This window comes from Mucilaginibacter achroorhodeus (assembly GCF_007846095.1).
GTDB lineage: Bacteria > Bacteroidota > Bacteroidia > Sphingobacteriales > Sphingobacteriaceae > Mucilaginibacter > Mucilaginibacter achroorhodeus.
This window is the reverse complement of sequence record NZ_VOEI01000001.1, coordinates 1,037,438-1,152,780: the sequence shown is the minus strand read 5'-3', so window position 1 is coordinate 1,152,780 and position 115,343 is coordinate 1,037,438. Positions and strand designations below refer to the sequence as shown.

At 43.3% G+C, this 115,343-nt stretch carries 104 protein-coding genes, 2 tRNA genes and 2 pseudogenes (2 of these 108 running past the window's edge); 55 read left to right on the top strand and 53 right to left on the bottom strand.

The features are described from left to right. The 4 genes and pseudogenes from FPZ42_RS05350 to FPZ42_RS05335 all read left to right on the top strand — a co-directional run. A protein-coding gene (locus FPZ42_RS05350; RefSeq protein WP_186458686.1) for a CPBP family intramembrane glutamic endopeptidase crosses the window boundary here: on the top strand, window positions 1-573 show its 3' portion. Its footprint begins 366 nt before the window's first position; 573 of the gene's 939 nt are visible here — the last part of the coding sequence; its start codon lies beyond the left edge, outside the window; its stop codon occupies window positions 571-573. Beyond that, on the top strand, window positions 554-766 hold the full coding sequence (locus FPZ42_RS05345; RefSeq protein ID WP_146269425.1) for a DUF2007 domain-containing protein: 213 nt from the start codon (window positions 554-556) through the stop codon (window positions 764-766). Before FPZ42_RS05350 ends, FPZ42_RS05345 begins: the two co-directional genes overlap by 20 nt. Continuing rightward, a complete protein-coding gene (locus FPZ42_RS05340; protein WP_146269424.1) occupies window positions 763-1,575 on the top strand; it encodes a phosphatidate cytidylyltransferase in 813 nt (270 codons plus the stop codon). Before FPZ42_RS05345 ends, FPZ42_RS05340 begins: the two co-directional genes overlap by 4 nt. Before the next feature lie 25 nt (window positions 1,576-1,600). Further along, window positions 1,601-2,254 (top strand): annotated as a pseudogene (locus tag FPZ42_RS05335) (phosphatidylserine decarboxylase family protein); the annotation flags it as partial. Between the two features lie 469 nt (window positions 2,255-2,723). Here the strand turns inward: FPZ42_RS05335 and FPZ42_RS05330 are convergent. Beyond that, window positions 2,724-3,395 carry a zinc metallopeptidase gene (locus tag FPZ42_RS05330; RefSeq protein WP_391561002.1) on the bottom strand — a complete coding sequence of 224 codons (672 nt, stop codon included), beginning with the start codon at window positions 3,393-3,395 and terminating at the stop codon, window positions 2,724-2,726. 147 nt (window positions 3,396-3,542) lie between these two features. Here FPZ42_RS05330 and FPZ42_RS05325 point away from each other — a divergent pair, with 147 nt between their 5' ends. Continuing rightward, entirely contained in the window at window positions 3,543-4,685 is a 1,143-nt protein-coding gene (locus tag FPZ42_RS05325; protein WP_146269423.1) for an NAD(P)/FAD-dependent oxidoreductase, read from the top strand. An 87-nt stretch (window positions 4,686-4,772) separates the two neighbouring features. Here FPZ42_RS05325 and FPZ42_RS05320 read toward each other — a convergent pair whose 3' ends face one another. After that, entirely contained in the window at window positions 4,773-6,104 is a 1,332-nt protein-coding gene (locus FPZ42_RS05320) for a UDP-N-acetylmuramoyl-tripeptide--D-alanyl-D-alanine ligase (protein ID WP_315898388.1), read from the bottom strand. A gap of 32 nt (window positions 6,105-6,136) precedes the next feature. Beyond that, the gene (gene recQ / locus FPZ42_RS05315) at window positions 6,137-8,326 is read right to left on the bottom strand and encodes a DNA helicase RecQ (protein WP_261382226.1); all 2,190 of its coding nucleotides are present in this window, start codon (window positions 8,324-8,326) and stop codon (window positions 6,137-6,139) included. Window positions 8,327-8,379: 53 nt separating this feature from the next. Between recQ and FPZ42_RS05310 the strand changes: the two genes are divergently transcribed. Further along, window positions 8,380-10,881, top strand: a complete 2,502-nt coding sequence (locus tag FPZ42_RS05310; RefSeq protein ID WP_146269422.1) for a M14 metallopeptidase family protein — start codon at window positions 8,380-8,382, stop codon at window positions 10,879-10,881. 123 nt (window positions 10,882-11,004) lie between these two features. Here FPZ42_RS05310 and FPZ42_RS05305 read toward each other — a convergent pair whose 3' ends face one another. The 4 genes from FPZ42_RS05305 to FPZ42_RS05290 form a co-directional block, all read right to left on the bottom strand. Next, window positions 11,005-13,470: an outer membrane beta-barrel family protein gene (locus tag FPZ42_RS05305; protein WP_146269421.1), complete on the bottom strand. Its 2,466-nt coding sequence runs from the start codon at window positions 13,468-13,470 to the stop codon at window positions 11,005-11,007. 205 nt (window positions 13,471-13,675) lie between these two features. Beyond that, window positions 13,676-13,888 carry a hypothetical protein gene (locus FPZ42_RS05300; protein ID WP_146269420.1) on the bottom strand — a complete coding sequence of 71 codons (213 nt, stop codon included), beginning with the start codon at window positions 13,886-13,888 and terminating at the stop codon, window positions 13,676-13,678. Further along, window positions 13,885-15,540: a PspC domain-containing protein gene (locus FPZ42_RS05295; RefSeq protein ID WP_146269419.1), complete on the bottom strand. Its 1,656-nt coding sequence runs from the start codon at window positions 15,538-15,540 to the stop codon at window positions 13,885-13,887. The genes FPZ42_RS05300 and FPZ42_RS05295 overlap by 4 nt, the downstream gene beginning before the upstream one ends. A 20-nt stretch (window positions 15,541-15,560) precedes the next feature. After that, window positions 15,561-15,902, bottom strand: coding sequence for a PadR family transcriptional regulator (locus FPZ42_RS05290; protein WP_146269418.1), 342 nt, complete (start codon window positions 15,900-15,902; stop codon window positions 15,561-15,563). Between the two features lie 182 nt (window positions 15,903-16,084). On the opposite strand from FPZ42_RS05290, the gene FPZ42_RS05285 reads away from it, so the two are divergent. From FPZ42_RS05285 to FPZ42_RS05255, 7 genes are all read left to right on the top strand, one after another. Then, complete coding sequence (locus tag FPZ42_RS05285) at window positions 16,085-19,315, top strand: SusC/RagA family TonB-linked outer membrane protein (RefSeq protein WP_186458685.1); 3,231 nt, start codon at window positions 16,085-16,087, stop codon at window positions 19,313-19,315. A gap of 13 nt (window positions 19,316-19,328) precedes the next feature. Beyond that, window positions 19,329-20,822 carry a SusD/RagB family nutrient-binding outer membrane lipoprotein gene (locus FPZ42_RS05280; protein WP_146269416.1) on the top strand — a complete coding sequence of 498 codons (1,494 nt, stop codon included), beginning with the start codon at window positions 19,329-19,331 and terminating at the stop codon, window positions 20,820-20,822. 21 nt (window positions 20,823-20,843) lie between these two features. After that, a complete protein-coding gene (locus FPZ42_RS05275; RefSeq protein WP_146269415.1) occupies window positions 20,844-21,776 on the top strand; it encodes a DUF1735 domain-containing protein in 933 nt (310 codons plus the stop codon). A 702-nt stretch (window positions 21,777-22,478) separates the two neighbouring features. Further along, window positions 22,479-25,613 (top strand): SusC/RagA family TonB-linked outer membrane protein, encoded by a 3,135-nt coding sequence (locus FPZ42_RS05270; protein ID WP_146269414.1) that lies wholly within the window; start codon window positions 22,479-22,481, stop codon window positions 25,611-25,613. A 10-nt stretch (window positions 25,614-25,623) separates the two neighbouring features. Next, window positions 25,624-27,237, top strand: coding sequence for a SusD/RagB family nutrient-binding outer membrane lipoprotein (locus FPZ42_RS05265; protein ID WP_186458684.1), 1,614 nt, complete (start codon window positions 25,624-25,626; stop codon window positions 27,235-27,237). 14 nt (window positions 27,238-27,251) lie between these two features. Beyond that, on the top strand, window positions 27,252-28,118 hold the full coding sequence (locus FPZ42_RS05260; RefSeq protein ID WP_146269412.1) for a BT_3987 domain-containing protein: 867 nt from the start codon (window positions 27,252-27,254) through the stop codon (window positions 28,116-28,118). A gap of 156 nt (window positions 28,119-28,274) precedes the next feature. Beyond that, window positions 28,275-28,967 carry a hypothetical protein gene (locus FPZ42_RS05255; RefSeq protein ID WP_146269411.1) on the top strand — a complete coding sequence of 231 codons (693 nt, stop codon included), beginning with the start codon at window positions 28,275-28,277 and terminating at the stop codon, window positions 28,965-28,967. A 55-nt stretch (window positions 28,968-29,022) separates the two neighbouring features. Here the strand turns inward: FPZ42_RS05255 and FPZ42_RS05250 are convergent, their stop codons facing one another. Then, complete coding sequence (locus FPZ42_RS05250; protein ID WP_146269410.1) at window positions 29,023-29,430, bottom strand: DoxX family protein; 408 nt, start codon at window positions 29,428-29,430, stop codon at window positions 29,023-29,025. A gap of 12 nt (window positions 29,431-29,442) precedes the next feature. Continuing rightward, window positions 29,443-30,357, bottom strand: coding sequence for a S66 peptidase family protein (locus FPZ42_RS05245; protein WP_146269409.1), 915 nt, complete (start codon window positions 30,355-30,357; stop codon window positions 29,443-29,445). Window positions 30,358-30,479: 122 nt separating this feature from the next. Here FPZ42_RS05245 and metG point away from each other — a divergent pair, with 122 nt between their 5' ends. The 6 genes from metG (at window position 30,480) to FPZ42_RS05215 (ending at window position 36,408) form a co-directional block, all read left to right on the top strand. Continuing rightward, window positions 30,480-32,540 carry a methionine--tRNA ligase gene (gene metG, locus FPZ42_RS05240; protein WP_146269408.1) on the top strand — a complete coding sequence of 687 codons (2,061 nt, stop codon included), beginning with the start codon at window positions 30,480-30,482 and terminating at the stop codon, window positions 32,538-32,540. A gap of 76 nt (window positions 32,541-32,616) precedes the next feature. Then, window positions 32,617-33,465 carry a hypothetical protein gene (locus FPZ42_RS05235; protein ID WP_146269407.1) on the top strand — a complete coding sequence of 283 codons (849 nt, stop codon included), beginning with the start codon at window positions 32,617-32,619 and terminating at the stop codon, window positions 33,463-33,465. 63 nt (window positions 33,466-33,528) lie between these two features. Continuing rightward, window positions 33,529-33,600, top strand: a tRNA-Arg gene (locus tag FPZ42_RS05230). 262 nt (window positions 33,601-33,862) lie between these two features. Next, a complete protein-coding gene (locus tag FPZ42_RS05225) occupies window positions 33,863-34,939 on the top strand; it encodes a S1C family serine protease (protein ID WP_146269406.1) in 1,077 nt (358 codons plus the stop codon). 214 nt (window positions 34,940-35,153) lie between these two features. Beyond that, entirely contained in the window at window positions 35,154-36,029 is an 876-nt protein-coding gene (locus tag FPZ42_RS05220; protein WP_146269405.1) for an alpha/beta fold hydrolase, read from the top strand. A gap of 91 nt (window positions 36,030-36,120) precedes the next feature. Continuing rightward, the gene (locus FPZ42_RS05215; RefSeq protein WP_146269404.1) at window positions 36,121-36,408 is read left to right on the top strand and encodes a hypothetical protein; all 288 of its coding nucleotides are present in this window, start codon (window positions 36,121-36,123) and stop codon (window positions 36,406-36,408) included. A 12-nt stretch (window positions 36,409-36,420) separates the two neighbouring features. Here the strand turns inward: FPZ42_RS05215 and FPZ42_RS05210 are convergent, their stop codons facing one another. The 4 genes from FPZ42_RS05210 to FPZ42_RS05195 are packed head-to-tail and all read right to left on the bottom strand — an operon-like array spanning window position 36,421 to window position 38,001. Then, window positions 36,421-36,960, bottom strand: coding sequence for an SRPBCC family protein (locus FPZ42_RS05210; RefSeq protein ID WP_146269403.1), 540 nt, complete (start codon window positions 36,958-36,960; stop codon window positions 36,421-36,423). Window positions 36,961-36,965: 5 nt separating this feature from the next. Then, window positions 36,966-37,346: a DoxX family protein gene (locus tag FPZ42_RS05205; RefSeq protein ID WP_146269402.1), complete on the bottom strand. Its 381-nt coding sequence runs from the start codon at window positions 37,344-37,346 to the stop codon at window positions 36,966-36,968. A gap of 17 nt (window positions 37,347-37,363) precedes the next feature. Continuing rightward, window positions 37,364-37,771 (bottom strand): VOC family protein, encoded by a 408-nt coding sequence (locus FPZ42_RS05200; RefSeq protein WP_146269401.1) that lies wholly within the window; start codon window positions 37,769-37,771, stop codon window positions 37,364-37,366. A gap of 20 nt (window positions 37,772-37,791) precedes the next feature. After that, window positions 37,792-38,001: a hypothetical protein gene (locus FPZ42_RS05195; protein WP_146269400.1), complete on the bottom strand. Its 210-nt coding sequence runs from the start codon at window positions 37,999-38,001 to the stop codon at window positions 37,792-37,794. A gap of 213 nt (window positions 38,002-38,214) precedes the next feature. On the opposite strand from FPZ42_RS05195, the gene FPZ42_RS05190 reads away from it, so the two are divergent. Further along, complete coding sequence (locus tag FPZ42_RS05190; RefSeq protein WP_146269399.1) at window positions 38,215-38,718, top strand: DinB family protein; 504 nt, start codon at window positions 38,215-38,217, stop codon at window positions 38,716-38,718. A 5-nt stretch (window positions 38,719-38,723) separates the two neighbouring features. On the opposite strand, the gene rlmF is transcribed toward FPZ42_RS05190, so the two are convergent. Together rlmF and FPZ42_RS05180 are read right to left on the bottom strand one after the other, a co-directional pair. Then, the gene (gene rlmF / locus FPZ42_RS05185) at window positions 38,724-39,623 is read right to left on the bottom strand and encodes a 23S rRNA (adenine(1618)-N(6))-methyltransferase RlmF (RefSeq protein ID WP_146269398.1); all 900 of its coding nucleotides are present in this window, start codon (window positions 39,621-39,623) and stop codon (window positions 38,724-38,726) included. A gap of 90 nt (window positions 39,624-39,713) precedes the next feature. Continuing rightward, complete coding sequence (locus FPZ42_RS05180; RefSeq protein WP_146269397.1) at window positions 39,714-40,136, bottom strand: YybH family protein; 423 nt, start codon at window positions 40,134-40,136, stop codon at window positions 39,714-39,716. Between the two features lie 100 nt (window positions 40,137-40,236). On the opposite strand from FPZ42_RS05180, the gene FPZ42_RS05175 reads away from it, so the two are divergent. Continuing rightward, window positions 40,237-40,662: a hypothetical protein gene (locus FPZ42_RS05175; protein ID WP_146269396.1), complete on the top strand. Its 426-nt coding sequence runs from the start codon at window positions 40,237-40,239 to the stop codon at window positions 40,660-40,662. Window positions 40,663-40,715: 53 nt separating this feature from the next. Here the strand turns inward: FPZ42_RS05175 and FPZ42_RS05170 are convergent, their stop codons facing one another. Then, the gene (locus tag FPZ42_RS05170) at window positions 40,716-42,617 is read right to left on the bottom strand and encodes a beta-N-acetylhexosaminidase (protein ID WP_146269395.1); all 1,902 of its coding nucleotides are present in this window, start codon (window positions 42,615-42,617) and stop codon (window positions 40,716-40,718) included. A gap of 207 nt (window positions 42,618-42,824) precedes the next feature. Here FPZ42_RS05170 and FPZ42_RS05165 point away from each other — a divergent pair, with 207 nt between their 5' ends. Beyond that, window positions 42,825-44,222: a Gfo/Idh/MocA family protein gene (locus tag FPZ42_RS05165; RefSeq protein ID WP_146269394.1), complete on the top strand. Its 1,398-nt coding sequence runs from the start codon at window positions 42,825-42,827 to the stop codon at window positions 44,220-44,222. Window positions 44,223-44,373: 151 nt separating this feature from the next. Here the strand turns inward: FPZ42_RS05165 and FPZ42_RS05160 are convergent, their stop codons facing one another. Together FPZ42_RS05160 and FPZ42_RS05155 are read right to left on the bottom strand one after the other, a co-directional pair. Further along, window positions 44,374-45,258 (bottom strand): TIM barrel protein, encoded by an 885-nt coding sequence (locus tag FPZ42_RS05160; RefSeq protein ID WP_146269393.1) that lies wholly within the window; start codon window positions 45,256-45,258, stop codon window positions 44,374-44,376. Window positions 45,259-45,502: 244 nt separating this feature from the next. Continuing rightward, window positions 45,503-46,756: a DEAD/DEAH box helicase gene (locus FPZ42_RS05155; RefSeq protein WP_186458683.1), complete on the bottom strand. Its 1,254-nt coding sequence runs from the start codon at window positions 46,754-46,756 to the stop codon at window positions 45,503-45,505. A 166-nt stretch (window positions 46,757-46,922) separates the two neighbouring features. On the opposite strand from FPZ42_RS05155, the gene FPZ42_RS05150 reads away from it, so the two are divergent. The 4 genes from FPZ42_RS05150 (at window position 46,923) to FPZ42_RS05135 (ending at window position 51,225) form a co-directional block, all read left to right on the top strand. Beyond that, window positions 46,923-47,927, top strand: a complete 1,005-nt coding sequence (locus FPZ42_RS05150) for a hypothetical protein (RefSeq protein WP_186458682.1) — start codon at window positions 46,923-46,925, stop codon at window positions 47,925-47,927. 213 nt (window positions 47,928-48,140) lie between these two features. After that, entirely contained in the window at window positions 48,141-48,812 is a 672-nt protein-coding gene (locus FPZ42_RS05145; RefSeq protein ID WP_146269391.1) for a 3-keto-disaccharide hydrolase, read from the top strand. Between the two features lie 32 nt (window positions 48,813-48,844). Beyond that, window positions 48,845-50,581 carry a GMC oxidoreductase gene (locus tag FPZ42_RS05140; protein ID WP_146269390.1) on the top strand — a complete coding sequence of 579 codons (1,737 nt, stop codon included), beginning with the start codon at window positions 48,845-48,847 and terminating at the stop codon, window positions 50,579-50,581. Window positions 50,582-50,586: 5 nt separating this feature from the next. After that, entirely contained in the window at window positions 50,587-51,225 is a 639-nt protein-coding gene (locus FPZ42_RS05135; RefSeq protein WP_146269389.1) for a gluconate 2-dehydrogenase subunit 3 family protein, read from the top strand. A 169-nt stretch (window positions 51,226-51,394) separates the two neighbouring features. Here the strand turns inward: FPZ42_RS05135 and FPZ42_RS05130 are convergent, their stop codons facing one another. Beyond that, window positions 51,395-52,072 (bottom strand): response regulator transcription factor, encoded by a 678-nt coding sequence (locus FPZ42_RS05130; RefSeq protein ID WP_186458681.1) that lies wholly within the window; start codon window positions 52,070-52,072, stop codon window positions 51,395-51,397. A 154-nt stretch (window positions 52,073-52,226) separates the two neighbouring features. Between FPZ42_RS05130 and FPZ42_RS05125 the strand changes: the two genes are divergently transcribed. Genes FPZ42_RS05125 through FPZ42_RS05110 form a run of 4 tightly spaced genes read left to right on the top strand, consistent with a single transcriptional unit; the run spans window position 52,227 to window position 55,293 of the window. Continuing rightward, complete coding sequence (locus FPZ42_RS05125; protein WP_146269387.1) at window positions 52,227-52,961, top strand: YdcF family protein; 735 nt, start codon at window positions 52,227-52,229, stop codon at window positions 52,959-52,961. 4 nt (window positions 52,962-52,965) lie between these two features. Beyond that, a complete protein-coding gene (locus tag FPZ42_RS05120; protein ID WP_146269386.1) occupies window positions 52,966-53,940 on the top strand; it encodes a glycoside hydrolase family 43 protein in 975 nt (324 codons plus the stop codon). Continuing rightward, window positions 53,940-54,500 (top strand): NUDIX domain-containing protein, encoded by a 561-nt coding sequence (locus FPZ42_RS05115; RefSeq protein ID WP_146269385.1) that lies wholly within the window; start codon window positions 53,940-53,942, stop codon window positions 54,498-54,500. The genes FPZ42_RS05120 and FPZ42_RS05115 overlap by 1 nt, the downstream gene beginning before the upstream one ends. Window positions 54,501-54,549: 49 nt before the next feature. Further along, the gene (locus FPZ42_RS05110) at window positions 54,550-55,293 is read left to right on the top strand and encodes a lysophospholipid acyltransferase family protein (protein WP_146269384.1); all 744 of its coding nucleotides are present in this window, start codon (window positions 54,550-54,552) and stop codon (window positions 55,291-55,293) included. Here the strand turns inward: FPZ42_RS05110 and FPZ42_RS05105 are convergent. Next, on the bottom strand, window positions 55,290-55,826 hold the full coding sequence (locus tag FPZ42_RS05105; protein ID WP_146269383.1) for a YfiT family bacillithiol transferase: 537 nt from the start codon (window positions 55,824-55,826) through the stop codon (window positions 55,290-55,292). The two genes, FPZ42_RS05110 and FPZ42_RS05105, sit on opposite strands and share 4 nt — an antisense overlap. 147 nt (window positions 55,827-55,973) lie before the next feature. Between FPZ42_RS05105 and FPZ42_RS05100 the strand changes: the two genes are divergently transcribed. Together FPZ42_RS05100 and xth are read left to right on the top strand one after the other, a co-directional pair. Continuing rightward, window positions 55,974-57,800 (top strand): FAD-dependent oxidoreductase, encoded by a 1,827-nt coding sequence (locus FPZ42_RS05100; protein WP_146269382.1) that lies wholly within the window; start codon window positions 55,974-55,976, stop codon window positions 57,798-57,800. A 48-nt stretch (window positions 57,801-57,848) separates the two neighbouring features. Beyond that, the gene (xth, locus tag FPZ42_RS05095) at window positions 57,849-58,619 is read left to right on the top strand and encodes an exodeoxyribonuclease III (RefSeq protein WP_146269381.1); all 771 of its coding nucleotides are present in this window, start codon (window positions 57,849-57,851) and stop codon (window positions 58,617-58,619) included. 159 nt (window positions 58,620-58,778) lie between these two features. Here xth and FPZ42_RS05090 read toward each other — a convergent pair whose 3' ends face one another. Further along, window positions 58,779-60,314: a serine hydrolase gene (locus FPZ42_RS05090; protein WP_146269380.1), complete on the bottom strand. Its 1,536-nt coding sequence runs from the start codon at window positions 60,312-60,314 to the stop codon at window positions 58,779-58,781. Window positions 60,315-60,404: 90 nt separating this feature from the next. On the opposite strand from FPZ42_RS05090, the gene FPZ42_RS05085 reads away from it, so the two are divergent. Continuing rightward, window positions 60,405-62,585: a S9 family peptidase gene (locus FPZ42_RS05085; RefSeq protein WP_186458680.1), complete on the top strand. Its 2,181-nt coding sequence runs from the start codon at window positions 60,405-60,407 to the stop codon at window positions 62,583-62,585. Window positions 62,586-62,773: 188 nt separating this feature from the next. Continuing rightward, window positions 62,774-63,148, top strand: coding sequence for a response regulator (locus FPZ42_RS05080; protein WP_146269379.1), 375 nt, complete (start codon window positions 62,774-62,776; stop codon window positions 63,146-63,148). A gap of 57 nt (window positions 63,149-63,205) precedes the next feature. On the opposite strand, the gene FPZ42_RS05075 is transcribed toward FPZ42_RS05080, so the two are convergent. The 5 genes from FPZ42_RS05075 to FPZ42_RS05055 form a co-directional block, all read right to left on the bottom strand. Then, window positions 63,206-66,175 (bottom strand): outer membrane beta-barrel protein, encoded by a 2,970-nt coding sequence (locus FPZ42_RS05075; protein WP_146269378.1) that lies wholly within the window; start codon window positions 66,173-66,175, stop codon window positions 63,206-63,208. 228 nt (window positions 66,176-66,403) lie between these two features. After that, complete coding sequence (locus tag FPZ42_RS19440; protein WP_315898387.1) at window positions 66,404-67,135, bottom strand: collagen-like triple helix repeat-containing protein; 732 nt, start codon at window positions 67,133-67,135, stop codon at window positions 66,404-66,406. Window positions 67,136-67,382: 247 nt separating this feature from the next. Further along, window positions 67,383-69,068, bottom strand: coding sequence for a sodium:solute symporter family transporter (locus tag FPZ42_RS05065; protein ID WP_146269377.1), 1,686 nt, complete (start codon window positions 69,066-69,068; stop codon window positions 67,383-67,385). 24 nt (window positions 69,069-69,092) lie between these two features. Next, the gene (xylA, locus tag FPZ42_RS05060; protein WP_146269376.1) at window positions 69,093-70,424 is read right to left on the bottom strand and encodes a xylose isomerase; all 1,332 of its coding nucleotides are present in this window, start codon (window positions 70,422-70,424) and stop codon (window positions 69,093-69,095) included. Between the two features lie 24 nt (window positions 70,425-70,448). Further along, window positions 70,449-71,933, bottom strand: coding sequence for a xylulokinase (locus FPZ42_RS05055; RefSeq protein ID WP_146269375.1), 1,485 nt, complete (start codon window positions 71,931-71,933; stop codon window positions 70,449-70,451). Between the two features lie 178 nt (window positions 71,934-72,111). Between FPZ42_RS05055 and FPZ42_RS05050 the strand changes: the two genes are divergently transcribed. The 4 genes from FPZ42_RS05050 (at window position 72,112) to FPZ42_RS05035 (ending at window position 74,654) form a co-directional block, all read left to right on the top strand. Continuing rightward, window positions 72,112-72,185: transfer RNA gene (locus FPZ42_RS05050), tRNA-Asp, on the top strand. A 255-nt stretch (window positions 72,186-72,440) separates the two neighbouring features. After that, on the top strand, window positions 72,441-73,679 hold the full coding sequence (locus FPZ42_RS05045) for a site-specific integrase (protein WP_146269374.1): 1,239 nt from the start codon (window positions 72,441-72,443) through the stop codon (window positions 73,677-73,679). Window positions 73,680-73,723: 44 nt separating this feature from the next. Continuing rightward, complete coding sequence (locus FPZ42_RS05040; protein ID WP_129567789.1) at window positions 73,724-73,996, top strand: hypothetical protein; 273 nt, start codon at window positions 73,724-73,726, stop codon at window positions 73,994-73,996. Between the two features lie 4 nt (window positions 73,997-74,000). Next, a complete protein-coding gene (locus tag FPZ42_RS05035) occupies window positions 74,001-74,654 on the top strand; it encodes a zeta toxin family protein (protein WP_146269373.1) in 654 nt (217 codons plus the stop codon). Window positions 74,655-74,691: 37 nt separating this feature from the next. Here FPZ42_RS05035 and FPZ42_RS05030 read toward each other — a convergent pair whose 3' ends face one another. Continuing rightward, window positions 74,692-75,408 carry a hypothetical protein gene (locus FPZ42_RS05030; protein ID WP_146269372.1) on the bottom strand — a complete coding sequence of 239 codons (717 nt, stop codon included), beginning with the start codon at window positions 75,406-75,408 and terminating at the stop codon, window positions 74,692-74,694. Window positions 75,409-75,646: 238 nt separating this feature from the next. Between FPZ42_RS05030 and FPZ42_RS05025 the strand changes: the two genes are divergently transcribed. The 5 genes and pseudogenes from FPZ42_RS05025 to FPZ42_RS05005 all read left to right on the top strand — a co-directional run. Continuing rightward, window positions 75,647-75,913, top strand: a complete 267-nt coding sequence (locus FPZ42_RS05025; RefSeq protein ID WP_146269371.1) for a helix-turn-helix domain-containing protein — start codon at window positions 75,647-75,649, stop codon at window positions 75,911-75,913. After that, the gene (locus FPZ42_RS05020; RefSeq protein ID WP_146269370.1) at window positions 75,910-76,263 is read left to right on the top strand and encodes a hypothetical protein; all 354 of its coding nucleotides are present in this window, start codon (window positions 75,910-75,912) and stop codon (window positions 76,261-76,263) included. The genes FPZ42_RS05025 and FPZ42_RS05020 overlap by 4 nt, the downstream gene beginning before the upstream one ends. 460 nt (window positions 76,264-76,723) lie before the next feature. Further along, window positions 76,724-77,278, top strand: coding sequence for a BfmA/BtgA family mobilization protein (locus tag FPZ42_RS05015; protein WP_146269369.1), 555 nt, complete (start codon window positions 76,724-76,726; stop codon window positions 77,276-77,278). A 3-nt stretch (window positions 77,279-77,281) separates the two neighbouring features. Further along, complete coding sequence (locus FPZ42_RS05010; RefSeq protein WP_146269368.1) at window positions 77,282-78,229, top strand: DUF5712 family protein; 948 nt, start codon at window positions 77,282-77,284, stop codon at window positions 78,227-78,229. 78 nt (window positions 78,230-78,307) lie between these two features. Beyond that, window positions 78,308-78,643 (top strand): annotated as a pseudogene (locus FPZ42_RS05005) (arsenic resistance protein); the annotation flags it as partial. A 1-nt stretch (window position 78,644) separates the two neighbouring features. Here FPZ42_RS05005 and FPZ42_RS05000 read toward each other — a convergent pair. Next, window positions 78,645-79,796: a permease gene (locus FPZ42_RS05000; protein WP_146269367.1), complete on the bottom strand. Its 1,152-nt coding sequence runs from the start codon at window positions 79,794-79,796 to the stop codon at window positions 78,645-78,647. 186 nt (window positions 79,797-79,982) lie between these two features. After that, a complete protein-coding gene (locus tag FPZ42_RS04995) occupies window positions 79,983-80,954 on the bottom strand; it encodes a YeiH family protein (protein WP_146269366.1) in 972 nt (323 codons plus the stop codon). A gap of 204 nt (window positions 80,955-81,158) precedes the next feature. Here FPZ42_RS04995 and FPZ42_RS04990 point away from each other — a divergent pair, with 204 nt between their 5' ends. Next, window positions 81,159-81,878, top strand: a complete 720-nt coding sequence (locus FPZ42_RS04990; protein ID WP_146269365.1) for a TylF/MycF/NovP-related O-methyltransferase — start codon at window positions 81,159-81,161, stop codon at window positions 81,876-81,878. Window positions 81,879-81,967: 89 nt separating this feature from the next. Here the strand turns inward: FPZ42_RS04990 and FPZ42_RS04985 are convergent, their stop codons facing one another. The 13 genes from FPZ42_RS04985 to FPZ42_RS04925 all read right to left on the bottom strand — a co-directional run bounded on the left by FPZ42_RS04985 (window position 81,968) and on the right by FPZ42_RS04925 (window position 92,142). Further along, window positions 81,968-82,588, bottom strand: coding sequence for a class I SAM-dependent methyltransferase (locus tag FPZ42_RS04985; protein ID WP_146269364.1), 621 nt, complete (start codon window positions 82,586-82,588; stop codon window positions 81,968-81,970). Window positions 82,589-82,590: 2 nt separating this feature from the next. Continuing rightward, window positions 82,591-83,928 carry an MBL fold metallo-hydrolase gene (locus FPZ42_RS04980; RefSeq protein WP_146269363.1) on the bottom strand — a complete coding sequence of 446 codons (1,338 nt, stop codon included), beginning with the start codon at window positions 83,926-83,928 and terminating at the stop codon, window positions 82,591-82,593. Window position 83,929: 1 nt separating this feature from the next. Continuing rightward, entirely contained in the window at window positions 83,930-84,340 is a 411-nt protein-coding gene (locus FPZ42_RS04975; protein ID WP_146269362.1) for a DUF6691 family protein, read from the bottom strand. Further along, window positions 84,337-84,897, bottom strand: a complete 561-nt coding sequence (locus FPZ42_RS04970) for a YeeE/YedE family protein (protein WP_146269361.1) — start codon at window positions 84,895-84,897, stop codon at window positions 84,337-84,339. Before FPZ42_RS04970 ends, FPZ42_RS04975 begins: the two co-directional genes overlap by 4 nt. Continuing rightward, window positions 84,884-85,687: a sulfite exporter TauE/SafE family protein gene (locus FPZ42_RS04965; protein ID WP_146269360.1), complete on the bottom strand. Its 804-nt coding sequence runs from the start codon at window positions 85,685-85,687 to the stop codon at window positions 84,884-84,886. The genes FPZ42_RS04970 and FPZ42_RS04965 overlap by 14 nt, the downstream gene beginning before the upstream one ends. A 59-nt stretch (window positions 85,688-85,746) precedes the next feature. Then, complete coding sequence (locus FPZ42_RS04960) at window positions 85,747-86,355, bottom strand: Crp/Fnr family transcriptional regulator (protein WP_146269359.1); 609 nt, start codon at window positions 86,353-86,355, stop codon at window positions 85,747-85,749. 46 nt (window positions 86,356-86,401) lie between these two features. After that, window positions 86,402-87,061 (bottom strand): MBL fold metallo-hydrolase, encoded by a 660-nt coding sequence (locus FPZ42_RS04955; protein WP_146269358.1) that lies wholly within the window; start codon window positions 87,059-87,061, stop codon window positions 86,402-86,404. A gap of 116 nt (window positions 87,062-87,177) precedes the next feature. Beyond that, window positions 87,178-87,639 carry a hypothetical protein gene (locus FPZ42_RS04950; protein WP_146269357.1) on the bottom strand — a complete coding sequence of 154 codons (462 nt, stop codon included), beginning with the start codon at window positions 87,637-87,639 and terminating at the stop codon, window positions 87,178-87,180. A 9-nt stretch (window positions 87,640-87,648) separates the two neighbouring features. After that, on the bottom strand, window positions 87,649-88,542 hold the full coding sequence (locus FPZ42_RS04945) for a LysR substrate-binding domain-containing protein (protein ID WP_146269356.1): 894 nt from the start codon (window positions 88,540-88,542) through the stop codon (window positions 87,649-87,651). A 324-nt stretch (window positions 88,543-88,866) separates the two neighbouring features. Then, a complete protein-coding gene (locus FPZ42_RS04940) occupies window positions 88,867-89,607 on the bottom strand; it encodes a substrate-binding domain-containing protein (RefSeq protein ID WP_146269355.1) in 741 nt (246 codons plus the stop codon). A 3-nt stretch (window positions 89,608-89,610) separates the two neighbouring features. Beyond that, window positions 89,611-90,531 (bottom strand): molybdate ABC transporter substrate-binding protein, encoded by a 921-nt coding sequence (locus FPZ42_RS04935; RefSeq protein ID WP_146269354.1) that lies wholly within the window; start codon window positions 90,529-90,531, stop codon window positions 89,611-89,613. 32 nt (window positions 90,532-90,563) lie between these two features. Beyond that, a complete protein-coding gene (locus FPZ42_RS04930) occupies window positions 90,564-91,022 on the bottom strand; it encodes a DsrE family protein (protein ID WP_146269353.1) in 459 nt (152 codons plus the stop codon). 13 nt (window positions 91,023-91,035) lie between these two features. After that, on the bottom strand, window positions 91,036-92,142 hold the full coding sequence (locus FPZ42_RS04925; RefSeq protein ID WP_146269352.1) for a c-type cytochrome: 1,107 nt from the start codon (window positions 92,140-92,142) through the stop codon (window positions 91,036-91,038). Window positions 92,143-92,241: 99 nt separating this feature from the next. On the opposite strand from FPZ42_RS04925, the gene FPZ42_RS04920 reads away from it, so the two are divergent. Then, window positions 92,242-92,739 (top strand): DUF305 domain-containing protein, encoded by a 498-nt coding sequence (locus FPZ42_RS04920; RefSeq protein ID WP_261382225.1) that lies wholly within the window; start codon window positions 92,242-92,244, stop codon window positions 92,737-92,739. A gap of 11 nt (window positions 92,740-92,750) precedes the next feature. Here FPZ42_RS04920 and FPZ42_RS04915 read toward each other — a convergent pair whose 3' ends face one another. Together FPZ42_RS04915 and FPZ42_RS04910 are read right to left on the bottom strand one after the other, a co-directional pair. After that, entirely contained in the window at window positions 92,751-92,975 is a 225-nt protein-coding gene (locus tag FPZ42_RS04915; protein ID WP_146269351.1) for a hypothetical protein, read from the bottom strand. A 46-nt stretch (window positions 92,976-93,021) separates the two neighbouring features. Then, window positions 93,022-93,417 carry a YidH family protein gene (locus FPZ42_RS04910; protein WP_146269570.1) on the bottom strand — a complete coding sequence of 132 codons (396 nt, stop codon included), beginning with the start codon at window positions 93,415-93,417 and terminating at the stop codon, window positions 93,022-93,024. A 114-nt stretch (window positions 93,418-93,531) separates the two neighbouring features. Between FPZ42_RS04910 and FPZ42_RS04905 the strand changes: the two genes are divergently transcribed. The 8 genes from FPZ42_RS04905 to FPZ42_RS04870 all read left to right on the top strand — a co-directional run bounded on the left by FPZ42_RS04905 (window position 93,532) and on the right by FPZ42_RS04870 (window position 103,267). Next, window positions 93,532-94,725, top strand: a complete 1,194-nt coding sequence (locus FPZ42_RS04905) for a sulfite oxidase (RefSeq protein ID WP_261382224.1) — start codon at window positions 93,532-93,534, stop codon at window positions 94,723-94,725. Between the two features lie 759 nt (window positions 94,726-95,484). Beyond that, entirely contained in the window at window positions 95,485-97,047 is a 1,563-nt protein-coding gene (locus FPZ42_RS04900) for a PAS domain-containing sensor histidine kinase (protein WP_261382223.1), read from the top strand. Beyond that, a complete protein-coding gene (locus FPZ42_RS04895) occupies window positions 97,037-97,411 on the top strand; it encodes a response regulator (RefSeq protein ID WP_146269350.1) in 375 nt (124 codons plus the stop codon). The genes FPZ42_RS04900 and FPZ42_RS04895 overlap by 11 nt, the downstream gene beginning before the upstream one ends. A 42-nt stretch (window positions 97,412-97,453) precedes the next feature. After that, complete coding sequence (locus FPZ42_RS04890) at window positions 97,454-99,436, top strand: ATP-binding protein (protein ID WP_146269349.1); 1,983 nt, start codon at window positions 97,454-97,456, stop codon at window positions 99,434-99,436. A gap of 60 nt (window positions 99,437-99,496) precedes the next feature. After that, window positions 99,497-100,519: an FAD:protein FMN transferase gene (locus tag FPZ42_RS04885; protein ID WP_261382222.1), complete on the top strand. Its 1,023-nt coding sequence runs from the start codon at window positions 99,497-99,499 to the stop codon at window positions 100,517-100,519. Next, complete coding sequence (locus FPZ42_RS04880; protein WP_146269348.1) at window positions 100,519-101,724, top strand: Gfo/Idh/MocA family protein; 1,206 nt, start codon at window positions 100,519-100,521, stop codon at window positions 101,722-101,724. Before FPZ42_RS04885 ends, FPZ42_RS04880 begins: the two co-directional genes overlap by 1 nt. A gap of 82 nt (window positions 101,725-101,806) precedes the next feature. Beyond that, entirely contained in the window at window positions 101,807-102,619 is an 813-nt protein-coding gene (locus tag FPZ42_RS04875) for a glycoside hydrolase family 16 protein (RefSeq protein ID WP_146269347.1), read from the top strand. 102 nt (window positions 102,620-102,721) lie between these two features. Next, the gene (locus FPZ42_RS04870; protein WP_146269346.1) at window positions 102,722-103,267 is read left to right on the top strand and encodes a hypothetical protein; all 546 of its coding nucleotides are present in this window, start codon (window positions 102,722-102,724) and stop codon (window positions 103,265-103,267) included. Between the two features lie 42 nt (window positions 103,268-103,309). Here FPZ42_RS04870 and FPZ42_RS04865 read toward each other — a convergent pair whose 3' ends face one another. Next, window positions 103,310-104,371: an NADH:flavin oxidoreductase gene (locus FPZ42_RS04865; protein WP_146269345.1), complete on the bottom strand. Its 1,062-nt coding sequence runs from the start codon at window positions 104,369-104,371 to the stop codon at window positions 103,310-103,312. Window positions 104,372-104,466: 95 nt separating this feature from the next. Between FPZ42_RS04865 and FPZ42_RS04860 the strand changes: the two genes are divergently transcribed. Next, complete coding sequence (locus FPZ42_RS04860) at window positions 104,467-104,835, top strand: winged helix-turn-helix transcriptional regulator (protein WP_255563255.1); 369 nt, start codon at window positions 104,467-104,469, stop codon at window positions 104,833-104,835. 25 nt (window positions 104,836-104,860) lie between these two features. On the opposite strand, the gene FPZ42_RS04855 is transcribed toward FPZ42_RS04860, so the two are convergent. The 3 genes from FPZ42_RS04855 to FPZ42_RS04845 form a co-directional block, all read right to left on the bottom strand. Beyond that, window positions 104,861-105,316, bottom strand: coding sequence for a DMT family transporter (locus FPZ42_RS04855; protein ID WP_146269344.1), 456 nt, complete (start codon window positions 105,314-105,316; stop codon window positions 104,861-104,863). Between the two features lie 4 nt (window positions 105,317-105,320). Continuing rightward, entirely contained in the window at window positions 105,321-105,905 is a 585-nt protein-coding gene (locus FPZ42_RS04850; RefSeq protein WP_146269343.1) for a hypothetical protein, read from the bottom strand. Between the two features lie 141 nt (window positions 105,906-106,046). After that, window positions 106,047-106,460, bottom strand: a complete 414-nt coding sequence (locus FPZ42_RS04845) for a VOC family protein (RefSeq protein WP_146269342.1) — start codon at window positions 106,458-106,460, stop codon at window positions 106,047-106,049. Window positions 106,461-106,604: 144 nt separating this feature from the next. Between FPZ42_RS04845 and FPZ42_RS04840 the strand changes: the two genes are divergently transcribed. Then, a complete protein-coding gene (locus tag FPZ42_RS04840; RefSeq protein ID WP_261382221.1) occupies window positions 106,605-107,477 on the top strand; it encodes a glycerophosphodiester phosphodiesterase in 873 nt (290 codons plus the stop codon). A gap of 9 nt (window positions 107,478-107,486) precedes the next feature. Here the strand turns inward: FPZ42_RS04840 and prfH are convergent, their stop codons facing one another. The 5 genes from prfH to FPZ42_RS04815 all read right to left on the bottom strand — a co-directional run. Continuing rightward, a complete protein-coding gene (gene prfH / locus FPZ42_RS04835) occupies window positions 107,487-108,104 on the bottom strand; it encodes a peptide chain release factor H (protein WP_146269341.1) in 618 nt (205 codons plus the stop codon). 6 nt (window positions 108,105-108,110) lie between these two features. Then, window positions 108,111-109,511, bottom strand: a complete 1,401-nt coding sequence (locus FPZ42_RS04830) for an RtcB family protein (protein WP_146269340.1) — start codon at window positions 109,509-109,511, stop codon at window positions 108,111-108,113. Window positions 109,512-109,941: 430 nt separating this feature from the next. Next, window positions 109,942-110,814, bottom strand: coding sequence for a glycerophosphodiester phosphodiesterase family protein (locus FPZ42_RS04825; protein ID WP_146269564.1), 873 nt, complete (start codon window positions 110,812-110,814; stop codon window positions 109,942-109,944). A 45-nt stretch (window positions 110,815-110,859) separates the two neighbouring features. Further along, a complete protein-coding gene (locus FPZ42_RS04820; RefSeq protein ID WP_146269339.1) occupies window positions 110,860-112,395 on the bottom strand; it encodes a RagB/SusD family nutrient uptake outer membrane protein in 1,536 nt (511 codons plus the stop codon). Between the two features lie 18 nt (window positions 112,396-112,413). After that, on the bottom strand, window positions 112,414-115,343 hold the 3' portion of the coding sequence (locus FPZ42_RS04815; RefSeq protein ID WP_146269338.1) for a SusC/RagA family TonB-linked outer membrane protein. The gene runs 349 nt beyond the window's last position; the window shows 2,930 of its 3,279 coding nt (coding positions 350-3,279); its start codon lies beyond the right edge, outside the window — the gene reads right to left on this strand; the stop codon is at window positions 112,414-112,416.

The window sequence follows — 115,343 nt, the reverse complement described above, 5'->3', positions numbered from 1 at the left end:
AATATTAACCAGCAGCTTACTCTACCCCAAAGTTTAAAAGGAGTGGAAAACTGGATGAAGCAAAGCGAAGAAAGCGCTAAGCAAGTCACCGCAGCAATCCTGAATATGCACACCGTTTGGGATTGCGTTAAAAATGTTTTTTTGGTAGGTTTTCTTACCGCAGTTGCAGAAGAGTTCTTATTTCGTGGTGGTATGCAAACCATATTGGTGAAGTTGACAAAAAATGAGCATACCGCCATTTGGGTAACTGCTGCAATTTTCAGCGCTTTCCACATGGAGTTTTATGGTTTTTTACCTCGTATGTTGCTGGGTGCTTTATTTGGGTATTTTGTTGCATACAGTGGCAGCATATGGCCTGCGGTTTGGGGGCACTTTTTAAACAATAGCACAGCGGTAGTTGCCACCTATTTATATCAAAATAAGCGTATCAAACTAAACCCCGATGACCAGCATGTATTTACTTGGTGGCAGTATGTATTTAGCCTGATAATTATTATAATTTTGCTGCTTGTTTACAAAAAGGTAGCCGGCGGCAGAGAAAACGCCAAATTAAATGGAGAAGAACTGGGTTAAAGTATTTACATCTTCAAATTTTTATCAGTCTGAAATTGTGAAGCAAATGCTTACAGGGAACCATATTGACGCTGTTTTGCTGAACAGGCAGTCGTCTTCGCATCAAAATTTTGGTTATGTAGAGGTTTATGTGCACCAGGATGATTTTAGCCAGGCTATCGAGATGATGATCTTGAACCAGATAACTTTATGAAGACACGCGCCATAACAGGCTTCTTTTTTTTAATTGTAATGATAGGCTCGCTGTTACTTGGGCCACAGGTTTTCATGGGTTTTTACCTGTTACTTACACTGCTCTGTTTACATGAGTTTTATGGCCTTATCATCAAAAGCGGGATCGCCGTCAACCGCTCCGCAGGGTTCATCAATGCCGTAGCCATATTCGGGCTGTTCGGGTTGATCAATTATCATGACGCGCCTGTTTATCATCATCTGTTATTTATGCTCACGCTTACAATGGCCGGTATTTTTGGCCAGGAGCTATACAAAATATCGGTATCGCCATTCGCCAATATCGGGTTTACCATACTTGGTTTGGTGTTTACAGTTGTGCCGTTTACATTCTTTCATGCACTTGCTTACATACAAGGAACCTATAACTTCCATTTTCCGCTTGCATTTTTGCTTATGCTTTGGAGCAATGATACCGGTGCTTATTTAACCGGCCGTGCTTTTGGCCGTACCAAATTATTTGAACGCCATTCGCCGAAGAAAACCTGGGAAGGCTTTATTGGCGGTGTGCTTATAGCTGCGGGTGCAGCGTTTGTTATCAGCCTGTACTACCCGGAATTAGATTGGAAACAGTGGGTCAGCGTTGCTATCATCATAGGCGTTATCGGCACAACCGGCGACCTGATAGAATCAATGTTTAAACGCAGCATCAATGTAAAGGATTCCGGCGGTTTGCTGCCGGGCCACGGTGGTGTTTTGGATAGGTTTGATGGCTTATTATTCGCCGCGCCAATTGTTTACACCTATGTGCACTTTATTTTAAATGCTTAGCTTTGTATTAAATACCATTTAGATCATGAGATTTCATAAAGAAGGATATACGTCACTTGCCCTTTGCATACTGTTCATTTTTGTGTTGAATGCGCTTATTCAGTTCTATTTCCCTGAGGCACATGTGGTAAAGTGGATAGTTTATATCCTGTCGTTTGCGCTGTTTGTTACTATTGTACAGTTTTTCCGAAGCCCGGTTTTTGATATAGATATTGATGAGAACCATGTGCTTTGCCCTGCCGATGGTAAAGTTGTAGTGATAGAGGAAACTGACGAACCTGAATTTTTAAAAGACAGGCGTATACAGCTGTCGGTTTTTATGTCGCCGGTAAATGTGCACGTTAACCGTAACCCCATTAGCGGCTTTGTAAAATATTTTAAATATCACCCTGGTAAATACCTGGTTGCATGGCACCCAAAATCATCTACCGAGAACGAGCGTACTACGGTTGTTACCGAAAACAGCCAGGGTGTACAAGTACTGTTCAGGCAAATTGCCGGTGCTTTGGCCCGCCGTATTGTATGGTATGTAAAAGAAGGCGATACAGTTAAACAAGGCGACCAGTTCGGTTTTATCAAATTTGGTTCTCGTGTGGATGTGTTCCTTCCGTTAGGAACTAAAATAAATGTACAGCTTGACCAGGTTGTTAAAGGTGGCCGTACCGTATTGGCCGAATTAACCAGTGTAAGCAAGCCATTGCCGGATGCTACATCAGATGTCATAACTGATACAGCTATTCCTGACCATACTGAGCCATTAACCGAGCAGCATCCCGAGGCCGCGCTTGTTATTGAACATGATAAAGAGGTTAACCCAACTGCTGGCATAGAACCCGAAGTGATTGCTCCCGCTCAGCAAAAAGCTGCTGCTAAACCGCGTGCTCCACGCAAGCCGGCAGCAAAAAAAAGTCCCGAAAAGAAATAGTTTAAAATAGAAAGGGCCGCATCGCGCGGCCCTTTTCACTAAACTAATTAAACTCCAAAAGATCATCCGCCTGCCACTTAAAGCGGCAAACTTCTCACGTATGAAAGTGATCGTGCTTTCGGTGTTTGAAGTATGACGGCATTATTGATCAAAGCGCTACAGTGAACACAAAAAAAATCGCCGAAGATTTTTCTCCGGCGATTTAACTCATAAATAAATTTTATTAGTTCCTTCTGTTAAATAGGAAAGAAGCATAATAAACCAACGTAGCCAACGCACTTAAGGCTGCAACAACGTAGGTCATGGCCGCCCACCAGAGTGCGTCTTTAGCTTGTTCATGCTCCTCTCGGGTTTGCATCACCTTGTAATTATTGGTTAACCAGGCCAATGCGCGATTGCTTGCATCAAACTCAACAGGCAGGGTAATAAAACTAAACAAAGTTACCAATGCCAGCGCGCCAACACCAACTGCCAATACAAATGGGTTATGTGTGAAGAATAGTAGCATGATACCGATCATTAATGTCCATTGGGTTAAGGTAGAGGCCACATTTACAACAGGCACCATGGATGACCGGAACGATAACCAGCTATAATTTTTTGCATGTTGCACGGCATGCCCGCACTCGTGCGCGGCAACTGCTGCAGCAGCGATGCTGCGGCTGTAATACACATCCGGACTAAGATTTACCGTTTTGTTCTCAGGGTTGTAATGGTCTGTAAGCTGGCCCTCAACAGATATCACCTGTACATCAAAAATGCCGTTATCTTTAAGCATTCGCTCGGCAACTTCCTGGCCCGTAAGGCCCGATAAAAGGGGCATTTCTGCGTATTCTTTAAACTTGCTTTTAAAACGCCACTGCACAATAAAGCTCACCAGCGTAACCACTATCATAAGCAGCCATGCCGAATTATATGGGATAAATAACAAATTCATCATATTTTCAATAGTTTTAGATGTATGGTCTATTTCAAAAAGCATTCCATTTGAAAATAATGCCATAAGTGCAAATTGAAATAGCCATGATGTAAATCAGAATTTATGCAAGCCAACAACTTTTCTTACTGGGAGCGAACCGCTTTTGTTAATGATGCCGATGTAATAATCATTGGCAGTGGCATTGTTGGGCTTAACGCTGCGCTTCATTTGAAAAGAACAGAGCCAAAGCTAAAGGTACTTGTTTTGGAACAGGGCTTTTTGCCGAGTGGCGCCAGCACTAAAAACGCAGGTTTTGCGTGCTTTGGTACCGTGTCCGAGCAATCGGAGGCGCTGAAAACTTGCTCGCCGGCAGAGGTTGCAGCTTTGGTTAATTACAAATGGCGGGGACTGCAACGTATGCGGCAGATCCTTGGTGATGAGGCAATAGATTACCATCAGCATGGTGGCTATGAGCTGTTTATGAACAAAGAATTTTTGCAAGCAGAAGAGGCTTTTGATAATATTTCACGGTTAAACGAATTGTTGCGAGGTGACATCGAGGGGCATGACATTTATTCAGTTGCGGATGCTAAAATAGCAGGGTTCGGCTTTGCTGGGGTAAAGCACATGATCTATAACCCTTATGAAGGACAGATACATACGGGTAAAATGATGCGTGCCTTATTATCAAAACTTTACCAACAGGATGTACTGGTGCTTAACAACTGCGGTGTTATTTCGATACATAATGAGAGTAAAGGCGTAACACTTAAAACAGTTGTTGGCAGCTTTAAGGCAAGCACGGTAATTGTTGCAACAAACGCATTTGCAAGAACGCTTTACCCCCATCTTGATGTGAAGCCCGGGCGCGGACAGGTATTGGTTACCAAACCTATTGCCGGATTAAAACTCAAAGGCACTTATCACTTTAACGAGGGATATTACTATTTCAGGAATATCGACAACAGGATACTTTTTGGCGGTGGCCGCAACCTTGATTTTAAAGCGGAAGAGACAACCAACTTTGGGCATACAGAAATAGTGCAGGATAAGCTTGTAGAGTATTTGAAAGCTATAATATTGCCCGGCACTCCTTTTGAAATTGATTATTGGTGGAGCGGCATCATGGGCTTTGGCGAACAGCTTAAGCCGATTGTAAAGGAGCTTGAGCCCAACATCTTTTGTGCGGTACGCTGCAACGGCATGGGCGTAGCCATGGGCACGTTAGTTGGGGAAGAGGTGGCTGAGTTGGTGCTGAATACTTAACTTGAACTAATCTCATCGACATTACATGCGTTCGATGAGATTGCCACGTCGCTGCGCTCCTCGCAATGATATAATTTAAACGGGGTATTATAACAACTCTACTAACCGCTCCAGCGCCATACCTCTCGAACCTTTTATAAGCACGGTTGCGTTCTTTATCGGGTTTTCTTTGAGCCCGTTAATGGCATCTTCGGCAGTAAGGTAAAATGTGGTGTTGACCAGCTTTGCACTCTCAACCTCCGATTGCTGGCTTGTAAAATCTTTGCCGATGAAGATGCATTGATCCAGGTTGGCAGAGAGCGCTTTTTTGATAACTGCTGTATGTTCAGCCGCTGACTCTTCACCCATTTCGAACATATCACCTAAGATCACCACCTTGCGATCGGCTTTTACTTTGTCCATGTTATCAATGGCCACAAACATGCTGCTTGGATTGGCATTGTAAAAATCACAGATAAGGGTATTTCTTGCCGTTTGCACAATTTGCGATCGGTTGTTCTTTGGCTGGTAACCCTCAACGCCTGCGTTGATCTCATCAGAATTGAGCCCGAAAAAAGTACCTATACAAACAGCTGCTAAAATATTATCCAGATTATAAGAGCCGGTTAGCTGCGATTTTACGTTGTATGATGAGCTTTTTTTGTCGTTCCACTTAAAGCTAAGCAGCGGGGCATTCTCCAATAATTTGCCGTTTACCAGGTTATCATTGTTGATGCTTTTACCGTAGTAAACTACGTTTTGCATGTTGCGTGCTTTCCGCATTTCCTGCAGCACGTTATCATCACTATTGATAAATGCTATGCGGCTGCTATCCTCATTCAAGAAATCGTACAGCTCGCCTTTGCCTTTTTTTACACCCTCCACACCACCAAAACCTTCTAAGTGTGCTCTGCCAACATTGGTGATCATGCCGTGGCTTGGTTGGGCAATACTACATAACAGCGCTATCTCGCGTTGGTGGTTAGCGCCCATCTCAATAACCGCCACTTGGTGCGAGCTATTTATGGTAAGTATGGTAAGGGGCACACCTATGTGGTTATTTAGGTTTCCCTTAGTAGCAAGGGTGTTAAATTTTTCAGAAAGCACAGCATTGATCAGCTCTTTAGTAGTGGTTTTGCCATTTGAGCCGGTAAGTCCTATAACCGGTATGGTTAGCTGCTTACGGTGATGCCTCGCTAAATCTTGCAGTGCGGTCAGCACATCATCAACCAATAAAAATTGATCACCTTTTGCGTATTCGGGGTTATCGATAACAGCATAAGCCGCCCCTGCTTCGATAGCCTTTTCGGCGAAAGTATTGGCATCAAATTTTTCTCCCTTTAGGGCAAAGAACAGGCTACCCGGTGCAATATTGCGCGTATCGGTACTGATAATCGGATGCTGCAGATAGAGCTGGTAAATTTCTTCGGTAGTGATCATGGTGTACGAATATATAAAACGGCTTTGAGCTTTTAAGTGTTTGCGTTCTGCATAAAATTCATCCAGGCTATAACAGCTTTTATCTCGCCGTAGCTGTAAGCATCACCTAAAACTTCCTTAAGCGGGGCAAGGCGTTCTGCACCATAACTTTCTATGGCGTTTTTTATAGCAGGCATTTTATCGGCAGATACAAATGTGCTTACATCCAACTCCCCGGTTTGCACAAATGATGACAAGTGACCTTCGATAGTTGTGGTTGATAAGCCACGTTCATGTGCGATCTCCGTTACAGATAATCCTTGCTTGAAAAGCTCAAGGCTGGCTTTGTTGGTGTCAGATACTTTTGCCTTTTTGGGTTTTCGTTCACGCTTTGCTGATTTTAGTTTGATCAGCGAATCCAATCCCTTAGCCTTGCTGTAGTTAACGATGAGCTCTAAAAACTCGCGCCCATAACGTGCCAGTTTTACATCGCCAAAGCCGGAAATTAATCTGAGCTCATCCATTTTTTGAGGCAGATAAGTGGCCATCTCCTGCAGTGTGGAATCTGATAATATTATGTAAGCCGCAAGGTTCTCACTCACGGCAAAATCATGTCGGCGCTGGCGCAGGGCGTTCAATAATTCTGCTTCGTAGGCAGGAGTTTCGTATTCCGCCTCTTCAGTTATATGATGCGCTATCAATTCAACCTTTTGTTCACCTTTAAGCACTGCTTCGCTTTTGGGCGTAAGTTTCAGGGTGGGATAACCGTTTTCATCAGCCTGTTGGAGAAAGCCCTGCCCGGTCAGTTCGCGAAGGTAACGCTGCCAGTCGGCTTTGCTGATATCGGCACCGGCACCATAAGTTTTAAGTGCCTTATGGTCGGCCCAGATCTTCTCACTTTTTGATCCGCGAAGAAAATCAACAATGTAATTATTACCAAAGCGCTCTTTTAATCTTGCTACCGCGGATAGCGCTTTCTGTGCTATAAGCGTGCCATCGAACTTGGTGAACTCACTTAAACAAAAATCGCATGAGCCGCAATGGTCCGGAAAATCCTCGTCAAAGTAATTCATGAGGTACTGTCGGCGGCAGGCGTGCAACTGGCAATAATTCACCATATCATCCAGCTTTTTCAGCATGATGGCGCTTTGCTCTGCATTGTTATCTACCATGGCGAAGCCGCGCAATTTAATGGCGTCGCCCGGCGAATACAGCAGCATGGCATCAGATGGTAAGCCATCGCGACCGGCGCGACCGGTTTCCTGGTAATAACCCTCTATATTCTTGGGCAGATCCATATGCACCACATAGCGCACGTTTGATTTATTGATGCCCATCCCAAAGGCGATGGTAGCCACTATTATCTTCACATCATCGCGCAAAAAAGCTTCCTGGTTTTGAGCTTTTACCTCGTTATTTAAACCGGCATGGTAAGCCTCAACGGCATAACCTTCTTCTTTAAGGTCAGCAGCTAAAGCTTCGGTTGACTTGCGGGACAGGCAGTAGATTATACCCGACTCATCCTTACGCTGCTCCAGGAAATCCATCAATTGATCTAAGCCCTTGCGCCTCGGCACTACCCGGTAGGTGATGTTGGCCCTGTTAAACGATGAAACAAAAACTGAAGGCTTGTGCAGATTAAGTTTTTCTAAAATATCTTTCTGGGTAAGTTTATCTGCCGTTGCAGTTAAAGCAATTACCGGCACTCCCGAAAATTCTTTTTTTAATCCGGCAAGCATCAGGTATTCAGGCCTGAAATCATGCCCCCATTGCGAGATACAATGTGCTTCATCAATAGCAAATTGGACTACGTTCAGGGTCTTTAAAAAAGCCATCATCCGGTTATCGGGCGCAAATAAGCGTTCGGGTGCTATGTAGAGCAGGCGCAGCTGGTTGTTTTGTAGCTGGATAGCTATATCTTTTTGCTCTTCGGTAGATTGGCTGGAGTTGAGATAAGCCGCCGGGATACCGCTCAGGTTAAGGCTATCCACCTGGTCTTTCATCAGCGCAATCAATGGTGAAATAACCACGGTTAATCCATTCAGTAAAACCGCAGGCAACTGGTAGCATAATGATTTGCCACCACCGGTTGGCATCAGCACCATTACATCCTGGTTGTTTAAAACGGTATTGATAATAGCTTCCTGCGAATGGCGGAACTCGGAATAACCAAAATACTTTTGAAGGGCTTGCAAAGGAGTCATCACTATGGCAAAGGTGCGGATTTGAAATTGCAGCCCCATGTGTATCAGCAAAAAAAATCCTTAGATTAGCTTTACTGAACTGACTTTACTAAATGATAAAAAAACTACTTACCACATTTATAGCTTCTTTTTGCGTTGCGGCAGTATTTGCGCAACAACTGCAAACCCCAGAACAATTTCTTGGCTACAAACTGGGCGAGCATTTTACGCCACACCACCGCATTGTTGAGTACTTCAAATACGTTGCTGCTACATCTAAGAATATAAAGCTGCAACAGTTTGGTATTACAAACGAAGGTCGGCCACAGATTGCAGCATTTATTGCATCGTCAGGTAATATAAACCGGCTTGATGAGATAAGGCACAATAACCTACGACTGGCCGGGATAGAGAGTGGTGCTGCATCTGCAAACACTCCGGTGATCACTTACCTGAGCTATAATGTTCACGGCAATGAACCGGCATCAAGTGAAGCGGCAATGTGGACGCTGTATGATCTGGTGGATCCAAACAATGCCAAGGTACAGGTTGAATTAAAAAACATGGTGGTGATCATTGATCCATGTTTAAACCCGGATGGGCGTGAGCGATATGTGAATTTTTATAATTCAGTAGTTGGTGCCGCACCAAACGCAAGCCCCACCGCGAGGGAACACATGGAACCATGGCCAGGCGGCAGGGTGAATCATTATTACTTTGACCTTAACCGCGATTGGGCTTGGCAGGCACAAAAAGAAACACAGGCGAGAGTAGCCTTATTTAATCAATGGCTGCCGCAGATACATGTTGATTTTCATGAGCAGGGCTATAATAACCCTTATTATTTTGCACCGGCGGCCGAGCCTTACCACAAAGACATAACCCAGTGGCAGCGCGATTTCCAGGTGACGATTGGCAAGAACAATGCTAAACACTTTGATGCCAACGGCTGGATGTATTTTACAAAACAGGAATTTGACCTGCTGTACCCATCTTACGGCGATACCTATCCGCTTTACAATGGCTCTATCGGCATGACCTATGAGCAAGGTGGTATAGGCGCCGGCCTTGCCGTGGTTACCGCCATCGGAGATACACTTACACTTTTCCAACGTATAGCACACCACCACGAAACAAGCATGGCTACCGTTGAAGTGGTTGCAGCTAATAGCCAGCGTGTGGTTAGCGAGTTTAAAAAGTTTTATGATAATAGCCGCCAAAACCCGCCTGGGCAGTTTAAAACCTATGTTATAAAAAACGATAACAATGAAAAGGTTGAGCAATTAGCCAAACTGCTTACCCGCAACGGTATACAATTTGGCTACGGATTGGGTAACAAAGCGGTAACCGGGTATAATTATTTTAGCGGGGCTGATGAACGCTATACCGTTGGCAATAACGACCTGGTGATAAATGCCTATCAGCCTAAATCGGTACTGCTGCATGTATTGCTGGAACCTAAGACATATATACCGGATTCGTCAACTTATGACATAACTGCGTGGTCGTTACCTTATGCTTACGGGTTAAAGGCTTACGGATTAAAAGAATCGTACAAGCCGGCCAATGCCAACTGGAGCGTGGTTAAGCCGGCTGCGCTGAGCAACACAAAAGCTTATGCTTATGTATCTGCCTGGCAATCCATTGCTGACGTGAGATTCCTTTCTGCTTTATTGAAGCAAGGTGTTAAGGTAAGGTACTCGCAGGAACCGTTTGAAGCAGGAGGTAAAAAATTTACTGCCGGTTCGCTGCTGATAACTCGCGCTGGTAATGACCGCCCCGACTTTGACAGGATGATAACGCAAATAGCAGCCAACCTGGGCCATGAGATAACACCGCTTTCAACAGGCTTTGTTGATAAGGGATCGGATATCGGTTCTTTTGACATAAGATATATTAAGAAACCACGCATAGCGTTGGTTTCCGGCGATGGTATCAACGCTGAAGCGATGGGCGAGGTTTGGCACTTCATGGAGCAGCAGATAGGTTACCCGGTTACGCTTATCAGGTACCAGGACCTTAACCGCTTAAAGCTTGCCGATTATGATGTGATTGTTTTGCCCGACGGAAGGTACAATGACCTATCGACAGATAACCTGCAAAAGTGGGTAAGTGACGGCGGTAAACTCATAGCCATGGAAAATGCAGTGGCATCCTTGGTTGATAAAAAAGGATTTGACATCAAAGCTAAAGAAGATAAGAAGGCAGACAAGCCTGATGCTAAAGCCAAGCCGCAGAAACGTATTTATGCGGATCGTAACCGCGATGCCTTGCGGTCAAGCATACCGGGAGCTATATTTAAAGTGAACATCGATAATACCCACCCGCTGGGCTATGGCTTCCCTAAGTTTTATTACACTTTAAAACTTAGTGAGGATATTTACGAGCCTCTTGGCGATGACGATTGGAGTGTAGGCACTATAGATAGCAAAGCTTATGTTGCAGGTTTTGCAGGTTTCCTAACCAAACAAAAACTAACCAGCGGTATGCTCATGGGCGTACAAGGTATTGGCCGCGGCTCAGTAGTTTACCTGGCCGATGATCCGCTGTTCAGGAGTTTTTGGGAAAACGGCAAGCTATTATTCAGCAATGCGCTGTTTATGGTGGGGCAATAGAAGCCCCCAGCCCCCTGAAGGAGGAGTGGAATTTACTCATCACCATTAAATATAAAGCCCGTTCATAAAAACATGAACGGGCTTTATGCTTTTCATAAGCTCCCCCTTCAGGGGGCTGGGGGGCTAATTGCCGCTTTTCACCCTGCCTTTTTCATCGTCGGCGCCGCTTTGGTGCTGGCGGATTTTAATTTTGCTGTTACCGAAGTTGTAGGTAAGTGTTAAGCGCGCCAAACGGGTTTCGTTTTTCTGACGAACATCCAGGTTTACGTTTTGATAATGGCTGCTTACATTATTTCGGCGGGTATCAAATATATCGCTCACGCTAAATTTGATGTTCAATTTTTTCTGGGCAAATGAGCGGCTTACCCCTGCGTCTACAGAATACTGGGGTTTAATATCAAACAAACCATACCTTAATGATGACTGGTAGTTGCCGGACACTTCTGCCTTAAAGCCTGCAAACAGGAAGTTTTGAGTTAAGCGGGCCTGGTAAGCAAATTTGCCGGCGTTCAATTGTCCGCCTAATAATGAGTCTGATTTAAACTTTTGGTAGAACGCTGTTGCGTTGATGTTACCTGTCCACCACTTGGTTATAGTGAATGGACTGTTAACGTTAGCGTTGTAAGAATCCTGAGAGTTTAAATTCAGGTTGGTTTGGTAGGTAGCTTTGGTTATGGTATCAGTAAGGATAACCTGTGTGCTAACATCAGTAGTATGGCTATAGCCTAATGTTAGGTTAATGGTTTTGTTATAGGTATAGCTTAGTTCAAATGAGTTGGTATACTGCGGTCTTAAGAATGGATTACCTTGTTCGTAAGTATATTGGTCGAGGTAGAACCTGAAAGGATTTAGGTTGTCATAGTTGGGCCTGTCTATACGGCGGCTGTAGCTAAAACCAAGTTCGTGTTTATCTGATAGGGTGTGATTAACAAATAAACTCGGGAACAGGTTAAGATAATTACGTTTAACCACCTGGTTGTAAGTAATCAGATCACCTGTTGATGATGTGTTCTCGGCCCTCAAGCCTAACTGTACGGATGTTTTAGTGAAAGTTTTACCCAGGTTAATGTAGCCGGCCGCAATCTTTTCATCATAAACAAAACGGTTGGTGCGGGTTGGATCGTTAACAAACTGGTGACTATTTACGGTTCCGGTACTGTCAACCTGCGCCTGCAGATCGTTATCGGTTTTTACTGAGCTGAATTTTGCACCAGCTTCAAACTTAAGCGTTTTAGTGATAGGCAGCGTGTAATCCACCTTTTGAGTCCAGATGGTAATGGTAGACGGCGTTTGGTTTGCTATAAACAAAGGTCGCCTTTGTGTGCTGCCATCCGGGCGGAAAAAATAAGTATCATAAACTGCATCAGAGTTGTTGCGGTATTTAGAGTAATCTGCATCTACGCTTATTTCCTGGCCCAGCGTATCAATCTGGTATTTGTCGTTAATGTTTGCCGAGAAGCTGCGGTAGGTTTGCTTCATATCAGCAATGGTAGTTTGGTAAGAGTCAGCCGCGGCAGGTGTGAGGCCCAGGCGGGTAATACCTGTATTGTCATTATATTCGTTTGTGTAATCGCCGTTTACAACAAATCCAAGCGTATTCTTTTTCGATGTAGCATAATCAGCCCCAAAACGGTAGTTGTTGTAATGGATCTTATTAAACATGTTGGTTTGCTGTTTAAAGTAAGTGCTTTTAGAAGCACTGTCTACCCGGCGATCTATCGCTATAACATTCTCCCTGTTAATGTCGCCACGGGTAAGGGTTGCAAACACGTTAAGGTTGCCGTTTTTATGGTTAAGCGTTAAGCTGGTGTTGTCCCGAAAATTTTTACCGTAGGCACCGTTTACGGTCAAGCTACCATTGGTGCCTATCATTTTGTTTTTCTTAAGCTTAATATTAATGATACCCGAGTTTCCTGATGCATCGTATTTTGATGATGGATTTGTGATCAACTCTATCGATTGGATATTTGAGCCATCTGTTGAGCGCAGGTAAGTGGTTAATTGCTGTGCGGACATGTAGGTAAGCTTATCGTTTATCATTACGGTAACACCCTGTTTGCCTTTGAGGCTGATGTTGTCGTCTTTATCAACCGTAACACCCGGCGCGCGTTCCAATATCTCGAGCGCGTTGTTACCTGCGGCTAAAACACTGTTTTCAACGTTCATTACGGTACGGTCCAATTTGCGCTCTATAAGCGGCTTGCTTGCAACTACATTTACGCCTTGTAAGCTGCGGCTGGCAGTTGTCATATTAAGTACAGGTGCTGTAACATTGGTTTGGCCGTTGACAACATCAAAGGCCGCGGTAAATGCCGGCTGGTAGCCAACGCTTGTTCCTTTAATAATGTATTTGCCTTCGGTTATCTTATCAAATACGTACCTGCCGGCATCATTGGTTAAAGTGCCTTTTACAACGGTAGAGTCTTTTGCTCTTAACAGGGTTACTGTTGCATAATCAACCGGTTTAGATTGGTCGTTTATAAAGGCACCTGTTACGGTAGCCCGGGGCGGTGAGGTGGTTTGTGCATTTAAGCGCCCGCCTGTAAAGGCCAGCGCAACGATGATAAATATTTTGGTTAATTGTTTCATAGGTTCAAAAAGTTTAGGCAATAGAAATTCACGAAGACAGAATCCTCTATTTTTTTTGCCGGTAAATAGTTTGTGTGTTTGCGGTTAGCCGCGGGTGTTAATTAAGATAGTAGATGTTTCTATGTGCGATATGTGATTTCTTTAGTGTTGCTGTGATCGTTTTTATTATAAGATGACGAAACAGGGCTAAAGGTTACATCGAAATTCATTTTTTTAATGCAGGGATGGCAAATTCCAAGATCTGCTGCAAACCGAAATAGTGCATTTGAGGCGTATCACACACCATTTTTATGTTATTAGCTGTATCATTTGCCTGAGATACAGCAACGTTTGTTTTGTGGCTGCCTATGGTTATGCAAAAAGGTATTATAAGCCCGCTGATGATCAGCAGGCTTATATACTTTATTAAGGTTCTCATTGTTTTAAAGTGTCTGTTTTGGCACTATCTATTTTCAATGTCCTGGCGGGAGTTACCACGGTGTCTATCTTGCATTGCAGGCCATTATCTGTCATCAAAAAATTAGCAAATGAGGCGTTCTCTTGCTTGTTCCAGCTTTTGCAATCGTAAACACTGATGCCGTTAAGCATCCCATCCAGCTCGTCATCAATAACCAGTTTGGTATTCATTGGTAGCTTAAGGGTAAGGTGTACTTCCTGGTTTCTCCAGGCAATATTTTCTGATTTTTTAAATCTGCGGTTAAACTTTAAAACGTTCCCTGTTTGCTCGAAATGATAGGTGATGCCACGTGCGTTACCCAAGGCATCTTCATAATCGCCTCCCCTCCCACTGAACGACTCCACTAAAACCGGTTGTGAAACATCACTGCGTTCAATGTTTATCGATACCTCAGAATTTGGCATGTTAAAGTTTTCCTCGTTATCATCTAATATCACTCCCCCCTTAAAGTCTTTGATATTGTACCGTGCGCTGTCTTCTGCGGTCAGGAACTTCATATCGTTACGTTTCAAATGGTAAGTGCTGTCTGCAGAAGGCGCTATGTTAATAGTGCGGCTGTAGCTGGCACCTGCCCTAAATTGTGATGTAATCCTTACTGCATAGAATATCACAATACTTAACGATACTATCCAGCACATTAATAACGTAGAAGCAAGTGTGCGGCCAATGCCTTTTGCGTTAAATACATAGGTAAGTATGGCAAGCATAATAGCCAGCAATGGAATTATCACCAATAGTAAAGTGGATATCACGAAGATAACATTTGACCTTTCGGTAGTCAACGAATTGAAGGGGTACACAAAAGGAAAACCACCATGGCCGCTGGCGAAGCCCACAATAACGGCCCCTACGGTGAGCACTATACCGGCAAAGCTGGCTATGATGATACAGATAGCTATCAATTTAAATATAACCTTACCTGCGCCGCCAAGGAAGTTACCGGTGTGTTGTACTACATCGCCGGCAAAATCTCTTGTTTTATAAACAAAAGGACGTGCCTCGTCACTAAAATTTGAGAGATTGCTTTTTAAGCCGCTCATTTCTTCCTCGAAATTAGTTTTAAAACCCTGCAGGTTTAAACGCTGGCCTTTCATGGCCATACGGTCTGCACGGGTTTTGGCTTTAGGCACAACAATCCATAGTATTATATATAGTATAAGGCCGGTACCGCCAAAGGCAACCAGAACGGCAAATGCCAGACGGAGCCAAACCGAATTAAAATCAAAGTAATTGGCAATGCCCGAGCAAACGCCTGCCACAAGATGGTCATCAGGATCGCGGAAAAGGCGGCGGGGTTGTGAAGCAGGGTGTATGCCTGAATGAATAGTACTGGTGTTGCCGTCTTCCACGCTTTCAAAGTCGGCTACAGAACCCATTTGCTCAACTACTGATTTTACGTCCTGCTCTATGATAACCTGCTTTCCTTCTTTTAATAATATCTCGTTGAACATCTCTGCAATGCGGTTCTCAATATCGGTAGTGATCTCAAGGCTATCGGCAGATCCCATAAAATGGCGCTGTACATCCGTCATATAGCTTTTAAGTATCTCATAAGCATTTTCCTCGATGTGGAAGACGATGCCGTTTATGTTTATAATAATTGTTTTATTCATGATCTGGGTGATGTTAAAGGTTAGTGTTTGTTATTTCTGTCGCCGATGGAGGTTTGTACGGCAAAGGCCAGTTCCTGCCAGGTAGTGTCCAGTTGCTCAAGCACCTTGCGCCCTTCTTCGGATATCACATAGTACTTCCTGGGCGGGCCCGATGTGCTTTCTACCCAGTTATAGGCAAGCAATCCGTTGTTTTTAAGCCGGGTTAACAAAGGATATAATGTACCCTCAACCACCAGCAGCCGGGCCTTCTTCAGTTCGGCGATGATATCAGATGCATATATTTCACCCTTTGCTATTATGGAAAGTATGCAATACTCCAGTATGCCTTTCCTCATTTGGGTTTGTGTGTTCTCAACAATCATAATACAAAGATATATGTTTAAGAATGTATTATGCAATACATAGTACTATATTTTTGAGATTTATTTTTGGCCGTATTAGATTTCGATTAGAATAGGCCTTAGAGGGCCCTCCAAATTTGAACGGTGGATACTGGTATGTTACTTTTATGTTATTAATTATTAACTATCTTATTAATCACAGCATGAAAAAACTTCTACTAGTAAGTTTGTGCTTTCTGTCGTTGTTTGTAACGCAGGTCTATGCACAAAATCGTACGATTACTGGTACAGTTACTTCAAAGGACGACGGTTTACCGCTGCCCGGAGTAAGTGTAACCGTAACCGGAGCTTCAATTGGTACTCAAACCAATGCCGCAGGTAAGTTCTCCTTAAGCATACCTGCTTCGGCAAAATCTTTAACTTTTTCTTTTATTGGATTTAAAAAACAGGAAAAACAGCTTGGCAGCGGCAGCGCACTAAACGTGGTTCTTGAATCTTCCGCTAATGAATTAGGTGAGGTTGTTGTAACAGGTGCTTTGGGTATACAAAAAGCCAAAAGAGAAACCGCGTATTCTTCTACAACTGTTACCAGTAAGGACATCAACCAAACCAATGTAACCAACTTTGCCAACGGTTTAACAGCGAAAGTTGCGGGTTTGGCAATCCAAACTGTTGATAACAGCATCGACCCTAATGTTACAATCAAGCTTCGTGGTAACCGTTCAATCGCGGGTAACAACAATGCCTTGATCGTAATTGACGGTGTGCCGGCTCCTTATGGTGCAATCAACTCTATTAACCCTGATGACATTGCTGAAACCCAGATCCTTAAAGGTGCAGGCGCGGCAGCACTGTATGGTTCTGAGGCATCAAATGGTGCGGTATTGATAACCACTAAACGCGGTGCCAGCAACGGCAAGCCGGTTATCAGCTACAATAACTCATTTCAAATTCAGCAAGTAGGCTTTTTTCCTAAATTTCAAAACACATATGGTATGTATGGTGGCGAGGGAGCCCCTTATATAGATCCTCTTACCGGAGGCGCTACGTATGTTCCTTATGAGAATCAATTGTACGGACCTGCCTATGATCCAACTGGTAATACTAAAGTTCAGGTAGGTTATCCAGCAGGTAGCGCTACGGGCCCAACTTTGGTTGTTCCTTACAAAGCGCTTCCGAAAAATCCAATCGAATCGTTCTTTAATACAGGTATCGTTGAGCAAAACGAGGTTTCAGTACAACAAGGTGATGCTGCCAACTCGTTTTATCTCTCTGCACAAAACGTGTATTCTAAAGGTGTTGTTCCTAATGATAAAAATCTACGTACCAGCGTAAGTGCACGTGGAGCAAGAACTTTAGGAATTTTCAAAGCTGATTATTCTGTAAGCTATACAAAAACGGATGTGAGCACTTACGGAACTGGTTACAACGGTTCTTTGCTGTATACCAACTTAATGCAATGGCCTGCATTTTTGGATATCAAACAATTTAGAAATGCTAACACCGGCACTTTCTCAAACCCAAGTGATTTTTATGACGCTTATGCTATCAACCCTTATTGGATAGTTGATAACTCAAGGATCAATACATCAAGAGACGTATTTTTATCAAATCTTAAGTTAAGCTTAAACCCAACTAAATGGATGGATTTAGCTTATCACGTTTCTTATAACTTTGGTGTTAACCAACAACGTTTCACTCAAAGCGAAGTAAGATTTACCCCTTATGGAGTAAGCGACCCTTACGGCGCAAGTAGTGTACAATCAACTTTTAAAAACACTTTATTAGCTCCGGGTCGGGTAGCAGACGTTTACCAGTTTGGTGACGGAACGTTAAACGGTTACCCAAGTGGTTACGCAAGGTTACAAGGAGATGCGACAGTAAATTTGCATCATACTTTCTTTAATGACTTTAAAACCAGCTTATTATTAGGAAATACTGTTTGGCAACAACGCTATAAGGCAATGGCCACTTCAAGTAACAGTTTGTTGGTACCAAATGTATACAACGTTGCCTATATAGGTGGTATACCAGCTGCGAATGAATCAGAAGCTAAGATCCGTCAGATTGCATTCTTCGCAGATTTAAACATTGGTTACAAAAACTATGCGTTTTTTGAAGGAACATTAAGAAATGACCGTGACTCAAGGCTTTCAGCTAAAAACCGGTCATTCTACTACCCTTCAGCTAAATTGTCATTTGTGCCAACAGATGCTTTGTCGTTTATGAAAGATAACAGAGTATTAAATTACCTGAAGATATACGGTTCTGTAAGCCGTGTAGGTAATATATCTATTGGCCCTTATCAGATCAATAACATCTACGGCGTTACCTCAGGTTTCCCTTACGGTGCTTTGGGTGGTTTAAGTGCAGGTACAACTTACTACAGCCAAGATCTAAAGCCTGAGCAAGTAAATGAAATTGAAACAGGTTTAGAAGCAGCTTTATTCAACAATCGTTTAAGCTTATCTGCCACTTACTACAAACAAAACAGTAAAAACCAAACGCTTACTGTTCAAACATCGTCAGCAACTGGTTATAACGCTTCATTGCTTAACGTTGGTGAAGTTCAGTCATCTGGTTACGAATTTGAGGCTACTGCCGACCTGATGACAAAAAGTGCCAACATTTTTGGTTGGAGAGTAAAAGGTAACTTCTCAATCAACGATTCTAAAGTTATATCTCTTATACCAGGTGTAAACACTTTTGATATTTTGACCTTTGGTACCGCAGCGGTTTCTGCAAAAGTTGGCCAACCTTTCCCTTTATTAAGAGGTACCGATCTTAACCGCGATCCACAAGGCCGTGTTATCGTAGACGCTAACACTGGTCTGCCTTCTACAAACAGTACTCCGAAAGACTTTGGCAGAACAACCCCTAAATATATCTTAGGCTTAACTTCTTCATGGACCTATAAGATCGCAACTTTAACCGCGGTTTCTGAATACAGAAGTGGTTACGTTATTTACAACCAGGTTGGTAGCACCATGAACTTCGGTGGTTCATCATATGTATCTGCTTCAGCAGGCCGTTCACGTTTCATTTTCCCTAACTCTGTTATTAACACAGGTACTGCTGCTAACCCGGTTTACACACCAAACACATCAGTATCAATACAAGATGGTAACTATGGTTTCTGGCAAAGTTCGCCGTATAACACGGCTAACTCTCCGCTTGTTTCAAGCGCTGCATTCTGGAAATTACGTGAGGTTTCTTTAGCTTTCGATCTTACCCAATATATCAGACATACTGGTTTCATCAAAGGGCTAAACTTTGCGTTAACAGGTCGTAACCTTGCGCTATGGAAACCTAAAAACAATCCTTGGACAGATCCTGAGTTCTCAGATACTATCGGTAATGGTGCTGGAACTACCAGCGCAGCTCAAACTCCGGCTACACGTATTTACGGCGCAGACCTAAGAGTAACATTTTAATTGATACACAAATATGAAAAAGAATATAATCACTATAGCACTTTTAACACTCGGGTTAACCGCGTGTAAAAAGGACTTTTTGAGTTTGGAAACAAACCCAAATGCACCTTCGTCGACTACGCCCCAATTTACGTTGGCTGGTGCCCTAAAAGTGGCGGCTGATATCTCAAATACGAGCTCCCAATATAATGCCTATGCTACATGGGCAGGCCAGTGGGCGCCAAGCGGTAACTATGTACCAAGTGTACAACTACAGCAGTACAATTTTGATAATACTTTTTATCAGACCTGGACGCCGTTATACCAAAATGCTACCAACTTCAATAACTTGGTTAAGTTTGGTTTAGCTGATGCTTCATTCGCTAAATTTCAGGCTATCGGGATGATCATGAAAGTTTATGATTTTCAACAGTTGGTAGATAGCTATAACAACGTGCCTTACACAGATGCGTTTCAGGCCCCAAGTGTGCTTTTCCCAAAGTATGACAACGGTTCGGATATCTACAACGACCTGGCATCTAAATTAGATGATGCAATTAAACTAATAAACTCAAGTAGTTCAGCGGTTGATCCAGGTAGTTCTGATATCATGTTTAAAGGCGATATGACTAAATGGAAGAAGTTTGCTAACACTTTAAAATTACGTTTAGCTATCCGCTTAAGTAATTTGGGTGGCGGTGCTGCAAAATCAACATTGGCTACTACCGCGAGCGAGGGATATATCGACGATACCTTCCAGGCAACTTTAAACCCGGGTTATACTAACAGCGATGCTTTTGGTGGCCAGGAGAGCCCTTTCTGGAGAGTTTACGGGTTTGACCAAAACGGTAATCCGATCGGTGGATCTAACGACTATTGGAGAGCTAATGCTTTTGAAGTTAATTTATTAAAATCACTGAACGATCCTCGTTTGACAAAGGTTTATGCACCTGTAACAGCCGATGCTTCTGGTAGCACCTACACAGGCATCGTATTCGGGTCTTCAACAGCATCTCCTAACCCTAATACCAGCGGTATAGGCACAGGTTTGTTAAAATCGCCTACGATGGATGCAGTTGTATTTTCTTCAGCACAATCATTGTTTTTACAAGCCGAAGCTGTTGCAAGAGGATATATTTCGGGAAACGCTACATCACTTTACAACAGAGCAATTACTGCATCATTTAATAACTTAAATGTTGCAAATGCATCAACAGCTGCTGCTAATTATTATGCTCAACAAAGCGTTGCTTACCCTGCTGGAGGCAGTCTTGAAACCCAGGTTAACGCAATCATAACCCAAAAATACATCGCTGTAACAGGTTATGAAAGAAGCGAGGCTTTTTTTGAATTTAAGAGGACCGGTTATCCTACAGGCGTACCGCGTTCTGTTGATTTAAAAGCTGCCGGAACCACTATTCCAAACCGTGTTTACTATCCGGCATCTGAATATTCTAATAATGCTAACAACGTAGCAACCCAAGGAACGATCAATATCTTTTCTTCAAAAATATTCTGGGCCAAGTAATTCTATTTAAAACATATTGATATGAAAAGAAATTATAAAATAACGTCATATATCCTGCTGGGAGTGACGGCTATGCTTAGCCTTAGCTCATGCTTAAAAGATAGCGGCTATATAGACTTCAGTAAAAACGAACCTCTCGTTGAGTTTCCTTTAGAAGCTAATAGCGGCCAATTTCAGTCTGCTGCGTTTGATATATCAAGCACACCATCTACACTGCAGGTTGCTGTTAACGTTGCTTCTCCTGCTCCGTTAACCAGCGCATTAGATGTTACCGTTAGTGTGGATCAAGCTACATTAGATGCATATAACTCGGCAAATAGTACCAACTACTTAGTATTGCCTTCAGCCGACTATGCGCTTCCGGCCAAAGTAACTGTGCCTGCTAACCAGCGTTTGGGCATTTTGAACATTACTATTTATACCGATAAAATTGATCCTTCCGGTAGTTTCGCACTACCACTGAAGATCACAGATGCAAGCGGTAAAAAAATCAGCAATTACAACACTTTAATTTACAGTGTTGGAGTAAAAAATAAATATGATGGCGTTTATACCGTAACAGGCACAATGAACGATGTGGTTAATCCAGCCCTAACATCAAATTATCCTCGTACGGTTGATCTTGTAACAACCGGAGCTAACACGAATGCTTACTTCGATGAAGGATTAAGTGGTTTTGCACATGCTATATTAAATGGCGGCACGTTAAGTTCTTATGGACAATTTGCGCCTGTATTTACTTTTGATTCTAACAACAAGGTTACAGCTGTGGTGAATAAGTATGGACAACCATCTGGCAATAATCGTTCTGCCAGATTAGACATTACAGGTATTAATGCTGTTTCTGGTACACCTGGTACTTCAGGTAGTGTCATAAAAGTGAAGTATGTAATGGTTCAGGGAACTGATCGGACATTCTTTGACGAAACCTTTACTTACAAAAGTGCAAGGTAACACACCTTCCCCTTTTAATTAAAAAAGGCCCTCATACAAGAGGGCTTTTTTTTTACCTCAAAAATCGCTAATGATTTTAAAAAGTATATAAGTTTTATTTTTAAATGTTTACCCTCATAAAACTGGTTTTCCTAATCGCATCCATCTTAAAAGGTTAATTGGCTCGCCAAAACCGTTATTTTTCTGTTACTGTAACTCATTCTGAAAGAAGTCTCATTCCGTTTGCCTTTGTTAGCGATTCTCAAAATCCTATATAACTTATACTGATCAAACGGGCCTTTTCTTTGAACGAGGATCCGGCTCACAATCTTTTGATAGAAGTCGGCGCGTATGTCTAAAATAAAGTCTGCGTTGTTGTTGCGATTTAAATCGGCGATGACTCAACAAAAAACGGTGTAATTTTACTGTGCTGATCACCTCATCTTCTTTGATAAATTAAGCTGATCTCTACATGCTTTTTCAAATCCGTTAAACGTATTTGACAAAATAATTATCTTTTACAAAGCTCTGATTATCATATAGGATCAGGGCTATTTTATTTAATATGGATTAAAAAAAATCAAATCTAATTCAATTCTAATGCGATAAAATTTTCTGTCTGATTTATATTAATTATAAAAATTGCTCTTTTTTTTGTTTTGTTGTTAATAAACTACTACTTTTAGCAGTAATTAACTATTAACTGATCTTATTATTAACAACATGAAAAAACTTCTACTAGTAAGTTTGTGTTTCCTGTCGTTGTTTGTAACGCAGGTTTATGCACAAAATCGTACGATTACCGGTACAGTTATTGCCCGTGAAGACGGGTTGCCCATCCCCGGCGTTTCGGTAAAGGTTACCGGAACAACCATTGGCACTCAAACAAGTGCGCAAGGTAAATACACCTTAAACGTTCCAGCTTCCGCAAAGTCTCTTGACGTTACCTTCTTAGGTTACACAAGCACTACGGTAAACATTGGATCGGGTAATGTGGTGGACGTTACCTTATCTGCTGATACACGTCAGCTAAACGAAGTTGTGGTAACTGCAGGTGGTGTTGCAATTAAAAACCGCCAGCAAGGTAACCAATCAACCAGTATCCGTTCAGAGCAGCTAACTCAGGGTAAAGCATTTAACGTTGCAAGTGCCTTAACAGGTAAGGTTGCAGGTTTACAGGTAAACGCCGTATCAAGCGGTGTTAACCCTAACATCCGTTTGGTTTTGCGTGGTAACCGTTCGTTATTAGGTAACAACCAGGCTTTGGTTGTTGTAGATAACGTTATAGTGCCAACAAGTATCTTGGGTAACTTAAACCCTGAGGATATTGAGAACATCACCGTTCTTAACGGCGCTGGCGCTGCTGCTCTATATGGTTCTGATGCATCAAACGGTGCGTTAATTATTACCACTAAAAGAGGTAAACGCGGAGCCACATCAGTAACTTTCTCAAATACCACCAGTATTGAAGAGGTGAACTTTCTTCCAAAATTGCAACACAGATTTGGTTCTGGTACAGGTAACGATGATGTGCCATCATACACCCCGTATGAAAACCAGCAATATGGCCCTGCATTTGACGGACAGCCACGTATAATTGGCAAACCTTTAGCAGACGGATCAATCCAAACTGTGCCTTACAGTTATAATTATGACAAAGGAAAAGATAACTTTTGGAACAATGGTTTAACAAATCAATCAGATTTTAGTATTCAATCTGGTGATGACAAAAGCACGTTTTATCTTTCTGGACAGTACTTCAATCAAAGAGCTACCATTCCAGGCGATAAATACAATAGAGCAACCATCAGACTTAACGGCCAAAGAAACCTGTTAAAAAACCTAACTGCTGACTATAACGTTAGCTACGTTCAGAACCGTTACAATACAAGCTCGGCTATTTCAGCTGTTTTTGATAACGTTCTTAACACACCAGGTCAAATACCTTTGACTGACTATAAAGATTGGAGAAACAACAAATTTGCCAATCCTAATGGTTACTACAATGAGTATTATCAAAACCCTTACTTTGCATTAGATAACAATCGCGCCTTAACCCGTAATGATTATTTGACAGGTAATATTCAATTGAAGTACTTCCCACTTAAAGAGTTGTCAATTTTGGCACGTGTTGGTATTTCAACAGCTAATCAATCTCAAAAATCATATACCAATAAGTTTACTTACAGCGATTACAGGTTAGGTATCACACCAAACTTCGCTAACATATTAGGCGGTGTAGGTGATCTGGCAAATTATAATACTCAGATAAATCCAGAGGTTCAAATTCAATACATCAAACAAGTTAGCACGGACTTTAACTTAAACGTGATTGTTGGTTCAAGCTTAAGAGAAAACCAGTATAAAGGTTTATCAGCAAGCATTAGCGGTTTAGTGGTTCCGGACTTGTTTAACTTAAGCAACAACCTTAACGTGCCTTCTGCAAGCGAAGCAAATTTTCATGCCCGCCAAATTGGTGTGTACGCTGATGCTCGTTTAGGATTCAGAGATTACTTGTATTTACACGTATCAGGCCGTAATGACTGGAGGTCAGTTCTTGCTCCCGGTAACCGTTCATTCTTTTATCCAGCGGCTGACTTATCGTTCATTGCGTCTGATGCCTTCTCTTGGATAAAATCATCAAATGTAATTGAAAGCTTGAAGTTGCGTTTAGGCGTGTCAAAAGTAGGCCAAGTTAACTTAGGTAACTCTACTAACTTTGGTGCGTACTCTTTACTACCAACATTCTCTCAAGGTTACGGCTACCCATACAACGGTAACCCTGCTTTAACGCAAGGAGATAGAATTGTATCACAAAGTATCAATCCGGAGATCACTAAATCTATTGAGACCGGTTTTGACTTAGATATGTTCAAATCAAGGATTTCAGTAAGCGCTACTTACTACAAATCAGCAACTACAGATCAGACTGTACCTGTTGGTGTATCAACTACAACTGGTTTCAGCAGCTTCTTAACTAACACAGGTAAGGTTACTAACGAAGGTTTGGAATCATCATTACGTTTAACCCCGGTTAGAACAAAAGATCTTGAAGTGACCGTTGGTGGTAACTACACATTTAACACCAATAAAGTTGTATCGATCAGCAACGACCTTAAGCAACTTAACATTGGTAGCTATACTTACGCAGGTGTGTACGCAGTTGAAGGTAAATCATTCCCATTGCTTCGCGGTACCGACTATATTAGAGATCCACAAGGCAGAATAATTGTAGACCCAGTTACTGGCTACCCAACTGCTGGTACCACTTTAGTTGATATTGGTAACACTGAGCCAAAACATCGTTTGGGTTTAGATGCAGCAGTAACTTTTAAGGGTATACGTTTAGCAGCATTGTTTGAATACCGAGGTGGTTTCATGATGTATAACCAAGGTGGTGGTACTTATGATTTTTCTGGTGCTGGTATAAGAACAACATATTTTAACCGTGACCGTTTTGTAGTTCCTAACTCATCTTATCTTGATCCAGCTACAGGCCAATATGTAGCTAATACAAACATTACTACAGCAAGTGGTGGTACAGCTTTCTGGACAGAAGGCCCAACCAACACCAACGTTGGTAAAAACTACGCATACTCTGCAGCGTTTTGGAAACTTAGAGAGTTATCATTGGGTTATGATCTTCCAAGGTCAATTTTAGCCGGCGCTAAGTTCATCAAAGCTGCACGTGTTAGTGTGCAAGGAAGAAACTTATTCTTATGGACTCCTAAAACAAATATTTATACAGACCCTGAATATAGTGCAGCAGGTTCAGACAGTAATGCGATTGGTTTAACGTCATTAGGCCAAACTCCACCGTCAAGACTATATGGTGCAACTATTTCAATTACCTTATAATAAAACAGACATGAAAAAGATATTCTCATATTTCATTGTAGGAGCTCTTGCTGTAGGCGTTACGTCTTGTAAGAAGGCTCTGGATATCAATGATAACCCTAACAATCCTACAAGCAGTACACCTGCTGTAACGCTACCCGCAGGTATTGTTGGTACTGCATCAGTAAATAACAATTACAGCCAATCTTTTGGTTACCCGGGAGGCTTTTTTGCTAACGTTTACGGTTTTGGCGGTTACGGTGCTACTGTAACAACAAATTATGGCACCAGTGATTTCGCAGGCCCCTTTCAGCAGTCGTATGACAATGCTCAGGATTATCAATATATTATTGATAATACGTCAGGCGCTTCAAACGTGTATTTCAATTCAATAGCACGTATCATGAAAAGCTTTGTGTTTTCTAAATTGGTAGATAATTATAATGATGTACCCTATACAGATGCACTTAAAGGCGTTGGTAATTTAACTCCAAAATATGATAAGGCAGCTGATGTTTATACCGCTCTTGTTAAGGAACTTGATGCATCTATAGCTGCAATCACTGCTGGCCAGGCACAACCGTCTTCAAGTGCTCCAACAAAAGTTCTGGCTCCTGCTGACCCTATGTTTGGTGGCAGTGACCACATGGATGATTGGAAGCGTTTCGCCAATACTTTGAAACTGCGTTTATTAGTAAAAATGGCAGCGGTACCAGAAACAGCAAGTTTTGCTACAACTGAACTTGCATCTTGGAACTCAACAATCGGTATCATCACAGATGATGCTTTGGTTAATCCAGGTTATGCCAAACAAGGCGGCAGATTAGCGCCAATCTATAACTCATTGGCTGCTGATGAAAATGGTAACCGTCGTGTAACGTCAGTTCTGCCAACCAAATACGTGTTTGCCTTTTATAATGGTGGTAAATTAACAGATGAAGGTCGTGGAGGTGTAATCTACAGGTCATACCCTAATACCCAAACCAATCAGTTAGGCCAGGAAAACCTTGCAAGTACGGTTATCCCACCAGCCGGTTCAACGGCGTTTTACACCGGAGCCGACTTTAACACACCTGGTTTAGGCGCTGTTAAAGGCCCTTCACAAGGGCAGGTTATTATGCTTTTAGCGGAAGCTCGATTCATCAAGGCTGAAGCTGAAGCAAGAGGGTTAATTGGTGGTGGTATTTCTGCTGCAAAAACAGATTTTGAAGCAGGTATAACTGCATCTTTCCGTTATTTGTATAAGAATCAAACTAATGTGGTTGATGGAAGTAAAACTACTGCCCTAACAACGGCTCTTGCAGATTATAAAACAGCTAATCCTTCGTCTTACTTAGTAAATTTTGATTTAGCAACCACTGCGGCGCAGCGTCTTGAGGCAATTATTACACAAAAATACATTGCTTTGAATGAAATTTCTCATGATGAGGCTTTTGCTGAATTTAGAAGAACAACCTACCCGGTCAGTACAACCAGTACCAGCAACCCTATCACCTCGTTCGCATCAATACAATCTCGTGCTACAAGCCCAGATAAATTAATAACGAGAGTGCCTTATCCGCAATCAGAATACAACCTTAACCCATCTAATGTTCCTCAGAACATTAATATTTACACGGCTAAGGTATTTTGGGATTTAAATTAAAATAAGCAGAAAACATGAAAAAAAATATATTTAGAGCCCTAACGCTTTTTACAGCCTTGAGCTTTTTTACATCTTGTTTGAAGGATGATAGTTTAGTTCTTGATCCAAGTAAGTCAGATAACGTAATTGAGTTTGCTAACCCTGCACAAAATGACGACCCAACTGCTGTGTATCCGAAATACACATTTGGGTTCGATATTAAATCGGCAGTAGATCAAACGATTGAGGTATCCTATTCAGGGCCTAAAGTTGGCGCCCCTCAGGATATTACTGTTAACGTTGCGCCGCTAACTGATGGTGTTGCCGTTAAAGCCTACAACGACGAGAATGGAACGAGCTATACTCAGATGCCTGCTGCAAATTACAAGGTTAACGCTACCTCTGTAGTTATCAAAAAGGGACAATCGAGAGCTTCGTTTACAATTACATATGCTACTGATAAATTTGACCTTAACAAGCAGTATGTTTTACCATTAAAAATTACTTCGGTTTCTTCAGGTACTATAAGTGGTAATTACAACACTATTCTTTTGAGTGTTGCTGCCAGGAACAAGTACGATGGCGTTTATCGCTCTACAGGCGTGTTCAATCACCCAACTTTAGGTCCGAGAAACATCGACAGAGACAAAACGCTTAGAACTGTAAACGCAAATACTGTTTCAACTGAGATCGGTGATATTGGCGGCTCTATGAACCTTGTTGTTAACGAGGCTGACAATACCGTTACTATAGTTGGCCAGGTGAGTGCTTCTCAGCCACTTATCCCGGTTGCAGGAAAAACTAACACTTATGACCCAACCACTAAAACATTTAAATTGAATTATCAATATACAGGTGGCGGTGGTTTCCGTGTAGTTAACGAAAATATCAAACTTAAATAACAGGTTTTCTCTGTATTTTAAAAGGCTGGTCGAAGTTATCGACTGGCCTTTTTTTTCAGGTATTATTTTCTTCCAGATAAACTAATTGGAAAAATTAATTTTTAAATAACTTCCGATAAAAATTAATTAGTAAATTGCTATTCTAAACGCTTTATTATGAATGCTTTATTTAAAACCTTAATCGTCACTACTGCCTTAACATTTACCGCAGGCGCAACTCAAAAAACCACTTACCTTTCAGACCAGTCTAAGCTCAATTATAACATCAACGATGCTAAAGTTTTAGATGGTGGTTATGAATTATATACACCGGATGGTAAAATGACTCTGCGCGGAGCTTATAAAGACAACCAGCGTGTTGGAAACTGGTATGCTTTTAACCCGGATGGGTCAATATTTGTTAGATACAATTATACACTCAAAAAATTAATATCTGCCGATACCGCCGCCATAGGCCGCGCTACATACGAAATTTTAACAAATAACGAAGAGGCTAAAAAGGGGGCCAGTATCCCGGTACCTGTTTGTTCTATAGAACAGTATATATCACTGTTGGGTACTGAGTTTCAAAGGAAGACTCTGAAGGAGAATAAATCAGCTTCTGGTACTTTAGATGTTGATCTGATTGCTAACATAGATGCTAAAGGAAAAGCGAGATATTCGGCATTTTACAGTATCGATGGGTTTAAATTCAATACCAAAATTGTTGTAAGCGAGAAACTGTTTGATATCGAGTGGTTGCCTGCTACTTATAAGGGTGAGACTATGGCCAGCGTGTTCAAAGTTAAATTTCAAGCAGACTTTTCGCCCGACCCTACCAAGCGCCAACGCTTTATATGGAATTATTGATTTCAAAAGGCCATATATTTATCATTTGTAAGGATGATAAATATATGGCTTAGTTTTATTTCTTATCAACACTATACCTACCCGGTCCTGTAAACACTAATCCCGCAAACATAAACGCAGCCTCAATAGCATGAGCAGCGCCTTGTAAACCGTCGCCACCGCCTATATGGCTGGCGGCTGCTACTATCATGTTAATGAGAAGCAATATACACACCGGCCTGAATGCTAAACCTACAATTAGCAGGAAACCGCCAAGTGTTTCTACAATTGCTGCCATAAAACCCCAGAATACAGGTGCGAAGGTAATGCCTACATATTTGGTTGATGAACCTAACTCCTGCCAGGCGTGTGTGCCTCCCAGTAATTTGGGATAACCATGATAAATAAACATTGCGCCAAGGCCAACACGTGTAATTAACAGGCCGAGATCCTTGTAACGGCTTAAATTGCTTAAATACGCCATAGTGATATTAGTTTATTGTTTTATTGTTACTTCATTTGCGGTTACCGATACGCTTATCTCTTTCCCTAAAATAAGGCTGCAGTTGTCGCTTACGTGCCCCGCCGGGAAATCAAAGCAAACCGGATAATTGTACTCTTTTACAACATCCATTACTATCTCTGGCAGTGTTTGCCCAAACGGAATATCATTATCCTTTAGATCAGTAAAGCCAGCAATAATAAGCGCTTTTAAGCCATTTAGTTTTCCGGCGCGTTTAAGGCAGCGAAGCATACGGTCAATTGAATAAAGATATTCGCCAACATCTTCCAGGAAAAGCACTTTGCCATCGTAATCAACATCACTTACCGAGCCGGACGCGGCTATTAGCAAAGACAGGTTTCCCCCAATTAGAATTCCCGAAGCTTCGCCCATCCGGTTCAGCGGATTTGGCTTTATCGAATAAGTTAACTCCTGGCCAAATAAAGCCATCCTAAGCGTTTCTAAAGAGTGTTTGGTAGCGTCAGGTATGTTAAGCGGCATTTGGCCATGGATGCACGCTAATCCATAATTTTTAATGAGGTGGGAATGCAGCAGCGTGATGTCGCTAAAGCCGATGAACCATTTTGGGTTTTGCTTAAGGCCATCAAAGTTCACCTTGTCGATCATTCGGATTGTTCCATAGCCCCCGCGAGCGCAAAAGATGGCCTTGATACTATCGTCATCTATGAAGCGTTGCATATCTGCCGCGCGGAAATCGTCGTCGCCGGCAAATTGATTATGACCGGCAGAAACGGTTTCACCTAAAATTACCTCAAGTCCCCAGCCTGTAAGCAGGTTTACGGCATCGGTAATAGGTACCGGTAGTTTTTTAGCAGGGCAGGTAATGGCAACTTTATCGCCTTTTTTTAGATATGGTGGAATAATTGATGGAAGTCCGTAGGTCCGCATAAGTCCGGAAGATATAAAATTTTAAAATATGTGATGTGTCGGCAAATGATACGGGCTTTCGGTCTTTCCCGACTTACCGACTAAAAAACTATCTTTGCAAATTAATAAAACATCCCTTTTGAATGTCGCAACTTGATAAATATAAACGCTTCACCGTTACATCTGCGCTACCTTACGCTAACGGGCCATTGCACATTGGTCATCTTGCGGGTGCTTACCTGCCTGCCGATATTTTTGTGCGTTACCTACGCCTGCTGAAAAAGGATGTGGTTTACATTTGCGGCTCTGATGAGCATGGTGCGGCTATCACTATCAAAGCAAAAAAGGAGGGTACCACCCCGCAGGCCATCATTGATAAGTATCACCAGCAAATAAAACAGAGCTTTGAAGATTTTGGGATGTCGTTTGATATTTATCACCGCACATCATCTGCTATACATCATGACTTGTCGCAGGAGTTTTTCCTGAACCTTTATGAAAAGGGGGAGTTTATAGAGAAGTTCTCTGAGCAGTATTATGACGAGGATTTCAACCAGTTCCTGGCAGATCGTTATATCACGGGTACCTGCCCGGTTTGCAGTAACGACCGGGCTTATGGCGATCAGTGCGAGAACTGTGGTACTTCACTGAACCCTACTGATTTGATCAATCCTATATCAACATTAAGCGGCAAAGCGCCGGTTTTGAAACCAACCAAGCATTGGTATTTACCATTAGATAAATACCAGCCCTGGTTAGAGAAATGGATAGATGAGAAAGAAGGCGAGTGGAAAGTAAATGTATTTGGTCAGTGCCGGTCGTGGTTAAAATCGGGCCTGCAGCCACGCTCCATGACCCGCGACCTCGACTGGGGTATTGATGTGCCACTTGAAGAAGCTAAAGGCAAAAAGCTATATGTTTGGATGGATGCCCCAATAGGCTATATCTCGGCCACCAAACAATGGGCTATTGATAATAATAAAAACTGGCAGCTATACTGGAAGAAGCAGGCCAACGAGGCTGATGAAACTTGTCTGCTACATTTTATTGGTAAGGATAACATCGTTTTCCACTGCATCATATTCCCGGCTATACTAAAGGCGCATGGCGAGTACGTACTGCCTCAGAATGTGCCGGCTAACGAGTTTCTTAACCTTGAGGGGGATAAGCTATCTACCTCTCGCAACCATGCTGTTTGGCTGCATGAGTATTTGGAAGAATTTCCCGGTAAGCAGGATGAACTGCGCTATGTATTAACATCGATACTGCCGGAAACCAGCGACAGTGAGTTTACCTGGAAAGATTACCAGGCACGTGTAAATAATGAGCTGGTTGCCATCTTAGGCAACTATGTAAACCGGGTAATGATACTAATGCATAAGTATTATGATGGTAAGGTAAATGCTAATATTAAGCTTACGGATGCAAAAATAAACGCGGAATTAGGCGGCTACTACGATGAACTGGGCAAGAACCTGGAGAGCTATCGTTTCCGCCAGGCTATGCAGAACGTAATGGACATGGCGCGTTTAGGTAACCGTTACCTAACCGAGCAGGAGCCTTGGAAAGCAATTAAGAACGATGCAGAGGCTGCTAAAAATGCATTGCACAACAGTCTGGCTATAATAGGCCATATTGCAACTTGCCTGCAGCCATTTTTGCCCCATACGGCAGAAAGGATCTTCGGTATGCTTAATGTTGAACCATTTGCGCTCGATCAGGAAGTGGAGTTTGCCAGCGGGCACCAGCTTAACCCGGCCGCACTTTTATTTGAGAAAGTGGAGGATGAAGCTATTGAAAAGCAAATTCAAAAACTTGCAGATAAAAAAGCAGCAGCCGTTGCAGCGCCTAAACAGGTTGCAGTTACGCCCGCTAAGGCAAACGTATCCTTTGATGACTTTGTAAAGATGGACATCCGTACCGGAACCATTTTAACTGCCGAGAAAGTTGCCAAGACCAAGAAGCTACTTAAACTAACCATAGATACGGGTATCGATCAACGTACGGTAGTATCCGGTATTGCGGAGTATTATGAGCCTGAAGCCATTATAGGGAAACAGGTGAGTATACTTGTAAACCTTGAACCACGCGAAATAAAGGGTATTATGTCGCAAGGTATGATATTGATGGCGGAGAACGCTGAGGGCAAGTTAAGCTTTGTTGCTCCGGTTGATACGATGGATAATGGATCGGTAGTAAGATAAAAATATTAATTTTACCATGGGTTAAACCTGTGGTAAAATTTTAAGTCTTAGTTTGTATAATAACAACCAAACTATCATGAGACTCCCACTTATCATCACTTTGGCTTGCTGTGCAATTTTAACATCATGCAGTAAGTATCAGGTCAACGTTATCAGTAGTACAACCGGTAAAGAGCCTAACAAGGAAACCGGCAATTACGAATTTGAAAACGACTCCGTACGTATTTCTTATTCCTTTTACGGGCCCGATGCACCGGTTACTGTAAATGTTTACAACAAATTAAATCAGCCGTTGTATATTGACTGGCAACAGTCGGCATTGGTTATTGGAGATAAAGCCGTTAGCTATGTGCCCGAATCGATAAGCCTGAAAGGCAATATTTCCGCTGAATCTTACAGCTACCTCAGAAACAACAAAGGAAGTATATTTAATCCTACTTACACGGATGGCAGCGTAAATGCAGTGGCTAACTTGCCTAAAACAACAACCTTTTTACCACCGCATACGCAAAGCAGCAACACTACAGTGAGGCTAACACGTGGCTTTATTGAAGTGCCGGATACAGCCTTCCATAAGATAAGGATGATAGAGAGATTGCAGGATACGGTTGCTCTTACTAAAGTGAATACTGCATTATTTACACCGGATAATTCGCCACTTACTTTTAGAAGCTATTTAACTACTTACACGGTTGCTGATGGGAAGAATATACCCGTGGTTTATGAAGACAAATTCTTTATATCCCGCACCCTAAAAACCAATAGTGATCCAAAGCATCTTAAAGAGTTTAGCAACCAGCGCGGCGATTATTTCATCAATTCAAAAGCTACGGGTTATGGAAAAACAATGGCTGTTGTTGGTGCTGCTGCAGTGATTGGAACAGCGGGGGCGATAACCGATAGCCAGAACGCAAAAAGCAAATAAATATAAGCCCTTCGGGTATTGGCAGGGTCAGTTAAAATGTGCAAATTTGCATACTCAAAAACTGCCCCTGTAGTTCAACGGATAGAATAGAAGTTTCCTAAACTTTAGATATGAGTTCGATTCTCGTCGGGGGTACAGCAAAAATCCAGGAGAAAATTCCTGGTTATAAAACCCCCTTTACTAATGTAGAAAAGGGGGTTTTTAGTAGTTTGAATTCTGTATAAGCCGCTTACTTACTATACAACGTTGTTACACATTTAAAATGTAATCGAGTTGGTATGACCGTTTGCACAATCAGCTGTGGATAACGTGATCTGGAAAAACATTAAAGGTGCATTGCATCTACTGCCATTAGTGCAGATACCGGAAGGTGGTCTTAGTTAACCTTATTGTCGATATGAAAATGAAAACAAAGTTGATTGTCAATGTAAGCCTTTTTGCAACCTTCCTTTTAACATCTAAGATTTCGTTTAGCCAAAAAAAAATGGACATAGATTTAAACAAGTGGATACCGGCCACTTTAAATATACAGATTTCCTATAGCAGATCTTACGAGGAAGCTGATGTTTATGAACAGCTTAGAAGCGGGAAAATCAATAGAGACCAGGCCAAAAAAAAGTTTAAAGAATTTGATCAGAATTCTTTAATAGAAGCAGGCACTGCCATTTTTTTAAAGTATAATGGTCGAAATATGCTTGTTACAGCTAAACATATGCTGTACAAGCCACAATTGACAGGCAATGATCCTGACGCTTTATTATCAACAGTAGGAAAGATAATACTGGTAGAGAACATTTACAAACCTAACTACACAGTGGGTGTAAAAATTGACGGAAATAACAATATGTTGATGAAAAGAGGAAGCGAAAAGCCCTTTATTATGTTTAGCGGCATGACAAATCGCTTCCCCCTTTATATGGAATATCTTGAATCAGATAAAACAGGGATCAAGCGTGATGAAGACGTGGCTGTTGTGAATTTGGATGACGAAATGTATTGTAAAGGCTTATTGGATGTTCTGAAAAAACGGGGCTACACGCCAATCGCGCTGAATGATATAGATGAGAATTGCAATCTCATCAAAGGTCAAGAAATCGAAACTTTGGGCTACACAGAAAAATCTTCTGTTGTTTTTCAAAAGGAGAACAAAAATATTTTTTGGGAGGGATATGCATATGTAGCGCCTGTTTTCACTCGAGGTACAGTCGCTGCATCAACTAAATCTGAGAAGCTTATCAAAGGGAACATCTTTGTGTTCCACGGCAATAGCGGAGGGCCTTTGGTATCTAACAATAAGTTAGTCGGAATCGTTCAAGGATACGATAGTGAAGTGCTTTCTGCTTCTCCAGCTTCACAAAATTATTATATCGACGGAACTCCTCTATTTGTAAAATCTAATATCGTTTTAGGGTTTATAAAAAGGGCTGACGAATACTTCCATCAACAATCATTACAACAGAACTACAATAAATGACAGAACTCTTTGAGGCTCAAATGCGAAGAAATTCTCGTCGGGGGTACAAAAAAGTATAAAGCCTTAAATCGGAAGATTTAAGGCTTTTTTGTTGAGGCACTCGCAATATAATCAGATGTCGCATAACGCCCCTTTTTTGTCACTATTACACAGTATTACTTCTTTTAATACGGCAGATATTTGTATTGTTCAATCAATCAAAACAACCTGTATCATGAAAAAACAATCTACAAGATCAAATAGCCTAAAGCTCTTATTGGCTATCGTAACGCTTTTGCTTACCACTATCCAATTAAAAGCGCAGCAACTTAAGCCAACAGCCAGTGGCCTTGCGCCTGCTAACGGCATTAAAGTTTATTACGAGGTTTACGGCAAGGGTAAGCCTATCATATTGCTACACGGCGCCTTTATGACCATCGAGGGTAACTGGAGCCAGCTGATACCCGAGTTGGCGAAAACCAGGAAAGTAATAGCTATTGAAATGCAGGGTCACGGGCATACCCCATACTCGGACAGGAAATTTACCAACCTCAATTTAGCAAAGGATGTTGCCGGCGTATTGGATTACCTCAAAGTGGATAGTGCCGATTTTGCCGGCTACAGTATGGGCGGTTCGGTAGCTTACCAGTTTGCCATACTTTATCCTAAACGTGTAAATAAATTAGTGATTATCTCATCTACTTATAAAAGTACCGGTTGGGTGCCCGAGATAGCTGATGCCTTTAAATCTTTTAAGCCCGAGCTTTTTGATAACAGCCCAATGAAAACGGCTTATGATGCAGTAGCCCCCGACAAAACAAAATGGAGCAAGTTTATTGCCCAGATGATCATTTTTGCAGGTGAACCATTTGATATGGGCGATGCTAACATTGCAAAGATAAAAGCACCTGTGCTGATCATTGCGGGAGATAATGATGGCTTAGATAAAGTTGAACTGGGCAAAACCTATAAACTTTTAGGCGGTGGAGTTTCTGCAGATATGCAGCCCATGCCTAAATCGCAGCTGGCTATCGTGCCCTCACAAAGCCATGTTGGTTTGATGATGCAAAGCAGTACTATTCTTGCATACATGAACAGCTTTCTGAAATAACCTTAACTTTATTATAAATTACAAAACGCTACTTTAACCATAAGGCGGCGTTTGTTGTTTGAAACCGTATTTTTGTAGAAAACAGAATCGTATGCAAACGTTTACCGAATTTAAAGCATCATTGAGTTTACCGAAACCGGACAGTGGCCTATCGGTAAAATTAAAAAGCCTTTGGTACGATGGCAAAGGCGATTGGGCTAAAGCACATGCAGAGGTTGACCAGCTAAACGATAAGGCATCAGCCTGGGTGCATGCCTATCTGCACCGCAAAGAGGGCGACATCTGGAATGCCGATTACTGGTATAGCAGAGCAGGGAAAACCCGACCGGATGTATCCTTGCAGGAAGAATGGGAGCAGTTGGTTGAGGCGTTTCTGTAATTGGCGGAGGGCTTACTTTTCTAATTCTCGTTTTAGATTGGAAAGGCTTTCGTCCAGGTCTTTACCTAATAGCTTATACATATTGATGACCAATAGCATGGCATTCATTGGGAAAGGCATTTTACTCTGCATTGACCATTTTACCGCGGTGCTGTCTTCGGTTACAGATTGCGTTGCAATGTAAATGTCGGCTACGCCGGGCATCGGTCTTTCAAAAACAATCCTGATATCAATTCGCTCGCCGTCCACTAAACCTTCAATGGTTTGGTTTCCTTTGCCTACCTGCTTTACGTCACTATCCCACGTGGAGTTGTAACCCACGGTGCCATCCGTTCCGGTAGCGCTTGTACGCTTGTTTGGGTCCATCATCACCCATTTATTGTAGTACTGCTGGTTGCCGAGAAATTTCACATAGTTATACACCAATTGGCGCGGCTTGTTGATCACTATGCTTCGGACAACGGTGTAGCCCTTGGGCGCAATCAAAGCAAGTAGTACAACAACCGCAATAATACCGGCAATTATCCCAACAATAGTTAATAAGGTATCCATAAGTTTTAGGCGATCTTGGTTCTGTTATATTGCTTCCAAAAGTAATACAAGATAAACATTATCGCCATCATCACCAATGGCGGGATCAGCTCACTAAAGGGATCGTGCATGGCATATCGCGATGCTATGGCACCAACAAAGTTGATAAAGAAACCTGCGAAGGCCCATTCTTTTATAGCCATCCACCTGTTTTGCAGGATAGCAATGGCGCCGAAGAGCTTAAATATGCCGGTAATAACTAAGAGGTACATTGGGTAGCCTAAATGTTGCAATACAACCTTGCCTGCTTCCTGTTGCGTGATACCACCAAAGGCATCTGCAAGCATAGCCAAACCAAATAGTACATTTAAGGTCCAATAGATAATTTTGATAGCTTTAGTGCTCATAGCGATAAATTTTTTATTTATTTCTCCGGAGTAAATATGTTCCAGCGTACGCCGTACTTATCGGTAACGTTGCCCATGGTGCCGGCAAAAAAGCTCATTACTTCATGTTTTGCTTTTCCTCCCTCACGCAATTTCTCAAATTTATCGTGCACTTCTGCTACAGAAGCCAGCGTTAAGCTGATAGAAACAGCCCCCACAAAAGCCTGAACATCAGAGTCGGGCATATCGGTGCCCTGGATGGTAAAGTCATCTCCGGTAAGGTCGGCATGTAAAATAATGTCTTGCTGCTCGGCGGGGAACATATCCTTCATCGGCGAATCTTTAACTTTCATCAGGCTAAGCTTGCCCCCTAATACCTGGTGGTAAAAAGTCATAGCTTCAGTAGCATTGTTGTTAAAGTTGATGTATGAACTAAGTTTGATCATGGCTTTATAATTTATATTGGTTAATCAAGAATTGCACAGTAATGCCCGTTTAAGTTAAGTAATTGGATGATACGTTGTGCACAAATTTCTTTGCTCTCTATTCGTAAAACCTTGTCGCAATCTTCAAGGTCAAAATTGATATGGCTCGCCGGAAAATGCACCTTAAGCATTTTGATCATCAGGCGCGATTGAGCCGCTTTTTGCACATTGGTTTTAAATACTTCGATCATCGGGGACAAAACATTTTAAACGATACAATACAAAGGTGCAACAGATTGCCGGAAGTGGTGAGGTGTAATTACGACAATGTAAGTGGCTGATTGCGACGAAAGATAAGCAGACTACATTTATTAGCGACTAAAAGTTTAAGAGCCAAAACCCTGCTGACATACTGTTGTCATTAAGCGGTGGTTACTTTGTTTCATAATCAAAAACAAACAGCCATGACAACCGAACAAGCATTAACACAGCAACTCATCAACAAAGACGAATTATTAAAACACTGGCAAAGCCACCGCGGCCTTAGCCGTAAAATTTTGGCAGCCTTCCCGGAGAAAGAATTGTTTGAATTTTCGATAGGTGGCATGAGGCCTTACCAACATTTAGCCGGGGAAATGATAGGCCTGGCAAGCGCCGGGATGAATGGTTTTGTAACCGGTAACTGGACAACTACTCCGGAGCTTGATCATTTTGATGACAGCGCCCGGCTTTCTACCAAAGAAGCACTTTTAGAAGCGTGGGATGATGTTACCGAGCAGATAGAAGAACTATGGCCTCAAATACCTGACGCCCATTTCCATGATGTTGTAAAGGCCTTTGGCATGTATGAAAATACGGTAATAAGCACCATCCTTTATTTTATTGATAACGAGGTACACCATCGCGGCCAGGGTTATGTTTACCTGCGTGCGTTAGGCATTGAGCCTCACCCGTTTTGGGATAGATAATAATTTCAGAACCGCCAAACTAATATCCGGCTGCTCTTTTGCCCTTGTGCCATATCAATGGTATGTACATCACGAGCGCCCAAATAATCAAGCGAATTGTAGCAGCCGGGTAGGGTGGTTTTTTTTGAAATAAGCGATGAGAACCATTTGCTTGATTGGGCAAACTGCTTGCTTTCGCTCATCATCTTATTCAGGAAACGGGGTTCGCCGCCTTCGCACCATAGTTCGGTGTTGCGGCCACCAAAGTTAAGGTCGGTGTTTTTGTCCTGTTTCAGGTTTTTCCATTTGCGCTGCGAATTGACATTTACCTCTTTAGCCGATGCATGAAAAGGAGGGTTACACATGGTAATATCGAACTTCTCGCCGGGTTTAACGATGCCTTTAAAGATGTGTTCATACGAGCTTTGCGTCCGTATTTCTATAGCATCTGTAAGCTGGTTGCTCTCAACTATCTTTTTAGCTGAGCCTGCGGCTATGTAATCAACCTCGCTGCCCACAAAGTGCCAGCCGTAGCTGCGATGGCCTATCAATGGATAGATGCAGTTTGCACCAACACCAATATCAAGCACCTTTACTTTGTCGCCGGTTGGTATTTCGCCGCCGTTATCCTTAGCTAAGATGTCTGCAAGATAATGTATGTAATCTGCCCTACCCGGTATAGGCGGGCACAAAAAGCCCTGCGGAATATCCCAGGATGAGATATTATATTGCAGTTTCAAAATAGCCTTGTTAAGCACTTTAACTGCATCAGCGTCAGTAAAATCAATGGTTTTTATGCCATGCTCATTTGTAAACACAAAAGGAGCAAGTTTAGGCAGCGCCTTAGTAAGTGCAACAAGATCATACCTTCCGCGGTGCGGGTTACGGGGATGCAGGCTTGTTTTTTCTTCAGTGTTTTCGGCCATTTAAGCAGGATTAATTGTGTGCAAAGCTAACATAATTAAATATTAACATTAAGTCAGCTGCCTTGTGTTACTTAAGATAGCGAGATTGATCTAACTCGAGTGATCAACCACAATTTTCCACTCTCCGTTGATCTTTTTAAACCACAAAGTATAGTAACCCGAAGATGACCTTTTGGTGTATTTCAAGTTCCAGCCGCCGTACACAAAGGCATTATCTTTATTGATAAGTTCAACCTTTTTTATGGCGTAGGTAAGCTTACCCATGCTTGTTTTGGTTTTGGCGAAGGTTTGCTTGTAATTCTTAAGCGTATTTGCATACCCAAAGGTTGGCCCGGTTGGGCTTACAAACATTACAGAGTCTGATTTCCAGTAGCATTGCATAAAGCTTTCCAGGGCGCCTTTGTTCCATGCTAGGCGCGATGTTTCCATTACTTTAAGTATGGCCTGGCGATCTTGTGCTTTAACAAAAATTACCGATAGGAGCAGAATGCAGCAAGTGATAAGTTTCTTCATTGTGCTAATATACAAACATCAGGGTCAGTTGCATTTGTGACCGGATTGTCCGAAGTTCGCTGTTCAATCAACGTTTAAGGCGTTATTAAAAGTTTAATTTATGATATCTCTATATATATCAATACTGTTATCATTTGTTGGGATGTTTGTCCCCAAGCAGCAAAATAGCGCACCCGAACTGTTTAAAGGAACCTTTGTTGATGATTATGGCATTAAATATACTATCAATGATACTTTGTGGATGCAGCCGCCGCGCAGTAAATACCACATCATAAAGTGGAATGTGAGGGACCAGTACATCGTTGCACGTAACGATGATAAAAACCCTGGAGAGGGCGGCTTATACACACGTATCGACTACATGCAGTTCAACAATATGGAGCCGTGGAAATCGGGCTTCTGTTTGTCTGTTTATGATGCAAAAACAGATGCCATCGCCGAGGCTACCGCCAAAGCTGATAGGCAAAATCACAAAAAGGGTTGCGGGGGTTTTCCATTTTCGAGGATGAAACGTACATCCAATTAAGTTACACGTAAAATAAAAAGAGCCGCTTTTAAGCGGCTCTTTCGTATTATCATTTATTTCAATCTGCTTCTCAGTTCAGATATCGGCATGCTTATCATGCGGCCTACCGGCTGTTTGCCTTTGTAGGTTATCACTTTAAGCTGTGTTGCATCAATTGGTACATTTAGTATGCCGGTATATTTTGGATAAAACCTATCCGGGTACGAATTATCGAAGCTATAGTAAATATCCAGTTCGGGTACCTCGGGGGTTAGGGTTACATTAAGAGTGCTATCGGGGTTACGGCCAACTTTAAAATCAGGGTCATAGGCGCTTGGGGCATATTTTATTTCTGCCTCATCAAAGCGGGCGAAGTGTTTTTCTACTTTGCTAAAGAAGGTGTTAAAATTCTTCTTCGCAGCAGGCGACCATACACACTCTGCCAACGCAAAACCACGCGGCCACGTCATGTACTCGGCCTGGCGGATATTGTAAACCTGCTCAGTCCATAAGTTAGCCTGGCCACCTTTTATCAGCTTGGCGTTTACGCCTGCCGGCACCGGGTCAAACTCGTAGGTTTTGCTTAAACGAAGCGAAGCGTAAACATGTGGCTCCATTACGCGATCGCTTTGCATATAATCAAGATATACAAATGTAGTAGGGCTCATTACCACTTCGTGGCCCATTTGTGCTGCTTCAATACCGCCTTTAACACCACGCCAGCTCATTACTGCTGCATTCGGTCCTAAGCCGCCTTCAAGTATCTCGTCCCAGCCAATAAATTTCTTGCCCTTTGATTCAACGATCTTCTCAACACGTTTTTCAAAATAGCTTTGAACCTCTTCCTGTGTTTTCAGGTTTTCTTTCGCCATCAAGGCTTTTACCTGATCGCTTTGTTCCCAAAAGTTTTTAGCGCACTCATCGCCACCCATATGGATGTATTGGAAAGGGAATAGCTGGGAAAGTTCGCCTATCACCTTATCTAAAAACTGGTAAGTAAATTCACCGGCAGGGTTAAGTGTGTTATCTACCAAAGCCGGATGACCAGGTTTAGACCAATCCATAATGCGTTCGCCATAGCGTACGGTATATTTATCAGCACCCGCAGTAGCAGAAAGCTCGGGATATGAAGCAACGGCCGCCAAGCTGTGGCCGGGCACATCCACCTCGGGCAAGATGTTCACAAAACGGTCTTGCGCATATTTAACAACCTCACGTATATCATCCTGGGTGTAAAAACCGCCATAGTTACGTGGTTCATTTGGGCGCGGCGGCTGGAAATTGCCAAACTCACCTTCGCGTTTGATGTTATAAGCACCAACAGTAGTCAATTTAGGATAGCTTTTTATTTCAACGCGCCATCCTTCGTCATCCGTTAAATGCCAATGGAACAAGTTAAGCTTATACTTAGCCATGTTATCGATGTAGCTCATTACCTCTTTTTTGGTAAAGAAGTGGCGGGATACATCCAGCATTAGTCCGCGCCAGTTAAAACGTGGGTAATCTGTTATGTCAACAGCAGGTACCATCCATTTAACGTTGGTAACTACCTCCTTGCTTTCAATTTCCTTAGGCAGCAACTGAAAAAGCGTTTGTAATCCGTAGTATAATCCTGCCTCTGTATTAGCCCTGATGGTAACGCCGGTAGTTTTTGCTGACAAGTAATAGCCTTCACTGCCTATAACATTATCAGCTGTTGAATTAAGCACCAGTTTTATCGCCGCGGAGGGTGCCGAAGCTTTTACGTGTACCATTTTACCGGTTGAGGTAGAAAATTTATTCTTAATAAGATCAAGCACTGGCGTCATCTTATTACTTAGCGGTGCTTGTACGGTTATCTCTTTGGGTAAGATAAAATGCCCTGCGTGCGGCGTTGTTTTAACGGGCTCGGGGATAATGGCAAAACTGCTGGTAGTTTGCGCAAAGGCAATAGGCGCCAGCAGGCATGACAATACCAGTAAGGAAAATTTCTTCATATAGGTTATAGCGTTTGGTTTGCAGACAATATGCAAGTTATGGCTTTTTAAATAATATTAAAAAGTTTTTTAAACTTAAATATTTGAGTTGTAAGTGCTTGAATATTAAACAAGCGGCGAATATTGCAAATTGGATTTTTTGTTTAAATTGCCGTTGATAAACCATTGGGCGCCACCCCTGCCCTTCACCAATTATAATAATAAGCCATGTCTACAGACCGCAGGAAGTTTCTGAAACATCTGGGCACTTCAGTATTACTGACATCTGCCTCATTGAACAGTTTTGCCGCTAAAGAAGAGAACGAGGTAAGGATACTGCGCGATCAAAAGCGCGTTAGCCCGAGTGATAAGGTTCGCATTGCAACCATTGGTATGGGCATTATGGGATTCAATGATACGCGTGCAGCGCTTGCTGTGCCCGGTGTTGACCTGGTTGGTGTGTGCGACCTTTATAAAGGCCGCCTTACCCGCTCTAAAGAAGTTTACGGGCAAAACCTTTTCACCACTATGGACCACAGGGAAATACTGGACAGGAAAGACATTGATGCTGTCATCATCGCTACCAGCGATAATTGGCATAGCCAGATAGCTATCGATGCCATGCGAAAAGGTAAGGCTGTTTATAGTGAGAAACCCATGGTGCACAAAATAAGCCAGGGACTTGAAGAGATACGTGTACAGAAAGAGACCAAAGCCGTGTTCCAGGTAGGTAGCCAGCGTGTGAGCAGTATAGCTTATCGTAAAGCCAAAGAAATGTATGAGGCAGGAGTAATAGGAAAAATTAATTCTATCGAAGCTTCTTTTAACCGTAACAGCGGACTGGGTGCATGGCAGTATACGCTTCCTAATGATGCTAATTTGCAAAATGTAGATTGGTCGCGTTTCCAGGCTACGGCAAGTGAGAAACATGATTTTGATCCGCTGCGTTTTTTCCGCTGGAGAAATTACCGCGAGTACGGTACTGGCGTAGCCGGCGACCTTTTCGTACACCTGTTAAGTGGTATTCATTTCATCACCGGCTCTAAAGGGCCTGAGACCATATTCTCGATAGGTAACCTCGATTATTGGAAAGACGGCCGCAACGTGCCTGACGTGATGAGCGCTGTGATCCATTATGGCGAAACAAAAGAGCATCCTGCCTTCCAGGTAACGTTACGCGTAAATTTTGTAAGCGGCGAGGGGGATTATGGCACTACTAAGATCGTTGGATCTGAAGGGGTAATAGACTTAGGTGGTGAGGGCGAAAGCTTTACCATTCGCAAAAATCACATTACCGAAGCGCCGGGCATTGGCGGTTGGGACTCTCTGGAAACTTACCCCGAAGCTGAGCAAAAGAAATTGTTAGCGGCCTACAACCAACGCTGGACAAAAGTACAGCAAGAAGCGCCAAAAACTGATCCTATCGTATATCGCGCACCCGAAAATTACAGCGCCAATATCGACCATATGACCAATTTCTTTGATGCCATCCGCACCGGCAAACCTATTGTTGAAGACGCTGTATTCGGTTTCAGGGCGGCAGCACCTGCACTGGCCTGTAACGATAGTTACTTTCAAAAGAAAGTTATCCGTTGGGATGCCGAGAATATGAAGATAGTGGGATAATTATTCGTTTTTACTTAATATGTCATTGCGAGCGAAGCGCGGCAATCTCATCGCGTTAAGAAGCTGTTTGTGATGAGATTGCCACGTACGCTATGTACAAAAAAGCCGGACACTTTGCAGTGGCCGGCCTCATTTATAAGTCAATCAATAGTTACACGTGGAAGTTGTTAGCTTTTATGTAATTATAGCTTTTAGTGATACTTACGAAAGGATCACCCGGGCAGATGTCCTGCTCGTTAAAGAAATACTTTAAGCCTGCAGTTTTAGCATGGGCAAATATCTTTTTAAACGGAATAACGCCATTACCTACCTCGGTAAACATTTGTTTAGGGGTGTTATCCATGTCCTTTACGTGCCATAGCGGGAAACGGCCGGGGTGCTTTTTAAACATAGCAATCGGGTCTTGCTTTGCACGGTACATCCAGTAGATATCCATTTCCATTTTTACCAGGTCGGCATCAGTTGCGGTTAACAACACATCGTAAGGATATTTTCCGTCTTGCGAAGCAAATTCAAAATCGTGATTGTGGTAGCAAAGCTGTATGCCAGCTTTTTTTGCAACCTCTCCGGCTTTATTTAGCTTTTCTGCGGTCTCTTTATAATGGTCAAGTGTTCCGCGTTCAGAATCGAGCAGGTATGCGCAAACCATGTATTTTAAACCAACGGCAGCAGCATCATCGACAGCTTGTTGCCAATCAGTAGTGATGGTGCCTTTCACATTAGCCATGCCTTCGCCAAGCATGTAGTGGCCGCTTGGCATAATGAGGCCGTTATCGCTTAAAACCTTTTTAAATTCAGCAGGCGCCATTCCGTAAAATTTTTGCGTGCCGGTATATGTAGCACCTTCAACAGAGTTAAAGCCAACCTTAGCAACTCTTGCAAGGGAGCCAACCGGGTCTTTAGCCATTGCATCACGCACGGTATAAAGTTGCAAACCGATGTAGTTTTTCTTTTTTGCTGCAAATAACTCAGGAGCCATTAACAGGCCTGCCGATAACATGGCACTGCTTTTCAGGAAAGAACGTCTTGATGTCATTATATTGGTTTTTATTGGTTGTGTAAATGTAACGCATTGGCGTTTTAAAACAAATAGACCTTTTGAAAATAAAATGGTTTAACATTACTCACCCGGTCTACGCTACGCTGGACCACCCTCTCTTTGCTGCGCGAAAAGAGGGTATAGAACAATTTTTAAAAAGTTCTTCTATTTCCTCACGCAAATAGAGTTTATAACATCCGGCTATGTCTGGCTGAATCGCCGCACCCTTGATTTAAATTGGTTAAGCCGGTTTGCTCTCTCCGCCAGCCGGGCGCGGCGGTTTCTTTTTACCGTAGCGCCTGTTATTGCGGCGGCCGCCTTTGGTTTTATCGCCATGCCTGTCGGGCCTGTCTTCCTTTATGGGCTCAATGCCTGCAAGGCTTTCAGGGAGTTCCTTCTGATTAATGGGGCGTTCTATCAGTTCCTCAATTGTTTTTAAACGGCGCAGGTCGCGGTTGTTTACAAAGGTGATAGCGGTACCGGTAGTTGCAGCGCGTGCCGTACGGCCAATGCGGTGAACATAATCTTCCGGATCTGGTGGAACATCATAGTTCACCACCAGGTCAATTCCTTCCACGTCAATCCCACGCGATAGTGCATCAGTACCAATTATAACAGGCAATTGCCTGTTTTTAAACCGAAGTAAGATCTCTTCGCGCTCTTTTTGTTCAAGATCAGAGTGGAAAGCTGCAGTATTGATATGTGCGGCCTTCAATTCTTTATAAAGCGATTTTACGATTTCTTTTCTCGAAGCAAAGATGATGGAGCTTTGATAACCTTCTTTAAGGATCAACTTTAAAAGCGGTGTTTTTTGCTGATCGTTTACGCGGTAGATCTGCTGATCAATACCGGCCGCAGGCTGTGATATGGCAATGTTTATTTGTTGCGGGTTATTTAGGATGGCATTGGCCAGTTTACGTATGCGCTGCGGCATGGTGGCCGAGAATAAAAGCGTTTGGCGTTTCTTGGGCAGATAATTTACAATCCGCATAATATCATCGTTAAAGCCCATGTCTAACATGCGGTCGGCCTCATCAAGCACCAGGTGCGTAATGTTGTTCATTTTTAACACGCCCGATGTTAGGTGTGCTATTAACCTGCCGGGGGTTGCGATAATGATATTTACATTATTCTCGATACCGCGGCGTTGCTGCTCATAAGCCATACCATCGCCACCGCCAAAAATGGCCTGCGAGCTTACGCCGCTAAAATAGGCAAGGCCTTCTACCTGCTGGTCTATCTGTTGTGCAAGCTCGCGCGTTGGGGCAAGCACTAACGCGGTGGTATGATGTTTATGCGTTTTGCAAATGTTATCTAAAACCGGCAGCAGGTAAGAGGCAGTTTTACCTGTGCCTGTTTGTGCACAAGCTATCAGGTCGTCGCCGTTCATAATAACCGGGATAGCCATAGCTTGTATAGGAGTTGGCGTATTGAAGCCCATGCTTAATACGCCTTCTAAAAGTTGTTCGTCGAAATTAAAATCCTGAAATGTCACTCTATTGTTAAACGTGTGTGTGCAAGGTACTAAAAAATGCCCACCAAGGCGTTTTTACTTTGCAATGTTAAAGTATAAATTAGATTTGGCTGTTGGTTTTTAATTTCACTTACCAACCATGCAAACAATTAACGGCTAAGTTTATTTGTGTTGATGATCAATTGCTATGCGTAAAACTTTACTATTCTGTTTATTTTTTATTGCGACAACCTTTACTGCCTCTTTCGCATTTTCCATGGGTGCAAAAGCTGAAGGTATTGACACCGGTATCGTAAATAGCAAGATAGACAGCAGTAAGATTGCCCGCCGCATCATCAACCGCGATTTCAATAAGATATATACACAAAACCTTGCTCCTGCATTCTTTGGGCAAGAGTTTTTCCAACCGCATAAAACGCTGTTGGTGGGCGATATTAACACGCATTTTGTTTTATTGAACTCACCGCGTTCCCGTTTCTTCTTTGATGTTTCGGCAAGGGTAAAGGTGAGGCTGCTTAAACAATATGGCAATCCTGTAAAATCGCCAAGCTACATGCCGAGCGCCAATTTGTATTACCGCTTAAATGATGACGCCTACCATCCGCAATATCTGTCAGCATCATATACCCATCACTCAAACGGGATCCGCGGGCCTTCATTAGAGCCCGATGGTAGACTGAATGTTGATAGCGGTAAATTCAGCACTGATTTTATGCAGCTAAATTATACGCTTGGTAAACGCATAGACAGACCCAACACCATCTTAAGCCAGTTTGGAACGCTTGGTGTTGAGCTGCACCGCTCATTATTCAGCAGCAACGGCGGCGGGGCTTCATTAGGTTTGCCCGGCAATTATGGGTTTGTGCGCGTTAATGGCACATATATTTATAACCTTGCTAAACGTTACCAGGACGATATTGAACCAAGCAAGTCTGATTTTAAAAACTGGCAGCGCCTGCAATTTGATTTTACCTACATAGCCGGTAAAACACCATACAGTGCTACCGACCTGGGCAGGCGCCTTAACGCCAGTTTAAAATACTACTACCAGTTTCCTTTTATGCATAACGCTGCCTTTGTGGTTGGCGCCGGCTATCGCGGTCAGGATGATTATAACATCTATTTCCAGGATCATTATTTCTATATGCAACTGGGTATTGCATCAGGTTTGAATTTCCTTTTCAGCAAGTAAAATTTAGTTTGCCACAGGAGGTTTGCGGTTTTTAGAACTGCAAAAACAACCCATATTTTGATGAAGCAGACGAGCATTTAGACAAAATCTAAACTGTAAAAATTTTGATTGACAATCTGCGTTATAACATCATCCAACAAAATAAATGTTAGATTTACCAGCACTAAATTAAACCGGCGGTACCGTTACAGTATTGCTGAAATCTGCATTAATATGAAAAAATTGATCTTAAGCACTCTTGCTGTGGCGGCGTTACAGTATGCTTCATTTGCCCAATCAAAAAAAGTGCAAAACCTGTTTGATGGCAAAACCACCAATGGCTGGCATGCCTATCTTAAACAAGACGCAGGCCCCTGGAGCGTGGTTGACGGCGCTTTGCAATTAGACCCTAAGGCCCCAGACCAAGCCGACCTGGTTACCGATGGTGAGTACGAAAATTACGAACTTTCTTTAGATTGGAAAATTGCTGAAGGCGGTAATAGCGGTATCATTTTCGGCGTGCATGAAGATCCGGCTTTGGGTGCTACTTACCTTTCGGGTATAGAAATGCAGGTGCTTGATAATGTTAAAGCATCAGACAATAAAAAGGCAAATCACCTTGCCGGTTCATTATATGATATGAAAGCCGCCCCAGCTAATGCTGCAAAACCTGCAGGCCAGTGGAACGCTGCAAAAATTCGTAAGGATAATGGTCATCTTACCTTTTGGCTAAACGGCAAAGAGGTGATTAACGTACAGATGGGCAGCCCGGAGTGGACCGAATTGCTGAACAACAGCAAGTTTAAAACCTGGAAAGATTTTGCTAAATACCCTAAAGGCCATATTGCATTGCAATCGCACGGCGCTGTTGTGGCTTACAAAAACATCAAATTAAAACAATTATAATTACTATCTTAAATTATAGTTTCTCTTTATAGATGGAAGATATCCAAATTAAAAAGACCGGTACCGTTTACGACGCTATAGTTGTAGGCTCGGGTGCTGGTGGTGGTATGGCCGGCTATGTACTGGCGCATTCCGGTTTAAAGGTACTGATGCTTGAGGCCGGTGCCTATTTTGACCCCAAAACAGATTCGCAACAATTAAAATGGGCATGGGAATCTGCCCGCCGCGGAGCCGGTACAACACGCCCCTTTGGCGATTTTGATGCCGCTTACGGTGGCTGGCAGCTTGATGGTGAGCCTTATACCACTAAAGATGGTACCGAATTTGAATGGTTCCGCGCGCGCATGCTGGGCGGCCGCACAAATCACTGGGGCCGTATATCATTACGTATGGGGCCGGAAGATTTTAAACCGAAAGATGGTTTAACCGATCCCTGGCCTATTACCTATAATGACCTTAAGCCCTTTTATGATAAGGTTGACCGCATGATAGGCGTTTATGGTACGGTTGAAAATATAGAGAGTGAGCCGGATGGTATCTTCCTTCCTCCGCCAAAGCCACGCTTAAATGAGCTGTTCATTAAACAAGGTGCTACCAAAGCCGGTGTAAAAGTGATCACCGGTCGTGGTTCTGTTTTAACAGAGGCACTTAAAGATAATAAAGACCGCGGTGCCTGTTTCTTCTGCGGTCAGTGTGGTCGTAGCTGTAAAGTATATGGCGACTTCTCAGCATCATCATGTTTGGTTATCCCTGCGTTAAAAACAGGTAATTTAAAACTGATCACCAACGCCATGGTGCGCGAGGTGCTGACAGATAAAGAAGGCAAAGCAACTGGTGTATCATACGTTAACCGCGAGGATATGCAGGAATACCAGGTTAACGCCAAGATAGTTATCCTGGGTGCAAGTGCAGGTGAATCTGCCCGCTTGTTACTCAACTCAAAATCATCGGCTCACCCGGGTGGCTTAGCCAATAGCAGTGGTGTAGTTGGTAAATATATCCATGATAGTACAGGCTCCGGCGCAGGAGGTTTCCTTCCGCAGCTGATGGACCGTAAACGCTACAACGAAGATGGCGTAGGCAGCGTGCACATTTACTCGCCATGGTGGTTAGATAACAAGAAACTGAATTTCCCGCGTGGCTACCACATCGAGTACGGTGGTGGTATGCACATGCCATCGTACGGTTTCGGCGGCGGTATACAGGATATGAACGGTGCGGTTCCGGGCCGCGATGGCAAGAAAAAAGCAGGCGGCGGTTACGGTGTTGGCTTAAAAGACGATTATCGCCGTTTCTATGGTACACAGGTTGGTATGGCAGGCCGCGGCACTGCAATTGCCCGTGCCGATAATTATTGCGAGATAGACCCGGATGGTGTAGTTGATAAATACGGTATCCCGGTACTGCGATTCCATTATAAATGGACAAATGACGAGATAAACCAGGCCAAGCACATGCAGGAAACATTTGAAGAAGTGCTGCATAACATGGGTGCTATTTATGGCAAAATGCAGGGCCCTGAAACCAATTACGGTTTAGAGGCTCCGGGTAAGATCATCCATGAAGTAGGTACCGTGCGTATGGGTGATGATCCAAAAAAATCGGCACTTAACAAATATTGCCAGGCGCATGATTGCGATAACCTGTTTGTGGTTGATGCCGCTCCGTTTGTTCAGCAAGGCGACAAAAATGCTACCTGGACCATCCTGGCATTGAGCATGCGTACTGCAGAATATATTTTATCACAACGTAAAAAACTAAACGTATAAGCGCCATGAACAGAAGAGATTCCCTTAAAGCGATAGGTTTAGGAACGCTTACAACCGGCTTTTTAGTTGGTGTTGGCTGTAAAACCGGCGATAATAAAGCACCTGAAACCGCTGCTGCAGGTAAAACAGAAGCGATACCCGGCCGCCAGCCCGAAGAGGTTGAGAGAGAAAATAAATTAAAGGCCGAAAAATACTTTGATGAGCATGAGATGGCTACCATTACGGTACTTGCCGATATCATTATACCTAAGGACGAACACTCCGGCAGTGCATCAGATGCTAAAGTGCCTGAGTTTATTGAATTTATTGTGAAGGACATCCCGTCACATAAATTACCAATGCGCGGCGGCCTTAAATGGATAGATATTTATTGCCTTAACAACTATGGCAATCCATTTATCAAATGCAGTAGTAAACAACAAACCGAGTTACTTGATCAAATAGCTTACCCTTACACCGCCAAAGCAGAAATGGCGCAAGGCGTTAAGTTTTTTAATTTAATGCGTGATCTTACGGCATCCGGTTTCTGGAGCAGTGAGATGGGTACTAAAGATATAGGCTATGTAGGTAATGCCCCTAACAAGTGGACAGGTGTGCCTGCCGATGTGCTGAAACAATACGGCATGGAAAACGTGAAGATATAAGTTGGATTTACCAATGTGCCAGAGCCGCAATTTGAAAGAGTTGCGGCTTTTTCGTTTTCTCCGTTACGAGGAGCCCTGATAGCTATCGGGGACGACTGTACAATCCCCTGCCTATATTGCGGCTCTAAAGGCCGAAGATCATACGTTCTTGATCGCGAGGATCAAATGATTAGTTGAACCATCTTTTCTGCGTGGCTACCTTAATAGCCGATGCTTTATTTGATACGTGCAGCTTATCATAAATGTTGGCTATATGCTTGCGCACGGTATGCGGGCTGATAAATAACCGCTCGCCAATTTCCTGGTAATTCAGCCCATCTACAATCCTGTTCAATATTTCCATTTCCCGGTTGGATAGCAGGTGATCGTTATCGGCATCAGGCTTAAATTGCTCTATGATATCGGCTTTATTTCGCAGCAGGGCCAATGCTTTACGTGCTATCCGTGGCGACATGGGAACACCGCCCTCGTAAACTACTTCCACAATGGCTTTTACAATGTTTGATATCTTTTCGTCTTTTAGTAAGTAGCCGTCTGCGCCCGCTTTAATAGCATCAAAAAGTTTGTCATCATCATCAAAAACGGTAAGCATTAAAAATTGAATACCCGGATATTTTTCTTTAGCAAGTGTTACAGCCTCAATACCATCCATAATTGGCATCTCAATATCCATCAGAACTATTTGAGGGCGCTCCTGCTCTGCAAGCGCCGCAATTTGATCTAAGAAGTCCATGCCATCAACTGCCTGCAGAATGATCTCAATTTCCGCATAATTGGAAATGTTGCTTATAAGGGCTTCCCTTAGTAGCTTTTTGTCATCTACTATGGCAATGCGTATACTGTTCATGTTTAACATCCTTTCTAAATATAATCAAAATAGAAAGTGAATATTAAATTGAGATTATATATGGGCAACCAATGATTAATTATAATACAAATGTATTATTCACACAGGCTGTCATATATAGTATTATCCTCCAAAAGTCTTAATTTGCGCTTTCATGTACTTCATCCTGTCTAAGGTGCTATTTCTGTTTGCAATGCCGGTGTTTTGGGCATTTGTATTACTTGTTTATGCAGCTTTTTCAAAAAAATATAAGCAGAGACTGCTTGTTGCCGGAATCGCAGTTTTTTATTTTTTCTCTGTACGGTTAACCGTAGACACCTTCGGGCGCTTGTGGGATGTTAAGTCAGCAAATATTAAGGGTAAACAATATAGCTCGGTGATTTTATTGGGTGGTTTCGTATCTGAAGATGAGAATGGAAACGGTTATTTCAACGGTGCTTCACCAAGGTACAATAGTGCTGTAAAGTTATTTAAAGAAGGTACAGCAAAGCATATTCTTTTTACCGGAGGTAACGGCAAACTTCGTCAAAGTAAGTTCACTGAAGCGGCGTTTGTAAAGGATGCGTTGCATTTGTGGGGAGTGCCGGATAGTTTAATACTTTTGGATAATAAAGCCCGCAACACTGAGGAGAACGCGAAATTTAGTAAGGAACTGCTTTTGCGTGCTAAGCTGAAGCCGCCATATGTATTGGTCACTTCAGCTTATCATATGCGCAGGGCGCAGCTATTATTTGAGAAAAACGGGTTGGAAGTTTTACCATATCCCTGCAACTATTTAGAAGCGGAAAATTTTGACACCGGCACAGTTATCCCAAGCGCAGAAGCAATGGCCAGCTGGAACATTTATATAAAAGAAGTTATAGGCTACATAGTGGCGTTAATAAGATAGACTTATGAAAAAAATATTATTAGGTTTTTTGGCAGTTGTCAGCTTTGCGCAACAAGGTTTGGCACAAAAGAAAACATCAGGCAACCCGATAGCCGAGGGGTGGTATGCCGACCCGGAGGCTGCTATATTTGGTAAAGAGTATTGGGTTTATCCAACCTATTCTGCGCCTTATAACAAGCAGGTGCATTTTGATGCCTTTTCGTCACCAGACTTGGTAAACTGGACAAAACATGAAAACGTGCTCGATTCATCAAATGTAAAGTGGGCCAAACGCGCAATGTGGGCCCCTGCTATCGTAAAGAAAGGTGACAAATACTATTTCTTTTTTGGAGCTAACGATATCCAGAATAATAATGAGCGGGGCGGTATTGGCGTAGCTGTTGCCGATAAACCCGAAGGGCCGTTTAAAGACCTGCTTGGCAAGCCTTTGATAGATAAGATTGTGAATGGCGCGCAACCAATAGACCAGTTTGTATTTAAAGATAAAGACGGGCAGTATTACATCATTTATGGTGGATGGGGCCATTGCAACATCGCCAAACTTAAAAGCGATTTTACTGGTTTGGTGCCTTTTGCTGACGGTACAACCTACCGTGAGATGACGCCAAAAGGTTACGTTGAAGGCCCCATCATGTTTATACGCAAAGGCAAATATTACTTTATGTGGAGCGAAGGCGGCTGGACCGGCCCTGATTATAAAGTGGCTTACGCCGTTGGCAATAGCGTAAATGGTCCGTTTGAAAAAGTGGGTACTATACTACAACAGGATGCTGCCATTGCAACCGGTGCAGGTCACCACTCAGTGATACAAGTACCAGGCAAAGATGAATGGTACATTGTTTACCATCGCCGCCCGCTGGGCGAAACGGACGGTAATCACCGCGTAACCTGTATAGATAAAATGATCTTTGATAAGAACGGTCTCATTAAGCCGGTGAAGATGACATTTGAAGGGGTAACGGCGAACAAAATAAAGTAATGGAACACCCTACGCATAATCCCTGGAAGATAGTATCTGAAAAACCGGTATATGATAATCCCTGGATTAATTTGACCGAGTACCAGGTGATCAATCCATCAGGCAACCCCGGCATCTACGGAAAAGTGCATTATAAAAACGTCGCCATTGGTATATTGCCTTTAGATGATGAGATGAATACCTATCTGGTAGGCCAGTACCGTTTTACTTTAAACCAATACAGTTGGGAGATACCCGAAGGTGGCGGACCGCTCGGTATCGATCCTTTAGAATCTGCCAAGCGAGAATTGTTAGAAGAGACCGGCTTAAAAGCAGCAGAATGGAAAGAGATCCAACGCATGCACCTTTCCAATTCTGTAACCGACGAATTGTGCATCCTTTACGTGGCAAAGGGCCTTCAGCAATTTGAAGCTGAACCGGAAGATACCGAAGAGTTAATAGTGAACAAAGTGCCTTTTGATGAGGTTTATGGCATGGTTTGCAACGGCGAAATAACCGATTGCCTTGCAGTTGCAGCAATACTTAAGGTAAAGCTGATGCAACTTGAAAACACTTTATAACTGAAACACTTACCCATTTCTCAAAAAAACTTAAATTTGTAAGTTCAATATGAGAAAGTTTTTAGGATATATCCTTTCGCCTATTGCCATAGGCGTGTTTTTCCTGTCATTACTGATCTTCCATCCTTTGCAATGGATTTGCCTTAAAGCAGGCGGCTATTCGGCACATAAGCGTTGCGTGGATGTCCTTAACTTTTTCCTGGTTGCTGCTGTATACTTTGCTGGTAATACAGTGCACTTTATAAACAATCAGAATTTACCGGTTGGCCGGCCCATTATATTTTTGGCCAATCACCAAAGTTTGCTTGATATACCACCGATGATATTTTTTCTGCGGAAGTATCACGCCAAATTTATTTCAAAGGTAGAGCTGGCAAAAGGCATACCCTCTATATCATTTAACCTGCGCCATGGCGGTGGTGCCAACATCGATCGTAAAGATCCTCGCGGTTCTATTATGGAGTTGTCTAAGTTTGGCACCCGAATGAAAGAGAACAACTGGGGGGCCATGATATTTCCTGAAGGAACACGATCACAAGATGGCCATGTAAAAACGTTCCAATCTGCAGGTATTGCTACGCTGCTAAAAAAATGCCCCAATGCCCTGTTAGTACCGGTGGCTATCTCTAACAGCTGGAAAATGATCCGCTACGGCCTGTATCCATTGAACACTTTTATCTCCATGACGTGGGAAGTGCTGGAGCCGATTGAACCCACCACCGGTACAGTTGATGAACTGGTTAAACTGGCCGAAGAACGCATACGCGCGAAGGTTGAGAGCACCCAGTCTTAACGCTTTATTCTTTTCACCGTTTCCGTAAGATGTGCCAGGTGATGGCTACCATGCCAGGCATAAGTAGCCAGGTTGCGTTTAAGCGGTATTACCGCGCCCGACTCCGGGTGAACAAAAGTGCGGTTCCATTGATCTTCCGTAAAACTTTCAAACAACGCCACCAGGTGCTGATGAATACCTTCAAGTATTTTTAAGGATGGTTCAACCGGCAGCCGGTAATCAGGCTGAATGGCCCATGCCGCTTCTTCGTAAGGTTTTATTGTAGGATTTTCTTCTGTTAGTGCAAGTTTAAACCGGCAAAGTGCATTCATGTGGCTATCGGCCAAATGGTGTACAACCTGTCGTAGTGTCCAGCCGCCGGCGCGATATTGGGTATCCAGTTGTTCGTAGGTTAATCCTAATATCGCTTCACGTACGCGGCCGGGTAAAGTTGCTATCTCGTGGATCCAGTTTCGGTAATCCTGTTCCGTGTACGAAACCGGTGGTGTAAATTTTCCGATAGGATAGCGCATTTGCTCGTCAGTGAGTATCATTTTTGGTGGGTATTTACGTTTGGAAATTATTAGTTAGTTCATCAGAGATATGGCAAATGATGTTGGCAGATCTACAATTGCTAAACTAAAACTTTTCAACTAATCTCTCATGAACTAATCAACCAATCCGCTAAATTCGCTGCGCTGATGATAAAAAAGTTACTTCTGTTTTTGCTTTGCCTTGGTTGCGTTACCACTTATGCTGAAACCATAAAGACCGACGTGCTTGTGATAGGCGGTGGTGCAAGCGGTGTTTCGGCAGCGATACAAAGTGCCCGCAGCAAGGTGAAAACGCTGTTGATAGAACAAGGCAACTGGCTGGGCGGCAGTCTGACATCTTCAGGATATTGTTACCTGCAAAGCAATCGTAATTTTCCATCTGGTATTTATGGTGAGTTTCGCAAACGCGTGGTAGATGTTTATAAATTGCGCCTCGGATATGATACAACAGCTACTGCACCGCTTGCTTTTGAGCCTGCTATGGGAGCGGCGATCCTCAAAAAACTGACGGACACGGTTAAGAACCTCACCTTAAAACTAAACACCCCTTTTATTGATGTAAAGAAAGATGGTACCGGCTGGGAAGTAACTATCGTGGAGAATAAAGGAAAAGTAACCGTTAAAGCCAAAGCCTTGATTGACGCCACCGAAATGGGCGATGTTGTGAGCAAGCTAAACGTATTAATGACTGCCGGGTTTGACAGTCGCGCTGATACAAAAGAGGCGCTTGCGCCGGCTAATGCAACCAATCAGATTGAAGACATCAGTTATATTTCTATTCTAAAGGATTTCGGCAGGAATACAGACCACACCATTTCTAAACCCGAAGGCTATGATGCTTCGAAATATGTTTGTCTAAAAAGCGTAGATATCAAAAAGCTGCTGAATGCAGCTAAGCTGCCCAATGATAAATACATGATCAACTGGGATAATTGCGCCAGCCAGTATTCGGTGACCAGCGAAGATCTGCAGCTTGAGCATCGTGCCGAAACCTTTGCCAAAGCAAGGCTCCATACTTTAGGACTGATCTATTATTTACAGACAGAACGAGGATTTAAAAACCTCGGCTTTGCTGATGATTTTAAAACTGCCGATCACTTGCCCTACCAGCCGTATATCCGGGAAAATCGCCGCGCCGCCGGGGTGGTGCGTATGGTGATCGATGACATTTACACACCCTACGATAGGGGTTCGCAACTTTACCGCACTGCAATTGCCGTAAGCGATGCAGTGCCCGGCCAGCATTACAGCGAGGCAGGTGTGCCGCACATCAATTATCCACCGTTCCCGGCATTTAGCATACCGCTGGGCGCTGTTGTTGTAAAAGACCAGGAGAATTTATTTATTACGGAAAAGGCTTTGTCAGTCACTCACCTTGTTAATGGCGCAGTTACCGATCCAGCCGTGCAAATGACCTTGGGCCAGGGCGTAGGCGCTGCCGCGGCGTTTTGTGCTTTCTTCGGCACTACGACGAAAAACCTGCAGCCACGTGTTATACAAGGTGAAATATTGGATTTTAAAGGCTACCTAATGCCATTTGCTGATATAAAGCAATCAGACCCTGCCTGGCGGGCCATACAGCAGGTAGGCGCAACTGGAATGTTGAAAGGTATACAGAAAATAACCGGCAGTAAAGCTGATGTATTGTTTATGCCCGATAGCTTGGTTACCACAGCAGAAGTGAAACCGTTTTTCGATGAGATCTATTCAAGGTCTTTCATTTGGTTTAACCAGGAAAAGCCGGGACAGTTTTTTACCGTAGGCAACCTCATCTCGTTCATCAGTAACATGAACCTGCGCGACCCGGAGAACCTGCGCGATGCCTTGCAAAAAAGCTGGAAGAGTTATTACAAATTCGATACTGAATTTAAAACCGACCGCCCCATTACCCGCCGCGAATTTGCGGTGCTGGCCAACCGTTTTATCAACCCGTTTGCACGCAAGGTGGATATGAGCGGGAAAATTCTGAACTAAACACCGGCGTTGCTTTATTTACAATATATTTGAGTAAACACCATCCCGATGAAAATTGCTACTTATAACGTTAATGGCGTAAACGGCCGCCTGCCGGTGTTACTGCGCTGGCTGCAGGAAACACAGCCCGATATAGTTTGCCTGCAGGAACTGAAAGCACCGCAGGAGAAATTCCCCGAGCAGGCCATTATCGATGCAGGGTACAATGCGATATGGCATGGGCAAAAAAGCTGGAATGGCGTTGCCATACTGGCAAAGGGTTTAGAGATCAAAGAAACGCGCCGCGGTTTGCCCGGCGACCCCGAGGATCTGCACAGCCGCTACATTGAGGCCGAAGTGGGCGGCATTACCGTTGGTGGCTTATACCTGCCTAACGGCAACCCTGCGCCGGGGCCAAAGTTCGATTACAAGCTGGCCTGGTTTGAACGCCTCACCAAGCATGCTGCCAATCTATTAGCCAGCGGTAAGCCAGTAATTTTAACCGGTGACTACAACGTAATGCCAACAGAAAAGGACGTTTACAAACCCGAGCGTTGGGTAGAGGATGCCCTGTTCAGACCGGAAACGCGAGCTGCTTTTAAAAAGCTGGTTGACCAGGGCTGGACGGATGCCTTGCGTAAGCTCAACCCTGATGAAACCATCTATACCTTTTGGGACTATTTCCGCAATGCTTATGGTCGAAATGCAGGATTAAGAATAGATCACTTCCTGCTTAGTCCGGGGTTAGTTGGGCGCTTGAAGGCTGCCGGAGTTGACAAAAATGTACGCGGATGGGAGAAAACCAGCGACCATGCACCTGTTTGGATAGCCTTAGATTAGTGTTCACGTTCACGCCATGAACACTTGTGAACACCGTGAACGCTAATTATTCGATTTGGGAATAATAGTCAATGTCATTCTGAGCGACAGCGAAGCATCTAAAGGCTGCCATACAACCGGAAAGACGCTTCATTGCGTTCAGCATGGCAAGGATTAATATCAATCCAGTTTCCTAAAATCGTAAGGGTCTTTCTCAACAAAATCAGCAACTTTTACGCGTATGCCGGTCACTTTGCCGTCTTTAACAAAGAATGGGAAAACAGATTTTCCAAAAGTTGGATCCGAGAACTCCACCTCAAACCTGTTACCACCCAAAGGCATCATCTTGGCGTACATTTTTGGGTGATGCTCAAAGCGTGCTTCAAGCTGGTTGCCTTCCTCGCCCCGCTCAATGGTCATGTTGCCGTACAGGTCGTTATAATACTTACCCGTGTATTTGCCAATGGATAGTTGCGGCTTCAGGTTCATCATCACAGTATCGCGTTTTTGCTTGTCAATAGCCTGCATGGTAGCCGTATTGGTTTTGTTGTAAGCCAGGTAAACATCATTGTAATGATAGTTTTTGTTACCCAAATAAGCATCTAAAATATCCCAGCGTAAAGCTTCATAAAGCGCGTTGGCATCGGTATTGGTTAAAATCACAATACCCAATTTTTCGCTTGGTACTATGGTTACCGAAGATACGTAGCCGGTAACCCCACCATCGTGCATTACCAGGCGTTTGCCGCAATAGTCCTGCAGAAACCAGCCTAAACCATAAAGCTCAAATCCGCTGTCGCCGTTCAGGTGGTTTACATTGCTTACATAGTCTTGTGCTTGCCGTGTAGCAGCTATTGCTGCTGCTGGGATCACTTGTTTGTTGCCCACTTTGCCATTATCCAGCAAAGCCATTACCCATTTGCCCATATCATTAGCTGATGAGCTGATGGCGCCCGCCGGTGCAAGTCCATCAAGTGTGGCATAAGGTAAGGCGGTTAAGCGGCCGTCAACCAAAGTATGTGGTACGGTGCGGTTGGTTGCTTTAGGCATATCGGCAGTTAAAGCCAGGGTGTTGCTCATGCCAAGCGGTGTAAAAATGCTTTCCTTTAAATAGGTTTCCCATTGTTTTCCAACGGCGCGATTGATGATCTCGCCTGCAGTTAAGAAAGCAGCATTGGTATAGCCCCATGTGGTACGGAAAGGATAGGTAGCCTTAATTTTACCAAGCTTCTCGATGATCTCGTGGCGGCTTAGGTTACTGTTATAAAAAGTAAAATCGCCCTGAAACGTGCGAAAACCCAGGCGGTGGCATAGCAGGTCTTTGATGATGGCCTGTTCGCCCGCTGCATGGTTCTCCAGCTTAAACTCGGGGATGTATTTGGTAACGCGGTCATCAAGTGAGATCTTTTTATCGGCTTGTAACATTGCTAAAGCGGTTGCCGTGAAGGCTTTAGTGTTACTGCCTATCATGAACAGCGTATTTGCATCTACCTTATTGGGCAGGCCAAGCTCCTTAATGCCATAGCCCTTCATCATCACTATCTTGCCATCCTTAACAATACAAACCGCAGCACCGGGTATGCGCCAGTTGGTTAGTGCACGGTTAATGTAGCCATCCAGGCTGTCGGTTATAAACTTACTACGATCGATCTTTTGTGCATTTGCCGAAAGACCGGTTACCAGTACGGATAAGAAAAGCAGGCGTAATTTTTTCATCAACTTGTTAGCTTAAGCTTTAAAATGCTAATTTAACGCAATTTTTACTGCACCATTATTTATTTTATATAACAAATCAAATTAACCGTAATGAACATAAAGTTTTACTGTAAAAAATGGTTTGCGCTGGTATTGTTTGTGCCTATGGGCTGGCAAACAACCAAAGCGCAAAGCATTAACTGGACTAAAGACGGCAGCCAATATTATCAGATAAAAAGCGGAGAAATATTTAAGGTTGATGCCCGCGATGATAGCAAGCAAACTGCCTGGATAACCAAGGATATGCTTACGCCGCAAGGCAAACCTGCCATAGGTATACGCCGTTTCAGCCTTTCAGATGATGGGCAAAAGGTGCTAATAAACAACAACACAAAAAAGGTATGGCGTTATGATACCCGCGGCGATTACTGGGTGTATGATGCTAACAAGAAAAGCCTGGTACAATTAGGTAAAGGCCTGCCTGCATCGTCATTAATGTTTGCCAAATTCTCTCCGGATGGCAGCAAGGTTGCTTATGTAAGCGAGCATAATATCTATGTAGAAACCCTTGCCGATAACAGTATCAAAAAATTGACTAACGATGGTACCAAAAGGCTGATAAACGGAACTTTTGACTGGGCTTATGAAGAGGAGTTTGACTGCAGGGATGGTTTCCGCTGGTCGCCGGATAGCCGTAACATTGCTTACTGGCAAATAGATGCAACCAAGATTAAGAACTACCTGATGCTGAACACTACGGATTCTACTTACTCGTTCACCATCCCGGTAGAGTACCCGGTAGCTGGCGAAGACCCGAGCATGTGCCGCATTGGTGTAGTTGATGTTAACACCGCTGCCAAAAAATGGATGGCTGTACCCGGCGATGCTGTGCAGCACTACATTACCCGTATGGAGTTTTCTACAAACCCTAACGAGATAATTTTGGAGCAACTTAACCGCGCACAAACAGAAAGTAAAGTGTTTATCGGTAACATATCTAACGGTACAACTCGCGTTATCCACCAGGAAACAGACAAAGCGTGGATAGACGGTAAAGCACGCTGGAACGAAGGTAACCCGGTTGGTTGGGAATGGCTTAACAAAGGCAAAGAATTTTTATGGGTGAGCGAAAAGGACGGCTGGAGACACATCTACAAGATCACCCGCGAGGGCAAAGAAACACTGGTGACCAAAGGCAACTACGATATTACCGGTATTAAACTGATAGACGAGGCCAGCGGGTATATATACTTCACCGCATCACCAACTAATGCTACGCAAAGCTACTTGTACCGCATTAAAATAAATGGCGGCAAAGAAGAGCGCCTTAGCCCTGCAACACAGCCTGGTACGCATGATTATGAAGTGGCGCCGGGCGGTAAATTGGCCATGCACAATTTTTCAAACGCATACACCCGCCCGCAAAGCGAGGTAGTGAGCCTTCCTGATCATCAACACATCAGCGGTGATAATATTAAGCTTGATGTGGATGCCCAGAATAAAACCGAGTTCTTTAAAGTGAAAACGGTTGACGGTGTTGAACTGGACGGTTGGATGAAAAAGCCAACCAACTTTGACCCGAGCAAGAAATATCCGGTAGTTTTTTACGTATACGGCGAGCCGGCTTCACAAACTGTAACAGACACTTATGGCGCAGGCCGTGATTTCCTTTACGCAGGCGATATGGCGGGCGATGGTTACATCTACATATCGTTAGAAAACCGTGGCGCACCTGCACCAAAAGGTGCTGCATGGCGCAAGGCGATTTATAAGAACATCGGTATCATCAACATCCGCGACCAGGCAATGGGTGCAAAAGAGATCATGAAATGGCCGTATGTTGATAGCAGCCGCGTGGCCGTTTGGGGCTGGAGCGGTGGTGGTTCATCAACCCTTAACCTGATGTTCCAATACCCTGAGATCTATAAAACAGGTATTGCTATTGCAGCCGTTGGCGACCAGCTTACTTACGATAACATTTACCAGGAGCGCTACATGGGTGTGCCAACCAACGAAGAAGGCCGTGCGCCATTCATCAAAGGTTCGCCTATTACCTATGCAAAAAACCTGAGAGGCAACCTGCTTTACATACATGGTACAGGCGATGATAACGTGCATTACAAGAATGCCGAGGAGCTGATAAACGAACTGGTTAAGTACAATAAACAGTTTCAACTAATGTCTTACCCTAACCGTACGCACAGCATATCTGAAGGCCCGGGCACCGGTACGCACTTAAGAACGCTTTACACCAAATACCTGAGGGAGCACTGCCCGCCGGGAGCGAAATAATACTTAGAGTTAAAAAAATTAAACCTGCTTTATTAAAGCAGGTTTTTTTGTGTTTTTTTAAAACACTCTAAAAAGTTTTATGTTACATAGCGCGTAGGTGAAAAAATGGGTTTCGGCGCGGTTTCACCCCTAATTAAAAAATTTGCTTTTTTTAAAACTTCTTTATAGTTTCACCATCTACATTACCCATGAGCGAAACCATTAAAAAGATCATCATTTTTGATGACGATGAGGATATTCTTTCTATCTGCAATTACATTCTCGAAGAACAGGGATGGGAGGTTCATACCCATACAGACTGTAATAACATTGTAGAAAAAGTTGGTGCCGTGATACCTGATGTTGTTTTAATGGACAACTGGATACCTGATGCAGGTGGTATTATTGCAACCCAAACCCTAAAAAAGGATGAGAAGCTGAAACACATCCCAGTGGTATATTTTTCTGCCAATAGCGATATCCAATTACTGGCAGACCATGCTGGTGCCGAGGCTTACCTGGCAAAACCTTTCGACCTTGAAGAGTTAGAAAAAGTAATCAATACCGTACTGGTGAATCACTGATTAGATCATATAAAAAAGAAGACCCCGCTGCCGAACAGCGGGGTCTTCTTTTTTATATTACATTGGGCCGCCACCCGGAGGAGGGCCACCCATGCCACCACCCGGAGGGCCACCGCCAGGGCGATCGCCACCGCGGAAACCTCTTTCAGGATTAGATGGGGCTTTACCCGCAAATTTCTGCAAACGGTAAGTGAAAGTTAGCAACGCGTAACGGCCAAGCCTGTTAACGTTGGTTTGAGTTACAATGCTACCTGTGTTGGTAACAGAGAAACCGGTGTTCTCATTAAATATATCGTACATGGCTAAGCGTAAAGTACCGCGATAATCCTTCAGGAAACGGCGCTCTACGTAAGCATTAAATATGTTTGGGTTTTTAACGTTCAGCTTTGAGTCGTAGCCGTAGTTGAGCGTTTTGGTATAATCGTAAGAGAAAGTCCAGTCTTTCCAAACATAATTTTTACCGTTAACACCTAAGTCTAAAGATCTGATATTGGTGTTTTGAGTGCCGGCAGTTAGCAAAGTGTTATCTATTTTGTTTAAAGACAATCTTGAAAAAGCTTCAGCGTCTATCACATCATTAATATTTACACGGAAACGTAGCTGCGGGGTAACGGTTAAAGTTTTAGCAATGTTTTTAGCTAAAGGTGACGTGTTATTCAGCGAATCTACCGTTTGGGTGTAACCAACATTGTTAGTATAACTGATGCCTGAGCCAAATATCAATGTGTACCTACGCTCTTTCCATGGTTTCGAGTAAAGCACGTTGGCTCCGTAGGTATAGTAACCATCTGCATTTAAATATTGCACCAGGTTGGTGTTTTGATATTTTTTCAGATCAGGATTGGCAGCTAATGTTGCGGCAGTAAACCTTGCCGGATAAAACACTACGTTCTGGACAATTTTATGATCGGTTTGCGTATAGTTTGCGTTGATGAAAAAGATATTACCCGTTTGAAAACTGAACGCATTGTAACGCAACGATAAGTTGTTAGAAAACTCGGGCTTAAGGTTGGGGTTACCCTGTACCGGGTAAAGTGCGTTGGTGAAGTCAATTACCGGTTGCAATTGGTCAAACGTTGGCTGGTTGCTTGCGCCGTTGTAGTTAAAGCGTAATGCCTGGCTGCGCGAGAACATGTAATTGAAACTTGCAGCCGGTATAACATTGAATGTTGATATGCTTGTTCTAACGTTAGTGAACAAATTTACACCATCCAGTTTTGCAGGCTGGCCACCAATACCCAGGGTTACGTTGTATTTTTTCTCGATAATGCGGTAGTTTAATCCGAAACGGTTGGTAGTAAAAGTATACTGATAGCGGTTGCTTAAAAGATCATACCTGTGGTAACGGGTCGGGTCTAATGCATAAGCGGTATCAGCTTCCTTATCGCTCGAAGTAAAGCTATAATTTAGGGCATAATTTAACTCCAGGAAAGATACCTTGCCTATCGGCTCCAGGTATGAACCATTTACACCGTAGCTATGGTTCTTGCTATCGGTATAGGTAACCTGGTTTGCAGGGGCTGTACCGGCACCGGCGGTGTAGTTATATATCGGGTTATCAAATTGATAAGTGTAACCTGTACTGGCGCTAAAACCAATGTTTAAGTTGCGTTTGCTGTTTTTAAAACGGCGATTGTAAAAACCTGTAAGGCCATAATTTGGAGATACAGAATTGGTTGTAGACGTTGATGTATAAGCCAGATTGGTAAACGGTTGACCACTTTGGTTGGTACGTTGCGAAATTACGTTATCAACACTACTTACATCACTGCCAGCATAGGTAAACGTTGGCGTAACTTTCAAGTAGTTCAGTGTATCCGGTTTCCACTCCAAATTAAAATTAAAGCGGTGGTTAGTAGGGTTGCTGGTGGTTTGGCTTTGCTGATTACTGGTGCTTGCATCTAACGAGTTATTCTTTTGAATAACGGTTGAGTTGGTGAAAGTAGTGTTATCTGTAAAGCTGTAGCTACCATATACCGAAAGTGCTTTGCCCCACTGATCCCTAAAGTTTAAACCGATAGAGTGAGCGTTGGTGATACCATTAGCATTAGTTGTAGAGCCGTTATTGCCACCACGCAACGCGTTACCACGGCCACCACCGCCGCCGCCAAAACCGCCGCCGCCACCGCCCGTGGTAGGTGTGCCATAACTAAAGGTGTTAACGTTGGTATTGTTAATGCTACCTAATAGGGCTATTTGCTGGTCGCCTTTAAATTTAAAAATGTTTAACAGGCCTACGTAGCGGTTTTCGTTCTTAACATCGGCATCTGCTTCTTTCGGTAAAAGGTCACGGCCATCACCTGCCGTTGCTTGTCCAAAATAGCCGTAGTTTTTATCCTTACGGATAGTGAAGTTTAATATCTTGTTCGGCTCGCCGGTTTTGATGCCGGTAAGGTTGGCCTGGTCACCATAGTCATCAACTATCTGTACGCTCTCAATTACGTCGGCAGGCAGGTTTTTGGTAGCGCTTTGCACATCGCCGCCAAAAAAGTCTTTACCATTTACGCGCACCTTGGTAACCTGTTTGCCCTGGGCGGTAACGTTACCGTCTTTATCCACATCAATGCCGGGTATTTTTTTGATCACATCCTCAATGGGCGCGTTCTCGCGTACCTTGTATGCACTAACCGAATACTGCACGGTATCCTCCTTAAATACAACCGGGTTAACACCTACGATGGTTACCGCACCTAATTGCCTTACAGATGATTTAAGTACAATAGGGTCTAAAGCAACCGCTTTGCCATCGGCGGGGATAGTGTAATGTTTAATAATGCCCTGGTAACCTATCGAGCTGATAGTTAAGGTGATCTTATTACCCTTTACAGCCGGGAAGGTGAACTTGCCGTTTACGTCAGTGCTGGTAACGGTGCTGTCGCCAAGCTCATCTTTATATTTTACGCTGCTGCCCGGCAGGGTAAGTTTTGTTGAGTCGATAACCGTACCGCTCAAAGGCCGTGCTGTTTGGGCAGAAGCCTGCAAAAAGCTTAAGCCGGTAAGTGCTAATATTAAATAGATGTACTTCATAAAATAATTTCTTTTGTAGCAGGGGTTTGTATACTGCAAATAGCATTTATTGTGCAAATGTTCATTAAATACTACTCAAAAAATTAATAATCATATCATTGTTACATATTATAATATGTAAGCGATACGATTGTTACATAAATAAAAAATAAAAGCCCCGCTTTGGCGGGGCTGATAGTGAAAGTTTAGATCAAATGTATTGAAATAAAGACAATAACTGCCTGTATGTTAATTTCTTAGTCCGAAGGCTGATGCTACCTCGCTAAAGCTGCGTAGGTTTAAGCCGGGGTGATTAACGCCCAGGCTGCCAAGCGTTGATCCAGGTATTACAACAACCCGAAAATCAAGGCCTGAAGCTACAGTAAAGTTGGCTTTAATATCTACATAACCTACCCCATAATTTGATACGCTTATAGAGCGGTCTGTTTCATTGTACGGTAACGAATAATAAGAGGTGGTTTGCCCGGTAACCCTGAAATAAACAAGCACAATGCCCTTGTCAACTATATCCTGGGTAATTGCCGGTATTGCCAGGCGGGTAAATCCTGTAAGTGTTACGCCCCTGTTGCTCAACAAAAAGCTTTGGATATTGGCATTCCCATCTTTACCATCAACACCATCTTTTCCGTTTGCGCCTGCAGCGCCCGTAGCACCGGTTGCGCCTGTGGCTCCGGTAGCACCAGTTGCACCTGTGGCTCCCGTAGCACCAGTTGCACCTGTGGCTCCCGTAGCGCCTGTATCTCCTTTTGCTCCGTTGGTGCCATTAGTGCCATTGGCTCCGGTAGCACCAGTTGCACCCGTGGCTCCGGTTGGCCCTTGCGGACCGGTATCACCTTTTTCACCTGTTGCGCCAACATCGCCCTTAGGGCCTTGCGGGCCGGGTGTGGTAGATTTTTTGCAGGCGCCAAGGCTAAGGCAGCATAACGCAATGGCTGTTAGTAGTAGTTTAGATTTTTTCATGAGGAAGTATTCTTTATTGTGTGAGGATTTTGAATTAGTGTATTAGCCTTCTACGAGGCCTTTAACATTAAGTTTCAAAAAAGGGTTGACCCATGAAATAAATCTGCTTTAAACTCGTTTACAGCCTTCCGGCTAACAGGTGTAACAAGTTCTTATTTAAAGAAAGTGTATTGAGTTACCTTTGATTACAGCATATATTAAACAAAAAAAGGCGGCACAAGGCCGCCTTCGATATTGATAAAGACTTTTACCAGAAGAATGAATACAGCGCTACGATAATACCGCCTACGATAATGGCACCTGCGGTAAACGCACGCGACGTTTTAAACATCGATGCATCAACCTCAAGTCCTTTGGTTTTAACGCCCTTTGCTTGGTCGATCATAGAAATAATGTACATTCCTATCACGCACAAAACAAACACGAAGCCCATCCTGTCAATAAAAGGTATCTCATAAACCCCTTTGCCATTATCCTTTGAAAAGCCAAATGGTGCAAGGAACGAAAGATCGGCTATTTGAGGTAAGAACTTGAAGAAACATGAGAAAATAAAACCACCAATGGTAGCAAACAACGCTGCATTTGAAGTGGCTTTTTTCCAGAAGAAACCAAGGATGAACATGGCAAATATACCCGGTGATACAAAGCCGGTATATTCCTGGATGTATTGGAACCCTTGTTTACCCTCTCCCATCAGTTGCTCACCTATTAGTAACGACATTACAACACCCAAACCCATTGCTACACCAACAGATATTTTGCCCAGGCTTACCAACCTTTTATCAGTGGCACCTGGGTTAATAGCTTTTTTATAAATATCAAGCGTAAAAATGGTTGCGATACTATTTGCCTTACCTGCTAATGAAGCCACAATTGCAGCGGTAAGCGCAGCAAATGATAAACCCTTTAAACCGGTAGGCAACAGGTTTAAAAGAGAGGGATAAGCTTTGTTAGGGTCTGTAACGCCTGACGAGCTAAGCATTTCCTGATGGAACATGCCTTTTTGATAAAGCAGGTAAACGGCGATGCCCGGTATTACCACAATGATAGGCATCAGCAATTTAAGGAATGCTGCAAATAAAATACCGCCGCGTGCAGTTTTTAGATCGGCACCCAATGCCCTTTGTGTGATGTACTGGTTGCAACCCCAATAGTTTAAGTTTACGATGATCATGCCGCCGATAAGAACAGACAGGCCCGGCATTTCCATGTAGTTTGGATTGCTTTTATCAAATATCATATGGAAGTGATCGCTGGCCTCCGAGCGCATAATGTTGAGCCCGTTCCACATACCGGTGGTGCCCGATTTTTCGCTGATGAGATTTAGCGCAAGGTAAGTTGCAACCAGCCCGCCAAGTATTAATACAAATACCTGGATCACATCAGTGTAACCTATAACCTTCATGCCACCCAGTGTGATGATGACAGCAAATACAGCAAGTGCAAGTATGCACCAGATAATATTAATGCCGGATATGCCGCTGATAGCCAAGGCCCCCAGGTATAATATCGACATCAGGTTAACCACAATGTATAATAACAACCAGAAGATAGCCATTACCATTGCCACCGTACCGTTATACCTATCATTAAGAAACTGCGGCATGGTAAAGATCTTGTTGCGCAGGTATATGGGGATAAAGAATATGGCTACGATAATGAGCGTAGCGGCGGCCATCCACTCGTAAGTAGAGATGGCAAGGCCCATTTTAAACGCCGAACCACTTGTGCCGATAAATTGCTCTGCCGAAATATTCGACGCGATAAGCGATGCGCCAATAGCCCACCAGGTGAGCGATCCTTCGGCTAAAAAGTAATCCTTTGAGGTGGCATCAGCATCGTGCTTGCGCTTGTATATCCAATAGCCGTAAGCGGCCACAACAACAAAGTATATCAGGAATACAAAGTAGTCGCCGTTTGATAAGGTCTTCATCTATAATTTTGGTTTTGCTGGTGGTTAAATGTAACGGTTTATCAGGTTTTCTAAATATTCCTGTTTGCCGCTTGTTACCGCAGGTTCGCCGTTAGCTATGGCAAACTGGCGCAGGTCTTCTAATGATAGGTTTCCGGATTCAAAATCTTTACCCTTGCCACTGTCAAAAGAAGCATACCTTTCCTGGCGGACCTTTTTGTAATCTGAATTTTGCAGAATGTTATCAGCCGTTACCAAAGCGCGTGCAAACACATCCATGCCGCCAATATGCGCATAGAACAGATCGGCAGGATCAGTAGAGTTGCGGCGGATCTTAGCATCAAAGTTGATACCGCCACCTGCAAAACCACCTGCTTGCAATATGATAAGCATGTATTCTGTTACCTCCGTAATATCATTAGGGAACTGATCGGTATCCCAGCCGTTTTGCGTATCGCCACGGTTAGCATCTATAGAGCCCAACAAGCCCGCATCAGCCGCAACCTGCAATTCGTGCTGGAAGGTATGGCCCGCAAGGGTTGCATGATTAACTTCAAGGTTTAGTTTAAAATCATTAAGCAGATCATACTTGCGCAGGAAGCTTAAAACAGTTGCCGCGTCATAATCATACTGGTGTTTGGTTGGTTCACAAGGTTTTGGCTCAATAAAGAAAGTGCCTTTGAAGCCTTGTTTGCGCGCATAATCTTTTGCCGTATGCAGGAAGCGGGCAAGGTGGTCCTGCTCGCGGCCCATGTCGGTATTCAGCAGCGACATATAACCTTCGCGACCTCCCCAGAATACATAATTTTCTCCGCCCAGGGCAATAGTGGCATCAATAGCCGCTTTAACCTGCGCACCGGCGTGGGCCAGCACCTGGAAATCCGGATTGGTTGCAGCACCATTCATGTAGCGTGGATTGCTGAACAGGTTTGAAGTACCCCACAGTAATTTTACACCGCTTTCTGCCTGCTTTTGTTTGGCGTATTCAACCATTGCCTGCAGGCGGCGCTCATTGTCGTTCACATCGTTTGTAAAATCAACCACATCCACATCGTGGAAGCAGTAGTAAGGCAGATTCATTTTGGTGATAAATTCAAAGGCGGCATCCATTTTGTCTTTGGCGCGCGCAACTGCATCAGAGGTGTTCGCGTCCCATGGGAATTGATGAGTAGGAGCACCAAACGGATCGGCACCATTGCCGCAGAACGAATGCCAATACGCACAAGCAAAACGCAGATGATCTTTCATGGATTTGCCGGCAATTATCCGGTTCTCATCATACCAGCGAAATGCCAGCGGATTATGGCTTTCAACGCCCTCGTATTTGATCTGGCTGATGCCTTTAAAATATTCTTTACTACCTGTTACTACTTTCATATCGATGTATGTGATTGTTAAATATTAAGCTTTATCTAAATGAGTTTGGAGCAAGCTTTTCCAGTTCCGGTAAACGTTTTCCATGCGTTGTATATCCCGGGGTTCGATGGTGCCGATCTTCTTTTGAGAACCAAATGCTTCTTTAGGGCTGGCGAATATACCGGCGCCAATACCTGCGCCAAGAGCCGCCCCAAGGCTGCCATCATTCTCATAAAGCTCAACAGGTACGCCGGTGGCATCCACAAAAGATTGTGTGAAAACCTCGCTTAAGAACATGTTGGTTTTGCCAGCGCGTATCACGGTTGGATTCATTCCTGTTTCGCGCATAATATCAAAACCGTATCTAAAGGCGCAGGCTATCCCCTCTTGAGCCGCTCTGAAAATGTCTGCAGGGGTGTGAAGGTTAAGATTTATATGCTGGATATGCGCTCCTACCTGTTTATTATTTAGCATCCGTTCGGCACCATTACCAAACGGAAGCATGAGCAGCCCATTGCTGCCAACAGGGCTTTTTGCAGCCTCATTATTCATTTGCTGGTAAGAGAGTACCTGGGCAAAGGTGTTTTTTATCCACCTGTAAAAGCTGCCTGTGCCATTAATGCAAAGCAATACGCCGAGACGCTTTTGATCATCCTGGTGGTTAACATGCGCAAAAGTGTTTACTCTCGATTGCGGATCGGCCTTTAACTGGTCGCTTACACCATAAATAACGCCTGAGGTACCTGCATTAGCTGCCACCTCGCCCGGGTTGAGCACATTTAACGACAAAGCATTATTGGGCTGGTCGCCCGCTTTATAAGCAACCGGGATACCGGCAGTAATGCCGAGCAGATCAGCAGCTTGTATTGATACACGGCCGTGATCTGCAAACACCGGTTTTATTTCAGGAAAAAATTCCCTCGCAAACCCAAAATAGTTAACTACATCGCCTGAGATACCGTTTTCCTGAAAATCATAAAAGATGCCCTCAGATAAAGCCGACGGTGAAGTAGTAATCTCGCCGGTAAGTTTAAGCGCAATGTAATCGCCCGGAAGCATCACTTTATCTATCCGGTTGTAAATGTCCGGCTCGTTTTGTTTCACCCAAGCCAGTTTTGCCGCGGTAAAATTACCCGGCGAATTAAGCATGTGTGTTAGGCATTGCTCTTTGCCAATGGCGTTAAAGGCATGGTCGCCCAACTCCACCGCACGGCTATCGCACCAGATGATGCTGTTGCGGAGTAATTTTTGGTTTTTATCAACCAAAACCAATCCGTGCATCTGGTAAGCTATACCAATAGCAACGATATCTTTTGCATTGTACTTGCCGGTTTTATGGCATCTGGCAAGGGCGTGCTGTGTTTGCTGCCACCAGTCATCGGGCGATTGTTCGGCCCAGCCGGTTTGCAGCGAGATGATGGGTGCTTCTGTATCGGGATATTGGGCGGATGCGATAACGCTCTGATTATTAGCATCAACAATGCTAACCTTTACAGAAGACGTACCAATGTCGATGCCTAAAAGCAGCATGGGTATAAAATTAAATGTGCGATGACGTGGTTAATAATTGGGTATCGGGAAACGAATTTAAGTTAATTTTTTAAAAACTGTGTTTTTGACGCCAATAAAGCCCAAAAAAGGGCAAAATGAGATTTTTTAAAAAAAAATTGTGAAATAAAAAACGAAGCGTATATTTGCAGTCCCAAACGGAGTGGTAGTTCAGCTGGTTAGAATACATGCCTGTCACGCATGGGGTCGCGGGTTCGAGTCCCGTCCATTCCGCTAAAAAGGTAACATTACCAAGCAAAACCCTTCAAATGATATCATTTGAAGGGTTTTTTATTTTACGGCCAAACCAAATTATTCAAGTTTTCGCAAGGAAAATGACAATAATTCGGGAGTTAACTCCCGATCCGCAAAACAACTCCCGAATTAACTGATATATATCTGTATATCAACCTGTTCAATGATTGCGCATCTTGATTTCAAGTGACTTAATTAACAATTTTGTTCACTTAAAAAGCAAGTTAAAACAACATGAGAACTATGCTCACCGTGCTATTTTGCCTGAGAAAGCCAAAGAATTATGAATCAGGTTCAGCCCCTATTTATTTGCGCATCACAGTAGATGGCAAACGTACCGAAGTTTCCATTGGACGGAGATGTGATCCTGACCGCTGGGATATTGATACCGGCAGAGCGACCGGTAATAAAGAAGATGCCCGCTCCCTTAATGCGTTTATGAGTAGTATTGAACATCAGCTTTACGAGATCCATAGGCAGATGACTGCTGCCGATGAAACGGTAACCGTAGAAACTATAAAGAACCGCTATACCGGTAAGTTGGAACGCGCAAGAACGCTTGTGGCCATTTTTGAAGATCATAATGAAAAGATGAAAGCTTTGGTTGGGCAGGAGTTTGAAAAAAGCACCTGGCAGCGTTATGAAACCGCTCTGATGCACACCAAAGATTTTATGCAATGGCAATACAATACCAGTGACATACCGGTTAGTAAGATCAATTTTGCATTTCTAAACGACTTTGAATATTATCTCCGGACTGTCCGTAAATGCGCCAATAATTCTGCCATAAAATATATCAAGAACCTCGGTAAGATCGTGCGGATCTGTATTGGTAATGGCTGGCTGACGATCGATCCATATCTGAATTATAAGCCACGTACCCAAAAGGTTTACCGGCAAGTGCTCGACACCAAAGAACTTGACCGGTTGACAAAAAAGAAAATTCCGAACGCGCGCTTACGCACGGTAAGGGATATTTTTGTTTTCAGTTGTTACACGGGGCTGGCCTACGTTGATGCACGAAAGCTTAAACGTTCTGAACTGGTAAAAGGAATCGACAACAAAACCTGGATATACACCCAGCGCCAAAAAACAGATACACTTTCCCGTATCCCTGTCTTACCTGTGGCAGCAGGTATTATTCGCGCCTACGATAAGCATCCGCAATGTATCGCTGAAAATCTGTTATTGCCTGTAATGAGTAATCAAAAAATGAACGCTTACTTAAAGGAACTTGCAGGTATTTGTGATATTGAAAAGGAACTCACTTTTCATATTGCACGCCACACATTTGCCACTACCGTTACATTAAATAATGGCGTGCCCATTGAAACGGTATCTAAGATGATGGGGCACACCAGCATCAAGACTACGCAGATATATGCTAAAGTTTTAGATCATAAGATCAGCGAAGACATGTCGCAATTAGAGGCAAAGCTGGTACCAAAGAAGCGTGTAGCCAAGACCGCCTAAATATCAACATTCATAATTCTTAATATTTCAATCTTTATATTTGTATGAGAGCATTTCATCAAACCATGAGCAACGCAACCACCATCGACCTACGTTTAAAATCAGTCTTTGATCTAACAGACGAAGAATTGCAAGAACGTCTTAGGCCAACGTATGAGGCCATGAAAAAGGAAAAATTTGCTAAAGGCGGTTACATTACCTATTACGATCCCTCAGTTTGCCCAACTACGTCCCATGCAGTACACGAATACGCCGACCGCAAGGACTTGATGTGGATGGACGATAAATATCAGGAACACTTCATAAAAACCCTTTGATCTTATGTCAAATAACCCGCAACTATTATTTGTCGCGGGGCCAAATGGAGCGGGAAAATCGACTTTCTCTAAAGACTTGTCGAAACCCGGTGCCATTATTTTTGATGTTGACAAAGTTGTTGCACAGATAGAGGCCCAATCACCCCGTATGCCTAAACGAAGCGTATATGAGGAAGCGACTAAAGATTTTTTCAAACAGGTGAACGCCGCAGTTAAAGATAGACGGCACTTTACTTTAGAAACTAATTTTAGAGATGAATCATTGATGGATGTTGTCGCTCATTTTAAAGCGCATGGTTATGCTACCCACCTGATCTATTTGACATTAGAGAGTATTGAGCAATCTGTTTTCCGTGTTAATGAAAGAGTTAAGGACGGTGGACATTTTGTAGATATTAAAAACATTCAGCAGAATTACGATTTAGGGTTAGAATATATCGAACGTTTTGCCGATCACTTTGACAATGTAGAGATCGCTGATGCTTCCAAAAGTAATCAGCATTTACGTTCCTTGCTTAGCATACAAAATCGAAGCCTTGTTTATCAAAGTAGTAACATACCTGAAAAGTTTGTCAATCGGATAAATGCTATTGTCGAGAAATTCATACCACCTTCGCCTACACAAGAATTACGACCTTATAGAGGCCCCAGTCGTTAAAATACCTCCTTTTAGCCGCTTCAAATGAAGCGGCTTTTTATTTTCCAGAAGATACGGACAAATATTTTTCTGCCCAGATATCTACAGCTTTTACAACATCATTAGCCTTCGCAAACGGGTAAGTCTTCTCCACGTAAGTTTGAAATTTCTCTTTAATAGAGTTGTCCTGCCAATCCATAACAGAAAAAATGATTGGGTCACCCTTTTGCGGGCCATCTTTAAAACCATATAGCGGCAAATACGGGGGCGCGTAGTAAAAGGAATTTTCTATCAACTTATTATAAAAATCGGCTTTAAACATGCGTTTAAAATCATGAAGCAAGTTATATGGGGTAACTGTAGGTATTGCATTATGAATAGCATCCCGCATGGACGGGTTTCCCTCGTCCCAAAAGAAATTAAACAGGTATTCAAAAAAGCCACCTTCCAGCATATCACACAAATCAGTGCTCATCCCATCATATAATTCTTTGAAAGTATCGAGTGAAAAGTTATCACCAAGTTTGTCGATACAATAATTAATAACCACTTCTTCCCTGCTTTTTACAAATTCTAAAGACGGCCCCCTTGAACCTATACCCGGCACAACGATTAAGTACTTACGTTTCGAGAGTAACTGGAAATAATAGCTTTTGAAAAAAATGCTTTTTCGTTCGTAAGTGATCTGTATATACAAGGGAAATGTAGGTGTTCCATGAAAGTCTGCTTGTTTAAGCCTGTCATTCAAATATGTTTTGTAAGCGATCTTCCCCATTGTTTAAGCTCCTGTCAACTGATGATTTTCCAAATGTAATGTATCTCCTACTTAGAATATTTCAATAAAGAGTTATACAAAAATAAGAAATGTTTTGATAATATTGTATTTTATCAAAACATTGTTTAAATTTGTTCTGCCTGATTTTAGGCATTTTAACTATTCCCACGTAAGTAGGATTTGTCGTTGGGAGCATGGATAAATATTTTTTACTGTTTGCAATTTAAACAAATCAAATATGGCGGCAATTGAAGTGATCACGAAAGATGATTTGAACGATTTTAAAAAAGACCTGCTCCAGGAGATCAGGCAAATGATACGGCCTGAAGAAGGCCAGGGGAAAAAGTGGCTTAAAAGTATAGAGGTACGAAAGCTTTTAAACATATCACCAGGCACCTTACAAAACCTGCGTATCAATGGTACATTAAGGTTTACTAAAATAGGCGGAATGCTTTATTACAAGCTGGAAGACATTCACAAATTATTAGAAGGGAAAATAAAATGAAAGTCTTATCATCTTCCCCGGATTTAAAGGGCTATTCAAAATTATTCAGATCGTTGGGTAAGGATGAGCGGTTGTTTCCAACACACGTCAGCCTTTTCTCAGGGCTTTTCATTTTTTGGCAGCGCTCAGGCTATCAGCGTCCATTTAAAATTAGCAGAAGCGGTTTAATGGCGACGTCAAGAATCGCATCCACCGCCACCTATCAAAAGTGCATTAAAGAGTTACGGGACTTCGGCTATATTCTTTACCTGCCATCCTTTCACCCGACAAAAGCAAGTATGGTTAACTGGCCGGAAAACTGGAAAGTAAATGACACTGCAAGCCATGTTGGTAACAATATAACCCTGTAACTAGATATAGAGTTATCCAGCTATTTTATATCGGGATAACGCATAAACATGTATCAGTGTACCAATATAGCGGCATATCAATTTATTACTCAATTATCTCAAGAATGATATTACCCACCAGTCAACTCTACACCCTCAAATATTTCTCTTGGCCATTAACAGCGGTTTTCGCGCGAAGTGCGACAACCGCTTCAAACATCAACTGTGCAAATATGGATGGCGACCTGGCTTGTCCCGTAAGGGAGCAAGCGGAAGTTGGGCAGAGCCCTACTTTGCTTGCTTTTTGCGCTGCAAAAAGGGTTTTAAGTATCCTCCAGGGATACTTACCTGAGCCTACGGCTGTAAAAATGGCGATTTCAGGATACTTTAGGGTATCCCATATAACTGGCTATCTATATAACGATGTATCAAGATATAAAAGTTATATACCAGCAGAGTTTTAACGATAAAATTGTGATGTATGCAAGATATTAACACCCGGTCGGTAAGGTATCCCGAAGCGGTTGATCAAAAGTTTGAGAAGATCGCCTTGAAATTAGGAAGGACAAAACGACAAATATTTATTCAGATGGTAGATTATTTCTACAAAAGCAAGAAAGATCCTATGGACCTGAATGATGAAATGCTGAAGAACGCACTCGTAAAGAACCATAAAGATTTGATTGGCTTCATCAAAACCCAGGAAAATGATCTGCTGATACCAACGAGGAGAGAAATAGACCGCATGGTAGAAGCTTTTAGGAATGTGATAAATTTTTTTAACGAAACGTTGTCGCCAGGTTTAAATGCAGTACTGGCCGGGCAGCAAACAGAATCAGACAGGTTTAAACTAATTGCTGATGTTATAAAGCGTTCAGAACTTCAGCAAACGGGTAAGGAACAGTTGAAAAAGCAATTCGCGCTCATACTTGACGGCTATGCCAAAGCCAGGGAAAATATCAGTGGTTTCAATACCAGTCGGGAAAAGGAAGAACTGTTAGCAAATACAAAAGCACAAATAGAAATATTAAGATAAGGTATGTTTATCAACATAACAGACAGTAAAACTGCCGACAACAAAGGCAGTGCGGGAGGTTTAGTTAACTATCTGGAAAAGGAAAACCGTTTGGATAATGCTGAGCATGAATATTGGTTTAATCAGACAGATAATCGTTTTGCCGCGTATGAAGTAAGGCAAAAGATTGATAGTAATGCCGCTAAACTCGGTCGCAATGATGCAAAATTCTTCCTTATAAATATCAGCCCAAGTCAAAAGGAACTCAATCACCTGTTCGCAGAAAATAACCGGGAACAAGTTAAGGAACTACTGAAAGGTTATGCAGTATTAGTGATGGATGAATATGCGCACAATTTTAACCGGCCAAATATTAAAGATAGCAATGACTTGATATGGTTTGCCAAATTGGAAAACCACCGCTATTACAGCTACGACAACAAGGAAGTAAAACAGGGTTTAAAAAAAAGGGGAGAACGAAAGCCTGGAGAACAGATGCATATCCAAATAATTGTCAGTCGAAAGGATGCCAGTAATACCGTAAAGCTCAGCCCAATGAACAATTCACGAGGGCGAAATGTCGAACATTCTAAAAAGATGGGCGAATTTGACAGGGTGGCCTTCAAGCAATCTGGCGAGCATATTTTTGATCAACATTTTAAATTTGACCGTGACTTACATGATACTATGGCGTATGCCAACGTAATAAAAAACGGCAGCCTTGAACAAAGGCGCCAAATGGATATACTCTCTAAAGGAGAGCAGTTTACCCCCAATAAAGCTCATGTCAAGGAATTAGCTGAAGGAGTTACACAGCAAAAATTTACTACGCCACAAAAAATGATGGCATCTGCCGGTACTACAATCGGAAAGTTTTTAGATGTCTTACTCGAGCAAGCACCTATTGCTGCCGCCCCACATCCAGACCGGCCAAAAAAGAAAAAGAAAAAAGGGCAAGGTTATAGTTACTGAGATATGCTCGTGATTGAAACAATCTATCACTTAATAAAAATTTGTTAGGTGTAAAACTAATCGTAATATTGCGACATAGGCCAACTAATCGTTCAGATTCCTTTTGATGTCGTACGTATCGCAAGTCCACTGGTGATCTATTTTTCCATCATGCTTATTGCCAGCTTTTTTGTCGGCAAGTATTTTGGTGCAGATTATTCCCGGTCAACTTCTATTGCCTTCACCGCTACAGGAAATAATTTTGAACTTGCTATTGCGGTAGCTATTAGCGTATTCGGCATCAATTCGGGAGAAGCCTTTGCAGGGGTGATCGGGCCACTGGTTGAGGTTCCGGCACTGATAGCGTTAGTGAATTTAGCTTTCTGGTTCAGAAAGAATTATTATTCAACCAATCATCTCACCCCCCTGCAATAAGTTACATGTTTTTACTATGGCTCATTTGCTTTTTGCCATAGTAAAAGCAAAACACCCCCAGTGGTATAAACAGAAGGTTCAGCCAGGCACTGTAATCCCATGTAAAGTGATCTTGCCCCATTTGCATTGCCTGTCCACGTGTTTTTGGTATCCAGTGTAGCGCTTCAAACAAGTAATCTACGCTTAGCGCGGTTAGGAAAATACTTGTCGACAGAATAGCCAGCAAAACCCACATAACCTTCCAGCCATAATATTTCCTGTAAACCATCAGCATCGGTATGGTCACCAGGTCGGATAAGATAAAGGCTATCACTCCGCCAAAAGAGATCCCCCCATGCCAGAGCACGCCTGCCAAAACGATATTGCCTACCGAGCAAACGAACGCGAAAATAGCGATCAGTATGCCGATGATAGCGTTCCATGCCAATATGATAAAGTGTGGTAAATGGCTTTGTCCCGTTAGGAAAAGACTTTTCCAAAAAGTTTCAGGCACCAGTACCATTAAAATAGCCGACAACGCTATGCCTATCAATATATCTTTGCCTACCATCATCACATCCATATAAAAATGGCCGCTCGCCTGTTTTAGCTTCTCGATAAAAGGGCTTTCAGGCTTGCTCTTATGGCGTGCATGATGCTCATAATGATGCATGGCAGATGCTGAATGATGGGCGTGAGGGTCATTTTCAGCTCCGGCATTTTTACCTGCCTGAACTACCGCAGTTTTACTTAGCGATTTGGGGAAAAACAATACGATTAGCGTGGCAGATAGCAGAATAAATAACAGGCCACCGACAACCTCCCCGCCGAAAAAAGGCCAACCTAACAAAGTTACGATCACAATAAATATTTCAAAAACCAGGTTGGTACTGGAAACCATAAAGGCGACAGCATTTGACCAGGTTGCACCTTTAATGATCAGCGTGCGCGCCATGGATGCAGCTGCATAGGAACATGAAGATGAAATTGCCCCAAAAAATGTGGAAAGCCCGACGGCTCCTGCAGTGTCTTTACCCAGCCGCGACGATATAGTTTCTGTTGAGATAAAAGCCCGGATAACTGCGGAAAGCAGAAAACCGAACAATAAGCCCCAGGCGATGTCCCACATCATAAGGAAAAATTCGGTAAGGATCTGTGTGATAGTATGCATCATATATCAATTATTAAAGCTTGAACGCCCCGGCTTTGTTTTTGAGATCAGGCAAATCCCCCGTTATAACCTTCATTTAATGCCTCGGTCGCTAGTTCCGCTATCACGCCTTCGGCCGATGATTTAAATACTAAAATAGCTTGTAAGGCTATCGAGCTATTTACGGGATTATGCGATTTTTTTATGAAATTATGCCAAATGCAGGATAGCATACAAAGCGCTTACTGAGATCAGTATCCATAATACGACGCCCTGCAACAAAGGTTTGAATCCAACCGAGGCCAATACCTGACGTGATAAACCGGCACCTATCAGGAACAAAGTCAACGTAAGTCCCGCTTTAGCGATCATTACCATATAGGGGCTGATCAGTTTTACAACCGGCAGATAGGTGTTGGCAATCATAGCCAGGATGAATAACCCGATGAAGTAAGGAATAGCTACCTTTTTAGAATTGTTTTTGAAAAGAAAGGTCGACAAAAACGCGATCGGCACTATCCAAAGCGCCCTGGCCAATTTCACTGTAGTTGCTACCTCTAAGGCATGTGCGCCATACTTGCTGGCGGCACCTACTACCGAACTGGTATCATGAATGGCAATGGCACACCATAAACCAAATTGGGTTTGTGATAAGTTGAAGTAATGCCCGACAATAGGAAATACAAACAGCGCGACAGAGTTTAAAATAAACACACAGCCTAATGCAACAGATATTTGTTTTTCTTCAGCTTTGATTACCGGTGAAATGGCTGCGATAGCACTGCCACCACATATGGCCGTTCCGTTTGATATGAGGTAAGAGGTTTTCTTTTCAATTTTCAGCCATTTGCCGATCAGAAAACCGAAAACTAATGTGCTTGCGATAGACGCGATGGTAAACAATACGCCTTCTTTACCAGCCTGCATAGCGCTATGAACGTTCATGCCAAAGCCCAACCCCACCACCGAAACTTGCAGCAATAAGTGGGTCGCTTTATGGTTTAAATGCAGGTAAGGATGACCGGATAATTGAGCGACCGCCAAACCTAATAGCAAAGCAATGGCCGGGCTTATAAACGGGGTAAGACACAAAATCACGCAAAGAATAAAAACAACTTTACGGGTGTTTTCATTCAGGTGCAGAAAAGTAAGAGACTGGGTTAACTGATGTTGGGTATTCATGATCCTTTGTTTTTGATACCCCAAAAGTCCGCCTTATTTCTTGGCGATTTTTATCATAAAAGCCAATAAGCGATAACTGTAGGTTATCAAATTGGTTTTAGCTGCAAATGGCTGTGACAGGTTGGATGTGCTCACCCTGTTTTTTATTTCATAGACTAAGCAAAAATATTAATTTAGCATTATATCATTTTTTCGCTGTACACCATGAATAATTATTTTATAACCCAGTATCCATTTTCCATAAATCCTCGTAAGAATTCGGCATTAATAGGTTTCATAAACAAAGGTTTAAGATATTTAAAAACCGGGTATCAGGTGGGCCCATTGGATACCAGTCTTGATATGAATACTGTTGAACAAAGAGTAAATTATTATCATCTACTTGAAGAAGTAATAGCTTATGAAGTAGCGGGCGATGTTGTTGAGTTAGGGACTTTTACAGGACAATGTGCAGCCCTATTTCAAAAAGTCATTGAACAAACCGGCTCGGATAAGCAACTACATGTTTATGACACTTTTGCTACGCCGTTTACTTTTAAGGGAGATGTTGAACAAGAGCTTATCAGAAACTTTAAGGTTGCAAATCTAAAACAACCGCAAATTCATAAAGGCTTGTTTGAGGATACTTTAGCAAAGGAGTTACCTTCACAAATCGCTTTTGCACATATTGACTGTGGTTTTGGTGGCGACCCGAACGCTCATAAGAAGATCATGCTTTATTGCTTTGAGCAACTTTACCCGAGGCTTGAAAAAGGTGCTATTTGTGTACTGATGGATTACAATGACTCAAAAGAGAACGGCGTTACGCTTGATATTAATCCCGGAGTGAAGATGGCTTTTGATGAATTTTTCGCTGGTAAAGCTGAAAAGATTGTCTGCTTATACGGGAATCAGTATCAACATGCCTTTTTCAGGAAAAAATAATTACGGTTAGTTTTAGAAGCTATTGCCGACATTTATTTTTTCCTGTCATTAAAAATATGTTTTTCAGCGCCTCTCTTTAATAAGCATGATTACTGTTTAAATTTTTGAAACCAACTGTAATTAAATACCTGGTCAGTATCAAAAGGTGTATGATGAATATGTTCTATGCTGCCGGTTAATTGAAACTGCTGCTGGAAAATATTCGACAACGAAGCAGGGGATTGACGTTCAACAGCTAATCCGCTGCATCTTTCAGGGCCATTTAAACCAAAAGTTCCGATGATCAGCCATCCTTTATTGGTCACATGTTTAGCTGCTACTTCAGCATATTTGCTCTGATCTGCTGTATTGGTCAAAAAATGAAAAGCTGCCCGGTCATGCCAAAGGTCATATCGTTCGTCGGTTGCAATGTCCAGCACATCACTTACTATCCATTTAATTTCATGAGCTCTATCGCCTAACCTCAATTTTGCCCTATCAATAGCTTTGCTAGAAATATCCAATACTGTAATGTTGGAGTAACCCAACTCCAACAGATGATCGGCCAGTAAGCTATCTCCGCCGCCGACGTCGATGATCTCGGCATCTTTGGGAAGATCAAAACTGCTGATAATGTTTAACGAGATTTCCGGCTTTTCTTCATACCAGCTTACTTCGGTCAGCTTTTTTTGAGCATAAACGTTTTCCCAGTGTTCTTTTTTGTTTACCATCGTTAGGATATAAAGTTTTTGATAGCCTCGCCCAGATCGAATACATTGGTTTTTGAACCAAATGCGTTGGCTATGATACTACTGCCGGCGGCGCTTCGGTAGCCACCGGCGCAATGTACAACAATCGGTTTGTTATAGGGCAGTTCGCCCAGCCGCTCTCTTAGTTCATACAAAGGTATATGAATGGCATCCCGAAAAATCGGATCTGCTTTTACTTCGGCAATATTGCGAATATCAACTATTGTATAATCTTCGGTTGCATTATTAAATTGGTTAATATTTAATGGGAGCATCTTTTCGTGGCCTGTTTCAACCACAAATGCCGCTTCTATAAAAGATTCGTAACCAATTTTTGCCGTTTTGCCGATCAGTTCCTTTAATTTATCCTCGGTTTCAGCTACGAGGTAGAACGCTTCTTCAGGAGCAATGATGCTGCCAAGCCAGGTTTCGAATTTGCCGCCATCCTGTATATTGATCGAACCGGGTAGGTGTCCCCTTTTAAATTGGCCTTCAGGCCTTGCATCTATAAAAAAAACTTTGACGTTCAGCTTAACAGGTTTCTCAGTCGGGACATCGGCCAGAACCGTGTTCAATACCATAGCGCCATGTTTGTTCAAGGCGACGTCGTAAGCAAAGTATTTTGGTATGAATGGCTGATCTGCCAACAAGGCCTGTACAAATTGAGTTTCGCTCATTTTTAGTAAGGACCAGTTGCCTGCTCTTTCTGCGCCGATAGTGCTGCGGTTAGCATCGCTCTGCGCTTTACCGCATAAAGTACCTGCACCATGTGCCGGGTAAACCCAAATCGCATCATCCAATACCAATAATTTCTCGCGCAGTGAATGATACATCTGTTTGGCTAATTCCTCACGCTTCGCAGTCAGGTTTCCGGCTTGCTCACGCAGATCAGGCCTGCCGCAATCGCCGATGAATAAAGTATCCCCGGTAAATACAGCTTTGTCCTGCCCATCGTGTTCCAAAACGATGCTGATGCTATCCGGCGAATGGCCAGGCGTGTTCAAGGCTCTTAGTTTTATTTTACCAAACACGATCTCATCACCATCGTCAAATGTTTGATGGGGGTATTCAGCGCCTAATAGTTTGGAGCAATAAATGACGGCTCCGGTAACCTGTTGCAACTCCAGATGCCCGCTCACAAAATCAGCATGCGGATGGGTTTCTATAACACCGATGATAGTAGCTTCGTGTTCTTTTGCAAAAGACAAATACGGCTTAACATCCCTTGATGGGTCAATCAGCACGATCGTGTTTTCGCATTCGCTTAATATCGCGTAAGAATAATGCGACAGGCCTTTATCTTCAAATTGTTCGATCTTCATATCAATGAGGGAGTTTTTCACGTAATAAGCCATAGACCCAGGTGCCTGCAATGGCGCTCAGCAGTGTTACGGTTGTAACCAAAATACCGCTGCCGATCTGGGCGAATAACGGGCCGGGGCATGCGCCGGTAAGCGCCCAGCCTAATCCAAAGATCAACCCGCCATAAACATATCCCCAGTTAAATTTCTTGTCCGGGATAACAATAGGCTCCTGATGGATTGTTTTAATGTTAAAGCGTTTGATCAATACTATAGCGATCATGGCCACTACAATGGCGCTACCGATGATCCCATACATATGAAAGGATTGCAAACGGAACATTTCCTGTATGCGGAACCATGAGATCACCTCGGATTTGATCAGGATGATACCGAAACACATCCCTACCAGTATAAACTTCAGGTTCTTCATAGCTGTAATAAATAAGGTAAGATCAACCAGGTCATGACGAAGCCGCCGATCATAAAGCAGCAGGTGGCTACCAGGGAAGGCCACTGTAAAGAGGAAATACCCATAATGGCATGGCCGGACGTGCAGCCACCGGCATAGCGCGTACCAAAGCCAACCAGGAAACCACCTATCACCATAAATACAAAGCCTTTTAACGTGGTTAGCCCCTTAAAACTAAAAATATCCCGTGGTAGTAAACCGCTGAAATCTGTAATGCCTTGCTGCTGCAAAGCCGCAGTCGTTTTAGGGTTGATGGCTACCGGGCCGGGATCGGATAATAAATGCGCCGCGATCAATCCGCCAATGACAATACCTGCAATAAAAAACAGGTTCCAGGCATCTTTCTTCCAGTCGTACTTAAAAAAGGAAATATTTGCCGGGATACAAGCCGCGCATATCTGCCGCAAGGTAGATGAGATGCCAAATGTTTTGTTACCCAATATTAATAGTGCCGGCACGATAAGGCCTATCAACGGCCCGGCTACATACCAGGGCCACGGTTGTTTAATGATGTCCATGTGAATTAGTTAAAGTGCTTATTAAAACAAAGATACCCATAGCTAATACAAACCAGCCAAAGGCAGGCTTCAGGCGGGTATCGCTGATAAAACGCGTGAGGTAACTGCCGAGGATGATGCCTGCGATAGCGAAACCCGAAAAGATGGCTAAAAACGTATAATTTATTACTACATGCCCGGTGATATCACCCAATACACCCAGCAGCGAACTGATGGTCATCACCATGAGTGAGGTGCCCACCGCCTTTTTCATGGGCAAGCCTGCGAACAATACCAGTGAGGGAATGATGAGAAAACCACCACCAACACCTACAAAACCGGTGATGAGGCCAACAACTATGGCCTGCAAGATCAGCCTGCGGTAATTGACCTTAGACGATGCAATTTGAGATCCTTTTTTCTTCCGGATCATGGAAAGGGATGCTGCCAGCATTAGACCGGCAAAAACCAGCATTAGCAGCATGCTTTTGGTAACAGTCCAGTGTCCGAATGTAAATAAGTGAACTGGTATCACCGGCATTACCCATCGCCGCATGATAAACACGGCGGCCAAAGATGGTAAACCGAAGATGAACGCGGTCTTGACATCCACATTGCCTTTTAGGTAATGGCTGACCGCGCCTGCGGTACTGGTCAGTCCAACTACGAATAAGGAGTAGGTGGTGGCTAACAACGGATCAATAGCAAAAAAATAAACGAGAATAGGTACAGATAAGATGGAGCCACCGCCGCCGATTAAACCGAGGGACAAACCAATTAAAACCGATGCTACGTAACCTGCTATTTCCAAAACCTGACGATTGATGGAACAAAGCTATCTGCTTTCAGCCCGGCAATTGGTGACTTATGTTACACAGGGAAATTTAAAGTGATCTTATTGCGGGAAAGGGTGATCATCTCCTTCTTTTCCATTTGCTTCAAAAGGCGTGATATGACTTCGCGGGTAGTACCCAGCTCTTCTGCCAGTTGCTGGTGAGTGATCTGAAATTCATGGGAATTGAATACTGCGGCTTTCTTCTTGAGCAGTTCTACAATACGGTCATCCAGTTTTTGAAAGGCAACTTCATTGATCACAGTAAGCAATTCTTCGAAACGCTGGTGGTAAAGTTTAAAAATAAAGTCGGCCCATTCGGGATAGCTTTTTACCCATTCGCTGGCTTTGGTAATGGGCAGCATCAAGACGTCGGCATCTTCTTCTACCTCCAGGCGTACTTTCGAGGTATCCTCATGTATCCCGGCCAGGAATGACATGATACAGCTTTCGCCGGGTTTGATATAATATAAAAGGATCTCGCGGCCGTCCTCATCCTGCCGCATAACCCGCATACTGCCGGATAAAAGCACCGGCAATGATCGCACATAACTGTTGGATGACATCAGCACCGTACCCGCCGGTAATTGCTTCCGCTGGCTGTTCTCTTCTAATGCTGATTGCAATGCTGGCCCAAACTGTATCATGCGGTAAATTTAGCAGGCTTGCGGCTTATTAACGAATACTGCTTCTTCAAATGCTAATGCTAAAACCCGGTTGCATTGCTTGATGAAATATGATCCCCTGTTTTTCAAAGTGCTTACTGTAGGTCTCGTAGCGTTGTTTTAAAAAGAAATCCTTGGCGTAGCCATCGTGCACTGGTAGTACGGCCTTGGGTTTAATACGATCTGCAAAATCCGCTACCGCTATCTCTGTCGTGAACGGAGCCATGACAGGCAGAATTAATAATTCAGGCTGTTGAAATTCATCATCATAAGTGCCAAAAGAATCCGCAGGATTTAAGATCCTGCCATCGATCAAGTAGGCTTGCATATCAGGCAGTGGACTATCAAGAATATTCTCATGTTTTACATTGATCGCCTGCAAAGCAAAAGGACCGATATCGAATTTTCCAGGCTCAACCAACTCACAAAAAATATCAGACCCTTTTAGTCCCTCAGCAACTTCTTTATTGGTGTAGATCGTTGCGCCGCTTAACTTAATAATGGCTTTCAACTTTTCTACGTCCAGGTGGTCTGGATGGTCATGGGTAATGATGACAGCATTGACCTTGTTAAACTGCTCAACGTTTACCAAGTTCTCGACAAAGGTAAACTTACCGGGATCAAATAATAACTGAAAATCGTCTTTTTCTAATAGTACGCAAGAGTGGATATATTTAGATATTTTCATAGCATTTGAATATGATAAATAAACCCTCAAATGATGGGAAAGTTTCCAGCTCAACCAAGCTATCAAATCTTATTGAAGAGAAAAAGATCTATGATTGTGATCAGACATAACGATAACTAAAAATTATCGAGTATGTATCTTAACCATGTTGATATATCGTGAATAAAGGCTTGCCTGTTCTTTTCACTTCCTGCGGGATATGCGGTGGTCAGAATTTCAGATGGAGAGACACCGGCATCGATAGCTGCTTTCCTGACATTGGGAGCAATTCGCTTCATTAAAATGATAACGTGTTTAGGTTGAATCAAACGGATACGATCTGCTAACTGTCCGGCAGCATAAGGCGTTGATTTAGCTGATGTTTCTTTACCCAGCGGATATAGATGATCCAGAAGGCAGCCTGACTTGTTGAAAAAGTCAAGAAATTCGTCAGCAGAACTAAATTTACCAAAAGCCTGTTCAAAGGCCGCGCGCATTGCCCGGAATAAATTGGTGTTTTTTAAATAAAAATGGTTGTTGGTAGAGCCAGGTGCTTCGGCAATAAACATGATAATGACTTTTTTCTTCTTTTCAGTCATATCAGATACTTATAGGCTCTTATAGCTTTTAGCGAATCGCATAAATATTTCTGCTAATGATGAAGGTTGACCGTGTGGCAGGATAAAATAAAATGGCCGCTCAATAGTCAGGTCTTTAATGTCGATGATCCGGCATTCATTATACTTCAACTCTTTCAAGATCGACTGCACCGATACAAATGCAAAACATTTGCTGTGTAGCAAATACGACTTTATACTTTCCGTGCCGCCTAACTGCATTTCTATCTTCAGATCTGATAATTTGATATTGAAAGGCTTTAAAGCGTGAGCAATAACGTCCAACGTTCCCGAACCGGGTTCACGAAGCAATAAAGGCAGTTCTTTTAATTCCTCCGGTTTAATGCTGTCTTTTTTAAAAGTATTCGAGGCACTACAGATCAGCACCAGTTCATCACTCAAAAATTCTTGGTAGCTCAACTGCGGATTACGGAGGATGCCCTCTACAATGCCCAGGTCGACCTCTTTATTCAGTAAGGCCTGCTCCACCTGCTCCGTATTACCGGGCACCAGGTTTACTTGTACATCTATAAACTTTTCATGAAACCTTGCCAGTACCGGCGGGATAACGTATTGTGCTACCGTATTACTGCCGCCGATGCGCAAAATGCCGGAATGTTTTTTAACCAACAGGTTCATATCAAAGTCCAACTCGTTATAGACAGCTGCCAATTTATCCGCATAAGCCAGCAACATTTCGCCAGCAGGTGTGAGCGATATTTTTTTATTCCCGCTACGTTCTATCAGCGTGGTTTTAAACTGTTCTTCCAGCTCTTTAATATGCTTGGTCACAGCAGGCTGGCTGATAAAAAGTTCCGTGGACGCCTTGGTAAAGTTCAGCCTCTTGGCTACCGTATGAAAAACCTGTAAGCGAAAATCGAACATAATGATAAATGTTATTAGCTAAGTCTGAAAAGTAACAACAAAAATGGAAAAGTAGCTGCTGTTAATATGATAACAGGTACAGCGATTTTTAGAACTTTGTCGCCAATAATTATTGTTTGGTCATCAAATTCATAATGGACGTAATGTTGAATAGTTTTCATGATCTTCTTTGTTTATGTCTCAAAGATCAATCATAAAACTAAGTCATTTTCATTGTTAAAACAGATGGTTGATAGTCTAAAGTTATGAAAAACAGCTCAAACATGTAAAGCAGAAGCAGACTGATTCTGTCGATCTGTTTTTGCTATAGTTTAACAGTGAGCTTTATTCCCATCCCCACTTTTTAAATAACGCATGGCCATCGGTACTTTGTAAGAATTGAATGAATTGTTTGGCTTGCGCTGCGTGTTTGGTATTGGATGTCAGCGCTACCGGCGTACCACGAAATAGCCGTGATGCCAAAGGAAGTTCTACAACCTGTGTAACATCTTTCAGATTCTCATGCCATGAGGCATAGGTGATCCAAGCATCGTAACTTTGATCTTTCTTCCAAGCCTCAATACCCAACGCAGTATTGGCAAAAGATCCGCCAATGTTTCGCTGTATCCCACCGATCAGGTTTTCCTTACCCGCAATATCTTCCCATAAACCCAACTGTCCTGCCCCATTTACATCAAGTATTTTAATGCCAGGTTTGGCAAGGTCTTTTAAACCGATAATATGTTTGGGATTACCCGGCCTTACTAAAATAGCTGCACGTCTTTTATAAAGTTCTACACGTGTTGCTGCATCAATCATTCCCGGATGAGTTTGCATGAACTGCGTCAACATATATTCCGCGCCACCGTAGATCACATCGGCATTAGCCTGCGCTTGCGAAAGCCACTTAGACTCGGGGCCACCGGTCACTTTTACCGGAATTCCTGTTTTAGCGGTGAATGCTTTAGCGCAATCCTGCATGGCTGATAAGGGGCCGCCGGGACCGTAAACATGTATTGTATCTTTTTGAGCGAAGGCTGTGGCAACATTAGCCATAAGGGCTATAACGATAATTGATGTTTTCATATGCTATTTTGTTATAAAACCATATTTACGATATATTGATTTGGCTACCGGGCTTAGCAAAAAGTCCATAAAATCCTGCGCAGCCTGTGCGTGTGGTGCGGTTTTTAGTTGCCCGGCCACATAAGTCGCGCTGATGTTTTCACCGTCTGGTATTTCTACCATATCGGTAGGGTGCCCGATCATTTTTTGATAATAGGCTTCGGTAAACCATACCGGTGCAGCATCACTTTGTTGATACATAATGCGCATTGGTGTTTGGCGATGGTGTATCTGCGTCAGGAAAGTTTTACCGTTTTTAACCTTGGTATCCATGATCGTATTTTTTAAGGTTTCACCACCCACTTTTACATAAGCTTCCTCTATACGCTTACCGATCCCTTCCCATTCAGGATTGGGCATGCTTACACGCACATCATTACGCCCCAGGTCTTTCAAACCCTTCACTTTTTTAGGATTGCCCTTTTGCACCATAATAGCTAAGCGGTTGTAAGCATAAGGTGCGGTCTTGCTGAAATATTCCGGCATCTGATCGATACGGCTTTTTCCTGCGGTGTAAACATCAGGCTTAAGCGTAATACGCATATTTCCGATAACGATACTACCCCCAATGATCTGTTTAGCCAATATGCCCGGTGGCAGGGTTTCGGCAAATACACGTTGGTATTGCGGGTATTGTTTTTTAAAGGCGGACATCAGGTCATCAATACACATGAACTGGTTCCCGGCAAAGAAAACTACCAGTTGCGGATCGTTAATGTCGCCGAACAGGTCGGGTACATTGTCAACTCCCGGAACTGTAAATTGCACCTTGCTTTCAGGCGGGGTATTCCAGGGTGGGTCAAATCGGTGATCCTGTGCTTTAACCTGGCTACTGAAGGCTGTTATTACCATTATGGTAAGTGTTATTTTTTGAAGATATTTCATGAATATATTTCAATTTGTTTTGGATATACTGATTAAGGATGTACGGTGGCCCAGCCTTCGTACTGGCGGATGATGATCTCACCGTTGCCGCTCGGCACATAAGAGATAAATGAGAACAGGTCAGCTTTATCGATCTTCCTTTCCTTAATGGTATTATCACATTGTGCCAATACCACTCCTTTTGCCTGGAGATCCTTTAAACTTTGCTCATAAGCGCTACTTTTCATGTAAACAGCTACACCATCGCTAAAAGCGATCAGTTCAACATGGAGTTTGCCTTTCAGCCTTGGATCTTCCAGCGCATTATTGATGTTTCTTAATGTCCCCTTGATCTTTTTGTCATCGCCGGAATTGATGATATAAAGCGCATTGTAATGCTTGAGCTTTGCAGTTGCGCCGGTGAAGGCGGCGGGATCGGTTTGTTGTGCTTTGACATTTTTTGCAAAAGCGGTGAGCGCAAAGGCTGCTAAAATGATGATGTACTTTTTCATGTTTTCTATTTGTTTATGATTTTTTACTAGTTAATTCTTTTTGAGCGTCTTTAATGGGTTTGAACGGCCCGTATTTATGCTGTTTCTCGCTAAACTGGTCGGCATAAGGCCCGAACGGAAAATCTATCGGTTTCTTCTTCAGGTCTTTCCAGTCGTTACCTTGATCCTTATGAGGGCGCGGCTGGGAGTTAACGAAGGCACCCACGTTCCATGCTTCTTCATCTGTTAATTGCGGACTATGATATGAAGCGCCATACGGCATATTATTTTTTACAAAACCTGCAAAATTGGTCAGCCTGTACATGCCTGCACCATCGTTATAGCTGTGCTTCCCCCATAATGGCGGGTTGGCGTAAGTTTTTTTATCAGCATTCAGCAAGCCCTCGCCATTAGCACCATGGCAACTTTGGCATTTCATTATAAACACTTCCTTACCCTTGGCCGGGTCTGCTGCCTGATCCATGAATGCCAGCTTTTCTGTTGCATTTCCGAATAGTTTTTGACCTTTCTTTACGTCCTTACCGACCCACTTCATATAAGCCAGCATTGCCTGGATCTCTTTACTGGAAGGGTTAGGTACTTTACCCGCCAAACTACGCTCGAAGCATTCAGCAATACGTTCTTCGGGCTGCTCCACCCGGCCGCTCCTGTTGCTCAGTTTTGGATAACTGGCAATAAAGCTGGCATAATTGTTACCGAAAAGGCGTGAACCGGCATCAAGGTGGCAGTTCTGACAATTCATCCCGTTCGTGATCTTCGCGATGCTGCCTTGAGGGCCAAAATAACTGGCGGTATGTGCGACGAGTTCCCTGCCATATTTGATCATCTCGCCATCTTTACCTGCCGGGATAGCATTTTCATCAGGGGCTTTCCATGCATCAGCCGGAATAGGGCGTGGTGTAGTGCCGGCAGAGACTGCGGTAGATGGAACAATAGCAGGTTGGTCGGCTCTGCCATTTCCCTGTCGGGAATCCTCATTTGGATTATGATCAATTGGGGCCACCAATGTCACGATCACCACTATTATACAAACCGCAAACAAAACACTTACGGTTATTAAGGCCTTTGATACTTTGACCAAAGCTTTGGTCACTTCTCTATTTTCGTCTTGCTGCTTCATTTTGATCGTAATTGATATACCAAAAGTACAGGCGAAAATAGCTGAAGTTATATCACAAAATATGATGATTAATAATCTGTGGTTATGGTATTTCAACAAATGAACATTTTAGAAACGGTTGAGTTTTATTATAAAAGGTCGATCATGAATAAAAAAGTTTATACCTCCTTCCTGATCATGCTTACCATGTCATTTGGGATCATGTATGCCGTTATGTATCTTAATGTGTATGAGTGGGACCACATCTATCTTAACCTGACAAGATTTTACATGACGTTGCTGATGATCTGCCCGATGGCAGTTTTTATGTTGATGATGATGCGCCATATGTATACTGATCGAAAGAAGAATTTTTTGATCATGGTATTCAGCATCGTCATTTTTGGCACTGCCTTATGGGGCGTAAGACGTCAGTTCGCTGTCGGCGATGTCCAGTGGATGAAGGGCATGATACCGCATCACTCTATAGCAGTACTAACAAGCAAGAACGCTGATCTTAAAGACCCGGAAGTAAAAAAACTGGCGGATAGTATTATTAAGGCACAGCAGGCGGAGATCATTCAAATGAAAAAGATGATCGAAAGGCTTGAGCGATAGCTCAGAAAGAATTACTTCTGAAAATGGTCTTCAATAGCCTGTCCAATAATATTGGCGGACTCTTGCGAGATATCGCCAGTGACAATGCTCCATGAATTATCACCGTTATTGATCAATGTAATCGTTCCGCTACCTGTCTCTACGGCAAATGTCTCGTCCTGGTGCGTCACTTTATACTGCTGGTCGGAATCGCCGGGCACTGTAAGGGATATCATAAATTTTGAATGTAATTCCATGGTTTATTTAACTCCATAATATTGAAATTGTTCCCTCTAATGATAATCAGGTATTGGGTAATAGATACCAAAGCAGCAACCCGCTAACCAATACTATCGCAACGGTCAGCAAAAGCGATAATGCGAACGAAGGAAAGTAGGTATTTCTAAGCAATTGTTTTTCAATATGGCGATACCTGAAATAACTTAATAAGGCCATCAAGGCTCCGATAGCGACCAGTATGATCCCAATGGTCGCGGAAAAACCCTTCCCTGGCAGAATGATCTTATCAGTAATAACGAGGGACAATTGTTTTACGAACAAGCTGAATTTTACTACGACAAACCCAAAACCCATCAAGGCGATACTCGTCCTGATCCAAGCCAAAAAGGTGCGTTCATTGGCCAAGTGGTCACCGGGATTGATGTTTTCTTTGTTCGTGTTTGCGCTTGGTATTTCCATAAGATCTAAGCAATTGAAAAGCTGATTTGTTGGCAACCTGTCGAGATTGCCTGCGCAAACAAAATGAACTGCCAATCCTTAGTTATTTAACACTCCAATCAAAATCGACCAATTATGGGCAATGTGCAAAATAACGGAACGAACAATAATGGAAGACGTTCTTTCCTGAAAGGGACAGTTCCGGTCATGGCAACCGCGTTCATTCCTGGTATCTCTTTAGGGAGTAACGCTGATAAAGGATCAGAACCTTCCTTCCCGGGCTTAATCATCAGGGAAAAGGAACCGGTCAATTTTGAATTCCCTTTTCCAATGCTTTCAAAAGCCATTACGGCAAACAATCAGTTTTTTATACGAACTCATTTCCCAATCCCGAAGCTACAGGCAAAAGAGTGGAAAATGACGATCGGTGGGCATGTTAATAAAGAGATCACACTCACCTATGACGAGTTACGTGCTTTACCCGCAAAAAAAGTGATGGCGACATTGGAGTGCGCCGGAAATGGGCGCGCCAATCTGGCTCCAAAGGTAAAAGGCTTGTTGTGGGAACAGGGTGCCGTAGGGAATGCAGAATGGACAGGCGTACCACTTTCTGTGTTACTTGAAAAGGCCGGGATAAAAGAGGGAGCAGTCGAGATCATTTTGGAAGGAGCAGATAAGGGCGAGGTGTCAGAAGAACCCAAATCTCCCGGTGCTATCCATTTCGCCCGGAGTTTACCGCTTAATAAAGCCATGCAAGCAGAGGTGCTTATTGCCTATCAAATGAATGGAAAAGATCTTAGTCCGGAGCATGGATTTCCGGTAAGGGCGATCATCCCCGGTTGGTATGGTATGGCTTCTGTGAAGTGGCTAACCAAGATAGTAGCGGTAGATAAGCCATTTGAAGGTTATTGGCAAACCCTGGAATATGCATATTGGAAACGCACTGATGACCAGCCGACCCTGACCGCAGTTACCGAAGTACAGGTCAAAGCAGAAATCGCCAGACCAGCGCTAAGCGAGGTAATTCCTGGCGGTAAGAAATATCGGGTGCATGGCGCTGCATGGTGCGGCGAAAGCGATATCGTAAAGGTTGAGCTCAGCTTCGATGAAGGTAAAACCTGGAAACCGGCAAAGTTACTTGGCAAGAACGTTAAGTTCGCATGGCGGCTTTGGGAATACGACTGGCAGGTTCCGAAGGGACAACAGCGGCATAAGCTAATGTCAAGAGCTACGGATAGTAATGGAAATACACAGCCCATGCAGCATGATAAAGACCGAAGAACTTATATGGTCAACAAGATCGTAACGGTTGAAGTGGAATCGCAGTAGGATATTGCCAGGTGAATATCCAATGGTCTTTTCAAAATAAAAATAATTCCAATAAAAATTCAATTTACCTCATTCTCCACTAACGCAAAGATAGCCCACCGCCGGGATAAAAGTCAAGGCTATACAAGCGTGGCGCGGATTGTCCGCTTTCAGCGGTTGCGCCCCGGCCCTGACAGTTTACCCGGCTCGCGCTGTTGGTTGCTTAAGTGTTAAATAAGGAATGGTGAGTTCAATAGCATGGCCACCAATCACACGAACACATAATGTCTCTATGTTTTAATCATGGTAACAATTGACTACTATTTGCCAGTTTTTTTTATTTTTGTTAGTGTCATTTGATATTGAATGCTATTGTCATCGCTCAGAAAAAATTCGGGAGTACAGTAGTTGAAAATTGGTAAAATACTGAATAACAGTATATAAGTGGATAGGGTTACGGAGCCGTCCATTCCGCCAAATCAATATTAAAATTGAGCAAAACCCTTCAAATGATATCATTTGAAGGGTTTTTTGTTTTAGGTCGATAACCTTAGATATAGATACTTCACGGCGCTGCACTACCTCTAATACAACCCTAAAACTTATTCTTCATGCAGCCAGGTATGATCAGATGCGCTGGTTAACGGTAAACAACCTTTCTATAAATAATGATAGAATTTAACCGTTTAGATATTCAAAAAAAGGCTGTATTTAAGTTGAAACATATATTGTTTACGCCTGTTAACAATCCAATACAAATTATTGTTAAACAGTTGCCTTGTGGACATAAACGACGGTTTTTTTTCTGGTATCACGCATCAAAATTTAGAGCAGGATTTTAAATTATTGAAGGCTGCCCTTGATGCAAGTGTCACCGGGATAATCATAACCGATAATGGCTTGCCAGATAATCCCATCATATATTGCAACAAAGCCTTTGAGGACATGACGGGTTACCAACGATCAGAGATCATTGGCCGCAATTGCCGCTTTCTGCAAAAAGATGATCGTGAACAAGCAGCTCGTTACCAGCTTGGTGAAGCTGTAGCGAATGGTAATGATGCAGTTGTTGAGATACGGAATTACAAAAAGGACGGCACGCTGTTCTGGAATGAATTGTACTTATCTCCTATATACAATGATAATGGCCAGCTTACCTATTTTGTTGGTGTACAGCATGACATAACATTGCGAAAACGGGCTGAAGAAGAGCTTAAAGCCAACCAGGCCGAAATGGAGCAGCGCGTAGAAGATCGCACCCGCAGCCTTAGAGAAAAGGAAGAGTATCTATCCAGCATATTTGAAACCATTCGCGAAAGCCTTATGGTTTTATCCCCCGAACTTAAAGTGCTTACCGTTAACCACGATTTTATAAAAACCTTTAAAGTTTCGAAAGAAGAGACTGAAGGCAAACAGCTTTATGAATTAGGTAACGGACAATGGGACATACCGGAATTGCGGAGATTGTTGGAACAGGTGCTGCCTACCAATAACCCCGTTGTTGATTTTGAGGTGTCTCATGATTTCCCTCACATCGGCAAAAAGCTGATGCTGCTTAATGCCCATCGTATAGAGTTAGAGGGCGAATATAAAGACCGTATACTGATTGCCATTGAAGATATCACCGATAAACGCGAAATAGAACAACGCAAAGATGATTTCCTTTCCATAGCCAGTCATGAACTTAAAACACCGCTTACCACTGTAAAAGGTTATGTGCAGGTGATGGATAAGCTGGTAGCAAAAACCGGCGACGAGAAGCTGCATAATGCCATCGAGAAAACTTCTGTTTATATTGATAGGTTAAACAATCTTATTACAGAGTTACTTGATGTTTCGCGTATACAATCCGGCAAGTTTAAGATCTACAAGGAGCCATTCAGCTTTGACAATATGGTACAAAATGCTGTAAACAGTTTGCACCAGGCCAGTCCATCGCATCACATAAATGTGATTGGAGAAACTGGCATTGAAATTGTTGGGGACGAAGCTCATTTAGAACAGGTTATGATAAACTTGTTAAGTAATGCTATTAAGTATTCGCCGGATGAAAAGGAAGTTGATGTTCAGCTGTCTGTAGTAAGCAACTTTGTTAAGGTTTCTGTATCAGATAAAGGGCTGGGAATATCCAGGGAAGAGCAAAAAAGAATATTTGACAGGTTTTACAGAGTAGGAAATATACAGCAGAAATTTCCGGGAATGGGTATAGGTTTATACATCTGTTCAGAGATCATCAAAAACCATGGAGGAAATTTGTGGGTAGAGAGCGAGCCGGGAAAAGGCTCAAGTTTTAGTTTCACATTGCCACTTACAAAATCAGACTTAGAAGAAGATGCCAAATAAAATATTGATATGCGACGATGATGAAGGCATACTTGACCTCCTTGAACTGGTACTAACGGATGAAGGTTATTCGGTGGTTGCTGAGTTAAATAGCGTTAAAGTAAGTAACCTGATTCAAAAAGAACATCCTGACCTTATTATTCTTGACTTATGGATGCCGGTAACATCTGGTGACCAAATATTGAAAACGATAAGAAATACACCGGCTATCAGCGAACTGCCGGTGATAGTGATCTCGGCGAGTAATGATGGCAAGGCAATTGCACAGGAAGCAGGTGCAACGGCATTTATTTCAAAGCCGTTTGATATAGATGAGATGACGGGAAAAGTAAATGAAATTCTGTCAAGTGCACAAGCAAAGTAAACGTAAGCCAATATATTTAGATCAACCTTTTTTTGATGACCGATGCAGCCTGGAGTAACCGAAACTGAAGAAGAACGCTTGTCTGCCCTGTATTCTTTCAGGATACTTGATACTGCTACAGAACAGGATTTTGATGATATAGCCGAGCTTGCCGCGGCTATATGTGATATGCCTATATCGCTGATAAGTTTTGTAGATAAAGACAGGCAGTGGTTTAAATCAGTAAAAGGTATTGGTTTAAGGGAAACAGATATTGCAAGTTCTTTTTGTAAGTACACGGTTGCCAGTAAAGAGGTTTTTGTTGTTGAGGATGCACGTAAAGACCTGCGCTTCGCAAACAACCCTTTGGTAACCGGGCAGCCTAACATCGTTTTTTACATGGGCGTGCCATTGCTTAGCGAAGAAGGGTATGCACTTGGCTCATTATGTATCATTGACCAGCAACCGCGCCAGTTAAGCGATTATCAGAAACAATCTTTAAAAACGCTTGCGCGCCAAACAATGGATAAGTTGGAGCTGCGTAAAAAGCTTTTTGAGCTGCAGGATGCCAAATCCGAAATAGTAAAGCTCAAGGACGAGCGGTATATCAAGGAAAACGAGGCCCGTGAGGTAATTGAACATGCTCCTATGGCTATGGCGTTACATGTTGGCCGTGATATGACAATTCGTTTTGCCAACTCGCGAATGTTACAGGCATGGGATAAAGATGGCGAAGTGTTCGGTTTACCCTTTGCCGATGCCCTGCCCGAGCTTCGGGAACTCGACTTCCCGGCCACCATGCGCGAGGTATATGATAGCGGTATACCCTATCGTAACGAGGATGCCCGCATGAGCTACGAATACCAGGGAGAGATAAGGGAATTCTATTACACTTACGCGTTTACACCCCTTAAAACACCGGAAGGCAAAGTATGGGGTTTGTTAAATACCGCGCTTGATGTTACTGAGATTGTACAAAGCCGGCTTACAGTTGAGCGTGCTGAAGAACAATTGCGCCTGGCAGTAGATTCGGCAGAGCTTGGTACCTGGCATCTCGATCTGAAAACAAACCAGCTTAGTTTATCGCCGCGTTCAATGGAAATGTTTGGTTTTGAAACGACTGAAGAAGTGTCGCTTGAAGCGGCAATCGGCAGGATAGAAGAACATTACAGGGGGCTGGTAAATTCGTCTATACAGGCCGCAATTGAAGAAAATCAGCCTTATGACGTAGAATACCCAATATTAAGCTCAGACACGAAGCGATGTTGGGTAAGGGCAACCGGTAAAGCATATATGGTTAATGAGCATGGCCCTACCATGTTCTCGGGTACATTACTCGATATAACTGAACGTAAGGAAGAAGACCGCCGCAAGAATGATTTTATTGGCATTGTTAGCCATGAACTGCGCACACCTATTACATCTATAAGCGGCTATGCGCAGGTTTTACAGCGCAAGGCACAATCACTGGCAGAGCCTGCGATGGCAGATATAGCCCGCAAAACCAAGCAGCAGGCCGACCGCATGACCAAGCTGATCAATGGCTTCCTTGATATTGCACGCATTGGAGAGGGCAAGATAAGGTTGGAGCGCAGTGCCTTTGATATGGCTGAGCTGGTGAAAGAAGCCGAAGATGAGTCACTAACTACCATTACCTCGCATGAGGTTGTATTTAAACCGGTGGAGTTTACGCCGGTTGAAGCCGACCAGGACAAGATAAGGCAGGTGCTTATCAACCTCATCAATAACGCAGTAAAATATTCACCCCCGCGCTCGCGCATACAGGTGGCCTGTGTCACCGAAGGCAACCACGCACAGGTAAGTGTAAAAGACGAAGGCATCGGCGTACCCCTGAAAGACCACGACAGGATTTTTGAGAGATTTTACCGGGTAGAGAACGAGCAGATGAAAACTGTAAAAGGCTTTGGCATAGGCTTATTCATTTGTAAAGAGATCATAGAACTCCACGGCGGCCAAATAGGGGTTGAAAGCATACCCGGCCAGGGAAGTATCTTCTGGTTCACTTTACCGGTGATCATTCAGTAATAATCATTATTAGAGTCGGGGTCAATCTCGTAGTATTGGTTAAGCTATATTTGCCTGCATATGAGGCAAACCATTTTACAATCATCATGGATAGTTGGTTTACTGCTATTATTCATAGCGAGCACCTCTATGCACCCGGGTGATCTCAAGCGATTCGAAATAAATGGCTACGCGCAGGGTACCACTTATAAAGTAACTTACTATGCAGCCGATAGCCTGGTTACCCAAAGCCAAACCGATAGCCTGCTTGCAGCAATAGATAGTTCGGTATCACTTTACCGGCCTGCTTCGCTCATCTTAAAGTTCAATCATTCCGAAAAAGGCATAAGCGTAGATCATCACTTTGCTGTGTTGGTAAAGAAGGCATTGGAGATAAACCGCGAAACCGGCGGTTTGGTGGACATCACCGTGAAACCATTGGTTGATGCCTGGGGCTTTGGTGCCAATAAGACGACCGCCTTTCCTGATTCTGCAAAGGTAAAAGCTATACTCAAGCATGTTGGCGGTAATAAGATACGATTGAAGGGCGAGTTCCTTTACAAATCAGATCCGCAGGTACAGATAGACCTCAACGGTATTGCACAGGGATATACCGCCGATCTGCTTGCCGGTCTGTTAGACAAAAACGGCATTCAAAATTACGTTGCTGAGATAGGCGGCGAACTTCGTATCAAAGGCCATAAGCCCGATGGTGAACCATTCAGGATAGGTATAGAGGCTATTGACGATAACGATATTCATCCCTCGCCTTTACAAATGGTCATAGCGCCAGGTAATGCAGCAGTTACAACATCGGGCAACTACCGCAAACACCTGCAGGCAAACGGCCGGCAAATATCGCATATCATCGATCCCAAAACCGGCTACCCTTCCCAAACAGATGTTATTAGTGTAACCGTTGTTGCAAAAGACGGTATAACGGCCGATGGTTTCGATAACGGATTTGTTACTATGGGTATGCGGCAAACGCTTGATTTTATTGCTAAAAGAGGTAATTTGGCAGCTTACATCATCTATAAAAAACCAAACGGCAGCATTGCCGATACAGCAACGAGCAACTTTAAAGCAATTGAAGTTAAGTAATGGAAAGAAGAACGTTTGTTAAAAGCGCGGGCTTACTTGCCGGCGCATCTGTTTTAAACCCCTCAGGTATTTTTGCTGAAGCTAAACCCGCTGGCATTGTCAGGATAGGCGTTATTGGATGTGGTGACCGTGGTAAAGGCATCATACAGGTGCTTAATCAACTGCCCGATAAATTTAAGGTAGTGGCGATATGCGATGTGCTTGAATTCAGGATAACCGAGACACGGCAGCAGAATAAAGATGCCAAATTTGCCGTATACGCAGATCACCGTGGTCTGCTTGATAATAAGGATGTAGACGCAGTTGTAATTTCTGTGCCGCTGAATATGCATTACACCATTGCGGTAGATGTGCTTAACGCCGGCAAACATCTATACCTGGAAAAAACCATGACTTACAACATCCCCCAGGCACTGCAACTGGTCAAACTGGTAAAAAGCAAGCCAAAACAAGTGGTGCAGGTGGGGCATCAGTACCGTTATTCGCCGCTTTATTACCGGGTAAAGGAGATGATAAACAAAGGTTACCTTGGCGATATCACCCAAATAGATTGCCGGTGGGACCGCAACGGCAACTGGCGCAGGCCTGTGCCATCGCCGGAGTTGGAAAGGCAGATCAACTGGCGCATGTATAAGCAATATTCGGGCGGGCTAATGGCAGAGCTACTTTCGCACCAGGTAGATTTTATCAATTGGGCATTTGAAACCCATCCGCAGCAAATGTTTGCTACCGGCGGAATAGACACTTACAAAGATGGCCGCGAAACCTACGATAATGTGCAGGTAATGTTCAGGTACGAAGGCCTGCACAGCATGGTAGGCAATTTTGGTGCTACGTGCGCTAATGCGCATGATGGATACCTATTTAAAATAAAGGGCACGCTTGGTACCATATCCTTGTTGACCGATGAAGGTAAATTTTATCCCGAAAAAAGATTATTGGCTGATAAGGGATTAGTTGACGGTGTTACCGGCGCCACCCGCATTGTTTGGAACAAAGAAGGTGGCAGCCCAATCCTTCCCGAAAAAACTAAAGATGGTACATGGTATGCATTTAATGAGTTTTATAAAAGCGTAGTAAATGGTACCCTGCCCGATAGTAATGTGTTTACCGGTGCCCGCACAGCAATTTGTGTTCACTCGGCCAATGCAGCCTTGTATGGTAAAATGCCGATGGCATGGAAACCGGAATATAATGTTGTTTAGATAGTTACAACCCGTACCGTAAAGCTTAATAAGTTTTACTACTTTGTATCCAGTTAAGTAAACCTCTTTAAGCTACAAGTTCATGAGAAGATCAATTGCCATTGCGGGCATTGCTGTTGTTGCATTGCTTGCAAGCTGCAGTAAATCAAATTACAGCAGCAGATCAGATGTGTCAAAAAACGCAAATGATAGCGTTGCGAGTAAACAAACGCTTATATGGGCAGATGAATTTGACAAACCCGGTGCGCCTGATCCTACCAAATGGGGATATGATATAGGTAACATTGATGGATGGGGCAACAACGAGCTGGAGTACTATACCAATCGACCCGAAAATGTTATTGTTGCGGATGGCAAGCTGAAAATAATGCTGAAGAAAGAAGCCTATAAAGGGTTTAATTACACATCGGCAAGGTTGCTCACTAAAGGGAAGTTCGATTTTACATACGGCCGTCTTGAGTTCAGGGCCAAGCTGCCTTCAGGTCGTGGTACATGGCCTGCGCTTTGGGCGTTGGGTAGTAATATAGATATTAAACAATGGCCTGCATGTGGCGAGATAGACGTGATGGAACACGTAGGCAACCAGCAGAACAAGATATTTGCCACCCTGCATTACTCGGGCCACTCTGGTGCTAACGGCGTTGGTAAAACTACCATGGAGCCAACCGCTTCAACCGATTTTCACGTTTACAGCCTGGATTGGAATAAAAACAAACTAAAATTTGCGGTGGATGGAAAGGTTTATCACACTTTCGTCAACGATCCTTCCTTACCATTTAATGATAAGTTTTTCCTGATCATGAACGTAGCCATGGGCGGTAACTTCGGTGGCGAGGTTGATCCTGCCATTACCGAAGGTACTATGGAAGTGGATTTTGTGAGGGTGTATCAATAGTTACGTATATAGCCTTGGTAAGGATCCAAGACATTTAATTTCATCAGGTTTAAACCGAAAACGGAACAGCCGGTCAAACCTATCACCTAAAATCTGAACATCATGAAATTACCTTACCTCATCCTATTACTAGTCATTTTTGCCGGTTCGGCATCAGCGCAATCCTACTCTATCGAACGCAGTGTAAACATATTTGGCGATACTGTAGAAACTGTACGTGGTCCAGCTTTAAGGGTTATCCAGGAAACAACTATCCATCGCGATATTTTTGGTAACCGGGTTAGAACTACAAAAGACGACATGTACCGCACCGTTCAGGAAATTACTGAAAGCAAAGATATCTTCGGCGACAAGCAATTAAAAGTAACCAATGGATACGGGCGAACTTTGTATAGCATCGAAAACTTTACCGACATTTTTGGTGATGTAACCAGCAAAATTACCGATGGTGGAAATGTTGTTGCAACCATCAAGAGGTCTACCGATATCTTTGGCAATAAATCGGTAACCATTAATGATGGCCGCGGCCGGCTTTTGTCAAAAGCCGAATCATCTACAGATATATTCGGGAATAAGAAAGTAACTGTTACAGGCGATGGTGTACCGGAGATCATGAACTCGCCGTTGGTGTATGAATTTTTAAAATAACCGTAAAATAAAATCCTGCACAATTTGTGCAGGATTTTATTTTTAGTAATAGGTTCCGGCACTTTCCGGTTTAAAGGCACTGATCTCATCTAACCGGCCTTCTTTTAGTTTTTTCACCCATTCCGGGTCTTGTAACAATTGGCGGCCAACGGCTATCAGGTCAAAATCACCACGCTCAAACCTGCGGAGTAATTCTTCAAAACCAGCGCTCTCTGCTCCGGCACCTCCGGCAAAAAAGCTCGTAACATCTGCATTTAAACCAACAGAACCTACCGTTATAGTTGGTGCACCGGTAAGTTTTTTGATCCAACCGGCAAAGTTAAGGTCAGATCCATCAAACTCAGGTTCCCAATAACGTCGTTGTGATGCATGGAAAATGTCAACACCTGCATCCGCAAGCGGCTGTACCCAACTTTCCAATTCTGCCGGGTTATGAGCCATTTTTGCATTAAAGTCTATGCCTTTCCATTGCGATAATCTTAGTATGATAGCCATCTCTTCGCCAATGGCAGCACGGATAGCTTTTACAACCTCAACCCCAAAGCGGGTACGCTCTTTAAGGGTTTTGCCGCCGTATTCATCAGTACGGTTATTGGTTTTATCCCAAAAGAACTGGTCTATTAAATAGCCATGTGCACCATGTATCTCAATAGCGTCAAAGCCTATTTCTTTTGCGGACTTTGCAGCCTTGCCGAATGCCTCAATAGTATCCCGGATATCATTTAACGACATGGTTTCCGGGCCTTCAAAAGGTGCCGGCGGCTGCCATCCGTAAGGTGTATTGCCAACGTGCCATATCTGTGGCGCTATAGCACCGCCGTTTGCATGAACAGTATCTGCAATGTTCTTCCAGTTCTGTAGCGCTGCATTACCATGGAAATCGGGAATGTCCTTTTGATTCTTCGATGACGGACGATCAATGGTTGTTCCCTCAGTAACGATAAGCCCAACATCAGCACCGGCACGGCGGCCATAGTATTCCGCAACTTGCTCTGTGGGAACGCCATCCGGCGATTGTACACGTGTCATAGGTGCCATCACAAAACGGTTTCGTAAGTGGAGGCTTTTATAATTAAATGGCGAAAAAAATGCTTCGTAATTCATATTTAAAAATTTGATGATGCAAAGTAAATTACTTTGGTTTATATTTGTAACTAATATTGGTTATTAGTAGTAACCAATAGGTAACTAACGTAATTATGCAAGCTCAGAATCTGAAATACAGCAATTGCAACATGCAGCGGTCAATGGCTATTTTGGGAACAAAGTGGAAACCGATAGTGATCTGGGTATTACGAGAGCGTAAGGCGCGTTTTGGGCAGATAGCCGCCAGCATACACATCATATCACGCAAGGTGCTTACCACCACACTGCAGGAATTAGAGGCGGATGGCATAATTACCCGGGAGGAATATAAAGAACTTCCTCCGCGGGTAGAGTATGGGCTAACTGAGCGCGGCCAGGCTTTATTGCCTATCCTAAGGCAAATAGCGCAATGGAACGCCAGGTATTTTGGCGAGGAACTACCTCATCCGGAGCATGATGAAGACGTACTCTTAAACTGTTAAGAATCCCAGCCATCAAACAAGGCTTTTAAAATTTAGATATCAAATATATCCCGGCTACCATAAGCGCCCCTCCGGCCATCCTGCCTAAACTTAGCGGATGTTGCTGAATGCCAAACATGCCGTATTTATCTATAAAGAGCGACATGATGATGTTGGCTGTTATAGTAAGCCCTGCCAAGGTGCCTGCGCCAACTTTTTGCACAAACATTAACCCCACTATAACTGCAACAGAGCCTATTAATCCGCCCAGCGGTGCCCACCATGGCATGGTCATCACGCCTTCGCCGGATGGCAGTGGCCTTGGCAAACAAAGAAATACGCAGGTTAGTAGCGCCAACACCGGCAAAAATGAAACAACACTTGCCAGCCAGGGGTTACTTAACGATTTCTGCAGCGCCCCGTTCATAGGCGGCCCCCAGGCTTGCAAGGCGCCTGCAACTATGATTAAGGGATAAAGCCATATTTGATTATTATTCTCCATTGGGCTACTTTTTGGATTTATATTCTAAGCCGTTTGTGCTAAGTTTTTTAATGTGAAAAACTTCGTCGTTATGCTCATTTACAAAACCATCATCCATTCTTTTCACGGCGGTGATTTCCAATTCCGCTCCAGGTTTTATTATATCGCTTAATTCCTGGTCTTCTTTATGTACATGGAAGAGCTTATTGCCGTGTTTGATGCCTGTCAGTTCACCCTTTTTACCTTTAAGCAGCTCATATTCTGTTAAAGTAAGTGTTTCGGTCACTGGCTCATCTGCAGATTTCTGAGGTTTAAGATCCTTTATAACCAGTTCACCGGTGGGTATGCCGCTTATGGATACCAGTTTAAGTTTGGCTTTTTTGTCACCCGCGGGTTCATCTTTTTTTGTTTCAGATTGATAAACAACGGTGGCAAACGTACCTTCCACCGCATTGGTTTTAATGGTTTTAGCCGTATGCGGAGGAAAATTTATTTTAATGGCTTTTTCGTCTGTTTGTATCTCAAAGGCATCAACGTCTCCGTGTTTATTTGACAGATATTTTTTTACAACTCCGCTAACTTCTGTTTCTTGTTTTTCTAATAGTTCCATAATTAAATGCTTTTTAAACACTTAACTCCATACGGCTGATTTTAGTTGTAGCGGTTAGCTTAAATGAAGAAAAATTAATATCCATTGAACAGTACCGGATGACCTGATCAAAAGCTAAATACTTCGCAGAAAAGCTGCCGTTTAAATTGCTGATAAGCCGAATTTTTGCCTTGCTTGTGGCGTTACCGGCGTAAACAGATTTACAAGGTTGCTATCCGGGTCGCGAAACAAAAGGGAGCGGTTACCCCATGGCATAGTGGTGGGCGCCTGTACCAGCGTGTTGTCGATAACAGCTGAGATCTCCTCATATCGCTTGTCCACATCCTCAACAAGAAATTCGATGATCACAGAACGGTTGCTGGCTGGTTCCGCTATATGTTGGCCTCCAAATAGCGCTAACGTGTTAATGCTGCCAATGGCTAAGGTACCTGAAGATGTTTGCAGTTCCGCGAAATCGGGTGTGTACATAACTACCGTGCAGCCTGTTATGTCTTCATAAAATTTAACCAACGGCTCAATATCCCCGGTAATAATTCTTACTGATGCAAAATTCATGGTTGTTGTTATTTGTTAGTCCAAAATTCACACCTGGTGATGACAACCCTATGTCAGCAGTAAAGACTATGGTTAACAAAAAGGCAAACTAAATTGAACATGCTATTTACTGGTATGCGCTATATTTGGAGATTTACAATAGATATGAAGCTATCAAGGGTATTTTCGATGTTATGGGTAGCAATAACTACTTTTTTTGTAGTACATGGGCAAACCTCTTTTGACAAAGAAGGACATCGTGGCGGCAGAGGATTAATGCCTGAAAACACCATATCGTCCATGAAAAATGCTGTTGATCTGGGCGTTACGCTTGAGATGGATATATCTTTCAGCAAGGAAAAGCTACCCATCGTATCGCACGACCAGTTTATCAATCCGCGCTTTAGCCTTAAACCTAATGGCGATACCATCACTAATCAGGAAGCAAGATCATACAGGCTTTATGGAATGCCTTACGCCGAGATCAGGAAATTTGATGTGGGCAGCAAGTTTTACCCACTTTTTCCGCAGCAAAAAAAGATAAAGGAACATATCCCGGCATTGGCCGATCTGATAGACAGTGTTGAGGCCTATGCAAAACAAAAGGGCGCCAAGCCACCATATTATAATATTGAAACCAAAACATCGCCTAAAGGCGACAATGTTGAACACCCGGCTCCTCAGGAGTTTGTAGACCTGTTGATGGCCGTTATTATCAAGAAAGCCATATTGGATAGAGTAATTATCCAATCGTTTGATCCGCGCACGCTGGAAATAGTACACAAACAATATCCTAAAGTGCCTACAGCGTGGCTGGTGTCAAACAAAAAAAGCCTGAAAGAAAATCTTTCAAGCTTAAGTTTTAAACCAACCATCTACAGCCCCGATTTTAAAATGCTGGACAAGGAGATGGTTGATGAATGCCACACATTAGGCATTAAGGTTTTACCCTGGACGGTTAACAACGCAGATGACATTGCCAACATAAAAGCCCTGGGCGTTGACGGCATTATATCCGACTATCCCGACAGGCTGTAAAAAACAACATTACATAAGCGGTGCGTTTATGGTTTTAACCGGGTTGCCGCGTTCCAGCAAATTATGCTGCATCCATTGGCTTTGTTGCGCTGCCATGAGCTTTTCCGTTTGGGAAACCATTAACTTTTGCTCCAAGCGCACCAGGCACAGTTTTTTATTCTCCAATTGAGAGCGGCTGTCCATTGCCAATACCTGCAAACCTGTGGGTAAGTGCGTGCCGCGCACCGCCGATTCTACCTTATTAACATTTTGCCCGCCCGGGCCTGATGCGCGCGTAGTTTCAAACTTTACATCGTTAGCATTCCACTTTGATAATTGGGTGATATTAAAAGCCGCAATGCCAACAAACCAATTCTTGCGTTTATGAAATTTGCGAAAAGGGCTTTCTCCTATCCAAAGAATAGTACCTTCCCACTCCTTTATAAACTCAATAAGATTGTGCCCGGATGCAAGCATGGTGGCAGATAACATGGTGCCTTTAATTTCTGCAGGTTTGTTTTCCAATACTTCCAGGTCAATGCCCTTTAATTGGCCTTGTTTAAGCATCAGTTGCTGCACAAGGGCAACAACCCGGCAACATTCTGCCGGGCCCTTGCCTGATGTAATTTGTATGATCATCTTTTCCATACTTTATTACTCCTTGTTCATTCTTACTACCCTCGGGAAAAACTTGCCCTGTATATCAACCAGGTCATCCTGGGCAGCAATAACGGCATCTATATTTTTATAGGCCGTTGGGTTTTCTTCAACCGTGCCGCCAATTAAGGTTACACCTGCGTTATTCAGCAGCTTCTTCATTGCAGAAACCGTCATGCTGTCTTTTGCTGCCTGCCTGCTCATTGTCCTGCCCGCGCCGTGCGATGCTGAATACAAAGAGTCGGCCTTGCCTTTGCCATTTACTAAATAGGCCGGCGTTGTCATGCTGCCCGGTATAATACCAAGTTCGCCAGCGTGTGCGGGCGTGGCACCTTTGCGATGGATGATAACCTCGCTTCCGTCAACCAGCTTGTCTTTCCAGGCAAAGTTGTGATGGTTCTCAACAACATGCAGCGCTTTCAGGCCAAGCGCTTTTAACAGGTTGGCATGTATCCGTTCGTGGCAGGCTTTAGCATAGTCGCCTGCAAGGCTCATGGTTAGCCAGTATTCCTGTCCGGCTTCGGTGTCAAGGTCCAGCCAAGCTAATTGCTGCGCTTGCCGGGGCAGTTTGCAGGTGTTCATGGCAACTTGCGTATAATGCCTTGCAATAGATGATCCTAAACCGCGGCTGCCGGAATGACTTAACAATGCAGTGTACTTTTTGGCGGGTAGGCCTAATGTGTTACCGGCTAACAGTTCAATTTCACCAAACTCCACAAAGTGGTTTCCGTTGCCGGATGTTCCTAACTGGCGCACAGCTTTGCTGCGCAACGGCCTAAGCAGCGGTATCTCGTTAAATAGATGATGGTCCAACACTTCATGTTCTTGCCGGATGTCCAATCCACCTTCCATACCAAAATGGGTGTGGTATTTCAATGCCTGTTTTATCTGGTAATCATAACGCTGCAAAAAGCCGTCATTCTCATCCGCAATGGTAAGCGCCATGCGGCAGCCAATATCCATACCAACAGCATAGGGAATCACCGCATTGGCTGTGGCAAGTACCCCACCAATGGGCAAGCCAAAGCCCATGTGCGCATCGGGCATTAAGGCACCTTGCACACTTACGGGTAGATGCACCGCAAGATCCATCTGTTTTTTGGCCGATGCTTCTATGTGTTTGCTGCCGTACGTTTTGCAGAATACGGGTTCGGTTTTTAAATCATAAGCTTTAAACGCAGGTGCATCTGTTTTGCCGATGATCTTTTCGGCTATCCTGCCAGTCAATTCATTATCCAGATAAGTTTCCGGATCATTCTTAATGTTTACCAGCAGTTCTAACAATTCCTGCCGGCTATGATGTTTAAAGTTTTTAGATGCCACCCCAATTACCAGGCTGCGCAGCTGGTTATCATGATAGCCTATTTTACTTAGATCTTTTGTTCTTAAATTGCCCATTTGGCGTATAAAAATTGCGGGCTAAAAGCCCTGTAATGTTAAGGCCCGATGGATACTGCAACCATAAAGATGATTACTTTCTGATCCACCAGGTGTTAAAATTCTCTTGATTTGATCTTTGGCTTCCTTTCATCCTTTTAGTAAGGATATACCCTTTCGTGAGTGCTCAAACGATCAGTTATAGCAGGCAGGCAAAACAAAGCACAGGCGAACCCGGCATCTGTTCAATTATCTAAATAAAATATAGTAAAAAGGGATTGACCTGCCTGTTTAGGCAATGAGCGAAAGGGGCGATATGTAAACTTGCTCTGTCATGATTCCTCGATATTTAAAGGGTTACTTAATAAGGAATTGGCTGCAAATATATAAATAATTGTGAGGCAAGAGAAAATAAAAAAGACCTGCCATGTAGGGCAGGTCTTTTTCAATATTAATTAACCGATGGTTTCTTATGCAGATGCAATTGATAAAGGTGCTGCATCAGCTCTTTTGGCCGGTCTGTTTGCAGCACGGTTGCGCCATGTGCCAATAACCAATCCCAGCTGTCTTTGGTATTGCCTTCTTCAACGGCAAGGTCATCATCGTGCCCTGCGTTAAGTGACGCCCAAAGCGAGTTTAGCCAAACCTTTGCGCCGGTCTGCGTGATAAATCTATTATCCTTTAAGATTGATGAAGTATCGCTTTTAAAGTTCATTTCAAAAGCCCAGGGTTTCATGTTCTTCAGGTATTCGTTGATCACCATGCGGGCATCCGGTTTATCTAAGTTTACAACCGGCATATAAACTATACTATCTATAAGTGTTCCATACCGTGCTTTAAGTATAGGGTAGGTTACCTCGGCCTTAAAGATAGCCTGTTTAAGTGTACCTGTTTCTTTAAGCACAGCGTAAGCTTCGCGATAGTAGGCATAACTTTTATCAAGATTAACCCTCACAGGCTTACCTTTTAAGGCCAGCATTACTTCCTTAAATGTAGGAATGGTGTTTCGTGTAACACGGCCGAGACCGTTCTTAAGTCCGAATTTTTTGATCTCCTCCAAAGTATAGTCAGATGGTTTGCCTTTTCCGTTGGTGGTACGGTCAATAGTTTGATCGTGCATAATTACCAGTACGCCGTCTTCGGTAAGGTTAAGATCCAGTTCTACAATATCAACCCCCATTGCTGCGGCAGATACAAAACCGCGTAAAGAGTTTTCGGGGTTATTGCGCCAATCGCCCCGGTGGGCAGTTACTAATACTTTGTTTTGTGCAAATGTTTGGACTGACGCGAGGCATAAAGTTAGAAGGGCCAGTTTAAATTTCATCATTTGTAAAATTAAAAAGGGGGACTTGTAATCCCCCTGAATATATTATTTATAACCCGGGTTTTGGTACATTTTATCCGGGTTCAACTTGTACTCGTCAAACGGAATTGGGAAATATCTGTCTTTGGTACTAAAGTTAGCCAGCTTGGCTATGCCAAAATTAGCCTGACTTTTTGATTTAAAGAAGGCAACCAATTCATCAGTACTAAACGTGCGTAAAAGATCAAACCAGCGGTGATGCTCAAAAGCAAGCTCAACGCGGCGCTCGTGCAGGATAGCCAAACGCAGGTTAGGATACTTTGAAGCATACGTAGCGTTGTTTAGCGATGTAGCGTAATCCGGCATGCCTGCACGTACGCGTACCATGTTCAGGTAGCTGATAGCACCTCCTGTATCGCCCAGGTAATTGCTTACTTCGGCAAGCATCAGTATCACATCGGCATAGCGTATCAATATCCAGTCGTTACCGCCATAGCCAAGGTTTGAAGCGCCTGGACTTGCATCTCTGAATTTGGTGATGAAGTAATCCTTAACAATAGGGTCATTTGCAAACTTTACAGAGAATGCCATACGCGGGTCGTTAGCTTCGTAATCTTTGATCAGATCCGGCGTTACGTTACCGCCTACACCTGACGACGTTACCAACGAGTTGATGTTTTCTCCCTTAGCCTGGTTGTTAGCTGCAATTGAAGAGCTATAAGTAGGGTCTCCCTGTTTATTAACTATTTGCCAGATGATCTCCTGGTTAGTTGCCTTTTTGGTAACATCAAAAACATCTGCATAAGGGATGGTAGTAAGCGCGCCAAACTTGCGCACGTTATAAGCTGCAAGCAGATAGTTTTTTGCGTTATTAAGATTTGTGGCACGGTTTGCCTGGTCCTGGGTGGTTGCCATGGTGAGGTACACTTGTCCCAGTGTTGCATTGATGGCGGCTTTAGAAGCGCGGCCCAGGCCGGTGCCTGATTGCAGATCGGGCAGGTTGCTATTCAGTGCATCCTTAAGATCGGCAACAATCTGGTCATAAACTTTGGCTTCTTTCTCGCGGAAAGTATTTGCCGGAACGTCTGCATAACTCAGTTGTTTGGTAACCAACGGAACATCACCCCACATGCGAACCAGGTGGAAATACATTACCGCTCTTAAAAACTTCGCCTCGGCAATATATTGTTGCTTTTGCGCCGGATCGCTAAAAGTTACCTGGTCAATGTTGCTTAGTACAACGTTAGCACGAGAGATAGTGCCGTAAATTGACACCCAGTGGCTTTTAAGGTAAGTATTACTTGGCAGGATAGAGAAATCGCCAAACTGGAAAGGCTCGCCAGCGTTAGACTGGTTGTCATTTCGGCCGGTGTCATCAGAACGCTCGTCGGTCCACAAGCCGCTGTTCTCTCCAATATTGTTACTGCTGCGCAGTGATTGATAAATACCATTCACTGCTGAAAGAACATCAGACGGAGAGCGGAAACTCTCATCAAGTTCTATAGCGTTTGGATTTTTTTGATCCAGGAAATCTTTTTTACATGAGGGCATAGACAGGGCCAATAGGGCTGCGCTCATGGATATGATAATATTCTTTTTCATTTCTGTTATCATTTAAAATTAGAATGAAGCCCTTAAGCCAAGGTTGTATGAGCGCACAAGCGGGTAAACACCATAATCAATACCCGGCGCAAGGTTTGGTGGCTGGGTGTTGTTTGATGCACCGCTGCTAAAGTTGTAGTCAACCTCAGGGTTGTAGCCTTTGTATTTGGTAATGGTAAAGGCGTTAACTACGGAGCTATAAATCCTTAAGTTGCTCATGCCAATTTTGCCGGCAATGTTCTTTGGCAGGGTGTAACCAACGGTGATGTTGTTACAACGCAGGAACGATCCGTCCTGCAGATAAAAGGTTGATAAACGGGTACTGTTACTTTGCGTACCTGCGCGTGATGCACGGTAAACCGTACCATCACCAGGGTTAGCAGCATTGCGGTAACGCTGTGCAACATCGGCGTACTGGTTGCCGGATCCTTCCATATTGTACAGATAGTAATCTTGTCCATCCAACACCTTATTGCCTTGTGAGCCGTTGAATGATGCACTCAGGTCAAACTTTTTGTAAGAAGTATTAAGCGCGAAGCCGTACGTGAAATTTGGGTAAGGGTTACCAATAACCGTTTTATCAGCGTCGTTAACCACGCCATCGCCATTAGTGTCCTGGAAATAAAGATCGCCAACGTGCAGCGGGTTTGATTGTGATGCTGATGGCGCAACTTTGTTGATGTTCTCAGGCGTAACCATGCCGGCTACTTTAAAGCCGTAGAACATACCAACAGGCTGCCCTTGCTGGGTAATGTTGGTTAAGTAAGAGCGTTCTGCACCATTAATGATAATGGTGTTTCCGCCGCTAAGCTTGGTTACTTTGTTGCGGTTTATAGATATGTTACCGCTTAAATTCAGGTTGAAGTCCTGGCTGCTTATCAAACGACCGTCCAATTGGAGATCTAAACCGGTGTTACGTATCTCACCATTCTTTAAATTGGTAAGGATAGTAGTAGCGCCTGATATGGCAGAGATTGGCTGGTAGTATAAAAGGTTGTACGACTTACTTAAATAGTAGTTAGCAATCACCGATAAACGGCCCTTTAGCAATCCAAACTCGGCCCCAAAGTTGTACTGAGAGGTAGATTCCCAGCTAAGGTTAGGGTCTGTTAAGCCGTTAGGGTAAGTTGCTGAAGCAACAGAACCAGGTGAACCAAATACTACACCGGTAGGGTTTGATAACGTTTGCAGGTAAGCATAGTTAGGGATATTGTAGTTGCCGCTTAAACCCCAGCTCGCCCGCAATTTTACGGTAGATTGTTCGCCTAACAAATTGTTATAAAAATCTTCCTCAGAAAGCGTCCAACCGGCTGCTACTGATGGGAAGTAACCATACTTGTTATTGGTACCAAAACGCGCCGAGCCATCAGCCCTGAATGAACCGGTTAGGAAATATTTACCGGCATAGTTATAAGCGACGCGGCTAAAATATGATAACAGCGTAGTTGTTGATTTACCGGTATTGTTGTTAAGTGTAAAGAAAGCAGCATCAGCACCCTTACCTGTTATCTCAGGCACGTTATCGTTTTGGAAGCCTTTTGCAGTTACACTCAAAACATCACCGGTAGTTTTTTGGATGGTATAACCTGCCAATGCATCTATCCTGTGTTTGCCAAACTGTTTGTTATAGTTTAAGGTAAACTCGGCCAGTTGGTCGTTAATGGTTGTGGTTTGAGCTGTTGCAGTTGCTGCAGCAATTGCCTGTGGCGATCCCGGAGGGTTTGCGCCGCTGCTAAGCGTGGTTGGCAAATAGTAATCGTATTTTTCGTTGTAGGTATTGGTACCCAGGTTGGCCTTAAAGGTAAGCGCATCTATAATTTTATAGCTTGCAGCTGCGTTCACGTTTGTGCGGTAGCCTTTCCTGCTTATTTTCGTGCGGGTTGCCAAAGCAACCGGGTTTTCTATGCTTTGATAACCATAAGCTGATGATTCTGCCGCGGCCCTGTTAGTAGCCAAAGAGCCATCTGCATTATAAGCCGGGAAGTAAGGCATATAAATAAGCGCACCAAGGATAGGGCCATGGTCAAAACGGCCTTCCTGGGTTTCGCGGTTATAGTTTTGCGTGTACGATACGTTTGCTGTAACGTGCAATCTTTTGTTAATGTCAGATTCTATATTAGAACGGAAGTTATAACGCTCCTGGCCTGATGCTACAATGATACCCGGCTGGTTCTGGTAAGCGCCGCTAACATAATAACGGGTTGCGTTTGTACCGCCGGAGAATGCTAAGGTATGTTTCTGGAAAAGCGTATTGCGATACAACTCATCCTGCCAATCGGTATTTACGGTTTGGTGGATAAGCGATTGCGTTGGGAAATCGTAAATGTAAGTAGGGATCTGCACGCTACCGGCATTACCAACATTGGCTACCCGGGTAGCATTAACATCAGAGTACATGGCATCGTTCCAAACGTGGCCTGTATTCTGCCAAAGGTCTTTGTAAGCATTGTTTCGGCCATCAATAACCAATTGGGCAAACTGGTCTGAGTTAAGCAGCTTTACTTTTTTAGCAAGCTGATCGCTGCCCACCTGAACATCGTATTCAAATTTGCTTTGACCTGCCTTACCGCGTTTGGTAGTAATGATCACTACACCGCCTGCAGCTCTTGAACCATATATAGCGGCAGACGCAGCATCCTTCAATATGTCTATAGATTCAACATCTTCGGGGTTGATGTAAACATCATTATTGGCAGGGTATCCGTCAATAACGTATAATGGATCTGAACTGGCGTTGAATGACCCCACACCTCTTACACGTATTTTGGTGGTTTGGTAAGGTGCGCCGCTGGTTTGTGCTACCTGCACGCCGGCAACTTTACCCACCAGGGCCTGGCCAAGCGTTGGTGCAGCAAGGTTAAGCTCGCTTGCTTTTACGCTGGATATAGCACCCGTAACATCACTCTTGCGCATGGTTTGGTAACCAATAGCAACAACCTCGTTAAGCA

Excerpts from the sequence above, each read along its gene's own strand:
- FPZ42_RS05260 (WP_146269412.1), top strand. The coding sequence starts at position 27,252 with ATGAAAAAAAATATATTTAGAGCCCTAACGCTTTTTACAGCCTTGAGC.
- FPZ42_RS05195 (WP_146269400.1), bottom strand. The coding sequence starts at position 38,001 with ATGATCGAAGTATTTAAAACCAATGTGCAAAAAGCGGCTCAATCGCGC.
- FPZ42_RS05000 (WP_146269367.1), bottom strand. The coding sequence starts at position 79,796 with ATGATGCATACTATCACACAGATCCTTACCGAATTTTTCCTTATGATG.
- FPZ42_RS04855 (WP_146269344.1), bottom strand. The coding sequence starts at position 105,316 with ATGGAGAATAATAATCAAATATGGCTTTATCCCTTAATCATAGTTGCA.
- FPZ42_RS05330 (WP_391561002.1), bottom strand. The coding sequence starts at position 3,395 with ATGATAGTGGTTACGCTGGTGAGCTTTATTGTGCAGTGGCGTTTTAAA.
- FPZ42_RS05190 (WP_146269399.1), top strand. The coding sequence starts at position 38,215 with ATGACAACCGAACAAGCATTAACACAGCAACTCATCAACAAAGACGAA.
- FPZ42_RS04895 (WP_146269350.1), top strand. The coding sequence starts at position 97,037 with ATGCCAAATAAAATATTGATATGCGACGATGATGAAGGCATACTTGAC.
- FPZ42_RS05205 (WP_146269402.1), bottom strand. The coding sequence starts at position 37,346 with ATGAGCACTAAAGCTATCAAAATTATCTATTGGACCTTAAATGTACTA.
- FPZ42_RS05020 (WP_146269370.1), top strand. The coding sequence starts at position 75,910 with ATGAAAGTCTTATCATCTTCCCCGGATTTAAAGGGCTATTCAAAATTA.
- FPZ42_RS04985 (WP_146269364.1), bottom strand. The coding sequence starts at position 82,588 with ATGGTAAACAAAAAAGAACACTGGGAAAACGTTTATGCTCAAAAAAAG.
- FPZ42_RS05130 (WP_186458681.1), bottom strand. The coding sequence starts at position 52,072 with ATGAACAGTATACGCATTGCCATAGTAGATGACAAAAAGCTACTAAGG.
- FPZ42_RS05115 (WP_146269385.1), top strand. The coding sequence starts at position 53,940 with ATGGAACACCCTACGCATAATCCCTGGAAGATAGTATCTGAAAAACCG.
- FPZ42_RS05215 (WP_146269404.1), top strand. The coding sequence starts at position 36,121 with ATGCAAACGTTTACCGAATTTAAAGCATCATTGAGTTTACCGAAACCG.
- FPZ42_RS05100 (WP_146269382.1), top strand. The coding sequence starts at position 55,974 with ATGATAAAAAAGTTACTTCTGTTTTTGCTTTGCCTTGGTTGCGTTACC.
- FPZ42_RS05265 (WP_186458684.1), top strand. The coding sequence starts at position 25,624 with ATGAAAAAGATATTCTCATATTTCATTGTAGGAGCTCTTGCTGTAGGC.
- FPZ42_RS05220 (WP_146269405.1), top strand. The coding sequence starts at position 35,154 with ATGAAAAAACAATCTACAAGATCAAATAGCCTAAAGCTCTTATTGGCT.
- FPZ42_RS05110 (WP_146269384.1), top strand. The coding sequence starts at position 54,550 with ATGAGAAAGTTTTTAGGATATATCCTTTCGCCTATTGCCATAGGCGTG.
- FPZ42_RS05035 (WP_146269373.1), top strand. The coding sequence starts at position 74,001 with ATGTCAAATAACCCGCAACTATTATTTGTCGCGGGGCCAAATGGAGCG.
- FPZ42_RS05225 (WP_146269406.1), top strand. The coding sequence starts at position 33,863 with ATGAAAATGAAAACAAAGTTGATTGTCAATGTAAGCCTTTTTGCAACC.
- FPZ42_RS05250 (WP_146269410.1), bottom strand. The coding sequence starts at position 29,430 with ATGGCGTATTTAAGCAATTTAAGCCGTTACAAGGATCTCGGCCTGTTA.
- FPZ42_RS05080 (WP_146269379.1), top strand. The coding sequence starts at position 62,774 with ATGAGCGAAACCATTAAAAAGATCATCATTTTTGATGACGATGAGGAT.
- FPZ42_RS04980 (WP_146269363.1), bottom strand. The coding sequence starts at position 83,928 with ATGAAGATCGAACAATTTGAAGATAAAGGCCTGTCGCATTATTCTTAC.
- FPZ42_RS04915 (WP_146269351.1), bottom strand. The coding sequence starts at position 92,975 with ATGGAATTACATTCAAAATTTATGATATCCCTTACAGTGCCCGGCGAT.
- FPZ42_RS04860 (WP_255563255.1), top strand. The coding sequence starts at position 104,467 with ATGCAAGCTCAGAATCTGAAATACAGCAATTGCAACATGCAGCGGTCA.
- FPZ42_RS05320 (WP_315898388.1), bottom strand. The coding sequence starts at position 6,104 with ATGATCACTACCGAAGAAATTTACCAGCTCTATCTGCAGCATCCGATT.
- FPZ42_RS05025 (WP_146269371.1), top strand. The coding sequence starts at position 75,647 with ATGGCGGCAATTGAAGTGATCACGAAAGATGATTTGAACGATTTTAAA.
- FPZ42_RS05175 (WP_146269396.1), top strand. The coding sequence starts at position 40,237 with ATGATATCTCTATATATATCAATACTGTTATCATTTGTTGGGATGTTT.
- FPZ42_RS04870 (WP_146269346.1), top strand. The coding sequence starts at position 102,722 with ATGAAATTACCTTACCTCATCCTATTACTAGTCATTTTTGCCGGTTCG.
- FPZ42_RS04940 (WP_146269355.1), bottom strand. The coding sequence starts at position 89,607 with ATGAAAACATCAATTATCGTTATAGCCCTTATGGCTAATGTTGCCACA.
- FPZ42_RS05010 (WP_146269368.1), top strand. The coding sequence starts at position 77,282 with ATGTTTATCAACATAACAGACAGTAAAACTGCCGACAACAAAGGCAGT.
- FPZ42_RS04955 (WP_146269358.1), bottom strand. The coding sequence starts at position 87,061 with ATGAAAATATCTAAATATATCCACTCTTGCGTACTATTAGAAAAAGAC.
- FPZ42_RS05245 (WP_146269409.1), bottom strand. The coding sequence starts at position 30,357 with ATGCGGACCTACGGACTTCCATCAATTATTCCACCATATCTAAAAAAA.
- FPZ42_RS05305 (WP_146269421.1), bottom strand. The coding sequence starts at position 13,470 with ATGAAACAATTAACCAAAATATTTATCATCGTTGCGCTGGCCTTTACA.
- FPZ42_RS05290 (WP_146269418.1), bottom strand. The coding sequence starts at position 15,902 with ATGATTGTTGAGAACACACAAACCCAAATGAGGAAAGGCATACTGGAG.
- FPZ42_RS04925 (WP_146269352.1), bottom strand. The coding sequence starts at position 92,142 with ATGAAGCAGCAAGACGAAAATAGAGAAGTGACCAAAGCTTTGGTCAAA.
- FPZ42_RS05285 (WP_186458685.1), top strand. The coding sequence starts at position 16,085 with ATGAAAAAACTTCTACTAGTAAGTTTGTGCTTTCTGTCGTTGTTTGTA.
- FPZ42_RS05085 (WP_186458680.1), top strand. The coding sequence starts at position 60,405 with ATGAACATAAAGTTTTACTGTAAAAAATGGTTTGCGCTGGTATTGTTT.
- FPZ42_RS04935 (WP_146269354.1), bottom strand. The coding sequence starts at position 90,531 with ATGAAATATCTTCAAAAAATAACACTTACCATAATGGTAATAACAGCC.
- rlmF (WP_146269398.1), bottom strand. The coding sequence starts at position 39,623 with ATGGCCGAAAACACTGAAGAAAAAACAAGCCTGCATCCCCGTAACCCG.
- FPZ42_RS04920 (WP_261382225.1), top strand. The coding sequence starts at position 92,242 with ATGAACATTTTAGAAACGGTTGAGTTTTATTATAAAAGGTCGATCATG.
- FPZ42_RS05055 (WP_146269375.1), bottom strand. The coding sequence starts at position 71,933 with ATGCTGCTTTTAGGCATCGACATTGGTACGTCTTCTGTAAAGGTTAGC.
- FPZ42_RS04850 (WP_146269343.1), bottom strand. The coding sequence starts at position 105,905 with ATGGAACTATTAGAAAAACAAGAAACAGAAGTTAGCGGAGTTGTAAAA.
- FPZ42_RS05015 (WP_146269369.1), top strand. The coding sequence starts at position 76,724 with ATGCAAGATATTAACACCCGGTCGGTAAGGTATCCCGAAGCGGTTGAT.
- FPZ42_RS05105 (WP_146269383.1), bottom strand. The coding sequence starts at position 55,826 with ATGATACTCACTGACGAGCAAATGCGCTATCCTATCGGAAAATTTACA.
- FPZ42_RS05210 (WP_146269403.1), bottom strand. The coding sequence starts at position 36,960 with ATGGATACCTTATTAACTATTGTTGGGATAATTGCCGGTATTATTGCG.
- FPZ42_RS05135 (WP_146269389.1), top strand. The coding sequence starts at position 50,587 with ATGAACAGAAGAGATTCCCTTAAAGCGATAGGTTTAGGAACGCTTACA.
- FPZ42_RS05300 (WP_146269420.1), bottom strand. The coding sequence starts at position 13,888 with ATGAGAACCTTAATAAAGTATATAAGCCTGCTGATCATCAGCGGGCTT.
- FPZ42_RS04975 (WP_146269362.1), bottom strand. The coding sequence starts at position 84,340 with ATGAAGAACCTGAAGTTTATACTGGTAGGGATGTGTTTCGGTATCATC.
- prfH (WP_146269341.1), bottom strand. The coding sequence starts at position 108,104 with ATGGAAAAGATGATCATACAAATTACATCAGGCAAGGGCCCGGCAGAA.
- FPZ42_RS05180 (WP_146269397.1), bottom strand. The coding sequence starts at position 40,136 with ATGAAGAAACTTATCACTTGCTGCATTCTGCTCCTATCGGTAATTTTT.
- xth (WP_146269381.1), top strand. The coding sequence starts at position 57,849 with ATGAAAATTGCTACTTATAACGTTAATGGCGTAAACGGCCGCCTGCCG.
- FPZ42_RS04995 (WP_146269366.1), bottom strand. The coding sequence starts at position 80,954 with ATGAATACCCAACATCAGTTAACCCAGTCTCTTACTTTTCTGCACCTG.
- xylA (WP_146269376.1), bottom strand. The coding sequence starts at position 70,424 with ATGAAAGTAGTAACAGGTAGTAAAGAATATTTTAAAGGCATCAGCCAG.
- FPZ42_RS04825 (WP_146269564.1), bottom strand. The coding sequence starts at position 110,814 with ATGAAATTTAAACTGGCCCTTCTAACTTTATGCCTCGCGTCAGTCCAA.
- FPZ42_RS05045 (WP_146269374.1), top strand. The coding sequence starts at position 72,441 with ATGAGAACTATGCTCACCGTGCTATTTTGCCTGAGAAAGCCAAAGAAT.
- FPZ42_RS05090 (WP_146269380.1), bottom strand. The coding sequence starts at position 60,314 with ATGAAAAAATTACGCCTGCTTTTCTTATCCGTACTGGTAACCGGTCTT.
- FPZ42_RS05125 (WP_146269387.1), top strand. The coding sequence starts at position 52,227 with ATGTACTTCATCCTGTCTAAGGTGCTATTTCTGTTTGCAATGCCGGTG.
- FPZ42_RS04990 (WP_146269365.1), top strand. The coding sequence starts at position 81,159 with ATGAATAATTATTTTATAACCCAGTATCCATTTTCCATAAATCCTCGT.
- metG (WP_146269408.1), top strand. The coding sequence starts at position 30,480 with ATGTCGCAACTTGATAAATATAAACGCTTCACCGTTACATCTGCGCTA.
- FPZ42_RS04840 (WP_261382221.1), top strand. The coding sequence starts at position 106,605 with ATGAAGCTATCAAGGGTATTTTCGATGTTATGGGTAGCAATAACTACT.
- FPZ42_RS05065 (WP_146269377.1), bottom strand. The coding sequence starts at position 69,068 with ATGAAGACCTTATCAAACGGCGACTACTTTGTATTCCTGATATACTTT.
- FPZ42_RS04820 (WP_146269339.1), bottom strand. The coding sequence starts at position 112,395 with ATGAAAAAGAATATTATCATATCCATGAGCGCAGCCCTATTGGCCCTG.
- FPZ42_RS04885 (WP_261382222.1), top strand. The coding sequence starts at position 99,497 with ATGAGGCAAACCATTTTACAATCATCATGGATAGTTGGTTTACTGCTA.
- FPZ42_RS05150 (WP_186458682.1), top strand. The coding sequence starts at position 46,923 with ATGCGTAAAACTTTACTATTCTGTTTATTTTTTATTGCGACAACCTTT.
- FPZ42_RS04910 (WP_146269570.1), bottom strand. The coding sequence starts at position 93,417 with ATGGAAATACCAAGCGCAAACACGAACAAAGAAAACATCAATCCCGGT.
- FPZ42_RS05295 (WP_146269419.1), bottom strand. The coding sequence starts at position 15,540 with ATGAATAAAACAATTATTATAAACATAAACGGCATCGTCTTCCACATC.
- FPZ42_RS05140 (WP_146269390.1), top strand. The coding sequence starts at position 48,845 with ATGGAAGATATCCAAATTAAAAAGACCGGTACCGTTTACGACGCTATA.
- FPZ42_RS05040 (WP_129567789.1), top strand. The coding sequence starts at position 73,724 with ATGAGAGCATTTCATCAAACCATGAGCAACGCAACCACCATCGACCTA.
- FPZ42_RS05275 (WP_146269415.1), top strand. The coding sequence starts at position 20,844 with ATGAAAAGAAATTATAAAATAACGTCATATATCCTGCTGGGAGTGACG.
- FPZ42_RS04960 (WP_146269359.1), bottom strand. The coding sequence starts at position 86,355 with ATGATACAGTTTGGGCCAGCATTGCAATCAGCATTAGAAGAGAACAGC.
- FPZ42_RS05170 (WP_146269395.1), bottom strand. The coding sequence starts at position 42,617 with ATGAAGAAATTTTCCTTACTGGTATTGTCATGCCTGCTGGCGCCTATT.
- FPZ42_RS04845 (WP_146269342.1), bottom strand. The coding sequence starts at position 106,460 with ATGAATTTTGCATCAGTAAGAATTATTACCGGGGATATTGAGCCGTTG.
- FPZ42_RS05235 (WP_146269407.1), top strand. The coding sequence starts at position 32,617 with ATGAGACTCCCACTTATCATCACTTTGGCTTGCTGTGCAATTTTAACA.
- recQ (WP_261382226.1), bottom strand. The coding sequence starts at position 8,326 with ATGGGGCTGCAATTTCAAATCCGCACCTTTGCCATAGTGATGACTCCT.
- FPZ42_RS05165 (WP_146269394.1), top strand. The coding sequence starts at position 42,825 with ATGTCTACAGACCGCAGGAAGTTTCTGAAACATCTGGGCACTTCAGTA.
- FPZ42_RS05160 (WP_146269393.1), bottom strand. The coding sequence starts at position 45,258 with ATGACATCAAGACGTTCTTTCCTGAAAAGCAGTGCCATGTTATCGGCA.
- FPZ42_RS05255 (WP_146269411.1), top strand. The coding sequence starts at position 28,275 with ATGAATGCTTTATTTAAAACCTTAATCGTCACTACTGCCTTAACATTT.
- FPZ42_RS05030 (WP_146269372.1), bottom strand. The coding sequence starts at position 75,408 with ATGGGGAAGATCGCTTACAAAACATATTTGAATGACAGGCTTAAACAA.
- FPZ42_RS04970 (WP_146269361.1), bottom strand. The coding sequence starts at position 84,897 with ATGGACATCATTAAACAACCGTGGCCCTGGTATGTAGCCGGGCCGTTG.
- FPZ42_RS04830 (WP_146269340.1), bottom strand. The coding sequence starts at position 109,511 with ATGGGCAATTTAAGAACAAAAGATCTAAGTAAAATAGGCTATCATGAT.
- FPZ42_RS05325 (WP_146269423.1), top strand. The coding sequence starts at position 3,543 with ATGCAAGCCAACAACTTTTCTTACTGGGAGCGAACCGCTTTTGTTAAT.
- FPZ42_RS05345 (WP_146269425.1), top strand. The coding sequence starts at position 554 with ATGGAGAAGAACTGGGTTAAAGTATTTACATCTTCAAATTTTTATCAG.
- FPZ42_RS04950 (WP_146269357.1), bottom strand. The coding sequence starts at position 87,639 with ATGACTGAAAAGAAGAAAAAAGTCATTATCATGTTTATTGCCGAAGCA.
- FPZ42_RS05145 (WP_146269391.1), top strand. The coding sequence starts at position 48,141 with ATGAAAAAATTGATCTTAAGCACTCTTGCTGTGGCGGCGTTACAGTAT.
- FPZ42_RS04905 (WP_261382224.1), top strand. The coding sequence starts at position 93,532 with ATGGGCAATGTGCAAAATAACGGAACGAACAATAATGGAAGACGTTCT.
- FPZ42_RS05200 (WP_146269401.1), bottom strand. The coding sequence starts at position 37,771 with ATGATCAAACTTAGTTCATACATCAACTTTAACAACAATGCTACTGAA.
- FPZ42_RS05075 (WP_146269378.1), bottom strand. The coding sequence starts at position 66,175 with ATGAAGTACATCTATTTAATATTAGCACTTACCGGCTTAAGCTTTTTG.
- FPZ42_RS04880 (WP_146269348.1), top strand. The coding sequence starts at position 100,519 with ATGGAAAGAAGAACGTTTGTTAAAAGCGCGGGCTTACTTGCCGGCGCA.
- FPZ42_RS04875 (WP_146269347.1), top strand. The coding sequence starts at position 101,807 with ATGAGAAGATCAATTGCCATTGCGGGCATTGCTGTTGTTGCATTGCTT.
- FPZ42_RS05340 (WP_146269424.1), top strand. The coding sequence starts at position 763 with ATGAAGACACGCGCCATAACAGGCTTCTTTTTTTTAATTGTAATGATA.
- FPZ42_RS04930 (WP_146269353.1), bottom strand. The coding sequence starts at position 91,022 with ATGAAAAAGTACATCATCATTTTAGCAGCCTTTGCGCTCACCGCTTTT.
- FPZ42_RS04945 (WP_146269356.1), bottom strand. The coding sequence starts at position 88,542 with ATGTTCGATTTTCGCTTACAGGTTTTTCATACGGTAGCCAAGAGGCTG.
- FPZ42_RS04865 (WP_146269345.1), bottom strand. The coding sequence starts at position 104,371 with ATGAATTACGAAGCATTTTTTTCGCCATTTAATTATAAAAGCCTCCAC.
- FPZ42_RS05280 (WP_146269416.1), top strand. The coding sequence starts at position 19,329 with ATGAAAAAGAATATAATCACTATAGCACTTTTAACACTCGGGTTAACC.
- FPZ42_RS04890 (WP_146269349.1), top strand. The coding sequence starts at position 97,454 with ATGCAGCCTGGAGTAACCGAAACTGAAGAAGAACGCTTGTCTGCCCTG.
- FPZ42_RS05120 (WP_146269386.1), top strand. The coding sequence starts at position 52,966 with ATGAAAAAAATATTATTAGGTTTTTTGGCAGTTGTCAGCTTTGCGCAA.
- FPZ42_RS05310 (WP_146269422.1), top strand. The coding sequence starts at position 8,380 with ATGATAAAAAAACTACTTACCACATTTATAGCTTCTTTTTGCGTTGCG.
- FPZ42_RS05270 (WP_146269414.1), top strand. The coding sequence starts at position 22,479 with ATGAAAAAACTTCTACTAGTAAGTTTGTGTTTCCTGTCGTTGTTTGTA.
- FPZ42_RS19440 (WP_315898387.1), bottom strand. The coding sequence starts at position 67,135 with ATGAAAAAATCTAAACTACTACTAACAGCCATTGCGTTATGCTGCCTT.